The following is a 114,512-nucleotide window of genomic DNA, read 5'->3' as shown; positions in this document are numbered from 1 at the left end:
CAGATCGCCCGAGGCCAGGCTTTCGGCAATCAGTGGCAGGCGCGCCAGCACCACGCCCTGGCCCGTCAGCGTCGCCTGGACCATCTGGTAGGCGTAGTTGAAGTACAGCCAGCGCTTGGCTTCCAGCTTGGGGCTGGCGTGCTCTTCCAGCCAGCGGCGCCAGGTCAGCCATTCCAGGTGCGTCTGGTGGGCGTCGCCCGCCTCAATCAAGGTGAACTGCGCCAGGTCGTCAGGTTTCTTCAGGCGCGGCCCGCTTTTAAGCAACCAGGGGCTGATCACCGGCGTGATCTGCTCGCCGAAAAGGCGTATGGCGCCTGGTGGCATGTGGCTGGCCGGGGCGTAACGCAGGGCCAGGTCCAGGTCTGAAATGTCCAGGTCAACAGCCACGTCCGACGCATCAATCCGGATGTCGATGTCGGGGTTGTCGCGCTGAAAGCCCTCCAGCCGGGGAATCAGCCACATCGAGGCAAACGAGGCAAAGGTGGTGAGCGACACGCTCTTGCGCCCGGCGGTCTGGCGTATCTGCCGCACGGCGTTGTCAATGCGCTCCAGGGAGGGCGTGACGGCCCGCAGCAAGATGCCGCCGGCGGTGGTGAGCTCCACGGCGCGCGTGTGGCGGTGAAAAAGGCTCACGCCCACGTCTTCTTCCAGGCCCTGGATCTGGCGGCTCACGGCCGACTGGGTGAGGGCCAGCTCTTCCGAGGCAGCGCGGAAGTTGAGGTGGCGGGCGACGGCCTCAAAAGCCCTTAACTGGCCGGCGGAAATCGGCCGGGAGCGCAAGTGTGTTTGTGAATGGAGCATGACAGTGTGGGGGTGAAAAAGGCCAAATAGGGCAACTCGGGCCTAATTGATTGATGCGATTATGGAATCAATAGCTTACCGCGATTTCATTGGACTGTGCAAGCCCGTGGCGAGATGATTCAACCCTCATCACTCACTTTGTGCCTTTTTAGGAGAACACCATGGACCACGCAGCTCACCTCTCAGGAGATCGTTTCTTGCAACAGGCTTCCGATGCCACCAACGGCCATGTGGCCGGCCTGGCGGGCTTCTGGAAACTGGGCGCGGGCCGAGCGCTGACGCTGCGTGCCTCGCAGGCCGGTGTGTTGCGAATTGCGCATGGCCGGGTCTGGGCCACCTTCGACGCCGCCAGCCAGGACATCCAGGTCCGCGCCGGCGACCATTTCCTCAGCCGGGGCGAAAGCCTTTCGCTGCGGGCGGGTGAGTCGCTGGTGATGGAGTCCTTCAGCGCTGGTCACGCTGCTTCCGCTTATTTCAGCTGGGAGCCGGCAACGGCCTGCGCCGAAGTGCCCGAGATGAAAGAGACTTCCGGCTGGCGCGCCGGCGTGATGCAGCCTTTGGGTGACTTGCGCGCCGCCTTCGGCCTGGCCACCAGCGCCCTCGGCCGCCTGGTCCGCGGGCTGGCGATGGGTGCTGTCGCCGCTGTTGAAGCGGTGCTGACCCCCGTTGCCCTGGTGTTCGTCACTGCCCGCGCCCGGCCTCACGTCACCGGCCACGACTTTGACGCCTACAGGGACAATCAGCTCCAGCCGCGCAACTACAACGTGCTGGCCATGTCCAACCTGGTCTAAGCGCAGACAGCCAACAGTTTTACTCCGGGAAAACCGTTTAACCCGCAGTCGCAAGGCTGCGGGTTTTTTTATGGGCGCCTGGTTCGGGGCTTGGCGGCTTTGGTTGCCGGCGCCTTTGGCGTTTTCCTCGCCTTCGCTGTCTTGGGCGCGTTGGTCGCCTTGGCCGCACGCGCCTTCAACGCACACTCCAGCGCTACACGCGCCCACTCCAGCATCACGGCGGGCGACTCCATCGCCTCTTCGGGTGCCGCGTAGTAGTTGAGGCTGTGCGGCGCGCTGACGCCATTGCGTGTCATCTCATAGGTGAACCGCTCACAGCCATGGGCTTCATACAGGCTGCGGGTCCCCGCGTCGGCCTTGAGCCACAGCTTCTCGCCGCCGCCCAGGTCGGCCACCAGGGCCAGCGTCAGTCCCGAGGTGCTGATGCCAAACCCGCCAAACATGCGCCTGGCCGTGCAGGGCCCGACGCCTGACAAAAGCTCGCAGCAGTAGGTCGCAAAATCATTCCTGGAAGAGGCCATCGCGCAACCATACCAAACCCGGCGCAATTGTGTTGCGGCGAGCGCAGCGCGCCGTGGCTGTCGCTTTGTTCAAAAAATCCGACGTCTGGCAGATATCGCAGGCGCGACGCGCAAAGACGCGGCGGGCCGCGATAATTTGGGCATGGCCCCAGCTTCCCAGACCCACTCCTTCTCCGCGCCCGGTGTGCGCCACGCCGGGCCGCCGGTCCATGTGGTGGTCATGGGGGTGGCCGGCTGCGGCAAGTCGGCGGTCGGGCGTCTGATGGCCGACCAGCTGGCGTTGCCGTTGATCGAAGGGGATGATTTCCATCCCCCCGGCAACATCCAGAAGATGCAGCAAGGCATTCCCCTCACGGACGAGGACCGCGCTGACTGGCTGCGCCAGCTGGGTGTGGAACTGGCGCGTCACCCGGCCGGTGTGGTGCTGACCTGCTCCGCCCTTAAGGCCGCTTACCGCGACAGCCTGCGCGGCGCCGTGCCCGCTCTGCAGTTTGTGCACCTGGCCATCAGCCAGGCCGAATCCCTGCGGCGCGTCTCCGTGCGGCCGGGCCACTTTTACCCACCCAGCCTGGTCGCCAGCCAGTTTGAGGCGCTGCAGGATCCTTCGGCCGAGCCGGGTGTGTTGACCCTGGCCGGGAATGCTTCCCTGAAAGCCCTGGCCGACAGCGCGGTTGCCTGGCTGGCAATCCGCGGGTAGAGCCCTGCCGCCGGCCTCGCCTGCAGGGCCCGTTTTTTGACATCAAATTGCCTTGCAGACCAATCAGGACGAGCGCAAGCAGCTATCAAATCAATAGCGACCTTGAAAGTCGTTTTCACCAGGCAGGTGTATTGGTTCAACTATCCGTAACGCATTACGTTTAAGTAAAATGACCCAAAACTGCCGCGGGTTCATTGAACCGCCGGCACAGCGTCCCAAACACAGGAACCGCATGTCCAAAGCCTTCGCCTCGCAGTCCGATCTCACCGACAAGGTCATCACCTTTGAGCAGCTCAGCGCACATTGCTGGGCTTATACCGCCGAGGGCGACCCCAATTCCGGCGTGATCATTGGCGACAAATTCATCATGGTGAGCGATGCCACCGCCACCCCGGCCATGGCGCAAGACCTGATCGCCCGCATCCGCACCGTGAGCGACAAGCCCATCAAATATGTGCTGCTGACTCACTATCACGCGGTCCGGGTGCTGGGCGCCAGTGCCTACATTGCGGAAGGCGCCACGGAAGTGATCGCCAGCCAGGGCACGTACGAGCTCATCGTCGAGCGCGGCGCGCAGGACATGCAAAGCGAGATGGAGCGCTTTCCGCGTCTCTTTCGCAACGCCGAAAGCGTGCCCGGCCTGACCTGGCCGACATTGGTCATCGACGGCGGCAACCCGGTGAAGGGCGAAGTGCCCGGCAAGCTGGTGCTGGACCTGGGCGGGGTGAAAGTCCAGGTGTGGCACCCGGGCCCCGGCCACACGCGCGGCGACACGATTGCGTGGGTCGAAGAAGAAAAAGTGCTGTTCTCAGGCGACCTGGTCGAGTACGAGGCCGGCGTCTACACCGGCGACGCCCAGCTGGAGGAATGGCCCGCCACACTGGAAGCCCTGCGTGCACTGAAAGCCGAAGCCATTGTGCCCGGCCGCGGCGAGGCCATGAAGGGCGCGGCCAACGTCAACAAGGCGCTGGACTATACGAAGCGCTGGGTCGAAACCCTGTACCAGGCGGGCAAAGAAGCCGCTGCCGCCGGCATGGACCTCAAAGCCGCCATGGACCACACCCGCAAAAGCATGGACCCGATCTTCGGCCATGTGTTCATTTACGAGCACTGCCTGCCGTTTGACGTGAGCCGCGCATTTGACGAAGCCAGCGGCATCAAGAACCCGCGTATCTGGACAGCCCAGCGCGACCAGGAAATGTGGCAGGCGCTGCAGGGCTGAAGCCCGGCGCGTTCAGGAATCCAAGTCCAGCCTGGAAAGCAATCCCACAAAGGCATCGAGCGCGGCTTGGTCGTCCAGGGTTTCCATGCGCTCCAGCACGTCCTCATCCTCGACCAGGCAGTAGCCCAGGCTGAAGCGCCGGAATCGCCGGGCGGCCAGTTCGCCATGGTGCAGAACCTGCATGTTGATGTGGCGGGTGTCCTGGCGGATGCGTTCCAGCAACGTCAGCACCTGCTTCTGGTCGCCCTCCAGTTGCTGGCAAAAGCGCATGCCGTCAAAAATCAGCAGCCCGGTGATGTCCCGCTCGGCGTTGGCCTGACGGGCCTTGACGGCAATGTTCGCCACGACACTGAGCGGCGCTTCGGGCGCCAGGGTACTGACATAAAGAACTTCATACAACGTGGGGCTTTTTGGCGTCATGGCGGCAGAATGTAGCGGGCGGTCCGGCTTTTCACAATGTCAAAAGACACAGCCAAATGCACCTAAGATGCTCCTTTTATGAACATTCCAGCGCCAACGTCATCGATTTGTCCACCTCACTGCAATGCCTGCGGGCTGCGCAGGACCGGGGCCTTCATGCCTGTGAGCGATGGGGAACTGGCGTTCATCGAAGCCTTTCGCACCGGCACCTCTGCAGTGCGGGCGGGCGGCACCATCCTGTATGAACAAAAGCCCAACGGCAAGCTCTTCACGCTGTATTCGGGATGGGCCTTCCGCTACAAAACCCTGAGCGACGGCCGCCGGCAAATCCTCAATTTCCTGTTGCCCGGCGACTTCATCGGCCTGCAGCAAAAGTTCGCGGACGGCGCCATGCACGGTATCGAGGCCGTGACGGATGTAAGCCTCTGTGTGTTCCCGCGGGACGGTCTGTGGGAACTGTTTCGCAACCACCCCAGCCTGGGCTACGACATCACGTGGATGGGTGCGCGAGAGGAAGGTATGGTCGATGACCATCTGCTGACGGCCGGCCGGCGCAACGCCACCGAGCGCGTGGCCATGTTGCTGATGCACCTGTACCGCAGGCTGGAACGCGTGGGCATGGCCGAAAAAGGCTGGATAGGGTTTCCCATCAACCAGCAACATATTGCCGACGCGCTGGGACTGTCGCTGGTGCACACCAACAAGACGCTCAGGCGTTTGCGCCAGCTGGGCCTGCATGAGATTGAAAATGGGCAGCTCCGGTTGCTCAATACCCGCGCGCTGGAGCGCATTGCCGACTATTACGACACGCCGCCTGCGCAGGTTCCTTTACTCTGATTTCATCTGATTTCATCTGATTCCAGCTTGGTTCAGGCGTGTAGGCGGTCGCTGACAACAAGGCCGTGGGGCGGATGACAAATGCGGCCCGCATCCGGCTTTAAGGTGACTCCCCTTGCCCGCGATTTGCCCCCCTTTTCCAGCGAAGGGAAGGCCGTGACGACGGCGCACCGACAACCACCCAGGAGACGTTCATGAACCACGCACAAGCACCCGGCGCACGCCTGCAGCAGCAACCGCGCCGTGTTTCGGACCGCCAGCAACAGCAAAGCAGCGGATCACGCGAGTTCCAGCCGCGGCAGTCCAGGCCGGGCGATGCCCCGGCCGGTCAGATGGGCGAAGGGAGCTATGAAGCCACCCGCGACTACCAGAAGAACATCAAGTCCTATCTCAAGGATGCAGATGTCGCTGCCGATGCGAAGGCGGCGAAACCCGATTCGCCCCAGCAGGCGGCAGAACTGAAGAAAGCTGAACAGGAAGGTTTGTCCCATACCAAAGCGCCCGGTAAATAAGGGGGGTATGTGGGGCGGTTCCGGGGTCAGGACTTTTGGCTGTTCAGGGCTTTGAAATCCCGCTCATAGCGGTGAAGGTTTTCCACGGCTTTTGAGCGCTGGGCGGGCGTGGTGCTGTTGTGCAGCTCTGCAAATCCCTGGCAAATGTCCTGGGTCAGGCGTTCGAGGTAGTCCCGATAAGCGATGTCCGGTGAGTTCAGCGTGCGTTCAAACAGTCCATTCACGGCGGCCTGCGTTTTCTCGGGTGCGCTATGGCCGTCAGCCAGCGGGCGCAGGGTTTGCAGGGCATCCTGCTGGCGCCGCAGCCTTTCCCGGTAGGACACGGCGGCGTCAAAGTGGGACGCATCGATCCGACGGCCAATGATGTCCAGCTGTTTTTCTTCCAGCCGCCCGTAAAGCATTTCGGCCCGATTCACCGCCTCTTTGTAGCGTTTTTTTCGGCTGGTTTTGGATGACTCCAGAAAGTCCTCGCGGTAGTCGGCATTGCCTTTTTCAAAACGCTGCTGCAGCTTCTTCATCTGGCTGGCGTGGAGCGTGCCCGCCAGCTTCGTCATGAGGGGTTCCGCCTCGTTCGACACCACCAGCAGCTTTCGGCGGAGGTCGGTATAGACCGCACAAGCCTTTGCTGTATCCATATCCTGCGGCATCTGGTGCTGCAGTTTTTGCAGCGTGTCGATATAGCCCGGCAGCTGGGTTTGCCGGTGCCAGGCATGCAGCCTGTCCAGGTCGGCCCTGACCTGCACGCTTTGCGTGTCGGTGAAGTCAAAATGACCGTCCAGATGCCAATACACCAGCTCAGGCGCCTGGTTGTAGGCCAGTTTCATCATCACGTTGCAGCCGGGCAGCGCCGTACCCAGCAGCGCGGCGGCAAGCACACCGATAATCCGTAAGCTGCGTACCAGCCCTGCCCCGGCGGGGGTGGCACGCTTTTCAAATCCTGTCCTTCGAAAATCCAGAGGAAACTTCATGGCAACCCCAGTTGATGTCGTCATCATGGCCGCGGGCAAAGGCACGCGGATGAAAAGCAGCTTACCCAAGGTTTTGCACCGATTGGGCGGGAAGGCTTTGCTGCAGCATGTCATCGAATGCGCTGCGTCTTTGTCAGCGCGCAAGGCGGTCGTCATTACCGGCCACGGCGCGGAGGCTGTTGAGGCCGCCTGCCGGGGCTTTGCGCAGCAGGAAGTGGGCCCGGATTCGAAGGTCAGCCTGCAATTTGCGCGGCAGGAGCCACAGCTCGGCACGGGCCATGCGGTGCAGCAGGCAATTCCCCTGCTGGCAGACGATGGCGTCACCCTGGTGCTGTCGGGCGATGTGCCGCTGACCCAGGCCGCCACCCTGCAGGCCCTGCTGGCGCAGTGCGACGGCCAGCGGCTGGCGCTGCTCACGCTCAGCATGGCCGACCCCACGGGTTATGGCCGTATCGTGCGCGCGCAAGCGCACGCCTCCGAGCCCTTGCGGGCCGGCACCGAAGCCTCGGCCCAGGTACGCGCCATCGTCGAGCATAAAGATGCGACACCTGCCCAGCGCGAGATCCGTGAAATCTACAGCGGCATCATGGCCGTCCCCACGCGCCTGCTGCGTGCCTGGCTTTCCCGGCTGGACAATCAAAATGCCCAAGGCGAGTATTACCTCACCGACATCGTCAAGTTTGCGGTGGCGGACGGCGTGGCCGTTGTGGCGCAGCAGATCACCGACGCGGCCCAGGTGGCCGGCGTGAACAGCCCGGTGCAACTGGCCGAACTGGAACGCGTGTACCAAAGCCGCCTGGCAATGGCTCTGATGGAGCAAGGCGTGCGGCTGGCGGATCCGGCGCGGCTCGATGTGCGCGGCACGCTTCGCTGCGGCCAGGATGTGGAAGTCGACGTGAATTGCGTGTTCGAAGGCCAGGTCACGCTGGGCGATGGTGTGCGCATAGGCGCCAACTGCGTGATTGCCAACTGCACCATTGCCGCCGGCGCCGTGATCCATCCCTTCACCCATATCGACGGCGAGAAGCTGGGTGTAGAGATTGGCGAGGGTGCACTGATCGGGCCCTTTGCCCGACTGCGGCCCGGCGCGCAGCTGGGCGCCGAGGTGCACATCGGCAATTTTGTGGAAGTCAAAAACGCCACCCTGGCCAAGGGCGCCAAAGCCAACCACCTGGCTTACCTGGGCGACGCGACGGTGGGCGAGCGCGTGAACTACGGCGCCGGCAGCATCACCGCCAACTACGACGGCGCCAACAAGCACCGCACGGTCATTGAAGCCGACGTGCACATCGGCAGCAACTGCGTCCTGGTGGCACCCGTCACCATAGGCGCGGGCGGCACGGTGGGCGGAGGGTCGACCATTACCAAGAGCACACCGCCGGATTCGTTGAGTGTGGCGCGGGGCAAGCAGGTCAGTTTGCCTAACTGGAAGAGGCCGGTGAAGGTGGTTAAGGGGTAGGTCTTTGCTTATCCGGGCAGAGCCTTGTCTTGGCTGTTCTTGCTCAGGGTTAGGCGCTTTCGTCTGAGGGTAGCTGGCCGGGCAACCCCCGGCCAGCTACCCTCAGCAAAAAGCGCGGCCATCAAATCAACACAAACTCACCCCTTCACCCGATTCACCAAAAACACCCCAAAAATCGCCAACGCCCCACCGGCCAGCAAACTGACACTCAAGGGTTCCCCCAGAATCAGCCAACCGAGCAGCACGCCAAACACCGGCACCAGGTTGTTGAACACCACGGTGCGTGCCGCGCCCAGTTGGCGTATGCCTTCGTAGTACCAGACAAAAGCCACCGCGGTGCCGAGCACGCCGAGAAACGCCAGGCCGGTCCACACCTCAGGGGTGAATGATTCGGCATGTACGCTGGCGATGTCGCGCAGGGCCAGCAGGCCCAGGAACAGCGTGCCCCAGATGGCGGCCCAGAGCGTGGCCAGCACGGGTGACAGGCCCTGCAACAGCTTGCGGCCCAGCAGGGTGTACACCGCCCAGGCGCACACCGCGCCAAACATCGACAGCTCACCTTTGCCGAGCGACTGCGCGATTTGCGAAAGGTCGCCGCGTGTGACGACGATCCACACGCCCAGCAAGGCCAGGGCCACGCCCAGCCAGCGCACTGGCGAAAGCCGGTCGCCCAGGAATGCGGCGGCCAGCAGCAGTGTGACCACCGGGTTCAGGGCAATGATGAGTGAGGTGCGGCCTGCCGGCAGCACGGAAAGCGCCGTGAAGAACAACAGGTTGTAAATAAAGATACCGGTGGCGCCCAGCGCCATTGTGCCCAGCAGCTGGCGGCGCGACAGCGTCGTGAGTGCGCGCAGGCCTTCGGTGAAATGCAGCGCCACCAGCAGGGCCAGCGTGGCAAACACAAAGCGTATGAAACCTGCCGTGGCGGGCGGCAGGTGGGCGGAGATGACGCGCCCGGCAATGAAGGTGCCGCCCCAGAGAAAGGGCACGCAGGTCAGGCGCAGGTACAGGCCCAGAAGGCTTTTACCAGCCGGTGGAGTCGTAGGAGCGATGCCGGGCAAGGGGGCTGCGGTGGAGGATGCGGCGGTGGCTGTAGCGGTCATGCGGTTTTTGTTGGAAAAAAGGCTGGCATCAGTTAGATTGATGCATGAGATTAACTGCAATTTGGCTCACCATCAAATGAGTGTTTGCTCATCATCGCCTGCATGCAGCCTTAACTTTTTTTGAACCGGCCATGACACTCGCCCAACTTGAAGTCCTGATCACCCTCGATGAATGCCGCAGCTTTTCACGCGCGGCCATGCGGCTGGGCACGACGCAATCGGCCGTCAGCCATGCGCTGCGCGCGCTCGAAACGCAGTTCGGCGTCAAGCTCGCGCAACGCGACGCTTCCGGCGTGGCCATGACGGATGCCGGTGAGCGGCTGTTGCTGCGCGCCCGCGAAATGACCGCCCTGGCCGCCACCATGACGCAGGAGCTCGGCGACGCCCGTGAGCTGAAAACCGGCACGCTGCGCATCGGCTCGTTTGGGCCCACGTCCACCGTCAATCTGTTGCCGCCACTGTTGGCGGCATTCAAGAAGCGCCATCCGGGCGCGCAGGTGCGCATTGAAGAGGAAAGCGACGAAGTGGTGGACGACTGGCTGCTGCAAAAGCGGGTGGAACTCGGTTTTGTCGTTGTGCCCGACGAGCGCTTTGAGGTGCTGCCGCTGGTGCAGGACGAGTTTGTCGCCATCCTGCCGGCCAAACACCCACTGGCCAAACACAAGGCCGTGCCGGTTACCGCTCTGACGGGGCTGGACTTTGTGCTGACGGAGGCCGGCTGCGGGCCGGTCATTGTGCCCATCCTGCAGAAAAACATCGCGCTGCCCAAGGTGCTGTATCACTTCACGCAGATCATTTCCATCCTGCAATTTGTGCAACAGGGTTTGGCGGTATCGGTAGCTGCCCGCCTCGCGCTGCCCGACGCACCCAGGGGCGTGGTGTACCGGCCCCTGTCACCGCCGCAGCCGCGCACGGTCGGCCTGGCCTGCCTGGATGTGGCCAAACTCTCGCCGCTGGCACGCGCCTTCTGGAACACTGCCCGTGAAGGGGCCAGGGTGCACTGAGTCAGTTTGCTACTTATTTGATAGCTGCTTGCGCTTGTCCTGATTGGATTTCAGCCGGTTTCTTTCTAAATCAATGAGGGTTGCATAGGGGCTTTTCTGCCGGCTTGCCCGGCACCGCGCCGCCGGTGCTCACGAGTGGGCCCATCAAGTACCATCAGCCCATTCCGCAGGCTGGCGCGCGACATCGCAGCACGGAAAACAACAGGGAGGCCGGGGTCATGATTATCTGGAGCATTGTTTGGGGTGCCGTGCTGGGCTGGTTCTGGCCGGGCTATGGCGATTTCGGTGTTTTTCTGGGAGGCTTCCTCGGTTTGTTCGCCGGCCTTTCCTTGCGCTGGGCCGTGCGCGCTGAAGTCGAGGCCGCGCACAAAAAGCATGCGGCGCAGGTCAAGGCGGCGACAGCACGAGCACAACATCCGCCTGCCGCACCGGGTGGCAGCATCCAGGCCACGGAGGATGACGACGGCTTCAAGGACTTTGAGAACACCTCTCCCTTGCCTGTTGCATCATTGCCCGCACAGCCCGCACCTGCTGCGCTGCAAACCATGGCACCGGCGGCTGCCAGTGCGCTCAGCGCCGTCAGCAACGAAGAGGCATCTTCGCAAGAAGACCTGGCCCCGAACGGCTTGCCGCGCGCTCAGGCTGCGCCCGCCGCTCGGCCTGCTTACAAGCCGGCCGAGCCCAATGCCATCGAGCTGGCGCTGATTGCCGGCAAGAACTGGTTCCTGGGCGGCAACACCATCGTGCGAGTCGGGCTGGTCATTCTGTTTATTGGCCTGTCGTTCCTGGCGCGCTACGCGGCATCGGCCGGGCTCTTCCCGGTGGAGTTTCGCCTGACGGCCATCGCTGCCGCGGCGATCGCGCTGCTGGCCGTGGGTTTTCGCAAGCGCACGGAAAAGCCCGGCTTTGCACTCGCTCTGCAGGGCGCCGGCGTGGCGGTGATGTACCTCACGGTGTTTGCGGCCTTCCGCATGTACGGCTTGCTGGAGCCGCTGCCGGCCTTTGGTTTGATGATTGTGGTGTGCGCGCTCAGCTGCGCGCTGGCATTGCTGCAGAACTCGCGTGCGCTGGCGGTGGCGGCCTTCGCCGGTGGTTTTGCCGTGCCGATTCTGCTGTCGACAGGGCAGGGTAGCCACGTCGGCCTCTTCAGCTATTACTCAGTGCTGAACCTGGCCATTCTGTTCATTGCCTGGAAGCGCTCATGGCGCATCCTGAACGTGGTGGGTTTTATCGCTACCTTCGGCGTGGCCACTGCCTGGGGTGTTCTCAAGTACACGCCAGAGCATTACGCCAGCACCCAGCCCTTCCTCATCGGCTTTGTACTGATCTATCTTTTTGCCGCCATCCTCTATGCGCGCAACACACCCACGAAGCTCGGCAACGCCGTCGACACCATGCTGGTGTTCGGCACACCGCTGGTGGGCTTCGGCCTTCAGGCCGGGCTGGTGCGCACCATGGAACTGGGCACGGCCTTTTCGGCGCTGGGCTTTGCCGCGCTGTACCTGGTGACGGCGATGGTGCTGGTGCGCCGGGCGCTGTCCAGCTACCGCCTGCTGATTGAATGCTTTATTGCCGTGGGTGTGGGTTTTGCCACGCTGGCGGTGCCGCTGGCACTCGATGCAAAGTGGACCTCGGCTGTCTGGGCGCTCGAAGGTGCGGGCGCGTTCTGGGTCGGCATGCGGCAGGCGCGCTGGATGCCGCGCGCTTTCGGCTTGCTGCTGCAGGGCGTGGCCGCCATGGCGTTTTTGGGCGGGCTTGATGACGCGGGCGCACTGGGCAACCCTGTCTCGGCCATTCCTTTCGGCAACCCGGCCTTTATCGGCGCCATGTTGATCGCGCTGCCGGCGCTGCAGCTGGCGTGGTGGCTGCGCCGGCCCCTGCCGCACAGCGAGTCTTCGTGGGCCAAGGCCTATGCCGGCGTGGAGTCGCAGCTCAGCATTCCTGTTTACCTCTACGGCTTTTTCTTCTGGTGCCTGGCCTGGTTGCTGGAAATCAACCGCCGTGTGCCCGCGCTGGAAGCAGATGCCTTTCCTCAGCAGGCCTTTAGCGACCGCACCACCGGCCTGCTGATGATGCTGGCAGTGGTGGCCAGTGCGGCCTTGTCGATGGTGCTGGGCCTGAAGAAGCAGTGGGCGGTGGCGACCTGGCCCGCGCGCATCACCGTGGGTGTGCTGGCGCTGGGTTATGTGGCGCAGGCAGGTCAAGGCTACCGCGTGCTCGCTACGCCGGCGTGGGCTGTGTGGCCGGCGGTGCTGGTGCTGCATTACTGGATGCTGCGGCAGACGGACCGCCAGGCGTTGGCGCAGGCTACGTCCACGGGCGCCTCTCAGTCGCCCTATGGTTTCCTGCACGCCGCAAGCGCGTGGCTGGTGACCTTCCTTCTTGCGGACTGCCTGTGGTCGGGTATCGGCAAGGCTGAGCTCTGGCGAACTTCCTGGGCCGGCGTGGTCCTGCTGGTCAGCGCCATCGCGGTGCTGATGCTGCTGGCGGTGTGGGCCGGGCGGGCCAACAGCGCGGCCCTGCGACAGGGCGCGAAGTGGCCGCTCAATCCGCATGCCCAGGCTTACTACTGGTATGCCGCCTTGCCGCTGTCGGTGCTGGTGTTCTGGGGGGCTCTCGCCGCCGCCGTCACTTCCTCGGGCCGCACCGCGCCGCTGCCCTATATCCCGCTGCTCAATCCGACCGATTTGACACTGGCGCTTGCGCTGGGCGCCCTGGTGTTCTGGCGCCGCGTGCTGGTGACGGCCGCGCCGCCGCCGGGCAATGCGGGCTGGGTGACCGGCCGCAATGCGCTGGTGGCTTTGGCCTTGCTGGTGTTTGTGGCGGTCAATACTGTGTGGCTGCGTATCGCCCACCATTTCTTCGGCGTGCGCTGGGACGCCGACGCGCTGTTCGGCAGCTTCGTGGTGCAAACCGGTTACGCCATTTTGTGGACGCTGCTGGCACTGAGCCTGATGGTGCTGGCGCACCGGCGCGTGCAGCGGCCGCTGTGGCTGGTGGGCGCAGGCCTGCTGGGCCTGGTGGTCGTCAAGCTGCTGCTGATTGATCTGTCGAATGCCGGCGGTGCAGAGCGCATCATCGCGTTCATCGTGGTGGGTGTGCTGATGCTGGTGGTGGGCTACTTTGCGCCGCTGCCGCCCAAGGCCGCCGTCACCGCCACTGCGCAAGATGTTTTGCCCGAAGATGCGGGCGACCTGAAGGTAACCCACTCATGAAAATCAACCAACGCTTTTTAACGCTGGCGCTGTCCGCCGGACTCGCAACCCCGCTGCTGGTGCAGGCCGCCGACGCCGCGGATGCCGGCAGCGCCAAATCGTATGCCGTTCGCATACCTGTGACGCTGGCGCCTGACGCGCCATTGCAGCGGCTGGTGGTGCCCGCCGAAGCCCTGGTGCGGCTGCAAAGCGCCGGTTATGCCGACATACGCCTCTTCAACGCGGCGGGCCAGCCGGTGCCCATGGCGCTGGCCAATGTCGCCGCGGAAACGGCGACGCAGGAGCAGCAGGTCAAGCTCACGGCGTACCCCATTCTGGGTGCCGCAGGCGCTGCCGGCCTGGAAGGCCTGTCGTTGCGCATTGAAGAGCGGCAGGGCCGGCGCGTGGTGCAGCTCAACACGGGCAGTGGCGCAAACACCGCGGGTGCAGCTTCATCGCAAAAAGTGCTGGGCGCGCTGCTCGACACGCGCAGCGTCAATGCGCCTGCCGCCCGCATGACGCTGGACGCCGACCTGCCGGTCGGCCAGCCAGTCAGCTTTAATGTGCAGGCCAGCAAGGACCTGAAGAACTGGCGGCCCCTGGCCGACACCGTGCTGTACCGCGCCGATGCTTCTGCCAAAGCCGCGAGCCTGGGCGACAACAGCCTTGCGCTTTCCATGGCGGATTTGAAAGACCAGTACCTGCGCATCACCTGGGGCGACGCCGCCGTCACCCTGCGCGGCGCCACGCTGGTCACGTCCCGCAGCACGGCCCTGCGCCAGCGTGTGGGCGCCACCATGACCACGCCGGTGCTGACGAATCCCCATGAGCTGACTTTTGCGTTGCCCTTTGCCACGCCTGTTGCCGCTTTAAAGATCACGCCGCAAGGCAGCAATGTGCTGGTGCCCATCCGCGTGCTGGGCCGTAATGACCGCAACCAGCCTTGGGCCCTGCTGGCCAGCGCCGTGGTCTACCGGATGACAACCGCGGGCAAAGAACAAACCAGCGGGCCGGTCGAATTGCAGGGCTCATCAGTGCGCGAAATGAAGATCGAGGCCGATCTCAAAACGCCGGGGTTTGCCGCCGCGCCTGAAATCGTCCTGCAGTTCGAACCGGCGCAGCTCATCTTTCTGGCCAGCGGGCAGGGCCCTTTCACCCTGGCAGCGGGCCTGGCCAGCGCAACGGGGGCAGCAGGCGCTTTTCTGCCCATGGCCAGCCTGATTCCCGGCTACAAGGCGCAGCAGGAAAACTCGCTGCCTGTCGCCCAGGCCGACGTGTCCAAAGCAGACGTCACCGGTGGCAGTGCCGGTGCGGCCGGCCCGCTGGTGGCGGCGCAGCCCCCCAGCCAGGGCATGCCGACACGCAGCCTGGTGCTGTGGGGCGTCTTGCTGGCGGGTGCCCTGGCGCTGGGGCTGATGGCGTGGGTGCTGCTCAGGCAAACCCGGCAAGGCCCCGGACCGGCCCCATAAGGTCTTCCGGCTGGTGGCGGGTGCTGGCGGGGCTGCTGATACGCTATTGTTTTGATAGCTGCTCGCGCCGGTTCTTATTGGGCTAGGAGCACTTTTGGTTCAAATTTTGCGCGTTTGGTGCTGAAAAACGCCTTCACGTTGCGCACATTTGCATCGCTGGTAAAAAGCCGCTGCGCCAGCGCCAGGTAGCGCGGCATGTCGGCCACATGCACCACCAGCATGAAGTCCGGCCCCGGTGAGACGCGGTAGCACTGCTGCACTGCTTCGTCCTGCACCACCCGCGCCTCAAACGCCTCCTGCTGCTCGGCGCTCTGACGATCCAGCGTGATTTCGACCAGGGCCGTCAGCCCGTGGCCGGAGAGGGCGGCCAGCTTGTCGGGGCTGAGCAGCGCGATTTCACGCTCCACCAGCCCGGCATCGCGCAGGCGTTTCACGCGGCGCAAGCAGGTCGGCGGCGAGATATGGACGCGTTCGGCCAGCGCCTGGTTGCTCAGCGACGCATCGGTTTGCAGGCTGTCCAGCAGTTTCAAGTCGGTGTCATCAATGATTATTTGTTCCATTAATGAAATATAAATGAAATTTAATTTAACTTAATGCAAATGGTGAAATTAAATTCCATTTAGTTTGAAAAATAGATCACATTAGAAAATTGTAAGTACGTAGCATCACCGCATTAACCTTCAGGAGACCTTCATGTGCGGCATTGTTGCTTCCGTTTCGACCCGAAATATCGTTCCCATCCTGGTGCAGGGTTTGCAGCGCCTCGAATACCGCGGTTATGACTCCTGCGGCGTCGCCGTGTACGCCGGCGGCCTGAAGCGCGCTCGCAGCACCTCGCGTGTGGCCGAACTGCAGGAGCAGGTGAGCGCTGACAAACTCGAAGGTGGCACCGGCATTGCGCACACCCGCTGGGCCACCCACGGCGCGCCCGCAGTGCACAACGCCCACCCCCATTTCAGCCACGGCAGCGGCGCGGGCGCCACGGCGCGCGCAGGCAAGGTCGCGTTGGTGCACAACGGCATCATCGAAAACTACGAAGAGCTGCGCACCGGCCTCAAGGCCAAGGGCTATGTCTTCGACAGCCAGACCGACACCGAAGTCATCGTGCATTTGATGGACAGCCTGTACGACGGCGATTTGTTCGAAGCCCTCAAGGCCACCGTCGCGCAACTGCACGGCGCGTATGCGATTGCGGCCTTCTGCAAGGACGAGCCGCACCGCGTCGTCGGCGCGCGCGCCGGCTCGCCGCTGATCCTGGGCGTGGGCAAGGACAAGACCGAGAACTTCCTGGCCAGCGACGCCATGGCCCTGGCCGGCGTGACGGACCAGATCGTTTACCTCGAAGAAGGCGACATGGTCGACATCCAGCTCGGCAAATACTGGGTGCTCAACAAAGAAGGCAAGGCGGTCCAACGCGAAGTCAAAACCGTGCACGCCCACAGCGGTGCCGCAGAGCTGGGCCCGTATCGCCACTACATGCAAAAAGAAATCTTCGAGCAGCCGCGGGCCATTGCCGACACGCTCGAAGGCGTCGAAGGCATCGTTCCCGAGCTGTTCGGCGACGAGGCTTACCGCGTGTTCAAGGATGTTGACTCGGTGCTCATCCTGGCGTGCGGCACCAGCTACTACAGCGGCTGCGCGGCCAAATACTGGCTCGAGTCCATTGCCGGCATCCCCACACAAGTCGAAGTGGCCAGCGAATACCGCTACCGTACATCGGTACCCAACCCGAAATCACTCGTCGTCACCATCACCCAGAGCGGCGAAACAGCCGACACGCTGGCCGCACTGCGCCACGCCCAAAGCCTGGGCATGACGCAGACCCTGACCATCTGCAATGTGTCAACGTCGGCCATGGTGCGCGAATGCAAGCTCGCCTACATCACGCGCGCCGGCGTCGAGATCGGCGTCGCCTCCACCAAGGCCTTCACCACGCAACTGGCAGGCCTCTTCCTGCTCACGCTGGCCCTGGCCCAAAGCAAAGGCAAGCTCAGCGAGGAAGAAGAAGCCGGCCATCTCAAAGCCATGCGCCACCTGCCCGCCGCCCTGCAAGCCGTGCTGGCGCTCGAGCCGCAAGTCATCAGCTGGGCCGAAGATTTCGCAAAAATGGAAAACGCACTCTTCCTCGGCCGTGGCCTGCATTACCCCATCGCACTCGAAGGCGCCCTCAAGCTCAAAGAGATCAGCTACATCCACGCAGAGGCCTACCCCGCAGGCGAACTCAAACACGGCCCCCTGGCTTTGGTCACCAGCGAGATGCCCGTCGTCTGCGTCGCGCCCAACGATGCGCTGCTCGAAAAACTCAAAAGCAACATGCAGGAAGTCCGCGCCCGCGGCGGCGTCCTTTATGTACTGGCAGACGCAGACAGCCACATCGAAAGCGGCGAAGGCCTGCACGTCATCCGCATGCCCGAACACTACGGCGCGTTGAGCCCACTGCTGCACGTGGTGCCGCTGCAGTTGCTGGCGTATCACACGGCTGTGGCGCGCGGGACGGATGTTGATAAACCTCGAAATCTTGCAAAGAGCGTGACCGTCGAATGACAGTCACAGTGCTTGTGAGCGCTAATCGCCATTACATTGGGTCAAGTAGCAACGCAACTCAACACCGAGTCAGCCTGCGAGCACGAGGCTCGCCACCTGAACAAACCAGCTGACGCCCAATGGCAATACCTCGTCGTTGAAGTCGTAGCTGGGATGGTGCAATGAGGGGGTGTCTTCGCGCCCTGGGCCGGGGCCCTGGCCCAGCCACAGGTAGGCGCCGGGCCTGGCTTTCAGCATGAATGCGAAATCCTCTGACGTGAACGCCGCCGAGGGCGCCACTGAAGCCCGCAGGCCCGCGGCTTCTGCGGCGCGCAGGGCCAGCGATGCCTCTTGCGGCGTGTTGATGGTGGCCGGGTAGTAGCGCACGTACTCCACTTCGATCATGGTGCCCGTGGCCTGAGCCACGCCCTGCGCGATCTGCCGGATGGCCGCTTCGATGGTGTCCTGGACGCCGGCGTCGAAGCTGCGCACCGTGCCCGTCAGCTCGACCGCGGAAGGCAGCACGTTGTGCGACTGGCCGCCGCTGATGCGCGTGACCGAGAGCACCGCATTCTCGGTGGGCGGAATGCGGCGCGACGTGATGGTGTGCAGCTGGCTGACCAGCTCGCTCGCGGCAAGCACCGCGTCGGGCGTGCGATGCGGCTGGGCCGCGTGGCCGCCCCGGCCCCGTACCACGATGTCAAAGCGATCCGCCGCCGCCATGATGGCGCCCGGCCGCGTCTGGGCGGTGCCGGCGGGCAGCTCCGGCCAGTTGTGCAGGGCGTAGACCGCATCGCAAGGGAAGCGGTCGAAGAGCCCTTCCTGGACCATCACGCGTGCGCCGCCCCGGCCTTCTTCGGCGGGCTGGAAGATGAAGTTGACGGTGCCGTTGAAGCGGCGGGTGCGTGCCAGCTGGCGTGCCGCGCCCAGCAGCATGGCGGTGTGCCCGTCGTGCCCACAGCCGTGGTGGACGCCGGGGAAGCGGCTGACGTAGGGCCGTTCGCCTTGCTCAAGAATGGGCAGCGCGTCCATGTCGGCACGCAGTCCCACGCTGCGCTGTCCGCTGCCGGCGCGCAGCACACCGACAACACCGGTGCCGCCTATGCCCTCATGCACCTCCAGCCCCAGGTCGCGCAGGGCCGATGCGACGATGCCAGCCGTACGGTGTTCCTTGAACGCAAGCTCCGGGTGCGCGTGCAGGTCGCGCCGCAGCGCCACCAGTTCGGGCAGCAGGTCCGCGATTTCCTGCCTTATGGTCGGGCTCAGCATGCCGTTCGCGCCTGGCCGGCGGTCGTCAGGTACTGCCCCGGTGTCATGCCGAACACGTTCTTGAAATGCCGTGAGAGATGGCTCTGGTCATAAAAGCCCGCCTCGCTCGCCGCGCTGGCGACCGGCATCCCCTGCCGGATCAGTGTTTGGGCGCGTGCCAGGCGGAGCCGGCAGATGTAGCGATGCGGCGAAACCCCCACCTGCTGGCGAAACACAGTGGCGAAGCGCCAGATGCTGAGCCCGGCGAGATCGGCCAGCTCCGACAACGACAGCGCCTGATTGAGGTTCTCGTGGATGTGCCGCTGCACACGCTGGATCGCTGCGGCCGAGCGGGCAGGTGCCGGGATGCGGGAAGGAGGGTTCATGCTCCAAGCGTAGGCCGGCCCCACCGGAGATGGCACCGGAAACGGACTCCGGCGCAGCAGCAAATGTCGAATCGGGTCGGGCTGCAGCAAAAGCTGCGGCCCGGAACCGGCTTCGGAGTCCGCTCAGGCGTGCGGCTGCATCAGCTGCTCGATCGGATAGTAGTTCTTGACGAAAGGCGTCTTGATCACGATATAGCTGAAGTACTTTTCGATGCCGATATTGGCTTCCAGCAAGCCTTCGACGATTTCCTGGTAGTGGTTCACGCCGCGTGTAACGAACTTCAGCAGGTAATCGTAGCCGCCGCTGACCATATGGCACTCGACGATCTCGTCGATGGGCCGGATGCTCATCTCGAACTTGACGAAGTCTTCGCGCTTGTGGTCCTGCAGCGTGACCTCGGTGAACACCAGCAGCGTGTCACCCAGCTTTTCCAGCCGGATCTGCGCGCCATAACCGGCGATATAGCCAGCTTGCTCCAGCCGCTTGACGCGGACCAGGCAGGGGCTAGGCGACAGGCCGACGGCGTCGGCGATCTCAACGTTGGAGGCCCGCCCGTTTTTTTGCAGGTGGCACAGGATTCGCAGGTCGAGGCGGTCAAGCTTGGGATTGCCGGTGGAGGTGTTCATTGTTAACTCCATTTAAGCAAGTTCCACGCCCAAGTCAATCAGGTCAAGCCAGGGCACGCCGCACTTCGGGCTGCTCGAGCACGGTATCCAGCGTGCGGTTCAGCCGTTCGAACATCTGCTCGAACTCCGAGGGCGTGAAGCACAAGGCGGGCGCGAAGCCCAGGATGCCATCGCCGAAAGCGCGGAAGATGAGGCCATTTTCATAGGCCGCTTTGGCGATGCGGTCGGGCAGTTGCAGTGCGGGGTCGAAGCTGGCTTTGGTGTATTTGTCGCTCACCAGTTCCAGCGCGCCGAGCAGCCCGCGTGAGCGCGCGTCGCCCACCAGCGGATGGCGCAGCATGGCGCGCAATCCCGCTTCGAAATGAGACGCGACGCGCTGGCCGTTGGCGAGGATGCCGCCCTCTTCGTAAAGCCGTATGACTTCCAGCGCCACGGCGGCGCTCACCGGGTGTGCGGAGTAGGTGGCGCCGTGGCCCACCACGGCGCCGGCCGGGGTGCCGTCGGCAATGCCGGCGTACACACGCTCGGACATTAGCAACGCACCCATGGGTGCATAGCCAGAGGTCAGCCCCTTGGCGACCGTCATCAGGTCCGGCGACACACCCTCGGCGTCGCAGGCGAACATCGGGCCGGTACGGCCGAAGCCGGTGATCACCTCGTCGGCCACGAACAGGATGTCCAGCTCGCGGCAAGCCTGGTGCATGGCCTTGAGCCAGCCCATGGGCGGCACAATCACGCCGCCCGAACCTTGAATGGGTTCGCAGAAGAAGGCCGCGACGTTTTCCGCGCCCAGCGCGTTGACCTTCTCGCGCAGCGCGGCCACCGAGGCCGCGATCACCGCTTGCGCATCACCGCCCACGGGGCTGCGGTAGGGGTAGGGCGAGGGGATGTAGTGTTGTTCGGGGCGCGGCAGGTCGAAGCCACGGTGGAAGGCGGGCAGGGCCGTCAGGCCGGCGCCGGTCGAGGACGAGCCGTGGTAGCCGCGCTGCAGCGCGATGAAGTGCTTCTTGCTCGGCCGGCCCGTGGCGTTGTAGTACTGCACGATGAGGCGCACGGCCGCATCAATCGCCTCGGAGCCACCCAGCGTCAGGTACACGTGCTTCAGCCCAGGCGGAGAAATCTCCACGAGCTTGGCGGCCAGGCGGATGGCTGGTTCGCTGGCATAGCTGAAATAACCCGTTGCGTAGGGCAGTTCGCGCATCTGGCGCGCGGCGGCTTCCACGACGCTTTCGTGGCCGTAGCCGATGTTGACGCACCAGAGGCCTGCAAAAGCATCCAGCAGTTCGCGGCCATCGGCGTCGCGCAGCCAGGCGCCCTTGCCGGAGCGCAGCACCGTGGCACCGCGCTGCTCATGGCCGCGCCAGTTGGCCACGGGGTGGATCAGGTGGGCGCGGTCGAGCGCCACAAGCGAATCGAGTGAAAGGGTTTTGGTGGACATCATGGGTACAAGCTTAGGCGTGGGTGCGCAGCGGGTGCTGCGGCTTGCCCCCTTGCGCGCGCACGACCATGCTGTTGTTCGTGCGCGTACGGTAGAAGATTCTGCGGTCAGGCTGCTTGATTCGTATGAGTTCGCGGCCCCGGCCAGCCCCGGGATGGCGGGCTCAGTACCCGCGTGAGCGGTCCACCACGCCTTCGAGCGGCAGGCCGGCCTCATATCGCCGCAGGTTGTCCAGCAGCGCTTCGGCCGCGGTCTCGGCCTGGGTGGCGCTCGCGATGTGGGGCGTGAGCCAGATGCGCGGATGGTTCCAGAACGGGTGGCCCTGCACGGGCGGCTCCGGCTCGCAGACGTCCAGGACCGCGGCCGAGAGCCGCCCGCTTTCCAGCGCGGCCAGCAGGTCCGCCTCCACCAAGTGGCGGCCGCGTGCGGCGTTGACCACGCAGGCGCCTTCCGGCAGTGCCTCAAACACGCGGCGTCCGAGAATGCCGCGTGTTTCGGGCGTGAGCGGCAGCAGGCATACCAGGATGTCGGTGCGGGCCAGGAAATCGTCCAGCTCCGCCTCGCCGCTGTAGCAGCGCACGCCAGGCTCGCCGCGCCGCGAGCGGTTCCAGCCCGTGCAGTCAAAGCCGAGCAGCCGCAGCTGCGCAAGCGCCGCGCGCCCCAGCATGCCCATGCCCATCACGCCTACGCGCCGTGTGGAGGCGGGCCGCACAGCGTGCTCCTTCCATTGGCCCAGGCTTTGCTGCCGCAGGTACATCGGCATCTCCCGGTGCAGCGACAGCACCGCCCAGCTGACGTATTCACACATGCAGGCCGTCAGGCCCGGCTCCACCATCCGCACGACAGTCAGTTCCGGCGGCAGCGCCGCGAAATCGAACTGGTCCACGCCGGCGCCCACCGAGAACAGCACCTCCAGGTTGGGAAGGGCCTCGGCGATGCGCGGCGGCGGCTCCCAGGCCGCAAGAAAGCGCACCTGCGCCGGATCGCTAATCTCGGGCCAGGTCTGGAACGGCAGCTGCGGCATCCTGCGCGCGAACTGCTCAGCCCACACGGCCCCGCGCTGCGCGGGACCTTTATATAGGAAAGTCATCTTTTCTCCAGGAAGCCGCATACGACCCGCAATACGTTATAGCCAGTGGCCAGTGGCCAGTGGCCGATACAAGTGCACGCGCGGAACCGGCTTCGCCGGGCCGCAGAGTGCGCCCCCTGAGGGGGGAGCAGGCTACACGAAGTGAGCCTGAACGGGGGTGGGCCATCAACCCATAGCTTGAGTAACCAGCGCCCAGCCGCCGACCGCCGGGCCTCGTGCCAGCGGGCCGTTGCGCACCATGGTCGTGACCGTGTCCACGCGGGGCAGGCCCTGCGCTTCCAGCCATTCAGGCAGGCCGCTGGCGGCGTCGACATCGATGCGCAGGAACTTGCCGGCAAAGCGGCTGCACCAGTGGCCGATGAGCGCCTGCGCGCTGGTGAGGTCGGGTGCCACGACGGGACCGATGGCATGGCCGCGCCCGAAGCGCCGCACGACGGAAAAACCCACGGCTTCACCGCCGCGTGCCAGCACTACCGTCTCGCCGTCGGCCAGCAGCTGGCGCAGCATCGCATCGCGCGGCATGCCGGCGGAAATGGCATCCAGGGCAACGAGTGTCTTTGCGTCGTTGCGGCCCAGCGGGCGCAGCCGCTCGCCGGGCGCAAGGGCCACCAGTTGCGCCGGCGCGGCCGAACCCTGGTGCTGCCGGATTTCGCCTGTGATCTCGAAGCCCATGCGTTCATACAGGCCGCGACCTTCGGCCGTGGCGTGCAGCAGCACCGTGCGGTCTTGCAGGCCCGACATCACCGCATGCATGAGATGCTGGCCCACACGCTGGCCCTGCATGCGCGGCGACACCATCACGTGGCCTACCGTCGCGTGCTGTTTGCCCCAGGGCCAATGCAGCGCGGTACCTATCAGTTCACCGTCGCGCAACGCCGCCACGCCCTCGCCATGCGCCAGGCTGAAGCGCCAGTCTTCCAGGCGATGCGGCCACCCGAACTCGCGTGACAGCCCCTGCGCCGCCTCCAGGTCGTTCTCCTTCAGCCGGCGAAGCGTTACGCCGTCGGGCAATGGACGGCCCACTGCCGCAAGCGCGGCCTGTGGAATGGAAACGTGGTCGGGCATGGGGCTTTCCTTCAAAAACGTCAAGGGCGGTTTGGGGAAGATGATGCTCGGCGCAAGGGCCGGCGGCTTGTACGATCTTGGCGCCGGCCGCGGCCGCTGGAAGAACGGCACAAAGCGCCTGGAGGCCGCGGTACTGCGAAGGAATGCTGCGTTCGCGCCGCGCAGAACCGCAACAACTGCGGCGGATGCTGCCTAGGATTGCTCCTATCCGAACCACCGCACCGCCTGAATTATTTCTCCATCCCACCATCCACGAGGCCAACCATGATTTTCCGACCCAAGTACATCTCCTTCGATTGCTACGGCACGCTCATTTACTTTCGCATGCACGAGGTGGCCTACGGCATTGTGGGAGACCAGCTTCCGCCCGAGCGCATGCAGCAGTTCATCAAGGACTTCAGCGCCCTGCGGCTGGATGAGGCCATGGGCGACTGGAAGCCTTACGACCAGGTGCTCAAGTCGGCATGGGCGCGCACCTGCAAGCGCCACGGGGTCGCTTACCGCGACGAGGACGGCCAGAAGTTCTACGACGCGGTGCCCACCTGGGGCCCGCACACCGACGTGCCGTTTTCGCTCACCCGCGTGGGCAACAAGATCCCGCTGGTGATCCTGTCCAACGCCATGAACGAGCAGATCGACGCCAACGTCCGCAAGCTCGAAGCGCCCTTCCACAAGGTGTACACCGCGCAGGATGCAGGCGCCTACAAGCCGCGCCTGCAGGCCTTCGAGTACATGTTCGACCAGCTGGGCTGCTCGCCGGACGACATCCTGCACGTGTCCTCCAGCCCACGCTACGACCTGATGTCGGCCCACGACATGGGCATCAAGAACAAGGTGTTCGTCAACCGTGGCCACGAGCCCAAGCCCAGCGAGTTCTACAGCCATGTGGAGATCCGCGACATCAACGGGTTGCCGGCGCTGGTCGGCCTGTAATCCGGCGCACGCCCGCTTCCCACCTTCTCGCCTTCCACTTCATTCAATTGCAAAAGTACCGCTACCCATGAGCAACCTCACTTTCTTCAAGCTCGACAACCTGGGTCCCGGCCGCGAGAGCGGCCCCTTGCCCGAGCGCCTGCTCGACGGCGATCCGCGCTTCACCAACTGGGACGTGGAACAGACGGCCGACGGCAAGCTGCGCACCGGCGTGTGGGAAGTGACACCCGGCACCATCCGCTCGATCAAGGGCGGCGTCTGGGAGTACTGCCACATCCTCTCCGGCGTGTCGGAGCTGATCGAAGACGGCAAGGAACCCATCCGCATCCAGGCTGGCGACAACTTCGTCATGAAGCCGGACTACGTCGGCAAGTGGCGCTGCATTGAGACCACGCGCAAGATCTGGATCATCTACGGCTGCGCATGAGCGCGGCCCAAACTTCCATGCCCAACAATCTCCTCGTCACCTTCAAGCTCGACCAATTGGGCGAGCCGCGCGAATACCGGCCGCCGGCCGATCGTGTCATCGAAGGCGACATCGTGTGCCGCAGCTGGGACGTCGACAGCGCCAAGGACGGCAAGGTCCGCGCCGGCGTGTTCGAATCGACCCCGGGTGTCAATCGCTCCATCAAAGGCGACACCTGGGAGTTCTGCCTGATCCTGTCCGGGGTGGCGGAAATCACCGAGGACGGGCAGGCCCCGGTGACCTACCGGGCCGGCGATTGTTTCATCATGAAGCCCGGCTACACCGGCACCTGGCGCACGCTTGAAACCGTGCGCAAGGTCTGGGTCACGGCATGAGTGAGTCAGCCATGTTCGGGCTCGCGAACCAGTCCTTATTCAAGCAGACAACAATGACCCCGGAGATGATATGAAACTGACATCCTATTGGCTGGACACATCGGAGCCCTTCAAGGGCGCCACCCCGGGGCCGGTGCAGGGCAGCTGCGACGTGGCGGTGATCGGTGGCGGCCTGACCGGTGCTTCGGCCGCGCTGGCGCTTGCCAGGAAGGGCGCGCGTGTCTTGCTGCTGGAAGCGGACACGATAGGCAACGCGGCATCCGGCCGCAACGGCGGCATGTGCAACAACGGCTTCGCCCAGGACTACGGCATGATGTCGGCCAAACTCGGCAAGGACGTCGCCAACCGGCTCTACCGGGCTTTTGATGCCGGGGTCGATTTGGTCGAACGCCTGGTGGTTGAAGAGAACATCGACTGCAGCTTCGCGCGCGTCGGCAAGATCAAGCTGGCGGCCAAGCCCGAGCACTACGACAAGCTGATGCGCAGCCAGGAGTTGCTGGCCGCCACGGTGGATCCCGATACGCATATGGTGAGCCGCGCGGATCTGGCAGGTGAAGTCGGTTCGGACCGCTACTACGGTGGGCTGGTCTACCGCAAGGGTGCTGGCATGCATGTGGGGCGCTTTGTGCGCGGCCTGGCGGAAGCGGCGGCGCGGCGCGGCGCCGAAATCCACGAGCACTCGCCGATGACGGCCCTGCGGCCTGCGCCTGGCGGCGGCCACATCGTCGAAACGCCAACGGGCCGACTCCATGCCAAGCAGGTTTTCCTGGCGAGCGGAACCTCGCAGACCGGGCCGCTGGGATGGATCCGGCGCAGGATCGTGCCGGTCGGCGCCTTCCTGATCGTCACCGAACCCCTACCGAAAGAGACGCTGGACCGGCTGCTGCCAAAACGCAGGATGGCGGTCGATACCAAGAACCTGGTCAACTACTTCCGCACTACACCCGATAACCGGCTGCTCTTCGGGGGACGCGCTCGCTTTGCCGTCTCCGATCCGGCCTCGGACGAAAAAAGCGGCGCCATCCTGCGCACTGCACTGCACGAGGTATTTCCCGAACTCCGCGATGCGCGCATCGACTATTGCTGGGGCGGCATGGTCGACATGACGCGTGACCGGCTGCCACGCGCCGGCGAGCGCAACGGTATTTACTATTCCATGGGGTACAGCGGCCACGGTACCCAGATGTCAACGCTGATGGGAAGCATCATGGCGGAGGTCATGGATGGGCGCACCGACCTGAACCCCTGGAAAGACTTCACCTGGCCGGCCATCCCGGGCCACTTCGGCCCTCCCTGGTTCCTGCCGCTGGTCGGCGCCTACTACCGCCTCAAGGACAAGCTGTCCTGAAGACCGTTGAGGATCGTGGCCTTCAGGCCCGGTCCAGCTGCGCCGCGATGAGATGGAGCGGGTGCGTCCGCTTGCCCGATGACTGGCGCAAAACAATCCGGCTTGTGAACTTCCCGATGCCGATATCTTCCTGCAGCAGGCTCTCCATCAGCGCCTGGAAATGGGTGACGTTCGGCGCCACGATTTTCAGCAGGTAGTCGTAACCGCCGCTGAGGTTGTACCACTCCACGATTTCGCCGTGGCGATCCACGGCCTGCTCGAACTTGCGGAAGTCCGGAGGCCGATGGCTGCTGATCGTCACCTCGGAAAACACCACCACACAATTGCCCAGCTTCTCCAGCGCGATGTGGGCGCCATAACCGCGAATCACGCCGATTTCCTGCAGCCGCTTTGTCCGCACCAGGCACGGGCTCTGGCTCAGGCCGACGGCGTCGGCCAGCTCGACGTTCGAGCAGCGACCCTCGCGCTCGAGGTGCGCGAGGATCTTGAGGTCGAAGCGGTCGAGAGACGTTGCGGGAGTCATGGCCGGATGGTAGCGCCGGATACCGAATGCGGCTAGTGAGTACCGGCCACCCGCGCTTCAGCCAGGGATTCGTCGAGCGCCCGGATGACGAGGCCGGCCTGGTCCGCCGACAGCACAAGGGGCGGGCGGATCTTGAGTACGTTGTGTCCCATCGCGCAGGCGCTGATCAGCACGCCCTTGTCGCGCATCCGGTTGACCACCTGACTCGTCAGGCCGCGGTCCGGCGCGCGCGATGCCCGGTCTGAGACCAGTTCGACCCCGACAAACATGCCGGCACCGCGCACGTCACCGATAGCCTCGTGGCGGGCTGCCAGGGTGGCGATGCCGTCGTGAAGAATCTTGCCCACCTTGGCGGCATGCTGCACCAGACCGTCCCGCTCTATCGTGTCCAGTACCGCCAGTGCCGCCGCGCAGGAAACGGTGTTGCCCGCGAAGGTGTTGAAGTAGCGCGAGCTCTTGCCGAATTCGGCCAGCACGTCGGCGGTCGCCAGCAATCCCGCGATGGGTTGGCCGTTGCCCATCGGTTTGCCCATGGTGACGATGTCGGGCACCACGCCATGGCGCTGGAAACCCCAAAGGTGTTCGCCGGTCCGGCCGAAACCGGGTTGGACTTCGTCGGCAATGAAGAGGCCGCCCGCCCGCTTGATCGCCTCGACCGCGCGCTTCAGGAAGCCTTGCGGTCCGGGAAGGATGCCGTCGCTGGTAAACAGCGAATCGACAATCAGCGCGGCCGGCTGGATGCCGTGGCGCCGCAGGTCGGCGATGGCCGCCTCGACGTCGCGGGTGAAGCGTTCGGACAAATCGGCGCCGCCGGCGTGGTACAGGCGCGGCGCCGGCACCAGGCGCACGTGCGCGCCGAGATCGACGCTCACGCCCAGCGAGGGCGAGAACTTGGCCACCGCATCGGTGATGCCGTGGTAGGCGGTTTCGGTCACGATCATGCCGGTGCCGCCGGTGCGGACCTTCGCGATGCGATAGGCGAGGTCGTTGGCCTCGCTGCCTGTGCAGGTCAGCATCAAGTGGGCCAGGCCGGTTCCGGGCACGCTCGCGAGCAGGCGTTCGGCCAGTTCGAGAATCGTGTCGTGCAGATAGCGCGTGTTGGTCGCCAGCGTCTGCACCTGCCGGCAGATCGCCTCGGTCACCGCCGGGTGGCAATGCCCAAGCGAGGTGACGTTGTTGTAGGCGTCGAGGTAGCGGCGTCCCTCGGGGTCGATCAGCCAGGCGCCTTCGCCGCGCACGATGTGCAGCGGCCGTTCATACATGAGGCGGTAGGCCGGGCCGAGCAGGGCGTCGCGGCGCGCGATCATCTGCGCTGTGGCCGGGCCCACGTCGGCGCGGCCGGGGATATAGGCATTGACCATGTTGAGGTCGGTGGTGCTTTTCATTGGGTGGCTCCTGTTTGTACGTATGCGTGGACCCCGGCCAGCAGCCGGTCGCGTGCGGTGTCGCGGGAAAGATCGGCCATCTGGGACAAGCCTTCCCACGCCGCGGGGTTGTGCCGCATGATGTAGGCGCGGTTCTCGGGATAACGCGCGGCGCGCCATTCCGAAATCAACGCCGTGATGAGGTGTCGCGTGGCCAGGAGATCGGCAAGGACCTCCTGTTCGGCGCCGGTCAGCGGCAGCACCGCGTGATAGGCGGCCACGAACTGGGCCGGTCCCTCGAAAGGGTCGGGGTTGCCGGCCATGTGGAAGGCGGCGGCCGTCGCCACCTCGCCGACCAGCGGTGCGTGCACCATGTCGCCGAAGTCGATGATGCCGACGATGCGCGCCTGGTCGTCGGGTGCGACCAGCACGTTGTAGAGGTGGTAGTCGTTGTGGATCACCTGGGACCGCAGCGATGCCAGGCGCGGCAGCACGTGCGTCGTGAAGCGCGTCATGAAGGCCTGGGCCAGCGCGCGTTGCTTGCCTTCTACAAGGCTGTCGAGCTGTGCGCCCAGCCGATGCGCCGTGGCGACGTTCCACAGCAGGTCGTGCGCCGCGCCCGGATGCGCGAAGCCTTGCAGCGCGCGGTTCAAGCCGGCAAGCCCGGCGCCCATGGCGCGCCGCTGGGCGGCGGTGCGCACGGTCTCGCGGATCTGGATGCCGTCCAGGTAGCTCAGCATGCGCACGCGTGTCTGGACGCCCCCGGCTAGCGCGACCGTGTCGTGCGTGTGTCCTTGGAGTGTTCGCACGACGCGCGGCACCGGCTGGTCCGGTGACATGCGGGCGATGTGGTCTAGCGCCGCGATCTGGAAGTCGACGACCGCGGGGGACTCCGACGGGTTGCTGATCTTCAGGACGTAGCGAGAGCCGTCGGCCGCCTCTACCAGGCAGTTCTGGTCGCGCTCGCCCGCCAATGGCCGGGTGGAACCCTCGATGCCGTAGAGGCGGCGGACCAGGGCCTCCACTGCCGCCGGCGCGAGGTCGGGCGCGGTGGTGCTCAGCGCCGTCATAGGCCGAGCAGGCCGGGAAGCTGGCGGACGTCGGTCAAACGGCTGACACCGTAGGCGTCGGAAGTCGGTTCATGCCCGCGGTCTATGAGGGCCTTGGCCATGAAGCCCAGGTCGGAGGCCGTCATCAGGTCGTAGCGAAAGCTCGACGAGACGTGCATCATCTGGTCGGGCGCGCATCCGAGCTGGTCGAACATGTATTCGAAGGCCTGGAAGCGCGGTTTGTAGGCGCGCGCTTCCTCGGCGGTGTAGACCGCGTGGAACTTCGCCTTCAGGTGGGCGACGCTGGCCGGGATCAAATCGATCATCGAGTTCGAGAGGATCACCAGCGGCACGTGCGGCGCAATCGCCTCCAGAACCTCGACGACGTTCGGGTGCGGTTGCCAGATGGGAATGGCGTCGTACAGCGCCACGGCGTCCGACGGTTGGTAGTCGATGCCGTGGGCCTTGCATGCACGGCGGATCGAATTCTCCACAACCTCGAAGAAGGGCTTCCACTCGCCCAGGACCTCATCGAGGCGATAGGTCCGAAAGCTGTCCAGGAAGGCCGGCATACGGCCGGCCGGAACGCGGTCTTTGAACAGGCCTTTGGCGGTCGGGCCCATCTCGAAGTTGATGAGCGTGCCGTAGCAGTCGAAGCTGATGAATTTGGGTTTGAATGTCATAGAAGGATCCACGCTGTTGGGATGGATATAAGTCTATGAATTCCCCGCCTTCGGAAATGCCGCATTCACGTGCGGTGCAAGTGGAATCCGTTTCAATCCGGGGGCTTGCCGGAACTTTGCTTGGCCCCGGATTGCGGGTGCTTCGCTCTTTTAGAAATCAGCCACTTTGCCCCACATCGATTCCTTGAACCGGGCGGGGTCGAAAGGCTTCGGATCGAAGATCGGTTGTGCCCCCGACACGATGTCGGCGATCAGGTGGCCGGCGCCAGGGCCAATGCCGAAGCCGTGCCCCGAAAAACCCGCGGCCAGGATGAGGCCGGGAACCTGCGGCAGTTCCCCGATGCCCGGCACGCCATCGGGTGTGCTGTCGATGTAGCCCGCCCAGGTGTTGGCGATGCGGGCTTCGCGCAGCGCGGGCAACAGGTCGACGGCACGGCGGTGGATTTCGCGGACACCGGCGGGGTCGGGAGTCGGGTTGAGGATGCGCGCCCGTTCCATGGGGGTGGGGGCGTCCAGCTTCCAGCGCGCGCGGGTTTCGTGGCCCCAGCGTATGCCTTCCATGCCGCCGGGAAACACGTTGCGCCAGCGCTTGGCGAACATCGGGATGAACTGCGGCGCGAAGCGCAACAGCTGCGGTGTGGGGTCGGCGCGCCCACGGCCGCTGATAGCCAGGACATAATGCCCGTCGGGACGCCGGGTGACGGCGACGCGCGGGCTGGTCAGCGCTGCCGGCAGTTGCTGCGCCACCGGCGACAGGCGCACGATGGATTGGCGTATCGTGGCGAGCGGAAAGCGCACGCCGAGCTGGTTGCAGAACGAGGACGCCCAGGCACCGCCCGCGAGCACCGCAGTGCGGGTCTTGATGGTTCCCGCTTCGGTCACGACGCCGCTGAGCCGGCCGCCCTCCATCTCGATGCCGCGCGCGGCGCAGTTCTGGTGGACGGTGCCGCCGAGCTTCATGAGCGCGGCCGCCACGGCGGGCGCCGCCTTGGCCGGGTCGGCCGTTCCGTCGCTGGGTGAGAAGACGCCGCCCTTCCACGCGCGGCCGGTCGCCTGGCCCCGCTCCGAAGCTTCGCGGCCGCTCAGCATGTGCGTGGTCACGCCGGCGGTCGTGGCGAATTCGCGCCACTTGGCCCAGCCGGCAATCTGGGCTTCGTCATCGCTGAGGTACAACAAGCCGCAGCGCGTGAATCCGGTGTCTTCGCCGCTGTCGGCGGCAAACTGGTCCCAGAGTTCGAGGCTTTTGGTGGCCATGGGCAGCTCGCGCGCATCGCGGTTCTGCTGGCGGCACCAGCCCCAGTTGCGGCTCGATTGTTCGGCGCCGATGTGGCCTTTTTCGACCAGTGCGACCGACATGCCGCGCTTGGCCAGGTAGTAGGCGGTAAAAACACCGATGATCCCGCCGCCGATCACGACGACATCGGCGCTGGCTGGCGGGGCGGAGGAAGTCTCGAGGAGGCGCAGGGGCTGGGACATGGATGGATTCTGGTCGTTGTTGGATGTCTGCATTTTTTGCACCAAGGCCGCGCTCATGCCGGCTGCTCCTGCCCGAAACCAAGAATTGCCTTGGTTTCCAGGTACTCCTCAAGGCCTTCGATGCCGTATTCGCGGCCATTGCCCGAGCGCTTGTAGCCGCCAAAGGGGGCATGGGGGCTCCAGGCCGGATAGTTGATGTGCACCTGCCCCGAGCGGATGCGCGCCGCAACCGCACGCGCCGTGGGGAGGTCCTGGCCCTGCACGTGCGCGCCCAGGCCGTAGACCGTGTCGTTGGCGATCTCTACCGCCTCATCCACGCTGTCGTAGGCGATGATCACAAGCACCGGCCCGAAGATTTCTTCCTGCGCGATCTGCATTTGGGAGTTCACGCCGGAGAAGATGGTCGGGCGGCAATAGAAGCCGCGTTCCAGGCCCTCAGGCCGGCCGGGGCCGCCGCAAATGAGGCGCGCACCCTCGGCAATCCCGGTGGCAATCATTTCCTGCACCCGGTTGAACTGCGCGCGGTTGGCCACCGGGCCGTGCGTGGTCTGCGGCGAGCGCGGATCGCCCACGACAAAGCTCAAGGCCGCTTCGAGCACGATCCGCTCAACCTCCTGCAGGCGCTCGCGTGGCACGATCATGCGGGTCGGCGCGCTGCAAGACTGGCCGACGTTGCGAAAGGCGGCCGCCACGCCCGCCGGTACGGCGCGAGCCAGGTCCGCGTCCGGCAGGATCACGTTGGGCGATTTGCCGCCGAGCTCCTGGGCCACACGTTTGACCGTCGGGGCCGCCGCCTGGGCCACCAGCACGCCGGCCCGGGTCGAGCCGGTGATCGAGATCATGTCCACGTCTGGATGCGCCGACAGCGCGGCGCCGACCTCGGGCCCATTGCCGCTCACCAGGTTGAACACACCCGGCGGGATGCCGGCGTCGTGCACCACCTCGGCAAACAGCAAGGCGCTCAGCGGCGACAGCTCGCTGGGTTTGAGGACCACGGTGCATCCGGCGGCCAGGGCGGGGCCGACCTTGGCGGTGATCTGGTAGAGCGGCCAGTTCCAGGGCGTGATCAGGCCGCACACGCCAATGGCCTCGCGCTGGATAGTCACGCCCTCCCGGTGGGAGAGGAAGGGATAGCTGGCCAGGTTGTCACGGGCCACGCGGATGTGCTCGGCCGCGACCGGCACCTGGGTGCTGCGCGCAAAGCCGATGGCGGCGCCCATCTCCAGCGAGATCGCCTGGGCGAAGAGTTCGGCCCGTTCGAGGATCAAGGTGTGGATGCGGCCGAGCAGCAAGGCCCGGTTTTCAGGGGAACTGACAGACCAGGTGGCGAAAGCGGAGCGGGCAGCGGCCACAGCCACACCGACATCTTGTGCGCCTCCCAAGGCGATACGCGCGATGGGCTCCTCGGTCGACGGGTTGATGACGCTAGCCCGGGCTTGCCCTGCGGGCAGGACCCACTCGCCGTCTATGAACAGGCGATCCAGCCGGCCGGCGGCTTTGAGCTGCTCAACAAGGGAGACGTTCATGGGCGCATATCCTTTGCCGCGGCGCGGTTGATTCCGCGCTGCACCGCGGGGAAATTGCCCTTGCGGAACCCCCGCATTGTGTCGTCATATTCCATGCTTTCCCTCTCAAAAGAATCGAAGTCATGGTACGCCCTTGACCGGAATTGATCTGCCGTTTAAGCGTGGGCATTCGGCATGAACGGTGCGCAAGCGGCGCACAACCGCAGCATCTGCGGCGGTGCTTCAATAGCATTCATTGCATGGCGCCGGCGAACCGGCACAGGCTTTGCACCACCCCTTCCAGGAGGACGCTTTTTATGACCCTTCGTCCCAAGTCCATTGGCTTCGATTGCCGCGGCATGCCGACTGGTTTCTCCATGCGCCGGATGGCCTGCACGCGCTACGGCATTACAAGGGCGGTGGGGCCAGGCAGGGCGGCACAAGCCGTCGGGGGTGTGCCGCACACCATGCCGCCGGCTATCCGCAAAACCGCAGTTTTAACCAAGCGCCCCGGCGTGATCGAGGTATATCCCCGGTCAGCAGGTGCTCCAATGCCTTTACCCCACCACGAGAAACCAGGAGAACACCATGGCAGATAACAAGCAGCTGAACGGCCTGATCGGCCCCGAAGAGAGCACACGCATCCTGGGTGCGTTGCAACGCGGCGCGAGCCGGCGCGATGTATTGGCCATGTTGACGGCCGGCGGCATGCAGGCGGCCCTGGCCGGCAGCATCGCCGGCCTTGCCGCGAATGCACAGGCGCAAACGCAAACGCCGCGCAAGGGCGGCCGCATCAAGGTGGCGGGCGCGGTCTCCTCCGTAAGCGATACGCTGGACCCGGCCAAGCAGGCCAACCAGGCCGACTACGCCCGCGGCTTCACCTTCTACAACGGGCTGACCTGGCTGGACAGCAGCCTCACGCCCCAGCCCTCGCTGGCCGAGGAGTTCACCACCAAGGACGCCAAGACCTGGATCTTCAAGCTGCGCAAGGGCGTGACCTTCCACGACGGCAAGCCGCTGACTCCGGCCGACGTGGTGTTCTCCATGATGCGGCACAAGAACCCGGCCACCGGCTCCAAGGCCAAGGTGCTGGCCGACCAGATCGAAGACGTGACGGCCTCCGGCCCCAATGAAGTCACCATCCGCCTGGTGGCCCCCAACGCCGACCTGCCGGCCATCCTGGGCACCTACCACTTCCACATCATCAAGGACGGCACGACCGACTTCAACGCCGGTATCGGCACGGGCCCCTACAGGGTCAAGGAGTTCAAGTCCGGCGTGCGTTCTATCGGCGTGCGCAACGAGAACTACTGGAAGCCCGGCCGCCCCTACCTGGACGAGATCGAGTACGTGGGCATCAGCGACGAGTCGGCGCGCGTCAACGCGCTGCTGGCCGGCGAGCTGGACCTGATCGGCACGGTCAACCCGCGCTCGATCGACCGCGTCAACGCCAGCGGCAAGGCCGCCATCTTCGAGACCAAGGGCGTTTCGTATACCGACCTGATCATGCGGCGCGACAGCGGCCCGGGCGCCAACCCTGACTTCGTGATGGCCATGAAGCTGCTGTTCAATCGAGAGCAGATGCTCAAGTCCATCCAGCTGGGCCGCGGCGTTGTGGCCAACGACCAGCCCATCGCGCCGGGCAACCGCTTCTTCTTCAAGGGCCTGCCGCAGCGCCCCTACGACGCCGACAAGGCCAAGTGGCACCTGAAGAAGGCCAACCTGGGCAGCGCCGCCATCCCGATGGTGGCCTCGTCCGCGGCCACCAGCTCGGTGGAGATGGCGCTGGTGCTGCAGCATGCGGCGCGGCAAGCCGGCCTGAACCTGGATGTGCGCAATATGCCGGCCGACGGTTACTGGTCGCAGCACTGGATGAAACACCCGATCAATTTCGGCAACGTCAATACGCGCCCCACGGCCGACCTGGCCCTGACGCTGTTCTTCAAGTCCGATGCGCCCTGGAACGAAGCGGGCTGGAAGAGCGAGAAGTTCGACCAGCTTCTGGTGGGCGCTCGCGCCGAAACCGACACGGCCAAGCGAACCCAGATGTACGCCGACATGCAGACGCTGATCAACCAGGACGGCGGCATCGGTATCCCGATGTTCCTCTCCAGCCTGGACGGCCACAACAAGAAGCTCAAAGGCCTGCAGGTGAACCCGCTGGGTGGGATGATGGGCTACGGCTTTGCCGAACACGTGTGGCTGGAGGGATGACTCCCCCCCGAAGCGCCTTCGGCGCCTCCCCCCTAGGGGGGCGCCCTCTGCGGCCCGGCAAAGCCGGTTCCGCGCCGGCACTTGAATGGAAGAGCCTCGTATGAATCTCACTATCCTGAAACTGGTCGGCGGCCGCATACTCGCCGGGCTCGGCTCACTGCTGGCGGTGTCGGTGGTGGTGTTCGCCATCACCTCCGTGCTGCCGGGCGACGCGGCCGAAGAGAAGCTGGGGCAGGACGCCACGCCCGAGGCGGTGAAGGCCTTGCGCACCGAGATGGGCCTGGACCGAAGCCCGGTGCTGCGCTACTTCGACTGGCTGGGCGGCATGGCCAAGGGCGACGCGGGCAAGTCCGTGGTCACCGGCATGCCGGTGGGTGAGGCCATCGCCAGCCGCCTGCCCGCTTCGCTGCAGCTGGCCGCGGTGACGACGGTGTTTTCCGTCCCGCTTGCCCTCGGCCTGGGCATTCTGTGCGCCTTGCGGCGCGGCTCGGCTTTCGACCGTTTCACCAGCATGGCGACAGTGGCCGTCGTGTCGGTGCCGGAATTCCTGGTGGCCACGCTGGCCGTGCTGGTGTTCGCGGTGCAGCTGAAATGGCTGCCCGCGCTGTCGTACGCGGTCGACGTTTCGTCGCCGGGCGAGATGCTGCGCTCTTTCGCGTTGCCGGTGCTCAGCCTGGGCAGCGTGATCGTGGCCCAGATGCTGCGCATGACGCGCGCGGCCGTCATCGACCAGCTGGCCGCGGCCTATATCGAGATGGTGCGGCTCAAGGGCGCCAGCGCTGCGCGCACCGTGCTGTTCCACGCGCTTCCCAATGCCATCGGCCCCATCGCCAACGCGGTGGCGCTGAGCCTTTCCTACCTGCTGGGCGGCGTGATCATCGTCGAGGTGATCTTCAATTACCCGGGCATCGCCAAGCTCATGGTGGACGCCGTCGCGCAGCGGGACATGCCGCTGGTGCAGGCCTGCGCCATGATCTTCTGCTCGGCCTACCTGGTCCTGGTGATGCTCGCCGATGTGTGCGGCATCGTCGCCAACCCGCGATTGAGGCACCAATGAGCACCGCAGCGCACAGCGCGGAGGTTTTTCCATGAGTATTGCAACACTTGCTTCTTCGACGGTCGCCACCAGGCGCCGCGCTTGGCTCGCAGGCTGGTCGCGCGCCGGCAAACTCGGGCTGGCCGTACTGGCCTTCTGGGTGGCCGTGGGGATCTTCGCCTGCTTCGTGCCTGACAGCGCGCTTGGCGAGATGTCCGACGCCGGCGTGTTCCAGGGAATGAGCGCGCAGCACTGGCTGGGCACCGACTACCTGGGCCGCGACATGCTCACGCGCATTGTTGTCGGCACACCCTACACCATCGGTGTGGCCTTTGTCGCAACGCTGATCGCCTGCGGCGTGGGCGCGGTTCTCGGGCTGCTGGCCGCCGTGGCGGGCGGCGCGGTCGACGCGGTGCTCAGCCGCGTGCTGGACACGCTGGTGTCCATCCCGAGCAAGATGTTCGCGCTGGTGGTGATCGCCGGTTTCGGCTCCTCGGTCCCGCTGCTGATCGCGGTGACGGCCGTGGTTTACGCGCCGGGCGCCTACCGCATCATCCGTTCGCTGGCTGTGAACATCAACGCCATGGACTACGTGCTGGTGGCTCGCGCCCGCGGCGAACGCCGGGCCTACATCATGCGCCGCGAGATCCTGCCCAACATCACCGGCCCGCTGCTTGCCGACATGGGCCTGCGCTTCGTCTACGCCCTGCGCCTGCTGGCAAGCCTGAGCTTCCTGGGCCTGGGCGTGCAGCCGCCGATGGCTGACTGGGGCTCCCTGGTGCGCGAGAACCTCGGTGCCTTGCCGCTGGGTGGCGTGTCCGTGCTCGCCCCAGCCTTCGCGATCGCCGCGCTGACCATCGCGGTCAACCTGGTGATCGACAACCTGCCGGGCCATACCGACGCAGACCGGGAGAAACATTAATGGGTGCCACTGTCCTCGTAAACGACTTGCGCGTCGTGGCGCAAGCCGCCGGCGGCGAAACCGAGATCGTCAAAGGCGTTTCCTTCCGCATCGAGCCCGGCGAGGTGCTGGCGCTGATCGGCGAATCCGGCTCGGGCAAGACCACCATAGGCCTGGCGCTCATGGGCTATGCGCGGCACGGCTGCCGCATCTCCGGAGGCAGCGTGCGCATTGGTGACACCGACGTGCTGGGCCTCACTGAATCCGAGCGGCGCCGCCTGCGCGGCCGCCGCGTCTCTTACATCGCGCAGAGCGCCGCCGCTTCCTTCAACCCGTCGCGCACCATCATGGACCAGGTGGTGGAAACCGCGCACATCCATTCGCTGATGCCACGCACCGAGGCCGAGAAAAAAGCCGTGACGCTATTCCGCGAGCTGGCGCTGCCGCAGCCTGACACCATCGGCCAGCGTTACCCGCACCAGGTTTCGGGCGGGCAGTTGCAGCGCCTGATGGCCGCGATGGCGCTGATGAGCGACCCGGACCTGGTGATCTTCGACGAGCCCACCACGGCGCTGGACGTCACCACCCAGATCGAGGTGTTGCACGCCTTCCGCCGCGTGGTGCGCGAGCGCCAGACCACGGCGGTCTACGTCACGCACGACCTGGCGGTGGTGGCCCAGATGGCCGGCCGCATCCTGGTGCTGCGCGACGGCGCCGAGCGCGAGATCGGCACCACGGCACAGATCATCAACACGCCGAAGGACGACTACACGCGCAGCCTGATCGCCGCGGCGAATCCCAAGGCCCGCAGCGGCGAGACAGTGGCCGAGGGCGCCACCCCGCTGCTGCAGGTGCGCAACCTGGTCGCCGGCTATGGGCCCCTGGACAAGCACGGCCGGCCCGCCTCGCCGGTGCTCGACGATGTGCGCCTGACCCTGTACCGCGGCCAGGCGATCGGCGTCATCGGCGAGTCCGGCTCCGGCAAGACCACGCTGGCCCGCGCCGTCGCCGGCCTGATCGGCCCCGCCGGCGGCCAGATCATGTTCGACGGCAAGCCGCTGCCGCGCCTGGTGTCGCAGCGCTCGCCCGAGGAGCTGCGCCGCATCCAGATCGTGTTCCAGATGGCGGATACGGCGCTCAATCCTGCGCACACCATTTCCGACATCCTCGCGCGGCCGCTGCAGCTGTACCGCGGCTTGAAGGGCGAGGCCCTGAACAAGCGCATCGCGCAGCTGCTCGACCTCGTGCAACTGCCGCAGGCCTGTGCCCGGCGCTTGCCTGGCGGGCTTTCCGGTGGGCAGAAGCAGCGCGTCAACCTGGCGCGCGCGCTGGCCGCCGACCCCGACCTGATCCTGTGCGACGAAGTCACCTCGGCGCTGGACACGGTCGTGGGTGCTGCCATCCTGGACCTGCTGGCGCAGCTGCGCAAGGAACTCGGCGTTTCGTACATGTTCATCAGCCACGACATGAACACCGTGCGTGCGGTGTGCGACGAGATCGTGGTGCTGTACGCCGGGCAGAAGGTGGAGTCGCTGACCCGGTCGGCTTTCGCGCATGCGCCGCGCCATCCGTATTTCCATTTGCTGGCCAATTCCGTTCCCGAGTTGCGCCCGGGATGGCTCGATGAAGTCGGGGCGGCGCAGCGTGCGGCCCTGCCGCTGGTGCAGGCGCCTGTCGACCGCGCGGGCATCTGCAGCTTCCTGGACCGTTGCCCCTTGCGCGTGGCCGGCGTGTGCGACAGCAAGACGCCGCCGCGGCATGAACTCGAAGGCGGCGTGGAGGTCTTCTGCCACCGCAGCGCCGACGAATTGCTGCAACTGCAGCAGACCCAGGCGCCGCCGCGTGAATGCACGGCCTGATCCATCCGGACGGCCTGCCTCGGGAGCGCCGCGTGCGCAATAAAGATTGGCACCCCGGGTGCCATCGGGAATCTCTTTGTTGAATTGAACCGAACTGAATTGAACTTAACTGAATAGATTGAACTGACATGCAAACACTCAACTACATCGCTGGCCGCTGGCAGGCTGCCCAGGACGGCCGCCAATTCGAGGTGCGCAATCCCGCCGACGACAGCCTGATCACCCTGGCGGCCGACGGCGGCGCAGTGGACGCGCGGCTGGCCGCCGACGCGGCGGCGCAGGCACTGCCCGCCTGGAAGGCACGCTCGCCGCGCGATCGCTGCCTGATCCTCAAAAAATGGCAGGCGCTGATCGAGCGCGACGTGGAGCCGCTGGCTGAACTGATTTCGCGCGAGCAGGGCAAGCCGCTCGCGGAGTCACGCGGCGAAATCGCCTACAGCGCCGGCTATGTGGAGTGGTTCGCCGAAGAGGGCGTGCGCGCCCACGGCGAGATCATCGCCGCGCCGGTGTCGAGCAAGCGCTACCTGGTGCTGAGGGAAGCCGTTGGCGTCGTCGCCGTGGTCACGCCCTGGAATTTTCCCGCGGCGATGATCGCACGCAAGATCGCCCCCGCGCTGGCGGCAGGTTGCACGGTGGTGGCCAAGCCCGCAGAAGACACGCCCCTCACGTCCCTGGCCCTCGTGAAGCTGGCCGAGGAAGCGGGCGTTCCCCCTGGCGTGCTGAACATCGTGCCCGCCTCGCGCGAACGCACGCCGGAGGTGGTGGGCGAGTGGCTGCGTGACGGCCGTGTGCGCAAGGTCAGCTTTACCGGCAGCACGGCTGTGGGCAAGATACTGGCGCGCGAGTCGGCCGGCACGGTCAAGAAGCTTTCGCTCGAGCTTGGCGGCAATGCGCCCTTCATCGTGTTCGAGGATGCGGACCTGGACGCCGCCGTCGAGGGCCTGATGGCCGCCAAGTTCCGCAACGGCGGCCAGACCTGCGTGAGCCCCAACCGCGTGTTCGCGCACGAGGCCGTGCATGACCGCTTCGTCGACAAGCTGGCGGCCCGCGTGGGCGCCTTGCGGGTCGGTCCGGCCAGCTGGGCGGAGGCCGAGATCGGCCCGATGATCAACGCACGGGCGGTCGACAAGATCGAGCGCCACGTGAACGACGCCGTGGCCAAAGGCGCGAAAGCGGTCGTGGGCGGAAGCCGCGTGCGCACGGAAGTCGCCAACGGCCCGAACTACTACGCGCCCACGGTGCTGACCGGCGCGACGCTCGACATGGAACTGTCGTGCGAGGAAACTTTCGGCCCGGTCGTGCCCATATTCCGCTTCAGCACTGAAGACGAGGTAATCGCACAGGCGAACGACACGCCTTTCGGCCTGGCCGGCTACTTCTTCTCCAACAACATCAAGCGCGTGTGGCGCGTGGCATCGGCCTTGGAGACCGGCCTGGTCGGTATTAACGAGGGTGCCATCGCGGCGCAGGCCGCGCCCTTCGGCGGCGTCAAGGAATCGGGCTACGGCCGCGAAGGCTCGCACTGGGGCTTGGACGAATACCTGCACACCAAGTACCTCTGCCAGGGAAATCTTGCATGAAGGTGCTGGTCCTCGGTGCCGGCGTCATCGGCACCACGACGGCCTACTCCTAGTTGTCCTTTGGTGTTGGCGTCGAGATACAAGTGCAAGCCAGGCAGCGAAGCCGCCGCTCCCTCGGGCCGATACGCGTACAGTCTGATCAAAAAAAACATTGGACCGGAAATTTATACGTTCGCTGATGGCTTCCCGGTTCAGAATCACACCCATGACAACTCCCAAGCTGCTGATCGAGTCCGTGGACGGCATCATGACCGTGTCCCTGAACCGGCCCGACAAACTCAACGCCATTGACAACGAGCTTGCGCGTGCACTTCTTGCTGCTATAGAGCTGGCTTCGCGCGACGATACCGTCCGGGTGCTCCTTTTGTGCGGTAACGGCCGGGCATTCTGTGCGGGGAGGGACGTCAGCAGCCCACCCACGGAAGACGATCTGGTATTGGTGCAGGCTGTGGCCAAGGCGCTCCTGTCTCTGTCCAAGCCGGTGGTTGCTTCGGTCCATGGCTGGACTGTCGGCGCCGGCTTCGAGTGGATGCTGAATGCGGACATTGTGGTCGCGGGGGAAAGCACCCGCTTCAAGTTGCCGGAGGCCTCCCTCGGGGTTTTTGTGACGGGTGGATTGACCGCCACCTTATCTGCCTATGCAGGCGTGGCGCGCGCCAAGGCGCTGATGCTACTGGGCGAGGAGTTCTCACCCGCGCAGGCGATGGCCTGGGGTTTTGTCTGGAAAGTGGTCCCCGACCAGGAACTCGAATCGGCTTCCCGGCAAATCGGCGCCAGGCTGGCGTCGCTTCAGCCGGTGGTGGCAGCCAGCTTCAAACGGGTCCTCAACGACATCGGTCTTCGCCATTTCGACGAGGCCATCGCGCTTGAAAACGACGCGCAGCGAGCCTTGGGCAGTCGCGGAGTTCAAAGCTAGAAGGCATGCCACGGCTTGCTGGGGTTGACTGTCGATTCAGTGCCGTCCCGTTCACATGAAAAGCGGGTCAATCCTGCCGTCCGATTTCATCTTCGATGATGCCCAGCCGCATATCGAACTCTGGCATCACCCAGCGCCGTAACGCTTCACCTGGGCCTTGCCAGCGCTCATGGCCCTGCGCGTCAGGCGTGTTGCAGATTCGCACCCAAGCCCAACCGAGCAGCGCCAGCGCCACCGCGCGCAGGTAGTCGCTAGCGACCCAATAGGGCAACTGGGGCGCCGCACCCGCGGCCTTGATCAATGCTGCGGTCGTCATCTCCAGGCGGGCGAAACAGCTCAATACAGCCTTCTCGTTCGCGCGCCCGTCGTCCAGGCCCTCCTGCAGGACCTGGAACATCTGCCGCAACGTCTTGCCGCCGTCCGGTATCACCTTGCGGACCAGCAAGTCGATGGCCTGGATCTCGTTGGTGCCCTCATAGATCATGGTCACGCGTGAATCGCGCACAGTCTGCTCGATTCCCCATTCGCGGATGTAGCCATGGCCACCGAAAACCTGCAGGCATTCGCTGGCGCCGTGGAAAGCCTGATCGGTGAAGGCAGCTTTCAACACGGGTGTGAGCAGGCTGCACCACTGCTGTGCCCTTTCACGACGGGCGGGGTCGGGGTGGTGCCTGGCGATGTCGAGCTCGAGCCCTGTCTGGTAAGCCAGCACGCGCCCTCCGTCGATCCAGGCCCGCTGCGTGTCCAGCAGGCGGCGCATCGCCGGGTGGCCGATGATGAAGTCGGCGGGCTCGGTGCTGGTGCGTGGTCCGGGCACGCGCATCTGCCTGCGCTCGCGCGCATAGGCATCGGCCTTTTGCCATGCGGCGTCGAGCAGGCCGATGCCCTGCAGCGCCACGTGCAAACGCGCCGCATTCATCATCACGAACATTGCGTTCAGGCCCTCGCCCGGCTGGCCGATCAGCCAGGCTGTCGCATCATCGAAGCGCATGGCGCAGGTGGGGCTGCCGTGCAGGCCCATCTTTTCTTCGATGCGGTCGCAGTAGACATGGTTGCGGCTGCCGTCCGCCAGCAGCTTGGGGGCGAGCAACAGCGACAGGCCTTTGGGGCCGGCAGGTGCATCCGGCAGGCGCGCGAGGACGAGATGCAGGATGTTGCTGGTGAGATCGTGATCACCACCGGAAATGAAGATCTTGCTGCCGTTAACACGGTAGCTGCCGTCCGGCTTCGGCGTTGCGCGGGTGCGCACCAGTCCGAGATCGCTGCCGGCGTGCGCTTCGGTAAGGCACATCGTGGCCAGCCATTCGCCGGAGACAAGCTTCTCCAGGTAAGTCGCCTTCAATTCATCGCTGCCATGATGGGCCAGGCACTCACAGGCTCCGTGCAGTAGGCCGGGGGCCATGGTCCAGCCATGGTTGGCGGCGCTGAGCCATTCGTATAGCGCACCTTCCAGCACCCAGGGCAGGCCTTGCCCGCCGTGTTCAGGCGCGCAGGAAAGCGCGGGCCAACCGGCCTGCCAGAAGGCCTTGTAGGTCGATGCGAATCCCGGAGGCGTTATGACCACGCCCGCATCGAAGCGGCAGCCGGGGTTGTCACCCGCCGCATTCAGCGGCGCCACAACCTCGGCGACGAACTTTGCCGCTTCCTCCAGAACCTGCCGCTGCAGGTCGTTGTCGGCATCGGCGAAGCGCTCGATCGGCCGCAACTGGCCGCCCGCGTCCAGCACGTCGAAAAGAATGAATTGCGAATCTTGCACAGCGGTTTGATAGGTCATACGCCCTTTCTACTGGTTGTCACGGAGCCACAAGAATAGTTATCAATAATAATCAAATCGGCGCGCGAATGGCAACAGGCGCAGCCGATCCTTTCGGCGCGCGTCCGTCAGGGCTGGGCTGCCTCTGGTCCGGGTGGAAGGCAGAGGTGGTCGCGGTGGTTGCTCCACTACCCATCGTTCGGGCGCTCGAAGTTTCATCACGACCGAACAGGGAAAACACCGCCACGCATTGGTGCCTGGCTTGCACCGGTGCCGACCTTTGGCATTTCCCTTAGCGACGTTCTTTCAGCGCCGTGTGCAGGTAGTCGTAGAACATCTTTGCCGGTGCGCGCAGCGTCGTGCCACGCAAGGTGGTGAGGCCCAGTACACGCGACACCGCCGGCGCCACGAGCGCAACGCCAATGATCGACGGATGCTGTTTCGGCAAGGCCAGGCGCGGTACGGCCCCAAGCCCGAGCCCCGCTTCGACCATGCCGAGCAGCGTCGCGATGTGGCTCACCTCGAGGCGGTATGAGGGGTTGATGCCAGCCTTGGCCAGCGCGTCGTCCAGTAATTGCCGGTTTCCGCTGGTACGCGATACCGCGATCAGGCGCTCGGTTTCCAGGTTCTTCCAGGACAGCGTCTTGCGCCCGGCGAGTGCATGGCGGCGCGGCATGGCCACCACAAAGGGATCGGTATGGATCGGCTCGAAGTCCACGCCGGGTACCTGGTTGCCCATGAAGCTGATGCCGAAGTCCGACTCGCCCGACACCACGCTGGCCATCACCGCGCCGGCGGCTTCGTCAATCACACGGACGCGGATCAGTGGGTAGCGTTCCGAGAACGAGCTCACGACCGTAGGCAGGAAATGGATGGCCGCGGAAGGCACGCAGGCCACCGTGACCCGGCCGGTCCGGCTGCCGGCGATGTCGGTGATGCCGAGCATGGCGGACTCAAGGTCGTCCAGCGCGGCGCGTGCGCGATCAAGAAAAACGTGCCCGAGGGCCGTCAGTTCGACCTCTCGTGTGGTGCGGTTGAAAAGCCGCGCACCCAGGATGGTCTCGAGCTTGTCGATGCGCCGGCTTAAAGCGGGTGGCGAAAGATGGATGTGGTCGGCTGCTGCGCGAAAGCTCCCGCGCTCGGCCACCGCCACGAAGGCTTCGAGTTGCTGCAAATCGAAATTGATGCGCGCCATGCACCAATACTAACAAAAGTTGCACTTCACGGATTCCCTGCATTCGCCGAAGATCCGGCAACCAGAACATCCACAGGAGACAAACCATGCTGCCGAAACACCACGTCCGGACTTTGCTGATGCTGAGCTTGCTGCCACTGGCGGCTGGTTTCTCCATGGCGGCGACCAGTCCGGCGACGCCCAAGAACTGGCCCGAAAAAGCGATCACCATCGTGGTGCCGACCTCCGCCGGCGGCGCCAATGACGCGATGGCGCGCGTCCTGGCGCAGGGACTCAGCGCACGGCTTGGCAAACCGGTCATCGTGGACAACCGGGCCGGGGCGAACGGCGCGATTGCCAGTGAGTTCGTGGCCCGCGCCGCGCCGGACGGCTACACCTTGATGTTCGGCTACATCGCTACCCACGGCATCAACCCGGCCTTGCAAAAGCTGCGCTACGACCCGGTCGCCGATTTTGAACCCATCGGCATGGTGGCGGCATCTCCGACGGTGCTGGTCGTCAGCCCGGAAGTGCCGGCCAAGACCGCCAAAGAACTGGTGCAGCTCATCAAGGCCAAACCCGACAGCTTCAGCTTCGCGACGGCGGGGAACGGCACCGCACCGCATATCGCAGGCGAGCTGTTCAAGCTGTCCGCGGGGGTGGACGTGATTGGAATTCCCCACAAAGGCTCAGCGCCCGCCGTGATGAGCACCATCTCCGGCATTACGCAATACATGTTTCCCAGCTTGTTTACCGCGTACCCGCAAATCAAGGGCGGCAAGCTCAAGGCGCTCGGCATCGCCGGTGACAAGCGATCTCCCGTCTTGCCGGACGTTCCGACGCTGGCCGAGCAGGGAATTCCCAACGTCAGCATGTCGCAGTGGTACGCCATGTTCGCCCCCGCTAAAACCCCCAAGGTGGTGGTTGACCGGTTGAACCAGGAGATCAACCGCGTATTGGCCGAAAAAACCGTACAGAAATTCATTGAAGACCAGGGGGCCGAGGTTGAAACCAGCACGCCTGCGCAACTCAAAACCCTGGTGCAAAAGGAAGTCACGCGCTGGAAGGGCGTTGTGGCGACCGCAAAAATCAAGCTCGACTGAGTCGCGCAAGTTTCACTGAAAGGAGGGTACGCGCATGAACTTGCAAGACTGGACAGGCCGCAGCGAAACAGTGGAGGACACCGCCACTGCCACGCCGTACGCAGCGTTGTCGGCCACGCTCGACCGCGCCGACACCTCGCGTCCCGCGCCCGGCACGCCGTTGCCCTGCCTCTGGCACTGGCTGTATTTCCTGCCGATCCACGCGCAATCGGAGATCGGCCCGGACGGCCATGCGCGGCGAGGCGGCTTCCTGCCGCCCGTTCCCCTGCCGCGCCGCATGTGGGCCGGCAGCGATTTCGAGTTCCACGAGCCGCTGTGTGTCGGCGACGCGCTCTCGCGCACCTCAACCATCGTCGATGTGACGGAAAAGAGCGGCCGCACCGGCAGCCTGGTTTTCGTGAAGGTGCGCCATGAACTGCGCCGCAACGGTTCTGCAGGCGTGGCGTTGACCGAGCACCACAACATCGTCTACCGTGCGGCGCCGACGCCCGGCGACGTGACCCCTCCGCCGCTGGCAGCGCCCGCCGAATTCGCGTGGGTGCGCCGCATCGTCGCCGACGACGTGCTGCTGTTCCGCTACTCGGCCCTCACGTTCAACGGGCACCGCATTCACTACGACCGCAAGTACGTCACGGAGGTCGAGGGTTACCCCGGCCTCATCGTGCACGGCCCCTTGATCGCCACGCTGCTCATGGACCTGTTGCGTCGGCATATGCCTGAGGCCATGGTGCGCAAATTTGAGTTCAAGGCGGTCCGGCCCACGTTCGACGTCAACCCGTTCTCGATCCACGGGCAGCCTTCGGCCGACGGCAAGAGCGTGCGGCTGTGGGGGCGTGACCATGAAGGCTGGCTCACGATGGACGCCATCGCCACGCTGGGCTGAGGAGACGCCATGCAGCCACTCAAGGGAATCACCGTCGTCACGCTCGAACACGCCATCGCGGCGCCTTTCGCCACACGGCAGCTGGCCGACATGGGTGCGCGGGTCATCAAGGTTGAACGCCCCGGTGTGGGCGATTTCGCACGGGCCTACGACAGTCGCGTGCGGGGCCTTGCATCGCATTTCGTCTGGACCAACCGCTCCAAGGAAAGCCTGACGCTGGACGTCAAGCACGAGGAGGCGCAGAAAATCCTCATGCGCCTGATCATTGAAGAGGCCGACGTCGTGGTGCAAAACCTCGCGCCGGGCGCTGCAGCACGGCTCGGCCTGTCGTACGAAGCGTTGGCCAAGCGCAAGCCCGGCATCATCGTGTGCGACATCTCGGGGTACGGCGGTGACGGTCCTTACCGCGACAAAAAAGCCTATGACCTGCTGATCCAGAGCGAGGCTGGCTTCGTCTCGGTAACCGGTACGCCCGACACACCGTCCAAGGCCGGTCCATCCATCGCCGACATCGCTGCCGGCATGTATGCGTACACCAACATCCTGGGCGCGCTCATGCACCGTCGGCAGACCGGTGAGGGTCAGCGCATCGACATCTCGATGCTCGAATCGCTGTCGGAGTGGATGAGCTACCCGCTCTACTACGCCTTCGAAGGCGCGGCGCCGCCCCAGCGCACGGGTGCCAGCCACGCGACCATCTATCCATACGGCCCGTTTCTGGCCGGTGACGGCAAGACCGTGATGATGGGCCTGCAGAACGAACGCGAGTGGAAGGTGTTTTGCGAAAAAGTGCTGCTGCAGCCCGCGCTTGCCAGCGACCCGCGTTTCGCCGGCAACGCACAGCGCAGCGCCGCCCGGGGCGAACTCTCGTCAATCATCGTTGAAGCCTTCAGCACCTTGACCGCCGCCCAAGTCGTCGAGCGGCTGGAAACCGCTGGTGTGGCTAACGCGCAAGTCAACACCATGAGTGAGCTGTGGAAACATCCGCAACTCGAAGCGCGCGCGCGCTGGCGTGAAATCGATACCCCGGCCGGCGCCGTGCCCGCCATGCTGCCGCCCGGTTCCTGGCAACATGGCGCCCCGCGCATGGGCGCCGTGCCCGCGCTGGGCCAACACACCGACGCGATCCTGAGCCACTTTGGCTATGGCGTCGAACAGATTGCCCAGTTGCGCGCGGAAGGTGCGGTATGAGTAGGCCGCCCGCCGTGCCGCTGAGCTACCTGTTCGTGCCGGGCCACCGGCCCGAGCGATTCGCGAAGGCGCTGGCCTCGGGCGCGGACCGCGTCATCATCGACCTGGAAGACGCGGTCTCGCCCTCTGACAAGGCTGCCGCGCGCGAAGCCATCGCGGCGTGGATGCCCTCCGCCAACGAGGAGATTCGCGGCAAGCTGTTGATCCGTATCAACGACGCGAGCACGGACTGGTACGCAGACGATCTGCAGCTCCTGCGGCGGGTTCGGGCAGCCTGCGTCATGCTTCCGAAATGCGAAAGCAGACGGCAGGTGGCTGACGTTCTTGGTTCGCTCGATGCGGGTACCACCGTGTTGCCGCTGGTCGAAACAGCGCGTGGCCTGCTGGCCGCCTTCGACCTTGCCACTGCACCCGGCATCGCACGCCTGGCCTTCGGTTCGCTCGACTACATGGCCGACCTTGACATTCCCGCCGACAGCCCGTCGTTGCAGCACGCCGCGATCCAGCTTGCCATTGCCTCACGCGCCGCGGGTTTGCCCTCGCCCGTGGCTGGCGTCACGCCCGACGTCGATGCGGACCGGGTTGCCGCCGACATGGCGCAGGCACGCTGCCTTGGCTTTGGCGCCAAGATGTGCATTCATCCCGTGCAGGTCGCCGCGGTGCATCGTGCGCTGCGGCCTGACGCCGAAGAGCTGGCTTGGGCGCAACGCATCCTGAGCGCCTCGCGCGCAGCCGGCGGCGGCGCCATCCAGCTCGACGGGAAGATGGTCGATCGCCCGGTTGTCCTCAAAGCCGAGCGCATCGTGGCCCTGGCTGCACGCACTCCCTGATTTTTCACAAGATACATAACCCAACGGAGAACCTATGTCCGCAACCATCATCGACTCAAAAATTTTCGGCGACATGTTCAGCGATGCCGCCATGCGGCATGTCTGGTCGGACGAGAATCGCACCGCCAAATACCTGGACATCGAGCGTGCGCTCGCCAAGGTTCAGGGCGCCCTCGGCATCATTCCCAAAGAGGCGGCTAAAGAGATCGTGAAGAACTGCGAGCCCAGCCAGATCGACTGGGTCAAGCTCAAGGCCAAGACCGAGCAGATCGGCTACCCGATCATCGCCGTGGTCAACCAGATCAACGCGCATTGCAAGGATGGCCTGGGCGAATACTGCCACTGGGGCGCCACCACGCAGGACATCACCGACACGGCCGCCGTGCTGCAGATACGCGAGGGCCTCGCACTGGTCGAGGCCGACCTCGCGGACATCTCGGCCTCGCTCGCCAAACTGGCGCGCGACCACCGCGACACGCCGATCATCGGCCGCAGCAATCTGCAGCAGGCGACGCCCATCACCTTCGGCTACAAGATGGCCAGCATCCTTGCGGGCATCGAGCGCCACCGCGAGCGCCTCACGCAGCTCAAGCCGCGGGTGCTGGTCGGCGAGTTCGGCGGCGCGTCGGGCACGCTGTCCTCGCTTGAAAAAGGCGCAATGGAAACCCAGGCCGACCTCATGAAGGAACTCGGCCTCGGGCAGCCACTGATTTCGTGGCACACCGTGCGCGACAACTTCGCTGAAGTTGGTGCCTTCCTCGGCATCGTCGGTGGATCGCTCGGAAAGATCGCGATGGATGTGAAGCTGTTGATGCAGACCGAGGTCGCCGAAGTGTTTGAGCCTTTCGCGCCAGGGCGCGGCTCCTCGTCAACCATGCCGCAAAAGCGCAACCCGATCTCCTGCCTCTACATCCATGCCAACATCTCCGTGGTACGCCAGCTGGCCGCGTCGCTGATGGACGCGATGGTCGCCGACCATGAACGCTCCACCGGCCCGTGGGAAATCGAATGGGTGGCGATGCCCGAGATTTTCTGCCTGATCTCGGGCGCGCTCAAGCAGACGAAGTTCATCCTCGCGGGTCTGGAAGTCGATGCCGCGCAGATGCGCCGCAACATCGACATGACCCACGGCCTCGTGATGTCGGAGGCCGTGATGATGGGCCTGGGCCCCTACATCGGGCGTGAATACGCTCATGACCTTGTCTACGACATCTGCCGCGACGCGCTCCAGCAAAAGCGGCCGCTGATCGATCTGCTGGCGGAGCATCCCGAAATCAAGAAGCACGTGACACGGGAGCAGCTGGCCTCGTTCTGCGATCCGATGAATAACCTGGGCCAGGCAGGCGTGATGGTCGACCGCGTGCTCGCGTCGGTCAAGGTGCCGGACTCGCAGCCCACAAGAGTGTCGTAAAAAGAGGGCGGCTCAAGCTTCGGACCAAAGTTTTGTGTATGCGGTTGAAGGGTACCGTCTCAACGTCTTAACGGAAGCTCCAGCGTCACGCAGGTTCCATGTGTGCCACTGGAAATGCGGACCTGGCCCCCCAATTTTTGTGCGCGCATTCGCATCGCGGCCAGGCCGCGTTGGGTCTTGCCGGGGGCGGGAACGGCGTGCGTGTCGAAGCCGCAGCCGTCATCTGTGACGGACAGTTCCAGTGTGCTGGCGGTATCACGCGCGCGAACTGTGATGGTCCTGGCCGCGCCATGGCGCACTGCATTGTTGATGGCCTCCTGGAGCGTGCGCAGGATGGAAAGACCTGTCTCGGGTGTCAGGTAGTCCATCTCCGGCAACGGCCCCACTTGCCACTGCAAACCAACCCCGATGGCGTTGAGCCGCGGCTCCAGCCGATAACGCAAGTTGGCCAGCAGGGGCAGCAGGTCGCTTTCCTCAAGGTCCAGCGAATCGATGATGAGCCGCATGTCTTCCAGGGAGTCTTCGATCACGCGCGCGACCTCCTCTCGCGGCACTTCGTCGCGGCGGGTCATCCGCAGCGCGGTGATCAGCTGGCTGCCCATGCCGTCGTGCAGGTCGTGCAGCAGCCGGGTACGCTCGGCGGCGATCACGGCCTGGCGCTCCTCGGCCTTGCGGCGGTCGAATTCCGCGCGCATTTCTTCCAGGGCCTGCCCGTGCGCTGTGCTGACGCCGGCGACCGCAAGGTTGATCTCTTCTTCGGCGCTGGCCCTGTGCAGCGCCAGGCCCTCGAGCGTGCGCGCGACCAGGGTGGCCAGCACCAGTAGTGCGGCCACTGGGGCCATGAAGAAGCTGTCGAAGGCGTTCAGGTCGGCGGGAATGGCCAGGTCCTGCAGCACCGCGGCCCACCAGAGGACCAGCGTCACTGCCAGGAACACCTCGTTGCGCCGGCGTGTGCGCCAGGCCCTGTGAACCTGGGCCAGCACCACGGCGATGGTCAGGGCGAAATAAGGCCAGTGCAGCACGGCCGCGACGTTGGGCCGCATGTCGCCCTTCAGGTAGGCGGCGACGCCCGCTGCGAAAGACAGCGCGATGACCCCGTAGAGCACTTTGAGGTAGCGCTTCCAGGGCGGGCTGGTCCAGTGGCTGTACTCCAGCAGCAGCATGATCATGAGCGTGTTGGACACCAGGGTGCTGGCCAGCGCGAACAGCAGGGATTCGGGGCCGGGCGGCCCGGCTTCAGGCGCGAGCATCACCAGTGCCCGCGGCATCCAGCTCACGCACAGCAGCACGAACAGCAGGTGGATGTAGCGGCGCGTCTTGAACCACAGCGGGATGGCGCCGAACAGGCAGATCGGCACCGCGAACATCAGCATTGTGGGGGCAATGCTTTGCAGGAAACGGCGCACCTGGAAGGCCGGCCCCACGGCCGCAGTGGTTCCCAGGCTCATGCGCGAAAGTCCGCCGCGGGTGTCGGCGCTGCCGCTGACGCGCACCTGCAGCAGGTTGCCCGAGGGCTTGAGTACGTGGCCTCCCAGGGGCACCCACAGCGCGCGGTTGCGGGTAAATCCGTTGCCCGTGCCAAGGTCCAGCCGTTCGCCGTTGAGCCAGAACTCGCCCAGGTCAGCCACACGCGGCACGACGAGCACAAGTTCATGCTCCGGGCCGGTAGCGCCGGCGGCCTTCAGGGGAGCGTCGAGCGCGATCGAATACCAGGCGACGCCGTCAAAACCAGGGCGGCTGCGGCGCCAGTTGTCGGGCAGCGTGACGGGCGAAGCCTTGCTGAAATCGACTTCGGCGGGGCGCCCTGCGTCTTTAGTGGCGACCACCGCCCGTTCCAGGGTGGCCGCCGTGGCGCTCCAGGACGGCGCCGCCAGCATCAGCGTGGCGCAGGCGCATAGCGCGGCCCATATGCCCTGCAATCGCATTCAGATCAGTCCCCGGGCACGCGCCTGGTTCACGGCTTCGACGCGCGAGTGCACGGCCAGCTTGCCGTAAATGCTCTTGATATGGGCGGCTACGGTAGACGGCGCGACGTCGAGGTGCCGCGCTGTTTCGGGCACCGAAAGGCCTTGCGAGATGGCCGTCAGCACGTCTTTTTCGCGAGGCGTCAGCGGCTCCATCAGCCAGCGCAGTGCCTCTGCCCGTGGTGCGGCGAAGCTGCGCAGGAGATAGCGCGCCACCTGCGGCGAAAGCGGGGCTGCGCCCTCGCTCACGGCGCGGATCGCACGGCCGAATTCCGCGGTCGGTGTGTCTTTGAGCAGGTAGCCGTGGGCACCCGCCTGCAGGGCGCGCACCACGTGGGCCTCGTCACCGAAGATGGTCACCACCAGGATGCTGGTGTGGCGCGAGCGGCGGGCCAGGTCCGCGATCAGTTCGGTACCGTCGCCGTCGGGCAGGCCCAAATCAATCAGTGCAACGTCCGGCTGGGCAAATGAAAAGCTGCGCCGTGCCTCAGCGCAGGAACCCACCGCCTCCAGCAGCCTGAGGCCAACATCTTCACGCACCATGCGCGCGAATTCCTCGCGGATTGGTGTGTCGTCTTCCACCAGGGTCACGGTCAGGATGGACATGGATGCGCTTGATTCCTTCAGTTGTTGTTGGGGCTGACGCCGCCGTGAATCTTAGCGGGTGCGCCTATTTGACCGCAAAAAAATTCGGACCGTCTCCCCGAATCAGGGGAGGCGATTGCCTTCCCGGCCCGACACCATACGCGGCATGCAAACCACTACCCGATCCACGACAGGCGCTTCGCTGCCGCTGCGTCAGGGCGTCTACGCCTCTTCCTGGCCCGTGCGCCGCGCCGCGGTGCTGTTGTGCGGAGCCGCGTGCCTGGCCGGACTGGAGCCTGCAGCGGCGGTCAGCCCTCCCGATGCCGGCAATGTGTTGCAGCAACTCAGGCCTGCGGCTCCCGTGCCCCGCGATGACGCACCGGCTGTGCTGCCTGCAGCACCGGCCGCGGCATCCCCGATGCCACAGGCATCACCGGGGGATGCTGCAATCCAGGTGCGGGTGGCGCAGATAAAAATTTCGGGTGCCACCGCTTTTTCCGAAGCAGAGCTGTTCACGGTGGTGCAGGACGCCATCGGCCGTGAGCTTGACTTCGCCGGGCTCGAGGAACTGGCGGTGCGCCTGAGCCGCTTCTATCGCCAGCACGGCTATACGGTGGCGCGCGCCTACCTGCCCCAGCAGGACATCCGGGATGGTGTTGTGAAAATCGCCATTGTGGAGGGCCGTTACAGCGCCATCACCGTGAAGCCGCAGGGCGAATTGCCCGCGCCGCTGCCACTGGCCGCGCTGGTGCCGGGTGAGCTGGTAAACGACGCAGCGCTGGAGCGTTCGCTGCTGCTGGCAGCCGACGTGCCCGGCATCGCGGTGCGCTCGACCCTGCAGCCCGGCGCGTCGGTGGGCACCAGCGAACTGGTGGTGGACGTTGAGCGGGGGCCGGCTGTCACTGGCTTGCTGGAGGCCGACAATTTCGGCAGCCGCGCCACCGGCCGCGAACGGGCAGGCGCCAGCCTGTACTTCAACAACCCGGCCGGCCTGGGCGACCTGGTGTCCCTGCGCGCATTGACCGCCGGGAGCGATATGAACTACGCGCGCCTGGGGTGGCAGTTACCGGTGGGCGGCAACGGCACGCGCGCGGGCGCTGCCGTCTCGGTGATGAGGTACCGCCTAGGCGGGGAGTTTGCAAACCTGGACGCACACGGCGACGCTTCCATAGTCACCCTGTTCGCCGCGCACCCGGTGCTGCGCTCACGCCTGCACAACCTGAACGCGCAAGTCAGTGCCGAGCACAAGCGCCTGCGTGACCGCATCGACCTCGTCGGCTCGGCCGATGACAAGCATCTGAACCTGCTCAATCTTGGCCTTTCCGGTGACGCACGCGACGGCTGGGGTGGCGGTGGCGTCTGGGGGTTTTCGGCCGCTTATACGCGCGGCCAGCTGGCCATTAACAGTGCCGACGCATTGGCCATCGACGAGGCTACCGTGCGCAGCGCCGGCAGCTTCGGCAAGCTGGGCCTGCTGGCCATGCGCCAGCAAAGCGTCGGCAAGGCCAACTTGCTGGTCTCCTATACCGGCCAGTGGCCCAGCAAGAACCTGGACTCGTCCGAAAAGCTGCCGCTTGGCGGCGCTGGCGCCGTGCGCGCCTACCCGCAGGGCGAAGCGCCGTCAGACCGCGCCAGCCTGCTGACGCTGGAACTGCAATACCCGCTGGGCGCCGGCTGGCAGCTGGTCGGCTTTTACGACGCGGCCGTTGGCTACGGCAATGAGCAGCCGTTGCCCGGCGTTGGCGCGTCAAACCGGCGAAGCCTGTCGGGTGCCGGTCTGGGCCTGAACTGGGCGCATGCCGACGGCTGGAGCGCACGCTTCTTTTACGCACGCAAGCTGCACGGCGGCCCGGCCACCGCCGAGCCGGATCGCAGCAGCCGGCTGTGGCTGCAGGTGTCCAGGAGTTTTTGAGTGGCCAACGCACCGCCTGTTTCACGCTACATATTTGATAGCTGCTTGCGCACGTTCTGAAAGGGCTGCAGCCCGATTTTATTCACAACCGAAGGAAAAACCGCCATGAACCACACCTACCGCGTCATCTGGAACGAAGCCGGCGCCTGCTTTGAAGCCGTGGCCGAAACGGCCAGCGGCAAGGGCAAACGCAGCCTGGGCAAGCGTGAACGCAAGCTCCGCGCGTTGGCCCTTGCCGCCGGCCTGGCAGCGGCGCAGGCACTGGCCGCTCCCACGGGTGGCCAGGTCAGCGCGGGTCAGGGTGGCATTACGCAAAGTGGCACCACCACCACCATTACCCAGACCACACCCAAACTCGCCATCAACTGGCAGAGCTTCGGCATCGCCGGCAACGAAACCGTCAACTTCTTGCAGCCCGGCGCCAGCGCCATCGCGCTGAACCGGGTGCTGGGCACCGAGGCCAGCCAGATCCTGGGCCGGCTCAATGCGAATGGCCAGGTGTTTTTGCTCAACCCGAACGGCGTGTTGTTTGGCCAAAGCGCGCAGGTCAGCGTCGGTGGGTTGGTGGCCTCGACCCTGGGCATGAGCGATACCGACTTCATGGCTGGGCGGTATGTGCTGCGTGCCAACGGCAGTGGCGGCGGCAGCGTGCGCAACGAGGGCACGATACGCGCGGCCGACGGCGGCAGCATCGCGCTGATTGGCGGCCAGGTCAGCAACACCGGCACGCTGGTGGCCAACCTCGGCACGGTGGCGCTGGCTGCCGGCAAGCAAGTCACGCTCGACTTCGCAGGTGACGGCCTGCTTAAACTCGCGGTGGACGAAGGCGCGGTCAATGCGCTGGCGCACAACGGCGGTCTGATACAGGCAGACGGCGGCACGGCCTTGCTCACCGCGAAAGCGGCCGACGCGCTGGCCGGCACCGTGGTCAATAACACCGGCGTCATTCAGGCGCGCACACTCGAAAACCGCGGTGGCGTCATCAAACTGCTGGGCGGCTTTGACGGTGGCACGGTGCAGGTGGGCGGCACGCTCGATGCGTCTGCACCCAGCGGCGGCAACGGCGGCTTTATCGACACCTCGGGCGCGCATGTCAAGGTGACCGAAGGCACTCGCGTCAGCACGCACGCACCGCAAGGAAAAACTGGCACCTGGTTGATAGACCCGGCCGACTTCACCATCGCCGCCAGCGGCGGCGACATCAGCGGCGCCACGCTGTCTGCCAATCTTGCAAGCAGTGACGTCACCATCCTGTCCAGCAGCGGCAGCAACGCGGCGGGTAATGGCGACATCAACGTCAATGACAACGTGAACTGGAGCGCCAACACGCTGACGCTGACCGCTGCGCGCGACATCAACATCCGGGCGGTGATGAACGCCACCGGCACGTCGGCCCTGGCGATGAACACCGGCACGGCCAACGGCGCCGATGCAGGTGTGGCCGGAGGCAAGGTCAAGGTGCCGGTGGACCCGCTCACAGGATTCGCCGGCCGCGTGAACTTCGACCGGGCGGGCACGGGTTTTCTCACCATCAACGGCGAGGGCTACATCGTCATCAACACCCTTGGCACCGAAGGCTCCACCACGGGCCTGCAGTCCATCAACCTCGACGGCGGCCTGCGCTACGCGCTGGGCGCAGACATCGACGCCAGCGCGACCGCGGGCTGGAACGGCAACAAGGGTGCCTCGCCGCTGACGGGGCTGGGCGGCGTGATGGACGGCCTGGGCCACGCCATCAGCAACCTGAAGCTCTGGGTGCCGACGAGCATGACGGGCTTGTTCTCGGTGATCGGCGGAACGGTCAGGAACCTGGACCTCGTCAACGTGACGGGCAATGCTTTTACGGGTGCAGGCGCACTGGCCAGCGACGCCAACAATGCCACGCTGCACAACCTGCGTGCATCGGGCACGCTGGCAGGTCCTGGCTCCAGCGTCGGTGGACTGGTGGGCTTCATGAGTGGCGGAACCTTGCAGGATGCGCACGCCCAGGTGGCCATCAACATGACCAGCAGCGGTGACATGGTGATTGGCGGCCTGGTGGGCGAGGCCATCAACGGGGCCACGCTGCGTGACGTGTCGGCCTCCGGCGCGGTCAACGGGGGCAACAACTACGACTATGTGGGCGGGCTGGTGGGCCGCCTCAGCGGCGGCGCCACCGTGCAGAATGCGCGGGCTTCGGGCGCGGTCACGGGCCGCGCCCACGTGGGCGGGCTGCTGGGCGCGAACGGCAACGCCGACGCGCTCACCGCGGGCACCACCCTGACCAACGTCAGCGCCAGCGGCACCGTCAACGGCATCGGCAGGCTCGGCGGCCAGGGCGTGAACGGAGCGGCCCGCAACGTGGGTGGCCTCGTGGGCTGGAATTTCGGCAACATCTCCCAGGCGAGCGCGACCGGAGCGGTGGTGGCCGACGGCGGCGCGACCACCACCTATACCGGGGTTGGCGGCCTCGTCGGCCAGAACTACTCGGGGGACATCACCAATTCGTATGCCACCGGCTCCGTCACGGCCACGGGACTCACCGGCGTCACGCAGTACGTCGGCGGGCTGGTCGGGCACAGTACTGGCGCGCTGGCTGACGTCTATGCGACCGGCAACGTGAGCGCCACCGGCGACTACACGGGCGGCCTGGTGGGACGCAACACCGGTGCGGTGACGGACGCGCGCTCCGACGCCGTGACCGTGCAGGGACCCGGCAATTACACCGGCGGACTGATCGGCGACCACAGCGGCGGCGCCATCCAGAACGCCCGCGCCACCGCGAACGTCACCAGCCAGCGGCAGTACAGCGGCGGGCTGATCGGCAGATCGACGGGAGCCGACCTCAGCAACGTCACAGCCACCGGCTCCGTCACCAACACAGGCAACGCCGTGGGCAATGCCGGCGCGAACGTCGGCGGCCTGGTGGGGCGGGTCGCCGGCGGGACGATCGACCAGGGGGAAGCGACGGGTGACGTGAGCGGCTATTCATTTGTTGGCGGCCTGGTCGGCAACTTCGAGGGGACCTCGCTGACGCGGTCGAGGTCGACCGGCGCGGTCGCGGGCGACAGCCTCGTCTCCGGCGCGAACGTCGGCGGCCTGGCGGGGTACGCCGGCGGCACGGTCTCCGACGTCCGGGCCACCGGCAACGTCACGGGCCGCAGGTCGGTCGGGGGCCTGATCGGCAACGCCGACGCACAGCTTTCCAACGCGGTGGCGACCGGCAACGTGCAAGGCCTCACGAACGTCGGCGGACTGCTCGGGCAAACCATGGGCGTCATCAGCAACGTGCACGCCGAAGGCTCCGTGCGGGCGACCGACACGGGCAACAGCGATGTCGGCGGCCTGATCGGATCGGCTGAGGCGACGCTCAGCAATGCCTACGCCACCGGCCGGGTGGAGGGTGCCGGCAGCCGGGTGGGCGGCCTGATAGGGCATAGCGTCAACACCGGGGGTGTTCCCACCTCGAACGTCTATGCCACGGGAGAGGTGGTCGGTGCCGGCGGCGTGGGCGGCCTGGTCGGGGTCACCGACGCTGCCAGCGTGATTCGCGGCGCCTACGCGTCGGGGGCCGTCACCGGCACCGGCACCGCGGTGGGCGGCCTGATCGGCAGCAACAGCGGCGCGCTCAGCGACGCCTATGCGAGCGGCAGCGTGAGCGGTGGCAGCCAGGTCGGCGGCTTGATCGGCGATGTGGTGGCCGGCACGGTGGACAAGACCTACGCCACCGGCGCCGTCAGCGGCACCAGCGCCCTGGGCGGGCTGGCCGGCTCGGCCTCCGGCACGGTCATCAACAGCTACTGGGACACCGCCACGAGCGGGCAGGCCGCCAGCGCTGCCGGCACCGGCCGCACGACCGCGCAGATGCGCCAGCAGGCCACCTTTGCCGGATGGGACGTGGGTGCCACAGGCGGCACGTCCACCGTTTGGCGCATCTACGAAGGCATGACCAGCCCGCTGCTGCGCAACTTTTTGGTGGCGCAAAACGTGGCCAATGTGAACACGGTTTACAACGCGGCGACGCAGGCCGGCAGCGTGGCGGCGCCCTCGGGCACGCGCACCGGCACTGCCGCCAGTGGCCGCAACGTCGGCACCTACACCGCGTTTTCCGATCAGCAGGGGCTGGACATCGTGGGCGGCCTGCTGACTATTACGCCGGCCGCGCTCACCGTGAGCGGCGTGACGGCCAGCGACAAGGTCTACGACGGCAACACTATCGCCGCGTTGAATACCGGCGCGGCAACGTTGTCTGGCGTGCTGGGCAGCGATAACGTTGCCGTCAATTTGAGCAGCGCTACCGGCAACTTTGCCGATAAAAATGTAGGCAATGCCAAAGCAGTAACAGTAAGCGGGGTGGGCTTGTTGTCGGGCACCGATGCGGGCAACTACAGCGTTAGCAGCCCGACTGCGGTGGTCGCCAGCATCACACCTAAAACCTTGGCGGTCAGCGGCCTTACTGCGGACAACAAGATGTACGACGGCAATGCCACCGCTACGCTGAACACCGGTGTGGCGGCGCTGTCAGGCGTGATCGGCCTTGAGGACGTAACGCTGAACCTGAGTGGTGTCACCGGCAGTTTCGCCGATAAAAAGGTCGGCAATGCCAAAGGGGTGACCTTGAACGGTACCGGCCTGCTGGGGGGCGCCGATGCCGGCAACTACAGCGTCAGCAATCCGGCTGGGCTGGTGGCCGACATCACGCCCAAGGCGCTGACGGTCAGCGGTATCACGGCCAGCGACAAGATCTATGACGGCAACACGACCGCTGCCGTCAACATCAGCAGCGCAAGCTACGCGGGATTGGTGAGCGGCGATGTACTCGAAGTCAACGCCACCGGCACCTTCGGCAACAAAAACGTAGGCAACGGCAAAACGGTGACGCTGGCCAGCAGCTACACCGGTGCCGACGTGGGGAATTACACCATCACGGACCAGGCCACCACCACCGCCAACATCACACCCAAGGCCTTGACGGTCAGCGGCATCACGGCCAGCGACAAGGTCTACGACGGCAACAACGCCGCCACCGTCAATGTGGCTGGCGCAAGCTACGCTGGCCTGATCATCAATGACGATCTCGCGGTCACTGCCAATGGCGCCTTCGGCAACAAAAACGTGGCCAACGGCAAGACCATCACGCTCGCCAGCAGCTACACGGGCGCCGACGTCGGCAACTACACCATCACCGGCCAGGCTACGACGACGGCGAACATCACACCGAAAGCATTGACCGTCAGCGGCATTACGGCTGCCGACAAGGTCTACGACGGCAGCACGACCGCCACTGTCAACGTTGCTGGTGCAAGCTACGCTGGCCTGATCACCAACGACGATCTCGCGGTAACTGCCACAGGCGCTTTCGCAGACAAACATGTGGGCAGCGGGAAAGCCGTCGCCCTCAGCAGCAGCTACACAGGCGCCGACGTGGGTAACTACACCATCACCGGTCAGGCGGCGGCCACGGCCAGCATCACCCCGGCCGCGCTGACTGTGACCGCGCAGGCCGACAACCGTGTTTACGACGGCACCACCGCGTCGGCAGCAGCGCCCGTGGTCACCGGCGCGCTGTACGACACAGTTGCCAGCGCAGCCACGCAGACCTTCGACAACAAAAATGCCGGCAGCGGCAAGACGCTGACTGCCGCCGGACTGGTCATGAACGACGGTAATGGCGGCAACAACTACAGCGTCAGCTATGCCGCGAACAACAGCGGTGTCATTACGCCAGCGTCACTTTCGGTGATCGCCGATAACCAGGCCAAACAGGTCTATACGCCCGACCCTTTGCTGACTTACCGCACCGGGCCGTTTGCGGCCGGCGACAGCGCGGCCTCTGTACTGAGCGGTGCGTTGCAGCGCGTGGCGGGCGAGCAGCCTGGCAATTACGCGATCAACCAGGGTTTGCTGGCAGCCAATGGCAACTACACGATCAACTACACGCCCGGCACCTTGTTGATCACGGCCGGACTGCTGCCTGGTCAGGCTGCAGGGTCGACCGGCGGCACACCCTACCAGCAGGCAAAAGCGCAAACGCCGCTGCCAGCGCCTGAGTTCAGGCCGCTTTCTGCGTGTATCCCGCTGGCGGGTCGTGGCAACTGTGCCGGTGAACTGCCGCTAACGATTGTGGATGAGGGCATGCGCATGCCGGCGCTTGCTCAAAGCACCAACTGAAGGACTTTATTCATGCAACCCAGCTGACGGATGATTGGCTCACGGGTTTTCCGGACTTGATGTAGAGCTCGACCGCTCGAATCCTGTCTTGGCACGGATACGTGAACTACCTCCTGATAGTCCAATTTTTGTCTGCATCCCCTCTTGGGCAGGTTATGGGGAATCAAAACAAACCTTAAGCGCAGCATTCCAGGTGCTGGAGTTCAAGGCCGGTTTCCGCTAGGTGCAAGTCATGGCCCACTGCCGGCGGGCGGCCGCCTGAAGGAAGTCGATCACAGCCCGTACGCGCGCGGCGTTGCGCAGGTTGGGCAGGGACACTGCGAACATCGTGTGGGTAACACCGGAAGCGTAAGGTGATAAAACCTCCTTCAAAAGGCCCTTGGCCACGTCCCCCGCAGCCAATGGAACCGACAGCATGCCGATGCCCGCCCCGGCCACCAGGGCGTGATGCACCAGGGCCGTGGTATTCGTTGCGAGCTGTGACCTGACAGTGACTTCGACCGACCGTCCGGCCTTGCGGAACGCCCATGTCACAACGGGCCCCTGCGCGGTATGGGTTACCGTCTGATGCCTGCCAAGCTCCTCCGGGTTGGCGGGTTCTCCATATTGGCGCAAATATTCAGGCGAGGCGTACAGGCGGCGTTCAAAGGAGCCAAGGGCACGGGCGACCACAGCCTCGCTATTGCCCACTGTGGTGCGCAGGGCCACATCGATCCCGTCCGTCACGAGATCGGCAACCCGGTCATCGGCCACCATCTCGATGCGCAACTCCGGGTATCGCGCGCGCAGCGGGCCCAGCTGCGGCACAACCAGTTCCTCGCAAATCTCCTGGCTTGATGCCAGCCGCAGCGCACCGGCCACGCGATTTCGCTGTTTCGACACCGCGGCAGAGATGTCCTCCATCCGCGCCAGCAGTTCACGCGCTTCCTGCGCCAGCTCAAAGCCTTCGGCGGTTGCCGACAGCCCATGTGTGGACCGGCGCAACAAAGTGACCCCATACCCCGTTTCGAGCCGGTTGACTCCCCGGGTAACGACAGAGACTGCCACGTCCAGCTCTCGGGCGGCCGCAGAGAACGAATTGAGGTCGAGTGAGCGAACCAGCCACCGCAAGTCCGCAGGGTCCGGCAGGAAGTGTTTCATCGGGGTTGCCTTTGCGTTTCGAGCAAAACCGATTATGCGGGATGGTGGTTTCCGGCTGTAGTGGCTCGCCCTAAAGTGGCGACACCAACCCAAAAAAGGAAACAACCATGCCTATCCTCAATGTCAAGATCTCGGCGAACCGTACGCCAGAACTCTCGCAACTCGTCACCGACACGCTGCTGGACCTTTCCAGCCGCTTGCTCGGAAAGCGACGTGACCTCACCGCAGTGGTGATCGACTATGTCGATCCGCGCGACTGGTTTGTCGCCGGAAAATCGCTGGCCGAACTGAAGATGACCAGCTTCTACTTCGACATCAAGGTGGTGGACGAAACCAACACCAAGGCCGAAAAGGCCCGGTTTGTCGCCGAATCATTTGAAGCGTTCGGGCGCATCCTAGGAGACCTGCACCCAGAAAGCTATGTGTACGTGCAAGACGTGCGCGGCAGCGCGTACGGCTATGGCGGGCGCACCCAGGAATACCGCCATCAACATCCAGACCAGTAAGAGGCAGAGCCATGGAACTAGCAAACACTATCGTCGCCGCGGCTATGCGCCGGGCCGGACTCAGCACCTGGATCCCGGAAGGGGAAGGGAAATGGTCACTTCCGATCCAGTTCCTGCCAGATGGTTCAGGCTGGGTCGAATTGATGCGGCTCAAGCCGGGCACACGGCTGGGTTTACACCGACACACTGGCGAGGTTCACGCCCTGACCTTGGTTGGCGAGCGTCGCTTGAACGACGGTCGCATGGTGGGCGTCGGGGACTACATTCATGAGCCTGCCGGCAATGTGGACTGGTGGGAAGCTGTAGGGGACGAGGAACTCCTGGTGCACGTCGTCGTCAAGGGCAGTGTCGAATACCTCGGAGCGCACCACAGCGTACTGCAGCGGATAACTGCCGCCGACCGGATCTCGGACTACCACCGGCATTGCGCAGTAGTCGGCGTGCAGCCTCGCGTGCTGGACTAGCTGGGCGATTCACGAATTGCCGATAGCCATGTCCTGCTTCACCCGGGCCTTGCCGGCGCTCATTGCTCTGTGCGCCGGGCGTATTGCAAATGCGCACCAAAGCCCAACTGAGCAGTCCAGCGCCACAGCACGCCTTGGTCACATGGAACTGCGGGCCTTGCTGGGCGGGTGGCCGATAACACGCTTGAACGCCCGGCTGAACGAGGCCTCCGAGTCGTAACCCAGCCGGTCAGCGGCCACTGTGACACGCATGCCGTCCTGCGCGATCCAGTTGCGGGCCTGGAACATGCGAATGCGGGCCACGTACCTGGCCGGGCTTTCGCCCACCGATTCCTTGAAGGCCTGGGCAAAACGTGATCGCGATGCGCCCATGATGTTCGCCATCTCCGGCACGCTCCAGTCCTGCTCCGGCGTCGCGTGAATGGCTGCAAGCACCTTGCCCACACCGGGCGAGCGCAGCGCTGCGATCCAGCCTGTCGAGTTGCTGCAAGCGCATTCCACCCAGGCGCGGATGATGCTCGCGGCGAGCACGTCGGCCATGCGGGCCAGGATGCCGCAGGCGCCGATGCGGTTGAGCGAGGCTTCACGTTCCATCGCGTCAAGCAGCATGGGCACGCCCGGATCGCGTTGGGCCAGGTCGCCGGCGCGGATCACCTCCGGCATCATGGCCAGCAAGGGGTGCAGCGGGTCGAGGTTGAAGGTCATGCTGCCGCAGAACATGACGTGGGAGGGTACTTGCGCCACAGAAGCTCCGTCCCGCAGCAGGTAGATGTCGTCCGCGACCCGCTCGCGATCAAAGGTCGCGAGGTCTACCGGCGGCACTTCGGGCGAACTGGCCAAGGTGTGGGCCGTGCCGCGCGGCAGCAGCACCGCGTCACCGGCCTTCAGTTCCATCCACCCGGACTGCGGCGTGTGCATCCAGGCGTCTCCGCTGGCGACGAAGTGAAAACGTGCGGCCGGTTGCGCGGCAAAGGAAATCGCCCACGGCGCATGCATGAGGCAGCGGCCGTACTCAACGCCTTCCAGGCGCAGGCCCAGCAGGACTTTGGTGAGGGAATCGGGCCCTGCGGCAGGCAGGCCCCCGTCTTCTTGAGGAGGCTGAACGACGGGCGTGAAAGTTCTGGAGGAATCGTCAAGCATTTCGGCTCTTTCGCCATGGAAAGGTGTCGATGCTAGGCCTAAGCTGGCAACCCTGTCCTCAACAAGGCTTCATATTTCATGTCATCAACTTCCTGTTCTGCCTGTCTCGATCCGCTGGCCGCCGGTGTAACTCCTGTCAATGATCCGCCCGGTGAGGCCGCCGCGCTCTGGGCGGCGGTCGCCTCACTGTCCCTGGGCGTGTTCGGCCTGGTCACGGCGGAATTCCTGCCGGCCAGCCTGCTGACCGCCATGGCGGCTGACCTGCACGTCACGGCAGGCGCTGCGGGCCAGGCCGTCACGGCCACCGCGCTTGTCGGCGCGGTGGCCGCGCCGACCATCCCCTTGCTGACGGCACGCTTTGACCGCAAGCGGGTGCTGCTGACGCTCACAGCCCTTTTGTTCGTATCCAACCTGTTGGCGGCGACAGCCGCCTCGCTCTCGGTGCTGCTGGTCGCGCGCGTGGTGCTCGGCATCGCGCTGGGAGGGTTTTGGTCGATGGCGGCGGCACTGGCCATGCGCCTGGTGCCGGAACGGCTTTTCCCGCGCGCAATGTCGCTCGTGTTGACGGGCGTGTCCATTGCCACCGTCTGCGCGGCGCCCGTCGGCGCGTGGATGGGTAGTCTTTGGGGATGGCGCAGTGCTTTTGTCGCGGCAGGTGTCGTCGGCCTGCTGGCTTTCGTTGTGCAGCTGGTCGCGTTGCCGCCCCTGCCGCCACGCGACCAGGCCAGTCTGAAGGGCCTGCGCGATCTGCTTACGCGGGGGCCGGTACGCATCGCTCTGCTGGCAGTGCTGCTCGTGATATCCGGCCATTTTGCGGGCTTCACCTACATCCGGCCCGTGCTTGAAGACGTGACGAAGCTGCCAGTGGCGGCGATTTCCGCTGTGCTGCTGGGCTACGGCATCGGCGGCTTCTTCGGGAACTTTGCAGGGGGCTGGCTGGCGGGGCGCAGTGAGCGATACGCGATCGTCGCAGGCAGCGCAATGATCGCCTTGCTTGCGGCTGCGCTGCTCATTGGCGGCAGCTCCACCGTGGTCACCGCTGTGGCGGTGACGCTATGGGGGTTCGCATTCGGCGCATTTCCGGTCGGCTTCCAGACCTGGATCGTGCGCGCCGCGCCCGACCAGGCAGAGGCCGCGGGCGGCCTGCTGGTGGCAGCGTTCCAGATCGCCATCGCCACGGGCGCCATCGCAGGCGGCCTCATCGTTGACTGGACTGGAGCGCTCGGTGCCCCTGCATTTGCCATGGTGGCTGTGGCGCTGGGCGGCCTGCTGGCATGGCGGCGTGGCCCGGCGCCCGCCGTAGCTGAAGCACGGAGGCAGTCATGACAAAGTCAAAACCAGACCCTAGCATCAATCGGCGCATCACCTTGGCGGCGCATCCGCGCGGCCTGCCTGTTGCGTCTGACTTCAAGCTCGTGACCGAGCCCGTGCCGCGCCCAGGCGAAGGCCAGGTACTCCTGCGAACGCATTTTCTTTCGCTGGACCCGTACATGCGCAACCTGATGGACGAAATCGGGCCTGGATACGCACCACCCGTTCCATTGGGCGGCACCATGCCGGGCGGCACAGTCAGCAGCATCGTCGACTCCAGGCATCCCAAATATCGCGTTGGTGATCTCGTGCTAGCCAACGCTGGCTGGCAGGACTACGCTCTGAGCGATGGGAACGACCTGCAGGTCATTGGTGACATGGTCCGTCCGTCTCTGGCGCTTGGTGCGCTCGGAATGCCGGGCTTCACAGCTCACGTCGGATTGCTGGACATCAGCCAGCCAAAAGTTGGTGAAACTGTTGTGGTTGCAGCGGCGACCGGTGCGGTGGGCGCCATGGTCGGCCAGATCGCGAAACTCAAGGGCGCCCGCGTGGTAGGCGTCGCCGGCGGTACCGACAAATGCCGGCAGGCGGTCGACGATCTGGGCTTTGATGCCTGCGTCGACAGGCACGGGCCATTGTTCAGGGAACAGCTTGCTGCCGCATGCCCGGCGGGCATTGACGTGTACTTTGAAAACGTCGGAGGCGACGTATTGGCGGCAGTCCTTCCGCTCCTCAATCTTGGCGCCCGTATGCCTGTGTGCGGCTTTGTCGCACATTACAACGACTCGGCAGGTTTTCCCGGCATCAGTCAGCTGCCGCAGTTCCTGGCCGCCATTTTGCAAAAGAGGGTGCGGGTGCAGGGGTTCATCATTCTTGACCACTATGGCGCGCGCTTTGACGTGTTCCGCAGTGACATGGAAGAATGGATCAACAGTGGACAGGTCAAGGCGTTGGAGCACGTTGTGGATGGTCTTCTGCAAGCACCCGCCGCCCTGTCAGACCTGCTGCAGGGCCGGCACTCCGGCAAAGTCGTCGTACGCCTGGAGGCATAGCTGCAGAGGGGCAGATTTACGCTGCCTCGCGTGGCGCGGCCCTGTCCAGGGTTACAACACACCGGCCTTGTAGACGCCGGGTACCGGTTCGCCGGTGACTTCGAGCACGCCGACCGCGCCCTTGCCTGCGCGTGACAAGGCGTGGTCCACCAGTAAATACCTTCCGGGGTGTTGGACCTTGATTTCGACGATGGTCGCGCCGCCGGGTGCCACCAGCGTTGTCTGTACGTCGTGCTTGAGACCCGTGAAGGAGCCTTCGCTGTACACGGTATCGAAGATCTCACCGATAACGTGGAAAGACGAGATTTTGTTGGGGCCACCGACGCCGAAGTAGATGCGCACGGTTTCGCCTACCTTGGCCTGAAGTTTATGGGTCTTGCTCAGTGCACCGACTTCGCCGTTGAAGACGTAGTAGTCGGGCAGTTCATTGGCCATCTTCTCGAGGTCGGCCTCCTGGTGTCCCTTGGCGCCGTGTGGACGGCCGGTGTACATCTCTCCCTGCATCACGTAGTACTCGCGGTCCACCTTAGGCAAACCGCCTGCGGACTCGACCAGGATCATTCCGTACATACCGGCCGCGATGTGCTGCGGCACCAAGGGCGTGGCACAGTGGTACACATACAGGCCCGGGTTGAGCGTCTTGAAGGTGATGGTCTTTTCCTGGCCCGGAGCAACCTGCGTGTGTTCGCCGCCGCCATGGCCGCCTGTCACCGCATGCAGGTCGATCGAATGGATCATCTTGCTGTCACGGGCATTGGCCAGCGTCAGCTCAATGGTGTCGCCTACGCGGGCGCGAAGCATCGGACCGGGCACCTGGCGGTTGAAAGTCCAGTAGGTAAAGCTCGTGCCGTCGTCGAGCTTTCCGGGCAACTCGACCGTCTCCATGCGGTACTTCAGGGTCTTGGGAGCCCGGCCCCCTACGGCAGCCGGCACCGTGGCCGGGTTGGCAGCCACGCTGACTGCGGACGGGTCGGCCGCGCGCTGTGGCACGGGAGCTGGGGTGTAGAGTGCAAGTGCGGCCTGGCTGGAGTCGCTGCCAGCGGGCGCAGTCGCTTGGGCCGCGGCGGGGCCGGTGACTTGCAGCCGGCCTTCCATGCCGATCTGCCGGTGGCCGGGGATTGAGCAGTAGTAGGTAAACGTACCAGAGCGCGGAACCTTGAACCGCAGAGTGGTCTTGCCAGTGCCGGGGCTGAACTTGGACGATGCGACGTTGAGTTCGGGGATCACCAGGTCGTGCTCCGCGCCTTCGCCGCTTTCCAGCACGATCTCGATCGTGTCGTCTGCGTTGGCCGCAAGGGTCGGGTTCACCTGTCCTTTGTCGTCGACGAACACCATTTTCCCGTCGACGATGTTGGTGTGCAGTGCGTAGCGCCTGATCCCGGCGGGCGCCGCTGCGGTTGAAATGCTGCCGGACGCGGCCGTGGTATGCGCCGGGTGCGCGGCGGGCTGCGCCTGCACGGACAAAGCCGTGGTGAGGATGCCGATGGCGGCGGCGATGGCGCCGAGGGAGAGGGTCCGTTTCATGTGGCGTTTCCTTGGTCTTTGTGCCGATTCGGCAGTTCTGACTATGCGAGCGGTGCGCCACGAGAAGCTTGCTTTAGATCAATACCTTGCCAGATAGATGGTTTGTTCGACCTGAATAAAAATGGTTCAGAACGTTCGGGTTGCCGTGTCGGGTAACGCCTGCCTTCAGCCTGTTTCTTTTCCTTCCTGGCAAGAGCCCAGTTGACAGAGTTCGCTCATGTGTCGAGTTGCGCCAGCACGCGCCGTGTGGCGGCAAGGGCCCGGCGTGCGCGATCGGTGGCGCCGACGCTGAGTGCCAGGGTACGCGTTGGCACTTCGAGGCTGAGGGGGATGTTGCGCGGCGCGGCGCGCAGAAGACCGAGGAGGTCCACTTCGCCATCGCCAGGAAACAGGCGCTCGGAGCGGGCCTCGGCGAGGATCGCGTCCATCGTCGGTGGAATGGCTGCGGGCACGTCACAAAACTGCATGAAACGAAAGCGCGATGGCGGGATCTCGGCAATGTCCTTAATGCAGCTGCGAGAGCGGCTCAGATGAAAGGGGTCGATCAGCACACCGGCGTTGCTGCAGCCGGTGCGCTCAACGATGCGTGCAGCCTGGGTCAAATCCTTCGCGTCGGTCCAGGGCATGAATTCCAGGGCGGCCGCCAGTCCGTAGCTGTTGGCGAGGTCGCAGAATGCGGCGAAGGTATCGGTGAGCCGGGCCTCGTCTGGATCGTTTCCGGCCACAAGCAACTCGCTCGCACCGAGCCGGGCGGCGGTGGCAATCGCGGCTTCGTAGTCGCTGACCAGGGTATCGGGCTTGATGCGAAAGATTTCGACATCAAGCACCTTGATGCCGGTGTCCGCCAGGCGATGCTCGACTTCGCGCAGCATCTGCGTGTCTCCCACAATGTCGTACTGCGGCTCGGTCGGCGTTGCCGGCAGCAGGCGGATGCCTACATGGCTGAAGCCGGCGTCAAAGGCACACGTCACCATTTCAGGAGGCGTCAATTCCAGCACGGTCAGGGCGGCGAGTGAAATGGGTCGGGTCATATTCCTGGCTCCGGGCTCACGTCGATGAGGGCAACTGAGACTCCTTCTTCATCATCCAGAGTTCCTGAGTGTCCAGCGCGACACGTTCTACCACTCCGTCGCTCTCGAGTCTTTCCAGCGCCTCCAGTGTTGTAGCTTCCGGAGGGACGGGCTCTTCCCATTCGATCCAGAAAGAGTGAATTCCCCTGGCCGTATCGACTGAGTGCGGGGCACTCTCGAGCTTTCTGCGAATACAGAGGACGGCGAAATCGACCAGTTGTTTGTTCATCAAGCAAGCTTGTTTTGTGGGGATGCCGCTGCGTGTCATTAAGCGTGCGCGTTCCAGGCACTACTGCATGCCGCAATATCTTCGAAGCGCCTGTTCTGCAGTTTCTTCGCAATAGATGACTTCATTATTGTCCTGGTCAGCTCAAAACCAGTCATTTTCTTTGGAAACTAACTATTCGCAATAGTGGCATTCCATTCTTTGGAAAGTTTCCGCGGTTTTCAAAGTGACGGGACATATCTGCACCAAGGCATGGATATTTTTGTCCTGCTGGTTGCACAAGCACGGACAGATGTCGCGGGCCTTCGACCGGCACGCTTTTCCGGTATGCGATGCCTTCGCTCAATTGAAAAAAGAGCGGTGCAAATTAGTCCCCCTCACCTTCAGAGGTGAAAAAAATAGTCATGCAAATCAACGCGTTAAGTGATTTTTGAGGTTGGCATGCCGCTTGCAAAAACAGTGCGGGAGAAATTCCGCCCGCGGCCCTCGTGGCTTGGCGAGCGTTTCTGCAAGTGCGTGCGGTATTGACTATGAGAGGCTAAAAATGGCTGAAAGTGTTCAAAAATGGCTGGAGCGTAATCGTCCGCCCCGGGTGAAGATCACCTACGAGGTGGAGACTGGCGGCGCCATCGAAAAGCAGGAGCTCCCCTTCATTGTTGGAGTGTTCGCCGACCTGGCCGGCGATCGCGATCCCGACGTGGAATTTCCGCCGTACAAGCAGCGGCAGATGGTGCCTATTGACCGGGACCTCTTCAACGACGTCATGAAGACGCAGTTGCCGCGTGTGGCTCTGGGCCGCGTTCCGCGTATCCCGTCACCACCCGGTGCAATGCAGATCGGAGCCGTCGAATCGGCCAATCTGTCCGGCGACATTACTTTCAGTTCGCTGGATGCGTTCGACCCGATCGCCGTCGTGCGCGCCATTCCTGACCTCAACAAGCTCTATCGGGTACGCAGCAACATCCGCATGCTGCAGTCGCGGGCGGAGTCGAGCGACCGGCTCAACGACCAACTGAATCTGTTGATCGCCAAAACACCGGACGGCCAGGCCAAGCGCGCACAACTTCAGGTGCTGGCCGGGCCGGACTACCGCAACAGCGTCGTCAAAGCAGACATGGACAAGGCGCCTGGCGAACTCAAGAAGGCCACATCTTCTTTGTACGACCTGGCCATGGTGATGGGCAAGGCCGATCAGACGCCCAAGCTCAAGGCTGCTACCGACTGGGGATATGAGACCGTCAACAGCGTGGGCGCGGACGGCAAGCCGGTGGTTGACGCCGATGCAACCCTGGCGCCGCTGCGCAGGCTGCTGGGGGTGTTTTCGACCCCGGACACGCCGGAGAACCTGCAGACAGTGTCAGCCCAGCTGCAGCAACTTACGCAGTGGGATGCCGGCCTGTCCTCCAAAATCCAGCTGGAACGCAATGCGATTGCCGGCAATCTTGGCGCCGACCCTACTGCGACCGCGACGCAGACCAAGCTCGCTGCAGACGCCACAGCGCTATTGGCAGCGCTCGCACCCAAAGACGGCCAGATCGATGCCGACGCAAAAAGGGCTGCTCTGGCTGTGCTCGGCATGCAGCAGACCGACGACAGCGATTCGATCGCGATGCCGACCGACGCCGCACAAGTGCGCACAGTGGCCGAGCAGAAGCATGACGCGGTCAATCGCAGGGTGGCCAACAATATGCTGCTGGTTCTCAGCGGCGCTACCGACACGCCTGACCCGAAGGCAAAGCCGGTGCCTCCGACAAAAAAACAAGCCAGGCAGAACATTGATGCGGTCTTCGCTCTCATGGATGCGGCTGGCCTGAAAACCGACGAGGACAGGCAGAAATTCCTTGGCCCGATCGGTTTCTTTGCGACGGATGTGCTGGCGCGGCTCGATGCTCCAGGTTCCACCTATGCGCCGGTGGCCGCGATAACTGCGATTGACTCGCACATCTCCGACATCGACGGCTGGTTGAGCAGGCAATTGAGCGTGATCATGCATGCGCCGAAGTTCCAGGAGGTCGAAGCGACCTGGCGCGGCTTGCACTACTTCGTGTCAAACACCGAAACCGGCAAGATGCTCAAGCTCAGTGTCTTCAATGCCACCAGGGACGAGCTGCTGGACGACATGGAGAAGGCGGTCGACAAGGACCAAAGCAAACTCTTCAAAATGATCTACGAAGACCAGTACGGCACCTTCGGCGGCTTGCCCTACAGTCTTCTGATTGGCGGCTACGAGGTGGGTCGCAGCGCCAAGGATATCGAATTCCTGCGCAAGATCGCGGAAGTCGCGGCCTCCGCCCATGCGCCATACATCACCGCAGCCTCGGCATCTCTGTTCGGACTCGACAGCTTTCGCGACCTCGCCAAACCCCGTGACCTGGAAAAAATCTTTGAAAGCATTGAGCTGGCCGGCTGGCAGGAGTTCCGCGAAAGCGAGGACTCCCGCTATGTGACGCTGGTGATGCCGCATGTGCTGCTGCGCCTGCCTTACGGCAAGAACAGCTGGCCGGTTGACGGCATGGATTTCGAGGAGACCGTCGGGCCTTCCAGCAGTTCGCCTGATAGCGGCAGCTTCCTGTGGGGCAACGCGGCCTACATGCTGGCGCAGCGCGTGACCAACGCGTTCTCCAAGTACAACTGGACAGCAGCGATACGCGGGGTTGAAGGTGGTGGACTGGTTGAGGACCTGCCGACCTACAGCTACCGCACCGATTCCGGGGCGGAGGAGTTGTTTTGTCCGACTGAAGTGTCCATCACCGACCGGCGTGAAAAGGAGCTTAACGATCTGGGCTTCATCTCGCTATGCCATTGCAAGGGCAAGGGGCAAGCTGCATTCTTTGGCGGGCAGACCAGCAACCAGCCGAAGAAGTATTTTTCCGACAGCGCCAATGCCAACGCGCAGATTTCCGCGCTGCTGCCCTACATGCTCGCAGCCTCGCGCTTCGCCCATTACATCAAGGTCATCATGCGCGCCAAGATAGGCAGCTTCCTGACGCGCGGCAATGTGGAGGCCTACCTCAACACCTGGATATCGAACTACGTGTTGCTCGATGAGAACGCCTCTCAGGACGCAAAGGCGAGTTTCCCCCTGAGCCAGGCGAACGTGATCGTGAAGGACGTGCCGGGCGCTGTGGGTTCCTACAACGCGGTGGTCTTCCTAAGGCCGCACTTCCAGCTTGAGGAATTGACGACCTCGATCCGCCTTGTGGCGAATCTGCCGAAGTGATGCATTCACTTCCCACCCAACATAGACCAACGAAAGACAAGCCATGGATCTGATACTGCTACAACCCGGCGACACTTCTGTGTTCCCCACAACAAGCAATGACTGGGCCACGGGCGGCAGCCTGATTTCGACCGGCGCCGACTGGACCGCCAATGAGGAACTCAAGCTCGGCCAATGCATCGAACTGGTGTCAGTGCACCAGGGTATGAAGCAGCAGGTGACGACGGACGTCAGCAATTCGGCGCGCACCTCTGGCAGGCCGGTGATCACGGAGTTCACCTGCGTCAAATATGTTGACAAGACTTCGGTCAAGCTCTACGACTTCTGTTTGCGCGCGAAGTCGCTGGGCGACAAGGCCAAGCCCTCGTACATCTACATCCTGCGCAACTCGGGCGACAAGGTCGGCAACATCATTACCTTCATGCTGCGCGACGCGCTTATCAGCGAAATTCAATTCCAGTCACATCCTGACGACATGCCGACCGAGCAGTTCAAGCTTAACTTCACCGAGATCGTCTGGACCTACGCCGTGCAGACGCCGGACATGCAGGTCAAGGGGAATGTCACTGCCGGCTGGAGTCTGGCGCAGAACAGGCCTTTGACGGCGTTCACTTGAGCCTCGTTGCGGCCCTGCGGGGGCCGTGGATTTTCGTTGTTTTTGAGATGGCGTACCGTTGTTGCGGCGCGCCGGCCCAAGGGGATAAACATGCAGTTCTTGCTTGAGCGCCTGGAGTTTGCAGGTGCGGCGCCGGCGCAAAGCGGCCAGAGCTTCAATCTGCGCGATGCCGTGCGGCTGCAGATTCAGCGGCTGGTTAGCTCGCACGTCTGGGCTGGTTCGACCGGTCTGGAACTCATGCGCGTCGGCCTGCCTTCCCTGACCGGCGCCGGTTACGCCCAAAAAGATGACATACAGCGTTATTCGCTGAGCATCCGCGACATGATCATGCGTCACGAACCCCGGCTGACGGGCGTACGTGTAACTGTTGAGGAAACCCGCAGTTCCGTCATGCCTTTCCAGGTAGTCGTCACCGGCAAGCTCGCCGACCAGCCGCTGACAGAGACCTTCAGCTTCGGGTTGCCGCGCCGCTAGGCGCTTCCAGGCCATGCAAGTCTACGGAACTCAACTCAAGGACTACTACCAGCGTGAACTGGCAGGGCTGCGTAACGACGCCGCTGCATTTGCGCAGGCCTATCCGACGGAGGCGCAGGCGCTCAAACTCGATCGCACCGGCTCGCACGATCCTCACGTGGAAATGCTGCTGCAGTCCTTTGCTTTCCTGACCGGCCGTGTGCAATATGAGTCCGAAGTCAGCAAGGCGCTGATCCCGAACGTACTCCTCGGTTACCTTTATCCGCACCTGGCGGCACCCGTGCCGTCCATGTTGATTGCTCAGGTCCGCGTCAAGCCGGACGACGCGGCCGGCGCGGTTCTGGAGCGCGGGCGGCAGGCCAGTGTGACGGCCGAGGACGGCCGGGGCCGGAAAAGCGTCTGCCGCTTTACGACAACCTGCGACTTGCCTTTGGTGCCGCTGGGCATTGTCGAGATTGACATGCTGCAGGCGGGAGATTTTCCGGTCGGGTTGAGCGACGAGCGTTGCCTGTCGGTGCTGCGTGTTCGGGTGCGCAGCCTGGGTATCGATCCGGTGAAGGCGCTCAAGAAAACCCGGTTGCGTTTTTATATCGACACCAGCCAAAAAGACGCCTGGTATTTGCAGGAGATGCTGGGCCTGCATCTGCACGCCGTTGACATCGCACAGATTGGTGGTGAGCCACTGCCAGGCGCAAACCAGAGCACCGTCCACTGGCTCGGGTTTGAGGACGAAGAGGCCGCTCTCCCGGTCCGAACCAACATGCATCCCGGACACCGGCTTCTTCAGGAATATTTTTCCTTTCCGGAAAAATTTATGTTTTTCGAAACCGGCGAGTTTGACCTCGCTCCGTTTGAGAATGGTTTTGACTTGTTGTTCCAGTTTGACGTGGCTTCCCATAAGGATCGCCAGCTCTCGTCACGCTCGCTCAAGCTCAACTGCGTGCCGATGGTGAACCTCTATCGTCAGCGCATGGAACCCCTGGCGCTTGACCACACGCAGTACGAATACCAGCTAACAGCAGATGTGCAGAACCGCCAAAACTGCGAGATTTACAGCATTGAGGAGCTGGTTTCCATTAGCGCCGACGGCAGCCAACGCAAGCTGGCGCCGTACTTCGAACTTGGAAATGCGCAGACGCGTGGCACAGATGACTATTTTTATGTCATGCGGCGCGAGGAAAACCAGCTTGGCGGTATTGCCGGTACCGAGGTGTACGTATCTTTTCTTGACGTCCGGCAGCAGATGGCACTGCCGCCGGCAGAAGTGGTTGGCGGGCGGGCGCTTTGCACCAATCGCAAGCTGGCAGAACAGCTGTTGATCAAGCAATCCCTGCAGCTCGAAGGGGCGGGGCCGATCACGGTACTCGAAGTGATAAGCCGGCCTTCGCGTCACATCACCCCGGCACTGATAGGGCGACGTCCCTGGTCGCTGGTGTCCCAGCTCGGCATGAGCCACTTGTCGATGGCAGAGGGACCGCAGGCGCTCGCTGCATTCAAAAGCATGCTGCGCGACCACATCGACCCTCTGCAGACACAGGCTTTCCGCAGCATTGAAGGAATTCAGGCGCTTCAATGCCGGCCCGGCATGCGCTACACGATACGCGATGGAGTGCGGGGCTATGTGCAATGCCTCTATATCACCCTCACACTGAATCGAAAACAGTTTGAGTCGACCAGCATGCTGCTGTTCGCATCGGTGCTGCGCTACTTTCTCGCGCTCTACTCAACAGTCAACAACATGGTCTGCGTAAGCCTGGAAACCACTGACGAGAAAGGAGTACTCAAAAGATGGCCGCCAATGGTTGGGGCCCAGATCGTTCTTTGAGCCGCCGGCTCGAGCAGCGTTTTGGGGAGTTCAATTTCCTGCAGATGATCCGTCTGTGGCTGCGCCAGCCGGATGATCGTGCCGGCGGGTCAGGCCAGACCGTGCGTTTCGAGGCTGACCTTGATGCGGGCTTTCCCGCGCGCGCGGCGAGCGCAGTGCGTGTGCAGGCCATTGCATCCGGGTCCTCTGCGGTACCGGCGCTGATCGACGCCGAAGGCGATCAGCGTGACCGGCCGCAAATGCTGGCGATCACCACCCCGGACTTCTGTGTTGGCAGTGCACTCGGTCCCTTGCCCGAACCTTTTCTCGAGTGGATGCGCGAGCTGGATCGCGCAGGAAAATCCGCGACGCGCGCATTTCTCGACATTTTCAATAACCGGCTAAATCTGCTGCGTTATGAAACCCGCGCTGGCTTTGAGCCTGGGCTGAACAACGAGCGGCCTGAGCGCAGCCAGCTCGCCGAATACCTTGGCGCGCTGATGGGGGTGGACAACGCCGAGCAGGCCGGGCAAATCCCGATGCCCCAGCGCCAGTGGCTCGGCATCGGGGACTTGCTGGCGAACGGCCGGCGGTCGGCAGCCGGGCTGGTTCAGGTGCTCTCGGTGCAGCTTGGATTTCCTGTCAGGTTGCAGCCCCTGGTGGGCGCATGGCGCGCAATCGATCCGGAGGATCAGCACCGCCTGGGCCGCAGTGGTCACCGGCTTGGTGTTGACATGCTGCTTGGTCGCAGCACTTGGGATCAGCAGTCGCGCATCCGGTTGACCGCAGGCCCTGTCTCATATTCCCAACTGGAGGCGCTGTTGCCGCCGCTGAAAAAAGGCACAGAACCAAAACGTTCGCTGCGTCAATGGCAACGGCTGCAACGCCAGGTCGATATCGGCAGCGAAGCGCCTGCCGTGCGCAGCTCGTATGAGGAACTGCAAGGCTTGCTACGGTTGATGCTTGACCGTCGCCACGATGCCGAGATCGAACTTTCGGTGCTTGCAGAAGAGGTGCCGCTGGCGCGGCTGGTATCGACTCAGGTCTCCGGCTTCTCCGGTATGCGCCTGGGCTTTAACGCATGGTTGAAGTCGCGGCCGACGGATAGCGCCGCTGGCATTTCGGGTGTTTATGTCGCGCGCTTTCTGGTCCCTGCTTATGAATCGGGAGCCATGACATGAACGACCGCGTCACTGGCATAACGACCGCGCTGGCTCTGCTATCGCCGGCGCCGGTCGTCTACCTGCATGTCGCGCTGTTCCTGGAGACGGGCGTCATCCTGGGTGACGGTAGCTTTCGGCTGGTCAGCTTTAAAGGGCAGGAAAGCATTTCTGATCATTTTGAGTACGAACTGGAGTTGCACGGAAACTCGGACCCCGAGAGTGGCCTTGAGCTGGCCTTTGATGACCTGCTCGGGCGACCGGTCACTGTGGGGGTTCACTACCCGGTGTTGGATGACCAGCAGCAGCCGACGCGCGAAGAAGCCAACGAGTGGTTTGACCAGGCCGTACAGGGCCAGGACGAAGGCGTGCGGTTGTCCCTGTTCAATGGCATCGTCGCATCCTTCTCAATGGAACAGCCAGGCGTCTATCGCGTGACCATGCGGCCGGCACTTTGGAAGCTTACGCTCACGAACAACTACTGCATCCATCGCCAGCTGAATGTGCGTGATGCTATTGCGGGCGTCCTGCACAAGCACAACATTGTTTTTTCGGTCGCGGCGCTGGTCGGCTCAGGAAATCTGGCAGTCGCGAGGCAGCAGGACTGGCTGCAGGCCGGTGAAAGCGACTACGAGTTCGTGCGGCGGCTCATGTCGAAAGCGCACATTTATTATTTCTACGTGACCACCGGCACTAGCCACACAGTGGTGTTCGCCAACCGGCCTGTTTATCCGGAAGCCCTGCCCGGTGGCAAGCCGCTACGCTACTGCGGCACCCAGGAAGATACTCTCGGCTTGGCTCAGCCCGACATGATCAGCGACTATCGCTTTCAGCAGAGTCTGGCCAGCAGCGCGGTGACCTCGGTGTTCACGCGCGAGGAGGCGGCCTGGGAGTCGGATGCAGTGGCCGGGTTCCAGAGTTTTCATGCACAGACCAAGCCGGCGCCTGGCGCCTTGCCATTCAACCAATACCAGATCTACCAGTACGGCTGCAGCGACGTTGAGGTCGATCACTATGCCCATGCAACGCAGGACACCCTGGATACGGGTAGCCGGCAATTCAGTGGTTCGAGCTATTGCCCCTATCTGCATTGCGGCCACCGCTTCTCGGTGACGCAGGAAGTTCGTTCAGGGCAATGGCCGTTGCAGGTCAGACCTCAGCTGGAGGGAAGGAGCTTTGTCGCAACGCAGGTTCAGCACGAGGCAACGCTCGACGGCAGCTACAGCAACAAGTTCCAGGCGGCAGACGCGCAGGGACTGGTCACGCCGTTCTCCATCCAGGAGACACAGCAAGGCAGTGTGCTCGCCAGTGTCGTCTCGGGTGGGAGCCAGGGTGTCGCGCCGGTGGGCTGGCGCTATATGCGGAAAGACAACTTTGACCCGGAGACCAGCCGCATTGTCGACAGCGAGGGTATTTCGCCGGTGCTTGAGGCGCAGGGTGTCTATGTGCGGTTCTCGACAGGCCAGGACATCTTTTCACCGGACGGTGCCGACCCGGCGGAGCCGGTCTGGGTCAAATTGGCTGCGCACATGCAGACCGTGCCGGAGATCGGTACGACCGTCATCATTACGCGCGCGCAGGATCAATCCGAGCTGCCTGAAATCCAGAGCATCATCCAGGCTAATGGCACCAAGGTCATCATGCCGTCAGGCTGGACGGCCAATACCAACGTTGGCAGCAGCTATTCGACGGCCTACGGCGACGGCAAGAGCATCCGTTTCGGCTTGCACTCCGATGCCGACCTGGACAACGCGGTTGCCATCGTCAGCCAGCAATACGACAGCGGAAAGTTCCGCGAATCGTCGTATTCGCAGGGTGCCAGCTATGGCTATTCGACCTCCGAAGACGGCGCGAACGGCCTGTTGAGCCAGTCGGATTCCTTCGGTTCGACCCACAGCACCCACAAGGGGGCGGAAAGCTGGAGCAGCACCGAGTTCGGCACGACCACCAACCACTCGCTGGTGACCGGCGACGCCACCAACACCAGCAAGACCGAAGGCACGCTCAGCAACACGACTTTGCAAAACGCCGTGTTCAATACAACCACGACCGCGAGCCAAACCAGCGAGTCGTTCACGGTCAGCAGCGTCAATCTCGACGTAACCGGCCAGCACATCTCGACCTCGGCGGTCGGCATGGCTGTCAGCGCAAGCGCGACCGGGGTGCGGCTGTCGGGCTCGATGGAGGGAATGAGCAGCAGCAGCAGCATGGTTGGCCTCAGCGACAGTGACTCGGTCGTAGGCATGAGCATGCAGACCAGCGCGACCGGTTCGAGCAGCAACGTTGCGGTGACGCTTGCTTCGGATCATGTCTCGATGACGCTGGTCGATACGGGCACCAATCTGGTTGGCGTCAGCAGCAGCACCTCTCTGACCGGTGCCAGTACTGCGATGAACCTGGTTGGCGCTCACAACGAGGTCAGCCTGACCGGCCTGTCCAGCCGGGTCAGCCTCACGGGCCAGAGCAACAGTGTTTCAGTTCTGGGGTCGAGTACTGACATCTCGCTGTCGGGCGACACCACGGCGATCTCGATGAAAGGCGCATCAACCTCGATTGAAATGACCGGGGCCGGCATCCTGGTGCAGCTCACCGCGTTGCAGGCGACGATGCAGATCACGGGCCTGAGCCTGACGATCACCGAGCTGAAGATCTATCTCTAGGCCGCCATGAAGATCATCAAGCCCTTGAGCCTAGGCCTGCTCTACAAGACATACCGGCAATCCGGCATAAACCGCCTGGTGGTGACGGCGCTGGGATTCTTTCCGCTGGGTGAAGTCAGGCCGCAGCGCTTTCTCATGGAGGGCCCGCAATGGGCCCGGGTACTGGCCGCATTGCCGGCGGGCCAGGCGCTGGACGAGGCGATGCCTAAGACCGGAGCCGAGGCCATGGTGCTGGGTCGCGCTTGCGCACCGGGAAATCGTCCGGTGAAGCGTATGGAAGCACGGCTGCAAGTCGGCTCCATCGACAAGCGTCTGGCGGTTTTTGGCGACAGGCAATGGCGCTATGGCGTCTTGCCGCTCTTTGGCATCTCGCAGCCTGCGGAATTTGTACACATGCCGCTTGATTTCGCACATGCCTTCGGTGGTCAGGGCTACGAAGACAATCCGGTTGGCTGTGGCCATGACGGCAACCGGTTCGCCGCAATGGCCGGTGCGAACGAAGGGGTTATGCCGAACGTCGAGTACGCCGCTCAGCCCGTTGACTGCCACGGGCGTCGCTATCCCCCAGCTGGACTTGGGCCCATGCCTATCGATTGGGTGCCTCGCAAGCGCTATGCCGGTACTTACGATGAACGCTGGCTGCGCGAGGATTATCCCGGCTTGCCGCGAGATCTTGACTGGCGGCTTTATAACCAGGCTGCCGCCGACCAGCGCATCGCGAATCCTTTCGCGGGCGGCGAAGCCTACCTGTTACAGGGGATGCATCCGCAGATTGAGACCATCCAGGGCGAACTGCCTGAGCAGCGCGTCAAGGCTTTCGCGCTCAAAAAGGACGCTTCTCCCGCTTCGCTGGCTGAAATCGGGCTGCGCATGGACACGGTCTGGTTCCTGCCCGAACAGCAACTCGGTGTTGCGGCCTGGCGGGGCGAGATGCAGATCACCGACAGCGATGCACTGGACATTGGGGTATTGATGCTGGCTTACGAAGGCGCGGCCGAAACGCCGCGTACCTTGAACCATTACGCGGAAGTGCTCACGCTGCGCCTGGACCCCAAGACTGCACCGTTGCATGCGCTCAACGAGTCGCAACTCGCGCCGCGGCTCGATCCAGTCGATCCCGCGCTGGCTGCCGCCGAAGCCGAAGCGGCACTGAAAAAACGACAGGACGTGCTTGACGAAGTGACGCGTGAATTTTGGCAGCAAAGCGGCATGAAGCCGCCCGCGGGCTACGAGCCGCCAAAAGCCGGGCCGCCCCTGCTCCAGACACCGTCGGCGAAGGCCCTGACCGACGGCGACATGGACTTGACCAGCCTGATGCACAGCGTCGAAAAGCTGGTGGCCAGTACCCGCGAAAACGCGGCCGCACAGCAGGCAGCATTTACTCACCAGCTAGCAGAGCTACAGGTACTGACGGGGCAGACGGATGTTCCCGCTGGGGAGCATGGAAATGCTCCGGAGTCCGGGCCGCTCTGGACGGAGGTGTTGCAGCGCGCCGATGGTACGGCGACACGAGAGGCACTGGCGCCGCTCGCGCTGGCCGCGACGCCATCCCAACATGCCGACCTTATGGCTGCCGCGCAACTCAAAAGCAAAGCCCGCCATGCGTCTCCCGTCCCGCTGTCGCCCGCGCAGGCGCTGTCGCCCGCTGTCGCGTCGCTATTGGGGGCGCAGGTGCTGGCCTGGGCGAAGGCCGGAGAAAATCTTGCGGGCCGCGACCTTGCCGGCGCGGATCTGCGCGGTGCCATACTTGCGGGCCTTGACCTTGGCGGATGCATGCTGGAGTACGCCGACCTCAGCGGTGCCGACCTGCGCGGCTGTAACCTGCGTCGCGCTGTACTGACGCAGGCGCGGCTCAATGGCGCACTACTTGATGAGGTCAACCTTGATGAGGCCAATCTCTGCAGCAGCCATGCATGCGAAGCGAGTTTTCGCGGGGCGAGTCTTTGTTCGGCCCGTGCTTCCAAGGCGACCTGGAGACAAGCTTGCGGCTCCGATTGCGACCTGTCAGCCGCTCAACTCGACGATGCAGATCTTTGCGGCGCAAACTTCGATCGCGCGACGCTGGATACAACAATTTTCAACCAGGCCAAACTGGCTGGAAGTAGCTGGTGCGGTGCCTCGTTCAACAAATGTGTTGCCTGGAAGCTGCAGGCCCAGGGGGCCAATTTTTCGGGTTCGAGATGGCAGAGAAGTGCACTGATCGGTTCCGACCTGTCGGCCAGTAAATGGAGGGAGGCCCGACTGGTCCAGGTCCAGGGGAATGACAGCGACTGGCGTGGCGCCGACCTGTCCGGATTGCGCGCTGAACGCGGAAGCTGGACGCAAAGCCAGTTGCAGGGTGCGCGGCTCGACGGCGCTTTCATCATGGCGTGCGATATGAGTCGGGCTGACCTTAGTGCCGCCAGCCTTGACGGTGCCTGCCTGCCGCGCACGCTCATGATGAAGGCACAACTGCCCGGTGCGAGTGCCGTGGGCACCGACTTCTACCAGGCGTTGTTGCGAAAGGCTGACTTTGGAAAAGCCGATCTGCGCGACGCCAGCCTGTATGAAGCCGAACTCACCGAGGTCTGCCTGGTTGATGCGGACACACGCGGTGTACGTCTGGATGCGCGCAGGAGGCTCGCGTGAGCAGAATTTACAGCCAGGCCTCCGCCCAGGATTGGGCCGAGATCCAGCGCTTGGTGCGGCTTGGCCGTCCGGTGCGTGGCCAGATGCTGGCCGGACTGGATGCAAGCGGCCACGATTTCACAGGTGCGGTTTTCAGCGGCTGCCAGCTGGCGGGTTCGCATTGGGCCGGTGCCCAGCTGGAGGGAGCGTCCTTTATTGATTGCGAACTCGGCGCGGCCGACTTTTGCGATGCCGGGTTGCGCCGCACCGCTTTTTGCCAGAGCCGCCTGGCTGGTAGCGATTGGCGTGGTACGGCCGGCACAATGCTGGCCTTCAGTCAGTGTGACCTCCGCCAAAGTCGTTGGGACGGTGCGAGCCTTGAGAAATCCATGCTGACGAAGTGCGACATCGGCGGCTCTTTCTGGATTGAGGCGCGCTTGCTGCGCAGCGCATTTGCGGATTGCCAGTGGGGCGGCAGCGACTGGCAGGGTGCCGAATTGCAGCAGGTAAGCCTGAACGAAGCACAACTGCAGGAAGCCAGGCTCGCTGGCATGCGTGCCAGCACCAGCCTGTTTATCAAAGCCAGCTTCGCCGGGCAGAAACTGGCCGGTGCCAGCTTGTTGCGTTGCACTTTGCAGGGTGCCGATTTTTCAGGTGCTGATCTGAGCCGCGCCAGCATCCGTGAATCGAATTGTGCCGAAGCCCGCTTCAGTGCGACGCTGATGAACGGCATTGACGCTACGCGCTGCCAGTTCGTAAAAGCGAAGTTTGACCGGGTAAATCTTGACGGCGCCCAACTCGAGGGTGCGGTATTGCAAAAAGCCCAACTCAACGGAGTTTCGCTGCGCGGAGCCGGATTGGTGAAAACGATCTGGGATCACAGCAGGCTTGACAGTGTCGTTTTCGCGGGATCGGACTTGCAGTTTGCCCAGTTCGCGCATGCGAATGGCGGGGCAATGGATTTCCGGTACTGCAAGCTCGACCGTACGAGTTTTCACTGTGCGGTCTGGACCGGTGCCGATTTCACCGGTGCCAACGTAGCCGCTGCCCTGGGTACCCAGGAGGCGCGCGCTGCCGCCGAAAAACGTTCACTTGAAATGGAAGCAGCATGAAACAGGCAACACAACAGCTTGACCTTCCCGTGCGCGCCGCAACCGTGCACGGCTGGGGAGAGGCGAGCATAGGCCGGTCACTCGGACAAGCGCAGTGGCGGCTGGCGGACGGCCGGCTTGCGTTACAAGCGGTTTCCTGCCTGCTCACACCCCTGCCAGGTGACACGGTGGCCGTGCTGCAAAGTGCTTCGGGCTTGTTTGTGACCCATATTTTGCTGCGTCCGCAGCCGGCCGCGGACACGCCGGGCGCAGGCCGTGCCGAGCTTTCCGTGCCGGGTGCGGAGCTTATGGCGATCACCCAGCCAGCTTTTGAGCTGGCCTGCACCCGTCAAATCGCACTGCGTTGTCTTGGTGACGTCGAGCTGACGTCGGCCAGCGGCTCCGTCAGCGTCAACGCAAGGGATTTCCTGGCGTCCGTCAGTGAGACCATGGTGCAGTCGGCACGCCATCTCGTAACGCGTGTCGAGCACGGGATCATGCAGGCCTCGGCGCTGCTGCGGCTCCATGGGCGGCAGGCGTTGGTCACGGCCGAAGAAGACATCAAGCTCGATGCTGAACGCATCAGTCTGGGATGAACCATGTTCGCCAACACGAACCTCTGCGTCATCAATTTCGCGTTTCCCGACGTCTGTCTGGTGCCTACGCCGGTGGGGCCGGTGCCCATTCCGTTTCCCAATATCGTCATCACGATTTCGCACATTCCTTCGCAGGCCTGCGTGATCGTCGGCGGCGGACTCGCTGAAAACCTGGTGACGCAGGGCACGTTGAGCAACGGCGACGAGCCTGGCGTCAACCTGGGCGTGGTTTCGGGCATGGAAATTGGGCCGGACCGATACCTCATGGGTAGCTTCAAGGTCGCGATGGGCGGTGTGTTTGCGACACGGCTGACCAGTGTGGTCGGGCAGAACGGCATGATAGGCAACGCGATCGGTATGTCGATCACGCCTTCGCAGGTATGCGTGATGGTGCTGGGATGATCATGCGCATCGTCAACGCTTTTCTCGGCACAGCGGCATTGCTGGCTGTTTCCGGCTGCGGTTTTATCAGCTACGCGCTGGGCTACAGCCCTACTACGCCGCTAAAGACGCTGAACATCGTCGCCGAACTCGATGCCAATCAGAATATGGGAACCGAGGTCGACCTGGTGTTTGTCTTCGACAAGAACGCGGCGGCCGTCTTGCCGAAGACCTCACCCGACTGGTTTGCCAATCGCGACGCGCTGCAGGCCGGTCTGGCCAGCGGCATCGCAGTGCTTGGTGTGCAGGTTGTCCCTGGCAGCACGGTCACCAACCAGCCCCTGCCCATTGGTTATGGCAAGGCCGTCTATGTCTACAGCTACGCAAGCTATGTGAGCGCCGGCGGTCAGGCTGTCGCCAACATCACTGCCTACAAATGCGCATTGATCACCCTGCGTAGCACGCAGATCAGCTATACGAGCTGCCTTTCATGATTGGAGAACCCATGCCTGAAACCATTTCAGCGCCTAAAGCCGCCCAGCCCGCAGCGAAGCTGTTCTCAGCTGCGGCCGGTCCGGCCTTGCCCGACAGTGTCCAGTGGATCGAAGGGATGTTGCTGTCACCCCAGCATTTTCAGCAGAGCGATGTTTACTGGCAGGAGCAGTTGAGGTACCGGCTATCGTGCGTCGCGCCGGATTTTTGGGGATTGAGCCTGCTGCAGCTGGATATGGTGAAGCTCAAGGCCGGTATCGTCGCAATCAAACGGCTTGAATGCATCATGCCAGACGGCACGCCGGTCGTGTTTCCCGGCTCGTACACCGGAAAAGCGCTCGAACTTGATGTCACCGCGCAGTTGCAGCGCACGCCGGATGGGGTGCGGTTGTCGCTGATCATGCCTGTGCGGGGCAACGCCTCCAATCACTGGAATACGACACCGGCGCGCAATGAGGTTGTGCACGGCCTGGTATCGCTTGACGAGAACACCCTGACCGGATCGGTGCCGGTCGACCGCCTGCGGCCGGCGATCTCGCTGTCAGCCGAAGTTGCAGCCCCGGCCGGCTACGAGGTCTGTCCCTTGTTCGAGTTGTTCCGGCGCGAAGAAAACAGGCATGTCGAATTCAAGCCCTACCACCCGCCCATGCTGTGCTGGCAGGCCGGCGATTTTCTCAAGGCAACCGGCTTGCGGCACCGGCTCCAGCTGCTCAATGAAGCGCTGTGGCTCAAGCTGCGCGAATTGGGCGCTAACCGGGAAAGCGACGGCCCCGAGGACGATGAATTGCAGGGCGCCCATTTCCGCAAGCACCTGGAGATGGCCCGACGGCTGGCTGCCGTGCTGCCGCAGTTCAGCCTCATCGTGCAGCGCCCCGAGTCGAGCCCGCGCGCGGTCTACGACAGCCTGGCGCTCCTGCTTGGCACGATGGCATCGTTCGGCGCCAATCCCATCCCGCCTGTGCTGGACGCTTATCAGCACGATGACTGTTCGCCACAGTTCCGGCGTGCGCTGGACTATGTGGTACGCAAGCTCAGCTATATCAATACCAGTTTCGAGCTGCAGCCGTTTGAACGCCATGCCGACGGTACTTTTACACATGTGTTGCCTCCTGACGCGGGTGAACAACTGCTTGTCGAGCTCAGGCCGCAAGGCGGCCAGGGCCTGGGGGCCGATGGACGCGCGTCAATGGAACGCTGGTTGCTTGACGCCTGCATCGCGAGCGAGGCGTTGCTGCCTGCCGCAGCCCGGTTGCGCGTGACCGCGAGGCCGCACCTCTTGACCGCTGAGGAGTTGGCGAAACGCAACCTGCGTTCGGGAGCGGCCTTGTTCGCGATCGACAACCAGGTCCTGCAGCTCAAAGAAGGCGATACCAGGCTGTTCGGCCCAGGGCAAAACCTCGTCATTAGCGGTGACAAGAAGTCGCCGGGAACCCCGCCCGCGATGATTCTGCTTTATCGTGCGCGCGCTGCAGGCACGCGGACCTGAAAGACGCAGCCATGCAGCCTGCTGCTATGCCCGAAATGCCGCTCCTGAGCTGCTTTGCGCAGTTCTATGAGGAGGTTGCGCGCGTGCGGCAGGAAAGCGAACGCGGGTCGCTGCAAGCCTACCTGGGGGTCTCTGGTGCGGCACCGGCCGAGCCGGCCGAACTCGCGGGCCGTGTGAGCCTGCGCCTGGCCGACCTTCTGGCCGGCCAGGCACGCGATATGCGGGCTACCGCGAGTGAAGCGCAGCAACGCGCCTATACGGCAGCCAGCTATGTGATGGTGGTGCTGGCTGACGAGATTTTCATCCTTGAACTCTCGTGGCCGGCGCAGGATGCCTGGCTCGAGGTTTTGCTTGAGCACCGGCAGTTCGGTTCGCGCCAGGCTGGGCGCCGCTTCTTCGACATGGCGGAGCAGGTGCTGGCTGTGGTGTCCCGATCCCATTTGCATCGCGATCTCGCTGCCTGCTTTCTGCTCGCGCTGCAGCTTGGGTTCAAGGGAATGCATCGGGGCACGCAGGGCCAGCTGTTCCTGGACACACTGCGCCAGCGACTATACCGTTTTGTCAACGGCCGACCGGCAGAGTCTGACGGCAGGCTGTTTGTGCAAGCCTATGAACACACGGTCAAGTCGACTGCCGATGCGCGGGTCGCGCCCCTGCGCCCGTGGTTGCGTCTGGCGATGGGTTATGCACTTGGCTTTGTGCTGATGTCGTCGGCGCTCTGGCTATGGCTGATCCAGCCGCTGGTCAAGGTTGCGGGTGTCTGAGATGAGCAGCATCAGCAGTATCTGGTTTGGCGTGCTTGCCGCAGTCGCCAGTGCACTCGGAATCCTGGTGCTTTGGTTGATAGTGCGCTCGCGCCAGGCCAAATTGATAGTTGCGGCCGGTGCCATCAAGCCCGTTTTGAAGGGAAGTTTCTGGCGAACGCGCTGGCAGTCGTTCCTGGCCTGGTTGCGCGGGCTGCGGACCGTGCTGTCCAGAACCGCACGGGAGCGCTACCGACAAACCTGGGTCATCATGATCGGGCAGGCCGGCGCTGGTAAAAGCAGCTTGATCGCTTCGTTGCGACAGGTCCGGCAACAGCCAGACGCACAGGCGGCGACGATCGCCGGCGTCCCCCACACAGCCTGGCACAGCCTGGCACAGGGTGAACTCATAGACCCGCAAGGCAAGCTCAGCGCTGCCGGTCAAACCGGATCCGACGCGGCAGATTGGCAAGCCGTACTGCGCGGACTCGTCCACCTGCGCCCCGAACGTGCACTTGACGGGGCGCTATTGGTGGTTTCCTCCCGTAACTTGCTGGGCATGGGCCGTGAGAGTGTGCTTCAACTCGCGCTCGATGCCCGGCGACAGCTCGACGACCTGCGTGCCGCCACCAGCCTGGCTTTGCCGGTCTACGTGATCGTCAGCCAGTGCGACGCGGTCGATGGATTTGCTCCGTATTGGCGTCTGCAGGGGCGTTCGCAGAGGGAAAGCATGTTCGGCTGGTCGGCGCGCGACGGCCTGTTGCAGTCCGGCCCGGTACAGTGGATTGACGAGGCATTTGTTGACATCGGTGAACGACTCAAGGAAATCCAGGTAGAGGCCGCTGCGGCGCAGGAGCAGATTGCCGACGCTGATGCGTTTTTTCTGTTTCCGAGGCATTTCGAGCGTTTGCATGCGCCCTTGCGTGATTACCTGGCCGAGGTCTTTCACGACACGGCGACGACGCAGCCTGCACTGTGCCGAGGTGTCTATTTCACAGGCTGCACCGAAGACACCGGCGCACCAGCTGGCATGCCGCGTGCCGATGTCTCGTTTGCCGAAGACGTCCTGACGCAAAAGGCGTTGGGGGAGTGTGGGCTGGCGCGCGCCACGCTGGCGTCATTCTGGTCGCGTGAGCCGGGGCTGCTGCGGCTTCAGCAAGCCTGCATCGTGCTGGCCGGGTTGCTGCTGTTGGCACTGGTGTTATCGGGCTGGCGGCTGCAGCGCCAGGTTGATGGTCTGGGTCGCAGCATCGCCGCGCTCTACCAGTCGCAGGCGCTGGCAGGTGCACAGGAGAGCTGCGCCGGCCGCCCATTGATTGACGATGCGCTGTCCCGGGCCTCGGCCCTCGATATCGACCTGGTGTTCGCGACGATGCCGCTGTCCTGGGTCGATCGGCGTGCCAGCAACAACGCGGTGCAGGCTGTCTCCAGTACCGTGATGGCGCGCACGGTGTTTCCGGCGCTGGCTTGCGGCCTGCAGGCGCGGGTCGCGCGGCTCGACGCTGGTCTGGTCGCGGCGTCAGAGCCGACGCTTGCCGGTATCACAGTCAACAACTCGGCGTATGCCAAAACCCGCGCCAACCTGAAGGTGCTTGCGCTGGAGGTGAACAACCTGGAAGACAAGCTCCAGCGTTTCGCACGCTTGACTGCCATACCCGCCGAATCCACCGTCCGCAAGCTGGATGATCTCAACCTGATTTATCTCTACGTCTACGGAGCGGGATTGCCCCTTGCTGCGGCGCGGCCCGGCGGCGTGGTTGCCGCTTCGCTCGAGCAGGTGCCTTACAGCGGCGTGGTGAATGTGCCCGAGCGTTCGCGCGGCAACTGGGCGCGCCAGTTGGCGAATTCCAGCCGGCAACTGCATGTCGATTTGCTTGCTGAGGCCTCGATGGGCCCCAGCCTCCTGGCCAGGGTTGATCCGGCAAAAGGGCCGCTTGTTGACAACACCAGGCGGTTCACCTCATGGCTGGTCTGGGTCGCCAAATCATGGGTGCCATCGGACCCGAACAACAACCCCTGCGCCGATGACGCGAAGGAACTGCGGCAACTGCTGTCGCCCCTCGTGACACAGTACAGCTATCCGAAAGACCTGTTGGCAGGTGACGGCGGTTTTGATGAGGCAAGGTGCTACAACCCGGCCATGCAGGTGCTGCGTGGCATGCAGCTTTCGCCCTACGGGCCTCTGCTCATCGCACAGGGCCAGAGTCTCGTCATGAATCCGGCACTGTCGGCAGAGGTACGCGGCCTCGAAAGCCTGCTACAGCAGACTTTCATGCAGGTCCGGAACCCGCAGGCCTTCGCCTGCGTGAGTTCAGCGCCCGGCTGGCGCCTGGCAGACCTCGGCCGGTCCATGAATTACGCTGCTGATTACCAGCGATTCGCAGCAGGCCAGGGACTGCCGCCTCTCGGTGCGCCGGCAACCAGCAAGCCGCTGTTCGACCGGCTTGCGAGGGCGCAGCTTGAGCAGGTCATGAATGACGCGATGCGCTCGGCGCAGTCGGTGGCAACAGAGTCGTTCGTGCTTCAGGGACTTGACGCGGTCTCGGCTGCAGACCAACAGCTTTTGCAGCAGAGTGGTGATTTTTCGCGCGCACTGGATCCGCTGATCGGCAACCTGCGGCTCTATACCCAGTTCGGCTTTACAGCGAGCGCGGGACGCGTTTCACAGTGCGCGCGGGACTTTTCGTCGGATGCTCTGGGCCGCGTCTCAGGCCTTGTGGGTGGCAGCCGGCTTTATGACCCCGAGGCCGGTCCTGCCGACGGCCTGCTCGTGAACCTTGGCACCACACCGGTGATACGCGACTACCTCGCGCGGCAGGTTGCGCGTGCGCAGGTACTCGCTGGCTACGCTGATCCTTTCGTGAATCTGTTGCGCAACACTGACGGCGTCAACGATGCGCAGCGCGACAACGCACAAACCTTGCCGTACTGGAGCAATACGATCAATGAGGTCACCAGTTACGTGCAGTTCAAGGACCCGGGCAAGCAAGTCGGCGCTCTCGACACGCTTTTCCTCAAGACCATTGCCGATCTCACCTATGCGAACTGCGGCAAGGTGCTGGCGGCCTACCAGCCGGCCGACTACGGGAACGACATGTTCTCGGAGAGGCGGCGCGACCTGATTGCGCAACTGAACCTGCGCTGTGTCGACCGTCGTACCGAACAGGCAACCACTGCCTACGATGCCCTGGCCAAACGCTTCAACAGCCGGCTCAAGGGGCGATTCCCGTTCGGCGAAACCAGCAGTCCGGACGCCTCGCTGGCGGAGGTGCAGACCTTTTTCAGTGACTACGCCGCGCAACGCGAATCGCTGCAACAGTCGCTGTCCGGCCTGAGCACCCCTGGCTGGGTCGTTTCGGCACGCGGGTTCCTCAGTGAACTCGATGCAGCCGATCAGTTTCTGCGGCCAGGCTTGGGTATAGGCGCAGCACCGCAGCCTCTAAAGCTCGACATCACTTTCCGTGCGCTACCCCAGGAGTCGCCTGGCAGTGAACAGGTCGTGAGCTGGGTTGTGAGCTCAGGTTCTCGGGTGGCGAGCTATCCGGGTGGAAAGCCGCCGACCGTGGACTGGAGCTACGGCCAGGTGCTCGCGCTTGATCTGAATTGGGCCGAGCTGTCTGTTTGGCGACCGGCCGCATACCCGGTGCAAAGTGGCTACCGGGTCGAAGGCAGCACAGCTTCGTTCACTGAAAGCGGGAACTGGGCGTTGCTGCGCATGCTGCAGCGCTACCAGCCTGTGCCGGCACGACCGGCTGATCCCCTCAAGCCGGGCAAGGCGTTGCTCGAATTCAGTGTGCCGATACAGCGCACGACCCAGGCGACACCCACAACAGCCCCGGCAGTCACGACGGGCCAGGCCACGTTCTACCTCGGCTTGACCCTGTCTGGCACCGATCCGAAATCCCAGGCCAGTACCAGCCTGGTCTGGCCGGGACCTTTTCCCAGGTCTGCACCGCAGCGGCAAGATGTTTCCACGCAAAAGCGAGCAAAACCATGAACACTGAATTGATGACCCGATCACAGCGTTACTTCGGCGAACGGCTTGGATGTTCGCTCGAGACCTTGCTCGACCCGATCGACGCGGGCAATCCCGCCGGTTATTCGGTTAAAGGCAATGGTGTCTACAACACCATCCAGAACGCCAGACGCGAGGACGATGCGAGTTTGCCGTTGGGTCCGTGGGAGCACAAGCTCAAGCGAGCGGACTGGCCAGTAGTGAGCCGTGTCGCCACCGAGGCCCTTTGTTCCAAATCCAAGGACCTGCAGGTCGCTGCCTGGCTGCTTGAGGCCGAAGTGAACCAGCATGGGTTTTCCGCGATAGCTCCCAGCCTTTTGCTGCTTGATGGCTTGTTGCGTGATTACTGGGACGATCTCTATCCCCAGGACGCTGACTCCGGCGGCGAACACCGAGCCAACATCCTGCGTTCGCTCAACAACCGTTTGCCGTTTGTGCTCAAGCAGCTCGCCATGACTTCAACGGGCATGCATCGCAATTACAACCTCGCCGATTGGGAAGTTGCCATGCACCGCGAACGGTTGGCCCCGGCCGCCGCGGCCGCAGCTAACAGCGCTGATGAGGAGGAGCATGCCAGCACGGAAACGATCACTGCAGCGATGGCCGCGACGCCCCTGGCCTGGTATCAGGCGCTGCACCAGCAGTTGAATGATGCGCTCGGTGCGATGCAACTGCTCAGAGACAGCATCGACCGCCACTTCGCGGTGGACGGACCGAGTCTGTCGGCGCTGGCCGGCTTGCTGGCTCAACTGTACGCATTGGCCGAATCCGAGCTGCAGCGGCGCGGGATAACGCTGGCGGCCGCAGGCGGCGAATCCGGGCCGGGGCCAGGTACCGTCGCGGGATCCGATGAGACGGCCATCATGGATGACCAGACGTGGGCCGGCGTTGCCGTACCGCGGTCCATTGATGACCGGCGCCAGGTCTACGCCATGCTGGAGCAACTCGGGGACACACTGCTCAAGATGGATCCGCACAGCCCGGCGCCCTACCTGATACGCCGGGCGATCGAATGGGGAAGGCTCAACACGGCCGAGCTCTACCAGGAGGTGTTTATCCGTCTTGGCGGCCAACTCAATATCTTCGAATTGGTGGGGCTTGAAACACCCGCAGCGCGGGAGGAAACATGATCGCATCATCTGAACCCCAAGGGCTTCTCGTACCGGTTTCCCCGGGGACTGATCCGTCGGCTCCGTCAGTGGCGATGGATATCGCCGCTTCGGTCTGGAAAAACCTTTGCGAACTGCCGACCCTTCTGTTTAAGGAGCGTTCGGGCATTGCTGCCGCCCTGACCGGCCCGCGCCTGGGGTGCACCTGGGCGCGTGCCGTAGTTATGTACTGGAGCAGGCTTGAACGCCTGGGTGGCCTGGACTTGTCGCAACCACTCTACATCCTGAACATGGGTCCGGATGACGGCGCCCTGGCTGCGGTGCTGTTGACCACACTGCGCGATGAGATGCATGCCTGCGGCATGCTCGGCTGGCCCGTCCGGTATGTGCTGTGCCCCCTGGCGGGTGAAGAACCGGCACTGGCGCTGCTCAAACAGCCAGCACTTCAGCCTTTTGTCGCGCGCGGCTGGCTTGACCAGGCAAGCTGGCAGGCTCGGCGCGGCCACCCGCTTTTGCTCGGTGCGAACCGCTTTGCCTTGTTCGGATCACGCAACCCGGTGGTCGCGATGACGGCAGGCGGGTTCTCCGCATTGCCGGCAGAACTGTACGGTGTGCACTACGGCGAACTATTGCAGGCGCGGGTTCAGGCGCAGCCAGACGGCGAAGGTCGTTTCGCGCTGACTTCTGAATGGCAGGCTTTGGCGGAGGATGAGCTTGCCTCAGCCGCTTCCGCGCTGCTGGGCCATTACCGCGCCAGCCTGATCAGTGCCACTGTTCTACTTTCAAACGCCGCACTGTCCCTGCTGGATGCGCTTGCCGATTTTTCTGCCGGGCGCTATTTGCTGCTGGCGGCAGACCAGGGAGTCGCCGATGAGCGGCAGATCAGGCTTAACTGCATGGCGCTTCCTGAGCAACTCGCTCCTGGCGAACTGTACTTCCCCGCCAATTTTCATGCACTTGGGATGCACCAGGAAAGCGCTGGTGCACATGTTGCGCATCTGGAGTGGGGCGCATCGGGATGCATTCAGCATATGGCCTGCCGCGACGATGCCATCGGCATGGATGCCGCAAGCTGGAGCAGTCTGATCGATACGGTAGATGAAGACCATCCAGCGGAGCGCTGGTGGCACGGGGCTCCCCACAGCCCTGTGGGGAGCGTTGACGAAATCAATTTTCGCCTTCGCTGCTCGGGTCATGATCCCTGGGCTCTCCAATCCATCCTCGACAGCCTTGATCTACGCCTGCTGGACGCTGCGGACGAAGGTGCACTGCAAACACTGAACCGCAGCCTGGCACGCACGTGGCAGCACATGACACAGCGTCAGCGTTGTGATGCCGGGACAGGCCTGGCAGGCCTGCTTGTGCATGTGGGTCAGTGGGCGCTGGCGCGTGATGTGCTCGCCGAAACTCCCGACAGCGATTCGCCGACGGCTTCTCGCAGCGATCGGCTACTGCTGCGTGCGCGGCTGGAGGCGGAAACCGGGCGCAGCGCCAGCGCATTGCGCGTCGTACGGGAATGTCTGCGCCTGGATGCCGGTCACCCTGAGGCGCAAGGCATGCATGAGCTGCTGGAGCGCCGGCTGGCCAATTGGCAGGCCAGCAACTGGTATGAAGCCGATGCGATGCGCGACGAGGATCTCTCGCTCGAGCCACTTGATGTCCTGCATATCCCGGCATGGCTGCATCAATACCGGGACCCGAACATCGCCGTGGTGGCCGGATTGCCGCCAATTACCTGTGAAGCGGAGGCGCAAACCTATCTTGCCCATGTAGGCGGCAGCGAGGGGATCGAATATGCAGTGGTTCACCGGAATTTCGGTTTTGTCGGTGCCGTCGGTTTGCGCCGCGAGGCTGATATGGCTCATATCCATTTCTGGATAGGTGTCGATCATCAAGGCACTGGCTTTGGTGCGCGTGCGGTGCGATTGCTGACGGCAAGCCTCGCCGGCGGACCGGTACGGCACCTGTTCACCTCGGTACACGAGGGCAACACGCGCTCGCACCGGCTGCTTGAGAAAGCCGGGTTTGACACGCTCGGGCACGAGTCGCGTGGCGACGATGTGGGTTACCGGTTCATGCACCTCGCGCTGCCTGGGGCGCTTGCCTGCACCAATGACGAACTCGAATTACGCCTTGCGGCGATCTGCGATTGCATCGGAGAGCCGCTGGTGACCGGTCAAACTCTCATAGGGGGAAGTGTTCATGCTGTCTAGATTTTTGCTAGCTCGCGCAGCACCAACTACCGCGAGGCGCGCAGGCCTCACCATCGCGCGTGCGGCTCCGCCTGCTGCAGCGGGTGCAGGAAAAATCGCTGCAACAGCGTCCAGCCTGTCTGCGATGGCGCTCCGCGCCGCGAAGTTGGCGCGCAACGCAGCGGCCAGTGCGTCTGGCGGCGGTGCTGCCGCAGCACCGGCTGCGATGTCCCGACGCCAACCCGCCGACCTTGCCGCCAAGAAGCAGCTAGGCCCGGTGCCCGGCCAGTTTCCGCCGGTCAAACGTGTCAAGCAGGTGCTCGGAACCCACGCGCAACAATCAACCTATAAAAGAACACCGTCTGGCGCATCGGTCGAGGTCGACCACATGACTCCAGATTCACTGCATCAGCCTGTGGGCAGTTCGAGAAAGAGCGGTGGTGGGGCGGCACTGAGCAAGCGGCTGCCTGCAGCGGCGATGAATGAAACCCAGCACCGCCGCAAGCTCACCACCGGCAGTAGCAAAGCTGCCCAGCACTTTCGCGCATATCTGCTGCAAGCGCACCACGGAATGGTGCCGTTCGCGGGCAGGATGCAAACAACGCAGGATCACTATGCGGCAGCGATCCAAGCCGAGCTCGGTGCGACGACGACGGAATCGACTCTCTTCGGAAAACCGACACTCCATGATCCGCGGCCCTTCGACAAGCCATCGCAGAAGGGCGTGGTGCCGAGACGGGACGCGGAGTGGGGCATGGACAGACAGCTCGACATGCTAAAGCGTCTCAAGAACACCGGTCATATCGATTCGACGCATGAAAGCCATCTTGTGGGCGTTGTCACCGAGCGGCGCGCGGCACTTGCCGACATGTACAAAAAAATGAGCACTAAAGCTGAAGGTAAGGGGCCAAAAAAATCCTGATGGCAGCGTATCCGCCTGAAGTGTCATGAGCCTCATGAGGATGGGTGTAAGCGGGCTTTGGGTCTCGGTCAGTCATCAGCGAATGGTTTAAATTTTTTAAGGAGTGCAACATGGCAAAACAAAGATTGCTTAAAGAGGGTTTGGGCTTCGTGGGTCTGACGGGTTGCGACAAGATCAGGGCAATGGTCAACGCGTTGACCAAGCATATGACTCCGGTGGGAGGGCCCGGCGGGGTGATGAATGCCTTGCAGCTGACGCAGAGGCGGCTGGCAGCAGGCAACAAAATTCCGGCCAATACATCGGGTGTTTCAACCAAAGATTCGCTTCATAAGTCCTTCATCGAGAACGATGTGCTCCACGAGTACACCGATCAGGTTCATCACACGACAGTGAGCCAGGGCAAGATCACGGGCAGCCAGCAGATTGGGGGCCCGTCGTTTATGAAGTTTGATCTCAGGAAGAAGGGCCATTACACGGGCTTCAAGCCTTTTTGATCGCCGGCAGCTCGACTGCTGGGCCTGCGGTGTCAGGTCCGCTGCCCTGACCGCGGGAGTGCCTGATGCCTAAGCCGACCAAACTGACGAAGTCCAGAAAGACCTTGCCCGATCTGCCGGGCCCGCCTTCCCCCCAAAAGGCAAAGGCTGCAAAGGTGGCGAAACTGGCGGCGATCCAGAGGGTCGGCAAGGCAAAACCCCGCAAGCTTGGCGACCTGGCGCTCATGGGTATGCCCACTAAAAAGAGCTGGCGTCAGGGCACCGACCAATGGCTTGGCAATGTTATGGCCTATAAGGCCTCGCAAGATCGCACGCTGACACCAATGCAGGCCAAGGACGGGTTTCGGCCCCAGGTAGTAGATATGGTCGTCGGATCGAAGGCGTTTCCCAAAGGAGCCTTCCGTTACGCTTCCAACCCGACGAGCCACGGGATCAGCAGCGGCTATCACGAGGCGTTCGTCGTGACTGACATGACTCCCAAGTTGCAAAAGAGGGTGAAACATGCCAAGGGCATGTCAGCCATGCCGGCCATGGAAGAAGCCTCCTGGAAAGCTTTTTCTCACGCTACTTTCCCGGAAAGCAATATAAGACCAATGATGGAGGCGGGTGACGGTGCGAGAACAGATACCGCTCGTACTATTTTGAGTGGACCGGGCGGTTCCGTTGCCGGGCACAGCGGTTCCGGGGTCCGCAGCACCGGTCAGGCTGCCGCGCATGATATGTTGCGGGCGGCCTCAATGGCCGCGTTGCAGGACACGGAGATGACGCCCGCCGCCATGGCGGTGACTGCCGCGGCCGCCACGGTTTTGACAATGGCTCCCGGCGCGCTGGCCAGCCGGGCAGAGGGAGCAGAAAAACTCAAGGATAAGCGCGCGCTTGGAACCTGGGAAGATGATCGTAACCAGGCCAAGGAGCGCCTCGCCCAGGTCCACGGTGCGCTCAAACCGGCAGAAAAAGCCGTCGTGCGGCGACACCTCCAGGCGCTGGCAATCAGCGTCGGCGGGACGCGCACGCTTGATCCTGCTCAGCCCAGCTCGCCGCGCAGGAGTACCGCGCTGGAAGCCGGAAATGCGGTTGCCGGCGGCGGCTATGACGGTTCACAGATTGGCGGGAAAGCCTCCAAAGCTCCCCCCGCCAGCGGGAGCGCGCGCGACATCACTCAATACGTATCAGAGCCGTTCCGCGTGGATCGGTCATGAAATACGCGCATTCGCCGGGCCGTCAATGCTGTTTCAGCGTTCTGGCACCGGCCATCCCCGGGCTTTCAAAGGAGTAAACCATGGCATCCAAACGACAAACGCCAGCGCTGTCCAAGCCGGTCACAGCGCAGTCAGGCCCGAAGACGACGCGTACGGCATCGCCTTCCACCGCTGCTCCGCCGCGAGACCTCGTGCATGCGACGATGACGGTCACAGCGCCTGGCGGAGGGCGCCTGACGGGCGGTGATGCTTCGCTGTCTGTGACTGGAAAAAACACCGCCTGGGCCAAAACACCGGTCCCGCATGGAGGCGCCGGCGTACCGAAATACCAGACCCGCGTGGCCTATATGAAGGCCAACCACGCGGCCCATCCGCTTGCACAAAAACTCATGGACCGGCATGTCCAGCAGACTCCGGCTGAGGACAAACGCGGGCTTTCCTGCGCCGAAGGGCACAGCCTCATCGCCGCACACCAGGAGCTGAACCAGCGCGGCAACACTCATGCGGCGGCACACCTCGACGCGTTCACGGCCGGGCTGGTACCAGCCGTACCGGCTTATGTGCCGGCAGCTGCACCGACCTTCGGCGCCAACACCAAAAATGCGCGCAAGAACCTGCTCATGAGCAAGTACCAGGCGGCCGAGGCAACCCGCATTGCGGAACACGGCACGCTCATGCAGCAACGCCAGGCTACGCTCGACGGCCTTGCCAAAAGCATGACCGGCATGGACAGCTGGCACGAGTACGCGGCGAAGGAGTCGTCGTTCCTGGCCTGGAACGACGTCCAGCAGCACGGCGCGCTGACCAATGTGCACCACCACGCCACCAGCGAGGTCAGTGCGGGTCACGCGATGGAGTATTGTGTGAAGTGCCGTGCCGAAGTCGCCGGCGGTCTGAAAAACAAATGACCCCGATCCGGCAGACCGCTCGCCGGCGGCGGCAGGAAAACCCCGACCACAAAGAAATACATGCCGCGCATCTATGAATCCCCCACGATGGGTGACGCCAACATCCGTGTCGCGCTCGTCAGTGACCTCGGCCAGGCCGACCTGCTCGTGCACCGGGTCAGCAGCTGGGGCCTGGCCACCCGCCCGTGGCTTTGGTACATGGCCCCCAAGCAGGATGCGAACCTGTACGTCTACTTTTGCTCGCTCGGCATGGCACAGCTCGTGGTCTGCTATGTCGACACCTACGGCCAGGCTGGTTGGGTCAACAAACTGCAGCGGCACCCGGTAGCGCACTTGCTGCGCTGAGTTGTTATTTGGGTGGGGGCGGCAGTGAGATGGTGCCCATATTGGGTGGCAGCCCGAGCTTGAGCGAGAGGTAGTTGCGCTGGGACAGTGCCTCGTCCGCGCTGCCAAAACGCCCGACGGTGACCACTGACCATGAACCGCCCTCGGGCTCGCCCATCAGCACGACCGTGCTGGTGACACCTTGTGCCTGTATTGACGAAGCCAGCTGGCTGGCGGGCTGCGCCGTCGAAAACTGTGCGGCCTGCAGCGCGAAGCTTGGAGAGGCCGTGGCCACTGTCGGCAATATCAGGCTGGCCGCAGGCAGGGGTGATGACGCCGCGACGGCCGGCGCGCTTGCTGGGGCCGCAGCGGCTGCAGAAGCGGCAGCAGCCGCCGGTGTGCTGCCAGATGTCGCGGCGGGTGCGGAAGCCGCCGGTATGCCGGGATCGGCACGGCCCTGGATTTTCGCTCCGATTTGTTGCACTATTTTTGCCGCACCTTCCTTGAATGAGGAAGGCGCGAGCAACCCGGCGGCGAAGGCCACCATGCCGAATACCAGGGTCAACAGGACAAGTCCGTACTTCGCAAGCACGCTCGGACTCAGGCTTCACCGGCGCGGGTAGCGGTGGTGGCCTGGACCCGGCTGGGGCTCAGACTGTGTTTGCGCACCAGCCGTCCGAAAGCGCTGCGATCCTGTCCCGCGATCAGTGCCGCCTGAGTCAGGTTGCCGTTGGTTTGCATCAGCAAGCGGCTCACATACAGCCGCTCGAACTCCTTGACGGCCTGCTGCTTGGCTGTGCGAAAGACCTCCGGTTCGGCGGCAGCGGAACGCTCGCCGCGGGGCTGTGACATTGCCTGGCTGATATCGACTTCGTTGCTGTCGCTGAGCAAGAAAGCCCGCTGGACAACATTTTCGAGTTCACGCACATTACCGGGCCACGTGTAGCTCTGGATGAATGCGATCGATGCCGGCGTCAGGCGAACCTGGGGCCTTCCGTGATGGTGGCCGAGCCGCGTCAGGAAAATCCTGGCAAGTTCGATCCCGTCGTCGCCACGCTCGCAAAGCGTTGGCAGATAGACCGATAACACGTTGATGCGATACAGCAAGTCCTTGCGAAAACGGCGTGCTTCGGCAAGCTCGTTGAGGTTGGCGTTGCTGGCCACGACGATACGAACGTCAGACTGTTTGGTCGAACTCCCGCCGACGCGGCGGTAACTGCCGTCTTGCAGAAAGCGCAGCAGTGCGGCTTGGGCCTTGAGGCTGAGCGCGTCGACCTCGTCAAGGAAAAGTGTGCCGCCACCGGCTTCGCTGACAAGCCCGAGCGAGGCAACTTTTGCGTCAGTGAAAGCCCCACGCTCGTGACCGAAGAGCTCACTTTCAACCAGGGTTTCGGCCAGCGCGCCGCAATTGACCGGAACAAAAGCGCGGTCGGCCCTCTTGCTGCCGTAGTGAATGGCCCGTGCCACCATTTCCTTTCCGGTGCCTGTCTCACCCTCGACGAGAACCGCCGCATCAACTCTGGCGACACGCTCGATCTGCGTACGCACTTTCGCCAGGGATTCCGAAGATCCCAGCAACTGGAAGCCGAATCTTGCACTCATCAACATCCCCCGTTTTATTGCGGCTACTTCAGGGGCTTCTGCCTGCTTTCGCGAGGAAGCAAGAAGAAACCGAGTGCCTGGAAGCGCAAACATAAGAGAATTGCCAACCCCTCACATCCTCCAATTGCAGGAGCAATTAGTACCGAAAATTCGTGATTGACCTGGCTGCTGAACTGCACTGAAGGCTGACGCAACTATTCACTGAATTTCAGCTTCAAACTTCTGTAAGCAGAATGTGTGAATTGCATTCGAGGTGCGGTGATTCCCCCAGGAATTTTTTGCCTCTTTTCACGGTCAACCGGACAGCCTTTCGCCAATACGGCTGGCGTTTTCCAGTGCTGACCAGTTCTGACAAACCTTGTGTGGCGATGACTGCTCTTGTCTGATCGTCGATACCTATTACGCCTTACAAACTCGCGAATGAGCATCGGGTTTTTTGGAAATTCCCAAAGCCTGTGACCTTTCGAATCGCTCCGATCACAACCCTCATCCCCCTGTCAGAACTGACAGGTAGGGCATACACGGATCGGCTCGCAAAACTCAATACTTTTCCCCGGATCCTCGACGGGCCCTGGTAAACGACAGTCTGCAAATCGACGGAATCGTTGCAATCGATGTGATCATTCCAATCGCTGTGGCATGCTTGTGCGCATGACAGTGCGCGGCAAACTCGACAATTGGGCCAGGCGGATCAAGCGCGATGGATTGACGCTCTGGTTCGCCGGCAAGCACCCGGCAACGCCCTGGTATGCGAAGGCGCTTGGGCTCTTCGTCGTGGCCTATGCGCTGAGTCCCATTGATCTCATTCCGGACTTCATCCCGGTGCTCGGGTATCTGGACGATGCCTTGCTGCTCCCGGGGCTGATCTGGTTGACCATCAGGCTCCTGCCTCCAGAGGTGCTCGCCGATTGCCGCAACCGGGCTGATGATTGGGTGAAGGAGCAGGGTGCGAAGCCGGGCAGCCGGATTGCCGCGTTCGTGATCGTGCTGATCTGGATCGGATTCGCCGCGGCTTTGTGGATCTGGCTTGTCCAGCCGAGGTTATAGCTCCCGCACCGTTCCGCTCAATCGCAGGTCCCTTGATCCAGTGCAATACAAAGCAAATCGGCAAGGCGGCCGCTCGCATGTAGCGCTTCCGTTATAGCCCGGGGTGTGTACTCCAGCGGTACATGTCGCAAACAGGCCGCGCCGATGTCACCATCTGTATCCATACGGGCGCCCAAAAATTTGCATTTCTGATGACGCTCCCTCTGTCAGTCGTCACACTGAAAATTCTGACAAACGTCACAAAATGTGGAAGACGAAAAGATCCCTCGCGGGGCAGTAGCAACCGCCTTGTCAAAGGTATTACTGCAGCGTATCTTGCGATCAAACAAGCACAGCAGGGGGACACGCTTGAAAAAGTTGAAGTCGCTGACTTTTCACGCCAGGTCGATTCGCTCCCACCTGTTCTGGACCTATGCCGCGCTGGGTACGGTGCTTGTTGTGGCGCTCATGGTACTGGCCGAGCTGGCGGCAAGCCGCATCGTGCTGGACGGCGCGCAGCGCGAGCTGGAGCAACTGGGCCGCCGCACGCAGGAGCAGCTGCTGCGCTTTCAGGAGCCGGCCCGCGCCTGGCTGGAAGCCACCACCAATGACCCGCACGCCGGCCTCGAAGGCGAGAACGACATTTCAGTGCAGCGCATGCAGATGTCGATGCAAAACCGCTATCCCCAGATCGCCTCGCTGGTGTTCGGTTACCCGGACGGCAGTTACCTGCAAAGCATGGTGCTGCGCACCGAGCGCGACCGGGCCTGGGCCAAATCATTGCCGGAAGCCCGCTATGCGGAGCAGATCATCCGGGTCGACGAACACGAAAAGCGGGTGGAGGAATGGGTTTTTTACGACCAGCAGATGACCGCCATTGCCAGCGAGCGGCGTCCCTGGGGCAACCGCTATGACCCCCGCAGCCGGCCCTGGTACGAGGGGGTGAGCGAGTTGAACCTGGGCACCTTCCAGGCCACCGACCCTTTCATGCTGCAGCTTCCGGCGGAGTTCGGCATGGCGTTGTCACGGCCGCTCAGCGGGCCGAAGGGTGGCGTCGCGGCGGTAACGTTCACGGTCGCGGGCCTCTCGGATTTTCTGCGTGCGCGCAGCCAGGAAAGCCATGCCGAGCTGATCCTCTTTGATGAGCAGGGCCGCGTCTGGGGCTGGTCCGATGCGGACCGTCTGCGCCGTTTGCTGGCGTCCGGCCGGCCCGTGAGCCTCGCCGCGCTGGATGACCCCCTGTATGCCGCGTTGCCGCCGCTGATGACGCAGGCCTCTCTGAAAGATACGCCGATTCATTCGGTTGAAGGCGCAGACGGCCAGCGTTTTGCCGCAGTGGTGATGCCCATGGAGGGCGTGTTCAGCCGCAAGGCCTATGTGGCCCTGGTGTCTGACCAGAACCTGCTACTGGCGCAGGTGCGGCGTATGCGCTGGATGTTGCTGGGGGTAGGCGTGGCCGGGCTGGTGCTGCTGATGCCCATGCTGTTCTGGATGGCCAACCGGCTGGCCAGGCCCCTGAAAAACCTGGTGCGCTCGGCCAGGCACATCCGGCAATTTGAATTCGACAGCGACATTCCCCAGGACAGCGACATCGCCGAGGTGCGCCGGCTGCAGGAATCGCTGGCGCTGGCACGCATCGCGTTGCAGGGCTTTTCGCGCTACGTGCCGCGGCCACTGGTGCAGCATTTCATTGCCAACCGCCTGACGCCGCAGGCCGGCGTCGAGCAACGCGAGCTGGCCGTGCTGTGCGCCGCGCTGGACGAGGAGCACGCCACGGCCATGACCTGGTCGCCGCATGCCGACCACTACCTGCAGATCCTGGCGGTGGAAGTGGCGCAGGGCAAGGGCATGATGGACCGCTACGAAAGCTGCACCGCCGTCGCACTGTGGAACACGCCGCTCAATGTGTCCAACCCGGCGGGCTACGCCTGCGAGGCGGCCCTGCGCGCGGTGGACTCCATGAAGACGCTGGCCGAAGGCCTGGACGTGCCGGTAAAACCACCGCGCTTCGGCCTGGATTTCGGCAATGCCACAGTCGGCAACTTTGGCACCTGGGATCACCTGACCTTCACCGCAGTAGGCGCACCGCTGGACCGGGCCCGGGCGCTGGCGCGGCAGGCCAATGCGCTGGGCGTGAACATCGCCGCCAGCCGTGCGGTGGCGCTTGCGGCCGCGCGGTTTTTCCGTTTCAGGCTGGTGGCCACAGTGCCGCTGGGCCCGAAGGATGATCCCTGCGAGGTGTATGAGCTCGTGGAAAGAATAGACCACGAACACCATGCGAAACACGAGGGCGTGAGCCTGCCGGCCGTGTGAGCTGCAGGTTTGCGCCGTCGGGTCCGCGTGGCTGTTCTTCACGTGAAAGAGAGGTCTTTATGGCCGGCAGATCAATGTTGACGCGCAGGCACTGGCTGCGCCAGGGCGCCGGCCTGGCCGGCGCAGCGACGGTGGGCGTTGCACAGCTTGCCCGCGCGCAGGCCGGCAAGCCGTTCAAGATGTCCTATGGCTGGGTTCCGTGGGCGGCGGGCAACTCGCCGGTCACGCAGTACCTGATCAATAAAAAGCTGATCGAAAAACACGCGGCGGAATTTGGCTACGACCTCACCGTGGACTACCGTGCCTATCCCGCTGCGGCCCCGCAAGTCGAGGCCCTGGCGGCCGGCCAGCTCGACATGGCCATGTGGGGCAACACGCCGACGCTGCGCGCCATCGTGGCAAAGCTTCCTTTCAGCCTGGTGTCGGTGGCAGAGGGGCGGCTGCGCTTTTTGCTGTGCACGCGCAAGGACTCGCCCATCCGCAACGTGCAGGACCTCAAGGGCAAGACGGTCGGCACGCTGGTGGGCGCTGACCCGTACAACGCGTTCACGCAAATCCTGCGCTATGAACTTGGCAACCCCGACCCGGCCGCGCACGGCATCCGCATGGTGCATCTGCCCACCTTGCCCGAAGCGGCGCAGGTGCCCAGCGGCGTGGACGCCACATTGGCCGTGTACCCGGCCTTCCTGAAAGCGCAGGCCACGGGCACGGTGGCTGTGATGAACTCCTACGGCTATACCGAAGCGCATTACGACGGGCCGGCCGGCAAGGGCGCCGGCATCCTGCTGCCTTCGGTGAAGAACTCGCCCTTTTACCCCGACGGCTATTACCTGCACCGGTCCTTCCGCATCGTGCACAACAACCTGGTTGAAAAACACCCGAACCTCGTGCTGGCCTTTTTGCTGGCGCAGCAGGAGGCCGTGAGCGTTCTCAGCGAAGCCGACCCGGAGGCCGTCTCGCAGCTGGTCAAGTCCTACTGGGGCCTGTCGCCGGCAGATGGCGCCAGGGTGGTTCGCGACGAAGTCGTGTTCCGCCGCGGCTGGTCCTGGTCTACCGAAGGTGACGCGCTGGCTTTGTTCGCCACGTCCAAAATGATTGCAGGCGCAAAAATCATCCCGCAACCCCTGAGCTGGGCGCAGGTGAAAAGTGTGTTCGTGCAAACCGCGCCGCTCGCCAAACAGGCCTACGAGCGGATGGGTGCCAAACCCGCCATCGGGGAATTCCAGAGCGCGAAGGTCGGCGACCTCCGGGGCCTGCCTTCATGGGAAATGCAGCGCTGGAAGGACCGGATCTAGAGGTCGTTAGCCGACGAATGCTATTAAAACCATAGCTGCTTGCGCATGATCCTATTGGGATACAACCACTTTTCATGCTTGAAAATGGCCTTTTTCAAGCGGTTTTAGCGTGTGGAGGCAGGCGCTGGACCGCGGAAAAAGGCCCTGGAGCCCGCTTTTGATGCGTAAAAAAGGCCTGCAACCCAATAGAGTCATGCGCGAGCAGCTATTTAATTGATAGCAAAATGCTGACGTCGCGCTCAGATGCAGGCCAGCTCCACCCATTGATGCAGCGTGTCCGGCTGCCGTATTACCTGCACCAGGCTGGCCGCCGGTCCGTTTTTGCTGATGGCCAGCACCACGGTGTGCATGGCCGGGTCATTCAGTGCCGCGCGCAGCAGGGGCATGCCGGCGCTCTCGGGTGCCTTAGCGTCAGGCGGCGCTGCGCACAAGGCTTCCATCAGCCGGGTTGCCAGCGCCACGGTCAGTGCTGCAGGCCGTTCCATGTTCAACCGTTGCGGAAAAGGAAGCTGTAGGCATTGAGCGCCGGCACGCCGCCCAGGTGCGCGTACAGCACGCGTGAGCCGGCCGGAAACTCGCCGCGCCGGACCATGTCGATCATGCCCTGCATCGACTTGCCTTCGTACACCGGGTCGGTCAGCATGCCCTCCTGGCGGGCGCACAGGCGTATCGCCTCCAGCGTGCCTTCGGACGGCAGGCCGTATTCGGGGCCGCCGTAGCGGGTGTCGAGCACGACATCTTTTTCGGTGATGGGGCGGCCCAGCTCCACCAGCTTGGCGGTGTTCTGTGCGATGCGCACAATCTGCGCGTGGGTTTGTGCCGGCTTGGCCGACGCATCGATGCCGATCACCCGGTCGGCACGGCCGTCTGCCGCAAAGCCCACCACCATGCCGGCCTGCGTGCTGCCGGTAACGGAGCACACCACGATGTAGTCAAACTTGAAGCCCAGCTCTGCCTCCTGCGCACGCACTTCTTCGGCAAAGCCGACAAACCCCAGGCCACCATACGGGTGCTCTGAACAGCCCGCCGGAATCGGGAAGGGCTTGCCGCCCTTTTTGCGCACGTCTTCCATCGCCTGCTCCCAGCTCGGGCGGATGCCGATGTCAAAACCGGCCGCGTCCAGGCGCACGTCGGCGCCCATGATGCGCGACATCTCGATATTGCCCACGCGGTCATACACCGCGTCGGAGTAGTTGACCCAGTTCTCCTGCACCAGCACGCACTTCATGCCCAGGTGCGCCGCCACCGCCGCGACCTGGCGCGTCTGGTTGGACTGGATGCCGCCGATCGACACCAGCGTGTCGCAGCCCTGCTCTAGCGCCTCGGGGATCAGGTATTCCATCTTGCGCGTCTTGTTGCCGCCGAACGCCAGGCCGCTGTTGCAGTCTTCGCGCTTGGCAAACAGCTCGACCTTGCCGCCCAGGTGGGCGCTCAGGCGCTTGAGCGGCTGTATCGGGCTGGGCCCGAAGGTCAGCGTGTGTTTTGCAAATTTCTGGAGCTGGAGCGGATATTGAAGTGGGGTAGGCATGGAAGTTTTTCTCGGTTGAAGCCCTGGTGCGTAGACTGAAATGGCCGCAAAGAAGGAGGGCATGTGGGTGAAGGGTTGGGTGCAGTCCTGGGTCAAATCGTATCGCCGGGTCTGTGGAATGAATTGCATACTTCAGCGAATAAAGCGACCTAAAAATCTTTGAATTGGATAAATGCACAATTTATTTTGTTGAATTGCCATTTAATGCAAGATTTGTACAATTCCCCAATGGAAAAAGAACTCGACCGGGTAGACCGCAAGCTCCTGAAGCTGCTGCAGCAGGACGCCTCATTGCCCAACATGCAGCTGGCCGAAAAAACCAACCTCAGCGCACCGGCCTGCTCCAGGCGGGTGGCCAGGCTCAAGGAGCTGGGGCTGATCCGCAAGACCGTGGTGCTGGTCAACCCGCGTGCGCTGGGCTACAACGGCCTGGTCATCATCGGTGTCGTGCTCGACCGCTCCACCACCGACTCATTCGCCGCGTTTGAAAAAGCCGCCGCCGGTTTGACGGGCTGCCTCGAGGTGCAACTGGTGACCGGTGAGTTTGATTATTTTGTGAAGCTGCGCATCAAAAGCATCGACTCGTTCAACGAGATGCACACCGCCCAGCTCGTGGCCCTGCCCGGCGTGCGGCAGGTGCGCACCTTTGTGTGCCTCAAGGAAGTGTTCGAGACGACCGTCATTCCGGTCTGAGGTGGCGAACCTGGTCCTGAGTAACTTAAGCCGTCAATCCCTGCGCTCTTCCTGCGCCAGGTAAGCCGGGCGAATCCGCGTCTTTTTGACGATGCCGGCCGGCGTGAACAGAATCACCAGCTCCGGGTTGGCCGCTGTGGGTTGCGAAGTCTTTTTCCGGTAGACCCACACCTCGAATCCGCTGTCGAACTTCACCGACGCGGCGGCGTCGCCCAGCGTTGCCGCCACGTCGGCCTTGGTGGACTGCCCGGCCACGATGGCGCCCTGCGCGCTTTCCATCGTCATGGCCGGGTCGCGAAAAGGCGGTGGCGCCTCTTGCGAGCCGAACAATCCCCCCGGGCCCGCGCAACCGGCCAGCCAGAGGCAGGCAAGCAGCATCGCACCGGCATGCCGCAGCGTTTGACGGGGCAAGGTTTTCATCACGGCCCGTCCATGTACTCAAACTCCACCAGCGTGTCGTCCGGCCAGCTTCGGTCACCCAGCGGCAGCACGTAAGTGCGGTCTACCAGCACCTCGCAGTCGCAATACGGCAGGTCGCCGTTCAGGTTGGGGTCGTCGCTGGCGGCGGCGTACAGCTTGTCGATGGAAAGAATCTCCCGCCGCGCGCCGTTCATCATGGCCACGCTGAACAAAGGCCGGTCCGCAAAGAAAAGATAAAGCGGCGCCTTCCTGTCGCAATAGGCCGGCGTATCCAGAATCACCCGAGCCAGCCGGCCGATCACATTGGTGGTGTTCGACACCAGCCCCGCCTCCATGCCCACCTGGCATTCCAGCCGCAAGTCACCCAGCCGACGCGTGTTGGGCGGCAGGCCCGGCGTGCGTATCTCCGTGCGCCACGTCATGGTCTGCGCCTTCCGGTTCGGAATCACTTGCGCGTTCTCGTCAAACGCTTTGGGATTGCGCTCCAGCGTAAAGGTATGGTCCGGCGCCACCGCCACGCCAAACGCCACCGTCGTCCCGATGACCTCCATCTCGATGCGGTCCATCTCCGTTTCGCGCTTGCGCGGCAACAGCTTGAAGCGCAGCGACGCATTGGGCGCCATGGCAGCACGCTGCTTCTCGAAAAGATCCATGCCGCGGACCATCTTGCGGTAGGACTTTTCGACGGGGTCGCGGTTTGCCTTGGCGGCGATGGTGACTTGCGGCAGTGTGCCTGCGGGTTTGTCCTGCGCAACGGTGCCCAGGCAGGCAGCAGCCAGGGCTGACGCCAGGATCAGCCGTGTGGCGAGGCGAAAAGGGCGGGTTGACATGGCACCGTCAGTACGGAACGGATTCACAGGTAAAACCAATCCTAGTGCGCGCGAACACGCTGCTGTGTAGGACTTGTTCCAGCGGTGCGGCGGGCCGCCGTTCCGCTCGCCGGCGGGCCTCCGCAAGGGGGTTCAGGGTTGAGCAGGGGCGCTATTAAATCAGGAGCTACTTGCGCCCGTCCTGATTAGGTTCCAGGCACTTTTTATGCCTGAAACAGGCATTTTTAAGGTGTTTTCCACACCCGCCGCCGGCGTGATAAGGCGCGCCGGCGCTCACACCAGCGCCGGCAGGCTGTCCAGCACTTTGTCCAGTGTGATCGGGTAGTGGCGCACCCGCGCGCCGGTGGCGTTGTAGACCGCATTGGCCACTGCCGCGCCGACGCCGCAGATGCCGAGTTCACCCACGCCCTTGGCTTTCATGGGCGATGAGGTTGGGTCGGTCTCTTCCAGGAAGATCACATCCTGGTGCGGAATGTCGGCATGCACCGGCACCTCGTAGCCCGCCAGGTCGTGGTTCACGAAAAACCCGTGACGCTTGTCGACGGCGAGTTCTTCCATCAGCGCCGCGCCAACTCCCATGGTCATCGCGCCTATCACCTGGCTGCGCGCGCTCTTGGGGTTGAGGATGCGGCCCGCGGCGCAGACGGCCAGCATGCGCCGCACACGAATTTCGCCGGTGTAGATGTCGACGCCCACTTCCACAAAGTGCGCGCCGAAGGTCGACTGCTGGAGTTTTTTGCCCAGGTCGCCGAACTCGATGGTGTCTTCGGCGACGAGGCCCTGGGCGCCGGCAGCTTCAGCCAGCGGCACAGAGCGGCCACCCGCGCTGACCATGCCGTCGGCAAACGTGATGTCGCCCTGGGTCATTCCCAGTTTTTGGGCGACGGCTTCGCGCAGCTTCATGCAGGCGGCGTACACGCCCGACGTGGAGCTGTTGGCGCCCCATTGCCCGCCGGAGCCGGCCGACACGGGAAAGGCGGAGTCGCCCAGCCGCACAAACACCTTTTGCAGCGGCACGCCCATGACTTCAGCGGCGGTCTGCGCAATGACAGTGTAGGTGCCGGTGCCGATATCCGTCATGTCCGTTTCAACCGTGACGAGGCCGGTGTTGTCCAGCCGCACGCGCGCACCAGACGGCATCGTCAGGTTGTTGCGAAAAGCCGAGGCGACACCCAGGCCCACCAGCCAGCGCCCTTCACGCAGCTGGCCCGGTTTGGCCACGCGCCGGTTCCAGCCGAAGGTCTGCGCGCCGGTTCTCAGGCATTGAATCAGCTGGCGCTGGGAGTAAGCGCGCGCTGGCTTTTCAGGGTCTACCTGCGTGTCGTTGAGGACGCGGAACTCCACCGGGTCCAAGCCCAGCTTTTCCGCCATTTCATCCATCGCGATCTCGAGCGCCATCAAGCCGGGCGCCTCGCCCGGTGCACGCATCGCATTGCCCTCGGGCAGGTCCAGCACGGCCAGCCGTGTGGCGGTCATCCGGTTGGCGCCGGCGTAGAGCAGGCGCGTCTGGTTCACCGCGGTCTCGGGCCCGCCGCCGGGCAGGTCGCCTGACCAGCCCTCATGACCGATAGAAGTGAGCTTGCCGTCGCGCCCCGCCCCCAGGCGTATGCGCTGGATGGTGGCCGGCCGGTGGGTGGTGTTGTTCATCATCAGCGGCCGCTGCAGCGCGACCTTGACCGGCCGCCGCACCGCGCGCGCCCCCAGCGCGGCCAGCAACACATCGGCACGCAGGAAAAGCTTGCCGCCGAAACCCCCGCCGATAAAGGGCGACACCAGTCTGACGTTGGCTTTGGGGATACCCAGCGTCCTGGCCAGATCGCCCACGCCCCAGTCGATCATCTGGTTGGCTGTCCATACCGTGAGCTTGTCGCCCGTCCACGCGGCGGTGGTGGCGTGCGGCTCCATCATCGCGTGGGACTGGTCGGGCGTGGTGTAGGTGGCGTCCAGCTGCACGGGCGCCGCGGCAAAGGCGCCCGCGAAATCGCCCATCTTCGTTTCAGGTTCTCCCGAAAAATCAGACGCCTTGGCCAGCGGCGCGCCGTCTTTTTCGGTTGCCAGGTTGAACTTGCCCGGCGTGCTCTCATAGGTGATGCGTACCAGTTGCGCTGCGGCGCGCGCCTGCTCAAAGGTGTTGGCCACCACCAGCGCCACGGCCTGGTGGTAGTGCTCAATCTCCGGCCCGCCCAGCAGCCTGGCCGTGTTGAAGCTGCCCTTGGTGAGCTTGCCGGCGTTCTCTGCGGTAATGATGGCCAGCACGCCCGGCGCGGTGCGGGCCGCGCGCAAATCCATCGACGCGATGCGGCCCTTGGCGATGCCGGCGCCTGCGACGTAGCCGTAGGCCGCGTCCGGTGCGGCGTCGTGGCGCTCGTAGGCGTAGGGTGCGGTGCCGGTGGTTTTGAGCGGGCCGTCTATGCGGTCGGTGGGCTTGCCGATGACCTTGAGCTGGTCAATGGGGTTGGTGGTGGCAGGGGTGTCGAATTTCACGATGCGCTCCTCGCCTGGGCCAGCACGGCGGCAATGGTTCGCTCTGCCAGTGGCAATTTGAAGGCGTTGTCATGTGTCGGCGTTGCGCCGGCCAGCACGCCGGCCGCAAGAGCCCGCGCACCTTGCGGCATGGCGGCCTCTGCGGCTTCAACGCGCCAGGGCTTGTGCGCCACGCCGCCCAGGGCGACCTTGCCGGAGCCATCACGCTGCACGATGGCAGCCACGGAAACAAGCGCGAAGGCGTAAGAGGCACGGTCACGCACCTTGCGGTAGATGTGCACGCCGCCGGCCGGGCGCGGCAGCGTCACAGCGGTGATCAGTTCACCGGGCTCCAGCGTGGTTTCGATGTGCGGCGTTTCGCCTGGCAGCCGGTGAAAGTCAGCAATCGGAATGACGCGCGCACGCCCGTCGGGCCGTACGGTTTCTACCGATGCATCGAGCACCCGCATGGCAACGGCCATATCACTCGGGTGGGTGGCGATGCAGGCCTGGCTGGTGCCGATGATGCCGTGCTGGCGGTTCACGCCCCCGATGGCACTGCAGCCGCTGCCCGGCTGGCGCTTGTTGCAGGGCTGGTCGGTGTCATAAAAGTAGGGGCAACGTGTGCGCTGCAGCAGGTTGCCGGCGGTGGTCGCCTTGTTGCGCAGCTGGCCCGAGGCGCCGGCGAGCAAGGCCCGTGACAGTACGCCGTAGTCGCGCCGCACGCGCTCGTCTGAGGCGAGCGCGGTGTTGCGAACCATCGCGCCCACACGCAGGCCGCCCTCGGGCGTTGCCTCAATCTTGTCCAGCGCCAGGCCGTTCACGTCGACCAGGTGCGCAGGCGCTTCGATCTGCAGCTTCATCAAATCCAGCAGGTTGGTGCCGCCTGCGATGAATTTTGCCGTCGGGTTGCGGGCCACCGCCGCTGCGGCTTGTGCCGGTGAGGTGGCGCGTTCATAAGTGAAGGGTTTCATGCCTGCGCCCCCGCCACTTCAGTGATGGCTTCAACGATGTTGGAGTAGGCGCCGCAGCGGCAGATGTTGCCGCTCATGCGCTCCCGAAGCTCGTCGGGTGAGAGCAGCGGCCGCGCGGTGATGTCCGCGCTGACGTGGCTGGGGACGCCCCGGCGCAGCTCGTCGAGTGCGCCGACGGCAGAGCAGATCTGGCCCGGCGTGCAGTAACCGCACTGATAGCCGTCATGCTTGACGAAGGCTGTCTGCAACGGGTGCATGCGCTGCAAGGTTCCCAGCCCTTCGATGGTGGTCACCTTGCTGCCCTCATGCATCACGGCCAGCGTCAGGCAGGAATTGATGCGCTGCCCGTCGAGCAGCACGGTGCAGGCGCCGCATTGGCCGTGGTCGCAGCCCTTTTTTGTGCCGGTGAGGTGCAGGTGCTCGCGCAAGGCATCGAGCAGCGTGGTGCGCGTGTCCAGGTTCAGGGTGTGGGCCGCGCCGTTGACCTCGATGGTCACGCGCCCCTGAGGGACGGAGCCGGGTGCGGCGAGCGGTGAAGAGGGGGCTGCAGTGGCGTCTGATGGCATAGTGGTCACAGCCGCTGAAGCGGCGCTAGCGATCAGGATACCTCGCCGGGAGATGGTGAGTGCATCGGTGGGGCTTTCCATGGCTTCTGCCTTTGTCCTTAAAGATGGAGTGGGGAGTGGCGAAGTAAACCGCCAGCATCCCGGAGCAGGGCCGATTGCACTGTAGGAAACAGGCTTGGTGGGGAGTCAGTTGCCGCCACTACCACCACTGCCATCACTACCGCCGCCGCGTCGAGGTCAGGAAGCACGCCTGGCGCCTCCTCCTATTTCTTTTGCCTTACTTTGCCGACAGGTTGTCAAGCGAACCAAAGCCTTGACCCCGGCGGCGCAGTGCCTCGATCCGTTGGCAGCAGCAATCCTGCAAAGGGGCTGCGCGATGCGCTCAGGCAGAAATCCTGGGCTCTTCCGTCAGGCTGTAGCAGGTGAACACCTTGTTCAGGGCCGGCAAGGGCGCCACTTCCATTTCACCCACTGCGGGTTCCATGATGACCATGGCGACTGTGGCAGACAGGTTGTCGTGGCTGCCGATGCGGGGCGGGCGGCAGACGGAGTAGGGCAGGCCGAAGTTGTCGAAGAAAGCGTTCTTCAGTTCCTGTCGACCGAGTTTTTCCTGTGCGTTCAGGAGTTTTCGCACGCGCCAGTCGCGGTAGTGGCTGTCGGGTGATTGGGAAATGCCCATGTCCACCAGCTTGCTGAGCGCTACCGGGCTCATCCAGTGGTTGGCATGCACGATCAGGTTGTCGGCGCCGGGATAAATCGGAAACGATTCGTTGGTGGTGCATTCAAAATCGATACCGAAGCCCTGCGACATGCCCAGCATGATGTTGTTGGAGCAGGACTTGGGTGTTGCGGCCACGGCCTTCATGGCCAGCGAAAAAATCTCTTGTTCCAGCACCTTGCGCCGGATCAGCGATAAAGGCACACCCAGCTGCTTGAAGTCGCGGTCTGATTCGAGGTAGTTGGCGGTGATCGACACACCAGCGCTGTTGAAGCCGCTGCGGGCCAGCCCGCCGGCTTCGACAAAGGTCAAAAAGTCGGGACCGTTGTCGTTGCGCACGCGCAGCACGACGGAGGTCTCGACGCATTCGGCGCGCCAGTCCCAGTTCTGGCCGTGCAGCAGGTTGCCGTTGGCCGAACGCTCGGGCAGGATGAGGGCGCCCGTGCAGCCGTCGCCGGGTTCCTGGTCGGCGGCATTGACCTTCTCGGCGCGGGCCTTGGCCAGCACCTCGGTGCGGGCATTGATCATCACGATGTCCTGGAAGTCCATGCCCGCGCCCTCGGCAATGCCGCGCATCTCGTCGATGTAGTGGGGTGCGAAGTTGCCGATTTCCTTGGCGAAGAAGTCGATCAAGCGCGCGCGTGCCTGTTCGCTGTAGCCCAGGTTGACCAGCGTCTGGCCGTACAGGCGCGCGCTGCCGCGTACCCGGTCAGCGGCCTGCCGCCCGTACTGCAGGCCGCGTTCATGCGGGCTGCCGGAGACGGAGATAAAGGGGAATTGTTCGATGTTTGCCATGCTGGGCTGCCGTAAGAAGTTGCGTGAAGAGAGATGACGACCGCCGCGAGGCGTGCCTGTCCATGCCTTGCGCGCGGGCCTGTGCGCAAGGCGGCCGAGAGGAAGCTGAAAAGACTTACTTGACGGCCAGCTTCGTATTCCAGAGCAGCGGCTTGCCTTCCCACACCGTGAACCCGTTCACGCGCTTGCGCACGGCCCACGAATCGGTCACGTTGTAGAGGATGAGCAGCGGCGTCTTGGCGATCATCAACGCGTGCAGCTGGTCAAACAATGCCTGGCGCTTCTTCGGATCGGCTTCGGCGAAGCTCTGGTCGATCAACTTTTGCGCGGCCGGGTCGTCCCACACCTTGCGCGGCTGCTTGGCCTTGTTGCCCGAGAACTGCTCATAGCTCAGGGCCGGGTCCAGGCGCGACGAATAGGTAAAGGAGCTCATCTGGTAGTTGCCGCTGTTGTAGCGGTCCAGCTGGGTGGCCCATTCGAGCACTTCGATCTGCGCGTTGATGCCCACGGCCTGCATCATGGCCTGGCTCATCACCGCCACCGAGAAGCTCGGCACATGGGCGCGCTTGTTGGCCTGAATCACGATAGGCTGGCCCTTGTAGCCGGCTTCCTTCAGCAGCTGTTTGGCCTTGGCCGGGTCGTGGCGGTAGCCTTTTTTCTGCGCTGCGGTGTAGAAGGCCGAGCTGTCCTGGATGGCCGAGTTGTTGACACGTGCCAGGCCTTCGGACGCGGCCGCGACAAGCTGGTTCATGTCGAGCGACAGCGCGATGGCCTGGCGGATGCGCTCGTCTTTGAGCAACGGGTCGTTGGTCTGCATCAGCAGCGTGTTTTTGCCCGCATCCACAGCGGCGACCACGCTGAGATTTTTATTCGCCTTGAGCTCCTGCACGTCGGACGAGGTGATCTGGCCGGCATCGATGGCGCCGGACTGCAGGCCGGCCTTGGAGGTCGACATGTCGGGCACGGTTAAAAATTTGACCTGCTCGACCAGCGGTTTCTTGAGGCCGAGGTAGCCGTCGGGCTTGGTGCCGGGGGGCGACTGGTAGTCGGCAAAGGCGCTGAGCGTCACGTACTCGCCGCGCTTCCACTCTTCAAACTTGAAGGGGCCGGTGCCTATGGGTTTGTCCCAGCTGCCGTCTTCCTTGACGGATTTTTTGTGGAGGATGGCTGTCATGCCGCAGTCGGTGCGGGCCAGGTTGTCGAGGAAGACGGCCGAGGGTTTGTCCAGCTGCATGACCACGGTTTGTGCGTCAGGCGCGGTGACCGAGGTGACCTTGACACCGGAGCGGCCGTCAAATTCGCTGAGGCAGCGCCAGTCGGTCTTGGGGTCCATATAACGCTTCCAGCTCCACAGCACATCGGCCGAAGTCATGGACTCGCCGTTGTGAAACTTCACGTTGGTGCGCAACTTGAAGATATAGGTCAGGCCGTCGGGGCTGGTGACGATGGAGCGCGCCAGCAGCGGGCCGACGGTGCCGTTCTCGTGATAGGCAACCAGGCCTTCGACGATGTTGAGCACCACGCCGTCGGTGGTGTTGTCGCGGTTGACACCGGGGTTGGTCGAGCGGATGTCTGCCGGCTGCGCGACCACGATTTGCGCCGTCTGGGCCTGGGCGGCGGTACAAGCCGCCAGCACGGCAGCGGCCAGAAATTTCAATCGAAGGGAAAGCATCAAAAGCTCCTTAAAGATCAGACTGGAATGGGGGTTATCGGGTTGATGAGATTCAAGGCGCCCGCCGGCGCATCGGGTTCGTCAAAACGCCACTTGAGTTGCATGCCGCCCTGGCCGGTGGGCGTGAGCGCAGGAATCGCGGAGAGCAGCTTGCGTGTGTAGGCATGTTGTG

General features: G+C 63.8%; 96 protein-coding genes (2 of these 96 only partly in view). 57 read left to right on the top strand and 39 right to left on the bottom strand.

The features are described from left to right. On the bottom strand, positions 1–801 hold the 5' portion of the coding sequence (locus AC1DU8_RS18280; RefSeq protein WP_457282474.1) for a LysR substrate-binding domain-containing protein. 183 nt of this gene lie to the left of the window's left edge; 801 of the gene's 984 nt are visible here — the first part of the coding sequence; its start codon is at positions 799–801; the stop codon falls past the left edge of the window. Between the two features lie 161 nt (positions 802–962). Here AC1DU8_RS18280 and AC1DU8_RS18275 point away from each other — a divergent pair, with 161 nt between their 5' ends. Next, positions 963–1,592, top strand: coding sequence for a DUF2917 domain-containing protein (locus tag AC1DU8_RS18275; RefSeq protein WP_477727107.1), 630 nt, complete (start codon positions 963–965; stop codon positions 1,590–1,592). 68 nt (positions 1,593–1,660) lie between these two features. On the opposite strand, the gene AC1DU8_RS18270 is transcribed toward AC1DU8_RS18275, so the two are convergent. Beyond that, positions 1,661–2,113: a TfoX/Sxy family protein gene (locus AC1DU8_RS18270; RefSeq protein WP_477727106.1), complete on the bottom strand. Its 453-nt coding sequence runs from the start codon at positions 2,111–2,113 to the stop codon at positions 1,661–1,663. Between the two features lie 142 nt (positions 2,114–2,255). Here AC1DU8_RS18270 and AC1DU8_RS18265 point away from each other — a divergent pair, with 142 nt between their 5' ends. Both AC1DU8_RS18265 and AC1DU8_RS18260 read left to right on the top strand, forming a co-directional pair. Then, positions 2,256–2,810 (top strand): gluconokinase, encoded by a 555-nt coding sequence (locus tag AC1DU8_RS18265; RefSeq protein WP_477727105.1) that lies wholly within the window; start codon positions 2,256–2,258, stop codon positions 2,808–2,810. A gap of 232 nt (positions 2,811–3,042) precedes the next feature. Next, positions 3,043–4,032, top strand: a complete 990-nt coding sequence (locus tag AC1DU8_RS18260; protein WP_477648157.1) for an MBL fold metallo-hydrolase — start codon at positions 3,043–3,045, stop codon at positions 4,030–4,032. Positions 4,033–4,044: 12 nt separating this feature from the next. On the opposite strand, the gene AC1DU8_RS18255 is transcribed toward AC1DU8_RS18260, so the two are convergent. Continuing rightward, entirely contained in the window at positions 4,045–4,452 is a 408-nt protein-coding gene (locus AC1DU8_RS18255; RefSeq protein ID WP_477727104.1) for a BLUF domain-containing protein, read from the bottom strand. Between the two features lie 78 nt (positions 4,453–4,530). Here AC1DU8_RS18255 and AC1DU8_RS18250 point away from each other — a divergent pair, with 78 nt between their 5' ends. Then, positions 4,531–5,289: a Crp/Fnr family transcriptional regulator gene (locus AC1DU8_RS18250; protein WP_477667433.1), complete on the top strand. Its 759-nt coding sequence runs from the start codon at positions 4,531–4,533 to the stop codon at positions 5,287–5,289. A 194-nt stretch (positions 5,290–5,483) separates the two neighbouring features. Continuing rightward, positions 5,484–5,801 (top strand): hypothetical protein, encoded by a 318-nt coding sequence (locus AC1DU8_RS18245; RefSeq protein WP_477727103.1) that lies wholly within the window; start codon positions 5,484–5,486, stop codon positions 5,799–5,801. Positions 5,802–5,827: 26 nt separating this feature from the next. On the opposite strand, the gene AC1DU8_RS18240 is transcribed toward AC1DU8_RS18245, so the two are convergent. Beyond that, complete coding sequence (locus tag AC1DU8_RS18240; RefSeq protein WP_477727102.1) at positions 5,828–6,769, bottom strand: DUF6279 family lipoprotein; 942 nt, start codon at positions 6,767–6,769, stop codon at positions 5,828–5,830. Between AC1DU8_RS18240 and glmU the strand changes: the two genes are divergently transcribed. Further along, positions 6,768–8,228, top strand: coding sequence for a bifunctional UDP-N-acetylglucosamine diphosphorylase/glucosamine-1-phosphate N-acetyltransferase GlmU (gene glmU, locus AC1DU8_RS18235; RefSeq protein WP_477689884.1), 1,461 nt, complete (start codon positions 6,768–6,770; stop codon positions 8,226–8,228). The genes AC1DU8_RS18240 and glmU overlap by 2 nt on opposite strands. 137 nt (positions 8,229–8,365) lie before the next feature. On the opposite strand, the gene AC1DU8_RS18230 is transcribed toward glmU, so the two are convergent. Beyond that, positions 8,366–9,331, bottom strand: coding sequence for a DMT family transporter (locus AC1DU8_RS18230; RefSeq protein ID WP_477689885.1), 966 nt, complete (start codon positions 9,329–9,331; stop codon positions 8,366–8,368). Positions 9,332–9,462: 131 nt separating this feature from the next. Between AC1DU8_RS18230 and AC1DU8_RS18225 the strand changes: the two genes are divergently transcribed. The 3 genes from AC1DU8_RS18225 (at position 9,463) to AC1DU8_RS18215 (ending at position 14,998) form a co-directional block, all read left to right on the top strand. Then, the gene (locus tag AC1DU8_RS18225) at positions 9,463–10,335 is read left to right on the top strand and encodes a LysR family transcriptional regulator (RefSeq protein WP_477701623.1); all 873 of its coding nucleotides are present in this window, start codon (positions 9,463–9,465) and stop codon (positions 10,333–10,335) included. A 218-nt stretch (positions 10,336–10,553) separates the two neighbouring features. Continuing rightward, entirely contained in the window at positions 10,554–13,550 is a 2,997-nt protein-coding gene (locus AC1DU8_RS18220; protein WP_477727101.1) for a DUF2339 domain-containing protein, read from the top strand. After that, positions 13,547–14,998 carry a DUF3999 domain-containing protein gene (locus AC1DU8_RS18215; protein ID WP_477727100.1) on the top strand — a complete coding sequence of 484 codons (1,452 nt, stop codon included), beginning with the start codon at positions 13,547–13,549 and terminating at the stop codon, positions 14,996–14,998. Before AC1DU8_RS18220 ends, AC1DU8_RS18215 begins: the two co-directional genes overlap by 4 nt. Before the next feature lie 74 nt (positions 14,999–15,072). On the opposite strand, the gene AC1DU8_RS18210 is transcribed toward AC1DU8_RS18215, so the two are convergent. Continuing rightward, complete coding sequence (locus AC1DU8_RS18210; protein WP_477689888.1) at positions 15,073–15,558, bottom strand: Lrp/AsnC family transcriptional regulator; 486 nt, start codon at positions 15,556–15,558, stop codon at positions 15,073–15,075. A 133-nt stretch (positions 15,559–15,691) separates the two neighbouring features. Between AC1DU8_RS18210 and glmS the strand changes: the two genes are divergently transcribed. Further along, entirely contained in the window at positions 15,692–17,542 is a 1,851-nt protein-coding gene (glmS, locus tag AC1DU8_RS18205) for a glutamine--fructose-6-phosphate transaminase (isomerizing) (protein ID WP_477727099.1), read from the top strand. A gap of 69 nt (positions 17,543–17,611) precedes the next feature. Here glmS and AC1DU8_RS18200 read toward each other — a convergent pair whose 3' ends face one another. From AC1DU8_RS18200 to AC1DU8_RS18175, 6 genes are all read right to left on the bottom strand, one after another. Next, positions 17,612–18,790: a M20 aminoacylase family protein gene (locus AC1DU8_RS18200; protein WP_477727098.1), complete on the bottom strand. Its 1,179-nt coding sequence runs from the start codon at positions 18,788–18,790 to the stop codon at positions 17,612–17,614. Next, entirely contained in the window at positions 18,784–19,155 is a 372-nt protein-coding gene (locus AC1DU8_RS18195) for a helix-turn-helix domain-containing protein (RefSeq protein ID WP_457282493.1), read from the bottom strand. The genes AC1DU8_RS18200 and AC1DU8_RS18195 overlap by 7 nt, the downstream gene beginning before the upstream one ends. A 123-nt stretch (positions 19,156–19,278) precedes the next feature. Continuing rightward, positions 19,279–19,782 carry an Lrp/AsnC family transcriptional regulator gene (locus AC1DU8_RS18190; protein ID WP_457282494.1) on the bottom strand — a complete coding sequence of 168 codons (504 nt, stop codon included), beginning with the start codon at positions 19,780–19,782 and terminating at the stop codon, positions 19,279–19,281. Positions 19,783–19,825: 43 nt separating this feature from the next. Beyond that, positions 19,826–21,223 carry an aspartate aminotransferase family protein gene (locus AC1DU8_RS18185; protein WP_457282495.1) on the bottom strand — a complete coding sequence of 466 codons (1,398 nt, stop codon included), beginning with the start codon at positions 21,221–21,223 and terminating at the stop codon, positions 19,826–19,828. Between the two features lie 160 nt (positions 21,224–21,383). Continuing rightward, positions 21,384–22,310, bottom strand: coding sequence for a 2-hydroxyacid dehydrogenase (locus AC1DU8_RS18180; RefSeq protein WP_477727097.1), 927 nt, complete (start codon positions 22,308–22,310; stop codon positions 21,384–21,386). 165 nt (positions 22,311–22,475) lie between these two features. Beyond that, entirely contained in the window at positions 22,476–23,375 is a 900-nt protein-coding gene (locus tag AC1DU8_RS18175) for a GNAT family N-acetyltransferase (protein WP_477727096.1), read from the bottom strand. On the opposite strand from AC1DU8_RS18175, the gene AC1DU8_RS18170 reads away from it, so the two are divergent. From AC1DU8_RS18170 to AC1DU8_RS18150, 5 genes are all read left to right on the top strand, one after another. Then, positions 23,374–23,571 (top strand): hypothetical protein, encoded by a 198-nt coding sequence (locus AC1DU8_RS18170; RefSeq protein WP_457282498.1) that lies wholly within the window; start codon positions 23,374–23,376, stop codon positions 23,569–23,571. The genes AC1DU8_RS18175 and AC1DU8_RS18170 overlap by 2 nt on opposite strands. Before the next feature lie 68 nt (positions 23,572–23,639). After that, positions 23,640–24,308 carry a haloacid dehalogenase type II gene (locus AC1DU8_RS18165; protein WP_431095011.1) on the top strand — a complete coding sequence of 223 codons (669 nt, stop codon included), beginning with the start codon at positions 23,640–23,642 and terminating at the stop codon, positions 24,306–24,308. Positions 24,309–24,375: 67 nt separating this feature from the next. Then, complete coding sequence (locus AC1DU8_RS18160) at positions 24,376–24,735, top strand: cupin domain-containing protein (protein ID WP_477727095.1); 360 nt, start codon at positions 24,376–24,378, stop codon at positions 24,733–24,735. Positions 24,736–24,752: 17 nt separating this feature from the next. Then, positions 24,753–25,109 carry a cupin domain-containing protein gene (locus AC1DU8_RS18155; protein WP_457306422.1) on the top strand — a complete coding sequence of 119 codons (357 nt, stop codon included), beginning with the start codon at positions 24,753–24,755 and terminating at the stop codon, positions 25,107–25,109. Positions 25,110–25,179: 70 nt separating this feature from the next. Further along, on the top strand, positions 25,180–26,457 hold the full coding sequence (locus tag AC1DU8_RS18150) for an NAD(P)/FAD-dependent oxidoreductase (RefSeq protein WP_477727094.1): 1,278 nt from the start codon (positions 25,180–25,182) through the stop codon (positions 26,455–26,457). A gap of 22 nt (positions 26,458–26,479) precedes the next feature. Here the strand turns inward: AC1DU8_RS18150 and AC1DU8_RS18145 are convergent, their stop codons facing one another. From AC1DU8_RS18145 to AC1DU8_RS18120, 6 genes are all read right to left on the bottom strand, one after another. After that, positions 26,480–26,980, bottom strand: a complete 501-nt coding sequence (locus tag AC1DU8_RS18145) for an Lrp/AsnC family transcriptional regulator (RefSeq protein ID WP_477647631.1) — start codon at positions 26,978–26,980, stop codon at positions 26,480–26,482. 32 nt (positions 26,981–27,012) lie between these two features. Further along, positions 27,013–28,365 carry an aspartate aminotransferase family protein gene (locus tag AC1DU8_RS18140; RefSeq protein ID WP_477727093.1) on the bottom strand — a complete coding sequence of 451 codons (1,353 nt, stop codon included), beginning with the start codon at positions 28,363–28,365 and terminating at the stop codon, positions 27,013–27,015. Then, the gene (locus AC1DU8_RS18135) at positions 28,362–29,414 is read right to left on the bottom strand and encodes a phosphotransferase (RefSeq protein WP_477727092.1); all 1,053 of its coding nucleotides are present in this window, start codon (positions 29,412–29,414) and stop codon (positions 28,362–28,364) included. Before AC1DU8_RS18135 ends, AC1DU8_RS18140 begins: the two co-directional genes overlap by 4 nt. After that, positions 29,411–30,076 (bottom strand): haloacid dehalogenase type II, encoded by a 666-nt coding sequence (locus tag AC1DU8_RS18130; RefSeq protein ID WP_477727091.1) that lies wholly within the window; start codon positions 30,074–30,076, stop codon positions 29,411–29,413. The genes AC1DU8_RS18135 and AC1DU8_RS18130 overlap by 4 nt, the downstream gene beginning before the upstream one ends. Positions 30,077–30,226: 150 nt before the next feature. Next, entirely contained in the window at positions 30,227–31,552 is a 1,326-nt protein-coding gene (locus AC1DU8_RS18125) for an NAD(P)/FAD-dependent oxidoreductase (RefSeq protein WP_477727167.1), read from the bottom strand. A 53-nt stretch (positions 31,553–31,605) separates the two neighbouring features. Then, positions 31,606–33,078, bottom strand: coding sequence for an aldehyde dehydrogenase family protein (locus AC1DU8_RS18120; protein WP_477727090.1), 1,473 nt, complete (start codon positions 33,076–33,078; stop codon positions 31,606–31,608). Positions 33,079–33,645: 567 nt separating this feature from the next. Here AC1DU8_RS18120 and AC1DU8_RS18115 point away from each other — a divergent pair. From AC1DU8_RS18115 to AC1DU8_RS18090, 6 genes are all read left to right on the top strand, one after another. Continuing rightward, positions 33,646–35,271, top strand: coding sequence for an ABC transporter substrate-binding protein (locus AC1DU8_RS18115; protein ID WP_477727089.1), 1,626 nt, complete (start codon positions 33,646–33,648; stop codon positions 35,269–35,271). A 100-nt stretch (positions 35,272–35,371) separates the two neighbouring features. After that, positions 35,372–36,328, top strand: coding sequence for an ABC transporter permease (locus tag AC1DU8_RS18110; protein WP_457282508.1), 957 nt, complete (start codon positions 35,372–35,374; stop codon positions 36,326–36,328). Between the two features lie 31 nt (positions 36,329–36,359). Next, entirely contained in the window at positions 36,360–37,229 is an 870-nt protein-coding gene (locus tag AC1DU8_RS18105; protein ID WP_477727088.1) for an ABC transporter permease, read from the top strand. Further along, complete coding sequence (locus AC1DU8_RS18100) at positions 37,229–39,067, top strand: ABC transporter ATP-binding protein (protein WP_477727087.1); 1,839 nt, start codon at positions 37,229–37,231, stop codon at positions 39,065–39,067. Before AC1DU8_RS18105 ends, AC1DU8_RS18100 begins: the two co-directional genes overlap by 1 nt. Positions 39,068–39,195: 128 nt before the next feature. Beyond that, entirely contained in the window at positions 39,196–40,647 is a 1,452-nt protein-coding gene (locus AC1DU8_RS18095) for an NAD-dependent succinate-semialdehyde dehydrogenase (protein WP_477727086.1), read from the top strand. A gap of 205 nt (positions 40,648–40,852) precedes the next feature. Continuing rightward, positions 40,853–41,563 carry an enoyl-CoA hydratase/isomerase family protein gene (locus AC1DU8_RS18090; RefSeq protein WP_477727085.1) on the top strand — a complete coding sequence of 237 codons (711 nt, stop codon included), beginning with the start codon at positions 40,853–40,855 and terminating at the stop codon, positions 41,561–41,563. Positions 41,564–41,630: 67 nt separating this feature from the next. On the opposite strand, the gene AC1DU8_RS18085 is transcribed toward AC1DU8_RS18090, so the two are convergent. Then, a complete protein-coding gene (locus AC1DU8_RS18085) occupies positions 41,631–43,337 on the bottom strand; it encodes an acyl-CoA dehydrogenase family protein (protein WP_477727084.1) in 1,707 nt (568 codons plus the stop codon). 271 nt (positions 43,338–43,608) lie between these two features. Further along, on the bottom strand, positions 43,609–44,511 hold the full coding sequence (locus tag AC1DU8_RS18080) for a LysR family transcriptional regulator (protein ID WP_457282514.1): 903 nt from the start codon (positions 44,509–44,511) through the stop codon (positions 43,609–43,611). A gap of 86 nt (positions 44,512–44,597) precedes the next feature. On the opposite strand from AC1DU8_RS18080, the gene AC1DU8_RS18075 reads away from it, so the two are divergent. From AC1DU8_RS18075 to AC1DU8_RS18055, 5 genes are read left to right on the top strand one after another with little or no spacing between them, the layout of a single operon-like run. Continuing rightward, positions 44,598–45,593: a Bug family tripartite tricarboxylate transporter substrate binding protein gene (locus tag AC1DU8_RS18075; protein WP_457282515.1), complete on the top strand. Its 996-nt coding sequence runs from the start codon at positions 44,598–44,600 to the stop codon at positions 45,591–45,593. A gap of 34 nt (positions 45,594–45,627) precedes the next feature. Beyond that, positions 45,628–46,476, top strand: a complete 849-nt coding sequence (locus AC1DU8_RS18070) for an HTD2 family dehydratase (protein ID WP_457282516.1) — start codon at positions 45,628–45,630, stop codon at positions 46,474–46,476. Positions 46,477–46,485: 9 nt separating this feature from the next. Continuing rightward, complete coding sequence (locus AC1DU8_RS18065; RefSeq protein ID WP_457282517.1) at positions 46,486–47,667, top strand: CaiB/BaiF CoA transferase family protein; 1,182 nt, start codon at positions 46,486–46,488, stop codon at positions 47,665–47,667. Next, the gene (locus AC1DU8_RS18060; RefSeq protein WP_457282518.1) at positions 47,664–48,497 is read left to right on the top strand and encodes an HpcH/HpaI aldolase/citrate lyase family protein; all 834 of its coding nucleotides are present in this window, start codon (positions 47,664–47,666) and stop codon (positions 48,495–48,497) included. Before AC1DU8_RS18065 ends, AC1DU8_RS18060 begins: the two co-directional genes overlap by 4 nt. Positions 48,498–48,531: 34 nt before the next feature. Continuing rightward, complete coding sequence (locus tag AC1DU8_RS18055) at positions 48,532–49,908, top strand: class-II fumarase/aspartase family protein (RefSeq protein ID WP_477667411.1); 1,377 nt, start codon at positions 48,532–48,534, stop codon at positions 49,906–49,908. A gap of 59 nt (positions 49,909–49,967) precedes the next feature. Here AC1DU8_RS18055 and AC1DU8_RS18050 read toward each other — a convergent pair whose 3' ends face one another. Together AC1DU8_RS18050 and AC1DU8_RS18045 are read right to left on the bottom strand one after the other, a co-directional pair. Further along, a complete protein-coding gene (locus AC1DU8_RS18050) occupies positions 49,968–51,833 on the bottom strand; it encodes a sensor histidine kinase (RefSeq protein WP_477727083.1) in 1,866 nt (621 codons plus the stop codon). Further along, positions 51,834–52,478, bottom strand: a complete 645-nt coding sequence (locus AC1DU8_RS18045; protein WP_477667409.1) for a response regulator — start codon at positions 52,476–52,478, stop codon at positions 51,834–51,836. It lies immediately after the preceding gene. A 145-nt stretch (positions 52,479–52,623) separates the two neighbouring features. On the opposite strand from AC1DU8_RS18045, the gene AC1DU8_RS18040 reads away from it, so the two are divergent. Beyond that, complete coding sequence (locus AC1DU8_RS18040) at positions 52,624–54,369, top strand: ShlB/FhaC/HecB family hemolysin secretion/activation protein (protein ID WP_477727082.1); 1,746 nt, start codon at positions 52,624–52,626, stop codon at positions 54,367–54,369. A gap of 105 nt (positions 54,370–54,474) precedes the next feature. Further along, positions 54,475–60,519 (top strand): YDG domain-containing protein, encoded by a 6,045-nt coding sequence (locus AC1DU8_RS18035; protein ID WP_477727081.1) that lies wholly within the window; start codon positions 54,475–54,477, stop codon positions 60,517–60,519. A 219-nt stretch (positions 60,520–60,738) separates the two neighbouring features. Here the strand turns inward: AC1DU8_RS18035 and AC1DU8_RS18030 are convergent, their stop codons facing one another. Next, the gene (locus AC1DU8_RS18030; RefSeq protein WP_477701627.1) at positions 60,739–61,659 is read right to left on the bottom strand and encodes a LysR family transcriptional regulator; all 921 of its coding nucleotides are present in this window, start codon (positions 61,657–61,659) and stop codon (positions 60,739–60,741) included. A gap of 107 nt (positions 61,660–61,766) precedes the next feature. Here AC1DU8_RS18030 and AC1DU8_RS18025 point away from each other — a divergent pair, with 107 nt between their 5' ends. Together AC1DU8_RS18025 and AC1DU8_RS18020 are read left to right on the top strand one after the other, a co-directional pair. After that, positions 61,767–62,165, top strand: a complete 399-nt coding sequence (locus tag AC1DU8_RS18025; RefSeq protein ID WP_477667405.1) for a tautomerase family protein — start codon at positions 61,767–61,769, stop codon at positions 62,163–62,165. Between the two features lie 11 nt (positions 62,166–62,176). Beyond that, positions 62,177–62,629 carry a cupin domain-containing protein gene (locus AC1DU8_RS18020; RefSeq protein ID WP_477667404.1) on the top strand — a complete coding sequence of 151 codons (453 nt, stop codon included), beginning with the start codon at positions 62,177–62,179 and terminating at the stop codon, positions 62,627–62,629. A gap of 138 nt (positions 62,630–62,767) precedes the next feature. Here AC1DU8_RS18020 and AC1DU8_RS18015 read toward each other — a convergent pair whose 3' ends face one another. After that, on the bottom strand, positions 62,768–63,769 hold the full coding sequence (locus AC1DU8_RS18015) for an AraC family transcriptional regulator (RefSeq protein WP_477667403.1): 1,002 nt from the start codon (positions 63,767–63,769) through the stop codon (positions 62,768–62,770). 78 nt (positions 63,770–63,847) lie between these two features. On the opposite strand from AC1DU8_RS18015, the gene AC1DU8_RS18010 reads away from it, so the two are divergent. After that, complete coding sequence (locus tag AC1DU8_RS18010; RefSeq protein ID WP_477667402.1) at positions 63,848–65,095, top strand: MFS transporter; 1,248 nt, start codon at positions 63,848–63,850, stop codon at positions 65,093–65,095. Next, positions 65,092–66,132 carry an NADP-dependent oxidoreductase gene (locus AC1DU8_RS18005; protein ID WP_477667401.1) on the top strand — a complete coding sequence of 347 codons (1,041 nt, stop codon included), beginning with the start codon at positions 65,092–65,094 and terminating at the stop codon, positions 66,130–66,132. The genes AC1DU8_RS18010 and AC1DU8_RS18005 overlap by 4 nt, the downstream gene beginning before the upstream one ends. A 51-nt stretch (positions 66,133–66,183) precedes the next feature. Here AC1DU8_RS18005 and nirK read toward each other — a convergent pair whose 3' ends face one another. From nirK to AC1DU8_RS17990, 3 genes are all read right to left on the bottom strand, one after another. Next, positions 66,184–67,656: a copper-containing nitrite reductase gene (gene nirK / locus AC1DU8_RS18000; RefSeq protein ID WP_477689909.1), complete on the bottom strand. Its 1,473-nt coding sequence runs from the start codon at positions 67,654–67,656 to the stop codon at positions 66,184–66,186. A gap of 215 nt (positions 67,657–67,871) precedes the next feature. After that, positions 67,872–68,687 (bottom strand): sugar phosphate isomerase/epimerase family protein, encoded by an 816-nt coding sequence (locus AC1DU8_RS17995; RefSeq protein WP_477727080.1) that lies wholly within the window; start codon positions 68,685–68,687, stop codon positions 67,872–67,874. 16 nt (positions 68,688–68,703) lie between these two features. Next, a complete protein-coding gene (locus AC1DU8_RS17990) occupies positions 68,704–68,955 on the bottom strand; it encodes a hypothetical protein (protein WP_477669987.1) in 252 nt (83 codons plus the stop codon). Positions 68,956–69,496: 541 nt separating this feature from the next. Here AC1DU8_RS17990 and tssC point away from each other — a divergent pair. The 21 genes from tssC (at position 69,497) to AC1DU8_RS17885 (ending at position 97,466) form a co-directional block, all read left to right on the top strand. After that, positions 69,497–72,172 carry a type VI secretion system contractile sheath large subunit gene (gene tssC, locus AC1DU8_RS17985; RefSeq protein WP_477689911.1) on the top strand — a complete coding sequence of 892 codons (2,676 nt, stop codon included), beginning with the start codon at positions 69,497–69,499 and terminating at the stop codon, positions 72,170–72,172. Between the two features lie 43 nt (positions 72,173–72,215). After that, positions 72,216–72,788: an Hcp family type VI secretion system effector gene (locus tag AC1DU8_RS17980; RefSeq protein ID WP_348049164.1), complete on the top strand. Its 573-nt coding sequence runs from the start codon at positions 72,216–72,218 to the stop codon at positions 72,786–72,788. Positions 72,789–72,878: 90 nt separating this feature from the next. Continuing rightward, entirely contained in the window at positions 72,879–73,262 is a 384-nt protein-coding gene (locus tag AC1DU8_RS17975; protein ID WP_457282536.1) for a GPW/gp25 family protein, read from the top strand. Between the two features lie 13 nt (positions 73,263–73,275). Next, the gene (gene tssF / locus AC1DU8_RS17970; RefSeq protein ID WP_477689912.1) at positions 73,276–75,087 is read left to right on the top strand and encodes a type VI secretion system baseplate subunit TssF; all 1,812 of its coding nucleotides are present in this window, start codon (positions 73,276–73,278) and stop codon (positions 75,085–75,087) included. After that, positions 75,051–76,247: a type VI secretion system baseplate subunit TssG gene (gene tssG, locus AC1DU8_RS17965; protein ID WP_477689913.1), complete on the top strand. Its 1,197-nt coding sequence runs from the start codon at positions 75,051–75,053 to the stop codon at positions 76,245–76,247. Before tssF ends, tssG begins: the two co-directional genes overlap by 37 nt. Further along, positions 76,244–78,886: a contractile injection system protein, VgrG/Pvc8 family gene (locus AC1DU8_RS17960; protein ID WP_477727079.1), complete on the top strand. Its 2,643-nt coding sequence runs from the start codon at positions 76,244–76,246 to the stop codon at positions 78,884–78,886. Before tssG ends, AC1DU8_RS17960 begins: the two co-directional genes overlap by 4 nt. Positions 78,887–78,892: 6 nt before the next feature. Further along, entirely contained in the window at positions 78,893–81,514 is a 2,622-nt protein-coding gene (locus AC1DU8_RS17955) for a DUF2169 family type VI secretion system accessory protein (protein ID WP_477701631.1), read from the top strand. 83 nt (positions 81,515–81,597) lie between these two features. Continuing rightward, entirely contained in the window at positions 81,598–82,605 is a 1,008-nt protein-coding gene (locus AC1DU8_RS17950; protein WP_477667395.1) for a pentapeptide repeat-containing protein, read from the top strand. Beyond that, complete coding sequence (locus tag AC1DU8_RS17945) at positions 82,602–83,180, top strand: DUF3540 domain-containing protein (protein WP_457282542.1); 579 nt, start codon at positions 82,602–82,604, stop codon at positions 83,178–83,180. Before AC1DU8_RS17950 ends, AC1DU8_RS17945 begins: the two co-directional genes overlap by 4 nt. 3 nt (positions 83,181–83,183) lie before the next feature. Beyond that, on the top strand, positions 83,184–83,582 hold the full coding sequence (locus tag AC1DU8_RS17940; RefSeq protein ID WP_477667394.1) for a DUF4150 domain-containing protein: 399 nt from the start codon (positions 83,184–83,186) through the stop codon (positions 83,580–83,582). A gap of 2 nt (positions 83,583–83,584) precedes the next feature. Then, positions 83,585–84,055, top strand: a complete 471-nt coding sequence (locus tag AC1DU8_RS17935; protein WP_457282544.1) for a hypothetical protein — start codon at positions 83,585–83,587, stop codon at positions 84,053–84,055. Between the two features lie 11 nt (positions 84,056–84,066). Continuing rightward, positions 84,067–85,539: a type VI secretion system baseplate subunit TssK gene (gene tssK, locus AC1DU8_RS17930; protein WP_477667393.1), complete on the top strand. Its 1,473-nt coding sequence runs from the start codon at positions 84,067–84,069 to the stop codon at positions 85,537–85,539. Positions 85,540–85,550: 11 nt separating this feature from the next. Beyond that, the gene (locus AC1DU8_RS17925; RefSeq protein WP_457282546.1) at positions 85,551–86,303 is read left to right on the top strand and encodes a DotU family type IV/VI secretion system protein; all 753 of its coding nucleotides are present in this window, start codon (positions 85,551–85,553) and stop codon (positions 86,301–86,303) included. Position 86,304: 1 nt separating this feature from the next. After that, entirely contained in the window at positions 86,305–90,279 is a 3,975-nt protein-coding gene (locus AC1DU8_RS17920; protein WP_477701633.1) for a type VI secretion system protein, read from the top strand. Further along, positions 90,276–91,427: a type VI secretion system protein TssA gene (gene tssA, locus AC1DU8_RS17915; RefSeq protein ID WP_457282548.1), complete on the top strand. Its 1,152-nt coding sequence runs from the start codon at positions 90,276–90,278 to the stop codon at positions 91,425–91,427. Before AC1DU8_RS17920 ends, tssA begins: the two co-directional genes overlap by 4 nt. Continuing rightward, positions 91,424–93,619, top strand: coding sequence for a GNAT family N-acetyltransferase (locus AC1DU8_RS17910; RefSeq protein ID WP_477727078.1), 2,196 nt, complete (start codon positions 91,424–91,426; stop codon positions 93,617–93,619). The genes tssA and AC1DU8_RS17910 overlap by 4 nt, the downstream gene beginning before the upstream one ends. 205 nt (positions 93,620–93,824) lie before the next feature. Beyond that, on the top strand, positions 93,825–94,520 hold the full coding sequence (locus tag AC1DU8_RS17905; RefSeq protein ID WP_477689917.1) for a hypothetical protein: 696 nt from the start codon (positions 93,825–93,827) through the stop codon (positions 94,518–94,520). Positions 94,521–94,630: 110 nt separating this feature from the next. Continuing rightward, on the top strand, positions 94,631–95,014 hold the full coding sequence (locus AC1DU8_RS17900; RefSeq protein WP_457282551.1) for a hypothetical protein: 384 nt from the start codon (positions 94,631–94,633) through the stop codon (positions 95,012–95,014). A gap of 65 nt (positions 95,015–95,079) precedes the next feature. After that, complete coding sequence (locus AC1DU8_RS17895; RefSeq protein ID WP_477689918.1) at positions 95,080–96,213, top strand: hypothetical protein; 1,134 nt, start codon at positions 95,080–95,082, stop codon at positions 96,211–96,213. Between the two features lie 80 nt (positions 96,214–96,293). Then, positions 96,294–97,121 carry a hypothetical protein gene (locus AC1DU8_RS17890; RefSeq protein WP_457282553.1) on the top strand — a complete coding sequence of 276 codons (828 nt, stop codon included), beginning with the start codon at positions 96,294–96,296 and terminating at the stop codon, positions 97,119–97,121. 60 nt (positions 97,122–97,181) lie between these two features. After that, a complete protein-coding gene (locus AC1DU8_RS17885) occupies positions 97,182–97,466 on the top strand; it encodes a 7(1) septoil knot domain-containing protein (RefSeq protein WP_457282554.1) in 285 nt (94 codons plus the stop codon). Between the two features lie 4 nt (positions 97,467–97,470). Here the strand turns inward: AC1DU8_RS17885 and AC1DU8_RS17880 are convergent, their stop codons facing one another. Together AC1DU8_RS17880 and AC1DU8_RS17875 are read right to left on the bottom strand one after the other, a co-directional pair. Then, positions 97,471–98,010 (bottom strand): SPOR domain-containing protein, encoded by a 540-nt coding sequence (locus AC1DU8_RS17880; RefSeq protein WP_477689919.1) that lies wholly within the window; start codon positions 98,008–98,010, stop codon positions 97,471–97,473. 35 nt (positions 98,011–98,045) lie between these two features. Then, on the bottom strand, positions 98,046–99,047 hold the full coding sequence (locus tag AC1DU8_RS17875; RefSeq protein WP_477689920.1) for a sigma 54-interacting transcriptional regulator: 1,002 nt from the start codon (positions 99,045–99,047) through the stop codon (positions 98,046–98,048). Positions 99,048–99,698: 651 nt separating this feature from the next. On the opposite strand from AC1DU8_RS17875, the gene AC1DU8_RS17870 reads away from it, so the two are divergent. From AC1DU8_RS17870 to AC1DU8_RS17860, 3 genes are all read left to right on the top strand, one after another. Further along, positions 99,699–100,094 (top strand): YkvA family protein, encoded by a 396-nt coding sequence (locus tag AC1DU8_RS17870; protein WP_457282622.1) that lies wholly within the window; start codon positions 99,699–99,701, stop codon positions 100,092–100,094. Between the two features lie 348 nt (positions 100,095–100,442). Further along, positions 100,443–102,386, top strand: a complete 1,944-nt coding sequence (locus AC1DU8_RS17865; protein ID WP_477727077.1) for a hypothetical protein — start codon at positions 100,443–100,445, stop codon at positions 102,384–102,386. A 59-nt stretch (positions 102,387–102,445) separates the two neighbouring features. Continuing rightward, on the top strand, positions 102,446–103,681 hold the full coding sequence (locus AC1DU8_RS17860) for an ABC transporter substrate-binding protein (protein ID WP_477727076.1): 1,236 nt from the start codon (positions 102,446–102,448) through the stop codon (positions 103,679–103,681). Between the two features lie 239 nt (positions 103,682–103,920). Here AC1DU8_RS17860 and AC1DU8_RS17855 read toward each other — a convergent pair whose 3' ends face one another. After that, positions 103,921–104,166 carry a hypothetical protein gene (locus AC1DU8_RS17855; protein ID WP_457282559.1) on the bottom strand — a complete coding sequence of 82 codons (246 nt, stop codon included), beginning with the start codon at positions 104,164–104,166 and terminating at the stop codon, positions 103,921–103,923. Between the two features lie 2 nt (positions 104,167–104,168). After that, the gene (locus tag AC1DU8_RS17850; protein WP_477667389.1) at positions 104,169–105,209 is read right to left on the bottom strand and encodes a 1-aminocyclopropane-1-carboxylate deaminase; all 1,041 of its coding nucleotides are present in this window, start codon (positions 105,207–105,209) and stop codon (positions 104,169–104,171) included. Positions 105,210–105,437: 228 nt separating this feature from the next. Between AC1DU8_RS17850 and AC1DU8_RS17845 the strand changes: the two genes are divergently transcribed. Continuing rightward, positions 105,438–105,902, top strand: a complete 465-nt coding sequence (locus AC1DU8_RS17845) for an Lrp/AsnC family transcriptional regulator (protein ID WP_457282561.1) — start codon at positions 105,438–105,440, stop codon at positions 105,900–105,902. A 33-nt stretch (positions 105,903–105,935) separates the two neighbouring features. On the opposite strand, the gene AC1DU8_RS17840 is transcribed toward AC1DU8_RS17845, so the two are convergent. From AC1DU8_RS17840 to AC1DU8_RS17805, 8 genes are all read right to left on the bottom strand, one after another. Further along, positions 105,936–106,322 carry a hypothetical protein gene (locus AC1DU8_RS17840; protein ID WP_457282562.1) on the bottom strand — a complete coding sequence of 129 codons (387 nt, stop codon included), beginning with the start codon at positions 106,320–106,322 and terminating at the stop codon, positions 105,936–105,938. Continuing rightward, a complete protein-coding gene (locus tag AC1DU8_RS17835) occupies positions 106,322–107,152 on the bottom strand; it encodes a hypothetical protein (RefSeq protein WP_477701639.1) in 831 nt (276 codons plus the stop codon). The genes AC1DU8_RS17840 and AC1DU8_RS17835 overlap by 1 nt, the downstream gene beginning before the upstream one ends. A 273-nt stretch (positions 107,153–107,425) precedes the next feature. Beyond that, on the bottom strand, positions 107,426–109,636 hold the full coding sequence (gene paoC / locus AC1DU8_RS17830) for an aldehyde oxidoreductase molybdenum-binding subunit PaoC (protein ID WP_477727075.1): 2,211 nt from the start codon (positions 109,634–109,636) through the stop codon (positions 107,426–107,428). Further along, the gene (locus tag AC1DU8_RS17825) at positions 109,633–110,589 is read right to left on the bottom strand and encodes an FAD binding domain-containing protein (RefSeq protein ID WP_477727074.1); all 957 of its coding nucleotides are present in this window, start codon (positions 110,587–110,589) and stop codon (positions 109,633–109,635) included. Before AC1DU8_RS17825 ends, paoC begins: the two co-directional genes overlap by 4 nt. After that, complete coding sequence (gene paoA / locus AC1DU8_RS17820; RefSeq protein ID WP_477647584.1) at positions 110,586–111,236, bottom strand: aldehyde dehydrogenase iron-sulfur subunit PaoA; 651 nt, start codon at positions 111,234–111,236, stop codon at positions 110,586–110,588. The genes AC1DU8_RS17825 and paoA overlap by 4 nt, the downstream gene beginning before the upstream one ends. A gap of 301 nt (positions 111,237–111,537) precedes the next feature. Continuing rightward, positions 111,538–112,668, bottom strand: coding sequence for a C45 family autoproteolytic acyltransferase/hydolase (locus tag AC1DU8_RS17815; protein ID WP_477667385.1), 1,131 nt, complete (start codon positions 112,666–112,668; stop codon positions 111,538–111,540). 115 nt (positions 112,669–112,783) lie between these two features. Then, positions 112,784–114,340: an ABC transporter substrate-binding protein gene (locus AC1DU8_RS17810; RefSeq protein WP_477727073.1), complete on the bottom strand. Its 1,557-nt coding sequence runs from the start codon at positions 114,338–114,340 to the stop codon at positions 112,784–112,786. Between the two features lie 17 nt (positions 114,341–114,357). Further along, on the bottom strand, positions 114,358–114,512 hold the final stretch of the coding sequence (locus AC1DU8_RS17805; RefSeq protein ID WP_477727072.1) for an ABC transporter ATP-binding protein. The gene runs 1,534 nt beyond the window's last position; only the last 155 of its 1,689 coding nucleotides appear in the window; its start codon lies beyond the right edge, outside the window; it ends in the stop codon at positions 114,358–114,360.

Source organism: Polaromonas sp. P3_A5 (assembly GCF_056403055.1).
Note: the sequence above shows the minus strand (reverse complement) of the source record. Positions and strands in the feature narration are given on the sequence as shown.

Excerpts from the sequence above, each read along its gene's own strand:
- AC1DU8_RS17980 (WP_348049164.1), top strand. The coding sequence starts at position 72,216 with ATGGATCTGATACTGCTACAACCCGGCGACACTTCTGTGTTCCCCACA.
- AC1DU8_RS17990 (WP_477669987.1), bottom strand. The coding sequence starts at position 68,955 with ATGAACAAACAACTGGTCGATTTCGCCGTCCTCTGTATTCGCAGAAAG.
- AC1DU8_RS18040 (WP_477727082.1), top strand. The coding sequence starts at position 52,624 with ATGCAAACCACTACCCGATCCACGACAGGCGCTTCGCTGCCGCTGCGT.
- AC1DU8_RS18035 (WP_477727081.1), top strand. The coding sequence starts at position 54,475 with ATGAACCACACCTACCGCGTCATCTGGAACGAAGCCGGCGCCTGCTTT.
- tssG (WP_477689913.1), top strand. The coding sequence starts at position 75,051 with ATGGCCGCCAATGGTTGGGGCCCAGATCGTTCTTTGAGCCGCCGGCTC.
- AC1DU8_RS18195 (WP_457282493.1), bottom strand. The coding sequence starts at position 19,155 with ATGAACCCTCCTTCCCGCATCCCGGCACCTGCCCGCTCGGCCGCAGCG.
- tssC (WP_477689911.1), top strand. The coding sequence starts at position 69,497 with ATGGCTGAAAGTGTTCAAAAATGGCTGGAGCGTAATCGTCCGCCCCGG.
- AC1DU8_RS18150 (WP_477727094.1), top strand. The coding sequence starts at position 25,180 with ATGAAACTGACATCCTATTGGCTGGACACATCGGAGCCCTTCAAGGGC.
- AC1DU8_RS18255 (WP_477727104.1), bottom strand. The coding sequence starts at position 4,452 with ATGACGCCAAAAAGCCCCACGTTGTATGAAGTTCTTTATGTCAGTACC.
- AC1DU8_RS18010 (WP_477667402.1), top strand. The coding sequence starts at position 63,848 with ATGTCATCAACTTCCTGTTCTGCCTGTCTCGATCCGCTGGCCGCCGGT.
- AC1DU8_RS18230 (WP_477689885.1), bottom strand. The coding sequence starts at position 9,331 with ATGACCGCTACAGCCACCGCCGCATCCTCCACCGCAGCCCCCTTGCCC.
- AC1DU8_RS18265 (WP_477727105.1), top strand. The coding sequence starts at position 2,256 with ATGGCCCCAGCTTCCCAGACCCACTCCTTCTCCGCGCCCGGTGTGCGC.
- AC1DU8_RS18250 (WP_477667433.1), top strand. The coding sequence starts at position 4,531 with ATGAACATTCCAGCGCCAACGTCATCGATTTGTCCACCTCACTGCAAT.
- AC1DU8_RS18100 (WP_477727087.1), top strand. The coding sequence starts at position 37,229 with ATGGGTGCCACTGTCCTCGTAAACGACTTGCGCGTCGTGGCGCAAGCC.
- tssK (WP_477667393.1), top strand. The coding sequence starts at position 84,067 with ATGCCTGAAACCATTTCAGCGCCTAAAGCCGCCCAGCCCGCAGCGAAG.
- glmU (WP_477689884.1), top strand. The coding sequence starts at position 6,768 with ATGGCAACCCCAGTTGATGTCGTCATCATGGCCGCGGGCAAAGGCACG.
- AC1DU8_RS18190 (WP_457282494.1), bottom strand. The coding sequence starts at position 19,782 with ATGAACACCTCCACCGGCAATCCCAAGCTTGACCGCCTCGACCTGCGA.
- AC1DU8_RS18045 (WP_477667409.1), bottom strand. The coding sequence starts at position 52,478 with ATGTCCATCCTGACCGTGACCCTGGTGGAAGACGACACACCAATCCGC.
- AC1DU8_RS18135 (WP_477727092.1), bottom strand. The coding sequence starts at position 29,414 with ATGACGGCGCTGAGCACCACCGCGCCCGACCTCGCGCCGGCGGCAGTG.
- AC1DU8_RS18070 (WP_457282516.1), top strand. The coding sequence starts at position 45,628 with ATGAACTTGCAAGACTGGACAGGCCGCAGCGAAACAGTGGAGGACACC.
- AC1DU8_RS18210 (WP_477689888.1), bottom strand. The coding sequence starts at position 15,558 with ATGGAACAAATAATCATTGATGACACCGACTTGAAACTGCTGGACAGC.
- AC1DU8_RS17935 (WP_457282544.1), top strand. The coding sequence starts at position 83,585 with ATGCGCATCGTCAACGCTTTTCTCGGCACAGCGGCATTGCTGGCTGTT.
- AC1DU8_RS17910 (WP_477727078.1), top strand. The coding sequence starts at position 91,424 with ATGATCGCATCATCTGAACCCCAAGGGCTTCTCGTACCGGTTTCCCCG.
- AC1DU8_RS18110 (WP_457282508.1), top strand. The coding sequence starts at position 35,372 with ATGAATCTCACTATCCTGAAACTGGTCGGCGGCCGCATACTCGCCGGG.
- AC1DU8_RS18105 (WP_477727088.1), top strand. The coding sequence starts at position 36,360 with ATGAGTATTGCAACACTTGCTTCTTCGACGGTCGCCACCAGGCGCCGC.
- AC1DU8_RS17860 (WP_477727076.1), top strand. The coding sequence starts at position 102,446 with ATGGCCGGCAGATCAATGTTGACGCGCAGGCACTGGCTGCGCCAGGGC.
- AC1DU8_RS18020 (WP_477667404.1), top strand. The coding sequence starts at position 62,177 with ATGGAACTAGCAAACACTATCGTCGCCGCGGCTATGCGCCGGGCCGGA.
- AC1DU8_RS17890 (WP_457282553.1), top strand. The coding sequence starts at position 96,294 with ATGGCATCCAAACGACAAACGCCAGCGCTGTCCAAGCCGGTCACAGCG.
- AC1DU8_RS17875 (WP_477689920.1), bottom strand. The coding sequence starts at position 99,047 with ATGAGTGCAAGATTCGGCTTCCAGTTGCTGGGATCTTCGGAATCCCTG.
- tssF (WP_477689912.1), top strand. The coding sequence starts at position 73,276 with ATGCAAGTCTACGGAACTCAACTCAAGGACTACTACCAGCGTGAACTG.
- AC1DU8_RS18055 (WP_477667411.1), top strand. The coding sequence starts at position 48,532 with ATGTCCGCAACCATCATCGACTCAAAAATTTTCGGCGACATGTTCAGC.
- AC1DU8_RS17835 (WP_477701639.1), bottom strand. The coding sequence starts at position 107,152 with ATGTCAACCCGCCCTTTTCGCCTCGCCACACGGCTGATCCTGGCGTCA.
- AC1DU8_RS18005 (WP_477667401.1), top strand. The coding sequence starts at position 65,092 with ATGACAAAGTCAAAACCAGACCCTAGCATCAATCGGCGCATCACCTTG.
- AC1DU8_RS17925 (WP_457282546.1), top strand. The coding sequence starts at position 85,551 with ATGCAGCCTGCTGCTATGCCCGAAATGCCGCTCCTGAGCTGCTTTGCG.
- AC1DU8_RS18095 (WP_477727086.1), top strand. The coding sequence starts at position 39,196 with ATGCAAACACTCAACTACATCGCTGGCCGCTGGCAGGCTGCCCAGGAC.
- AC1DU8_RS18065 (WP_457282517.1), top strand. The coding sequence starts at position 46,486 with ATGCAGCCACTCAAGGGAATCACCGTCGTCACGCTCGAACACGCCATC.
- AC1DU8_RS17960 (WP_477727079.1), top strand. The coding sequence starts at position 76,244 with ATGAACGACCGCGTCACTGGCATAACGACCGCGCTGGCTCTGCTATCG.
- AC1DU8_RS17955 (WP_477701631.1), top strand. The coding sequence starts at position 78,893 with ATGAAGATCATCAAGCCCTTGAGCCTAGGCCTGCTCTACAAGACATAC.
- AC1DU8_RS18200 (WP_477727098.1), bottom strand. The coding sequence starts at position 18,790 with ATGCTGAGCCCGACCATAAGGCAGGAAATCGCGGACCTGCTGCCCGAA.
- AC1DU8_RS18170 (WP_457282498.1), top strand. The coding sequence starts at position 23,374 with ATGGGGCTTTCCTTCAAAAACGTCAAGGGCGGTTTGGGGAAGATGATG.
- AC1DU8_RS18060 (WP_457282518.1), top strand. The coding sequence starts at position 47,664 with ATGAGTAGGCCGCCCGCCGTGCCGCTGAGCTACCTGTTCGTGCCGGGC.
- AC1DU8_RS17840 (WP_457282562.1), bottom strand. The coding sequence starts at position 106,322 with ATGAAAACCTTGCCCCGTCAAACGCTGCGGCATGCCGGTGCGATGCTG.
- paoA (WP_477647584.1), bottom strand. The coding sequence starts at position 111,236 with ATGGAAAGCCCCACCGATGCACTCACCATCTCCCGGCGAGGTATCCTG.
- AC1DU8_RS18085 (WP_477727084.1), bottom strand. The coding sequence starts at position 43,337 with ATGACCTATCAAACCGCTGTGCAAGATTCGCAATTCATTCTTTTCGAC.
- AC1DU8_RS17995 (WP_477727080.1), bottom strand. The coding sequence starts at position 68,687 with ATGACCCGACCCATTTCACTCGCCGCCCTGACCGTGCTGGAATTGACG.
- AC1DU8_RS17905 (WP_477689917.1), top strand. The coding sequence starts at position 93,825 with ATGTCCCGACGCCAACCCGCCGACCTTGCCGCCAAGAAGCAGCTAGGC.
- AC1DU8_RS17815 (WP_477667385.1), bottom strand. The coding sequence starts at position 112,668 with ATGGCAAACATCGAACAATTCCCCTTTATCTCCGTCTCCGGCAGCCCG.
- AC1DU8_RS17920 (WP_477701633.1), top strand. The coding sequence starts at position 86,305 with ATGAGCAGCATCAGCAGTATCTGGTTTGGCGTGCTTGCCGCAGTCGCC.
- AC1DU8_RS18240 (WP_477727102.1), bottom strand. The coding sequence starts at position 6,769 with ATGAAGTTTCCTCTGGATTTTCGAAGGACAGGATTTGAAAAGCGTGCC.
- AC1DU8_RS18220 (WP_477727101.1), top strand. The coding sequence starts at position 10,554 with ATGATTATCTGGAGCATTGTTTGGGGTGCCGTGCTGGGCTGGTTCTGG.
- AC1DU8_RS18145 (WP_477647631.1), bottom strand. The coding sequence starts at position 26,980 with ATGACTCCCGCAACGTCTCTCGACCGCTTCGACCTCAAGATCCTCGCG.
- AC1DU8_RS18160 (WP_477727095.1), top strand. The coding sequence starts at position 24,376 with ATGAGCAACCTCACTTTCTTCAAGCTCGACAACCTGGGTCCCGGCCGC.
- AC1DU8_RS17845 (WP_457282561.1), top strand. The coding sequence starts at position 105,438 with ATGGAAAAAGAACTCGACCGGGTAGACCGCAAGCTCCTGAAGCTGCTG.
- AC1DU8_RS18140 (WP_477727093.1), bottom strand. The coding sequence starts at position 28,365 with ATGAAAAGCACCACCGACCTCAACATGGTCAATGCCTATATCCCCGGC.
- AC1DU8_RS17810 (WP_477727073.1), bottom strand. The coding sequence starts at position 114,340 with ATGCTTTCCCTTCGATTGAAATTTCTGGCCGCTGCCGTGCTGGCGGCT.
- AC1DU8_RS18275 (WP_477727107.1), top strand. The coding sequence starts at position 963 with ATGGACCACGCAGCTCACCTCTCAGGAGATCGTTTCTTGCAACAGGCT.
- AC1DU8_RS17850 (WP_477667389.1), bottom strand. The coding sequence starts at position 105,209 with ATGCCTACCCCACTTCAATATCCGCTCCAGCTCCAGAAATTTGCAAAA.
- AC1DU8_RS17950 (WP_477667395.1), top strand. The coding sequence starts at position 81,598 with ATGCTGGCCGGACTGGATGCAAGCGGCCACGATTTCACAGGTGCGGTT.
- AC1DU8_RS17870 (WP_457282622.1), top strand. The coding sequence starts at position 99,699 with ATGACAGTGCGCGGCAAACTCGACAATTGGGCCAGGCGGATCAAGCGC.
- AC1DU8_RS17900 (WP_457282551.1), top strand. The coding sequence starts at position 94,631 with ATGGCAAAACAAAGATTGCTTAAAGAGGGTTTGGGCTTCGTGGGTCTG.
- AC1DU8_RS18215 (WP_477727100.1), top strand. The coding sequence starts at position 13,547 with ATGAAAATCAACCAACGCTTTTTAACGCTGGCGCTGTCCGCCGGACTC.
- AC1DU8_RS18125 (WP_477727167.1), bottom strand. The coding sequence starts at position 31,552 with ATGTCCCAGCCCCTGCGCCTCCTCGAGACTTCCTCCGCCCCGCCAGCC.
- AC1DU8_RS17975 (WP_457282536.1), top strand. The coding sequence starts at position 72,879 with ATGCAGTTCTTGCTTGAGCGCCTGGAGTTTGCAGGTGCGGCGCCGGCG.
- AC1DU8_RS18165 (WP_431095011.1), top strand. The coding sequence starts at position 23,640 with ATGATTTTCCGACCCAAGTACATCTCCTTCGATTGCTACGGCACGCTC.
- AC1DU8_RS18050 (WP_477727083.1), bottom strand. The coding sequence starts at position 51,833 with ATGCGATTGCAGGGCATATGGGCCGCGCTATGCGCCTGCGCCACGCTG.
- AC1DU8_RS17895 (WP_477689918.1), top strand. The coding sequence starts at position 95,080 with ATGCCTAAGCCGACCAAACTGACGAAGTCCAGAAAGACCTTGCCCGAT.
- AC1DU8_RS18030 (WP_477701627.1), bottom strand. The coding sequence starts at position 61,659 with ATGAAACACTTCCTGCCGGACCCTGCGGACTTGCGGTGGCTGGTTCGC.
- AC1DU8_RS18075 (WP_457282515.1), top strand. The coding sequence starts at position 44,598 with ATGCTGCCGAAACACCACGTCCGGACTTTGCTGATGCTGAGCTTGCTG.
- tssA (WP_457282548.1), top strand. The coding sequence starts at position 90,276 with ATGAACACTGAATTGATGACCCGATCACAGCGTTACTTCGGCGAACGG.
- AC1DU8_RS17940 (WP_477667394.1), top strand. The coding sequence starts at position 83,184 with ATGTTCGCCAACACGAACCTCTGCGTCATCAATTTCGCGTTTCCCGAC.
- AC1DU8_RS18245 (WP_477727103.1), top strand. The coding sequence starts at position 5,484 with ATGAACCACGCACAAGCACCCGGCGCACGCCTGCAGCAGCAACCGCGC.
- glmS (WP_477727099.1), top strand. The coding sequence starts at position 15,692 with ATGTGCGGCATTGTTGCTTCCGTTTCGACCCGAAATATCGTTCCCATC.
- AC1DU8_RS18120 (WP_477727090.1), bottom strand. The coding sequence starts at position 33,078 with ATGAACGTCTCCCTTGTTGAGCAGCTCAAAGCCGCCGGCCGGCTGGAT.
- AC1DU8_RS18015 (WP_477667403.1), bottom strand. The coding sequence starts at position 63,769 with ATGCTTGACGATTCCTCCAGAACTTTCACGCCCGTCGTTCAGCCTCCT.
- AC1DU8_RS17855 (WP_457282559.1), bottom strand. The coding sequence starts at position 104,166 with ATGGAACGGCCTGCAGCACTGACCGTGGCGCTGGCAACCCGGCTGATG.
- AC1DU8_RS18130 (WP_477727091.1), bottom strand. The coding sequence starts at position 30,076 with ATGACATTCAAACCCAAATTCATCAGCTTCGACTGCTACGGCACGCTC.
- AC1DU8_RS17825 (WP_477727074.1), bottom strand. The coding sequence starts at position 110,589 with ATGAAACCCTTCACTTATGAACGCGCCACCTCACCGGCACAAGCCGCA.
- AC1DU8_RS18115 (WP_477727089.1), top strand. The coding sequence starts at position 33,646 with ATGGCAGATAACAAGCAGCTGAACGGCCTGATCGGCCCCGAAGAGAGC.
- AC1DU8_RS18155 (WP_457306422.1), top strand. The coding sequence starts at position 24,753 with ATGCCCAACAATCTCCTCGTCACCTTCAAGCTCGACCAATTGGGCGAG.
- AC1DU8_RS17885 (WP_457282554.1), top strand. The coding sequence starts at position 97,182 with ATGCCGCGCATCTATGAATCCCCCACGATGGGTGACGCCAACATCCGT.
- AC1DU8_RS18260 (WP_477648157.1), top strand. The coding sequence starts at position 3,043 with ATGTCCAAAGCCTTCGCCTCGCAGTCCGATCTCACCGACAAGGTCATC.
- AC1DU8_RS18025 (WP_477667405.1), top strand. The coding sequence starts at position 61,767 with ATGCCTATCCTCAATGTCAAGATCTCGGCGAACCGTACGCCAGAACTC.
- AC1DU8_RS18225 (WP_477701623.1), top strand. The coding sequence starts at position 9,463 with ATGACACTCGCCCAACTTGAAGTCCTGATCACCCTCGATGAATGCCGC.
- AC1DU8_RS18185 (WP_457282495.1), bottom strand. The coding sequence starts at position 21,223 with ATGATGTCCACCAAAACCCTTTCACTCGATTCGCTTGTGGCGCTCGAC.
- AC1DU8_RS18270 (WP_477727106.1), bottom strand. The coding sequence starts at position 2,113 with ATGGCCTCTTCCAGGAATGATTTTGCGACCTACTGCTGCGAGCTTTTG.
- AC1DU8_RS18180 (WP_477727097.1), bottom strand. The coding sequence starts at position 22,310 with ATGACTTTCCTATATAAAGGTCCCGCGCAGCGCGGGGCCGTGTGGGCT.
- nirK (WP_477689909.1), bottom strand. The coding sequence starts at position 67,656 with ATGAAACGGACCCTCTCCCTCGGCGCCATCGCCGCCGCCATCGGCATC.
- AC1DU8_RS17945 (WP_457282542.1), top strand. The coding sequence starts at position 82,602 with ATGAAACAGGCAACACAACAGCTTGACCTTCCCGTGCGCGCCGCAACC.
- AC1DU8_RS18175 (WP_477727096.1), bottom strand. The coding sequence starts at position 23,375 with ATGCCCGACCACGTTTCCATTCCACAGGCCGCGCTTGCGGCAGTGGGC.
- AC1DU8_RS18090 (WP_477727085.1), top strand. The coding sequence starts at position 40,853 with ATGACAACTCCCAAGCTGCTGATCGAGTCCGTGGACGGCATCATGACC.
- AC1DU8_RS18080 (WP_457282514.1), bottom strand. The coding sequence starts at position 44,511 with ATGGCGCGCATCAATTTCGATTTGCAGCAACTCGAAGCCTTCGTGGCG.